Source organism: Stenotrophomonas sp. ATCM1_4, assembly GCF_004348115.1.
Lineage (GTDB): Bacteria > Pseudomonadota > Gammaproteobacteria > Xanthomonadales > Xanthomonadaceae > Stenotrophomonas > Stenotrophomonas capsici.
In genome coordinates, this window is record NZ_QPFB01000001.1 from 299,937 (window position 1) to 411,677 (window position 111,741).

The following is a 111,741-nucleotide window of genomic DNA, read 5'->3' on the forward strand; positions in this document are numbered from 1 at the left end:
GGGGGGGGGGGGGGGGGGGGGGGGGGGGGGGGGGGGGGGGGGGGGGGGGGGGCGGGGGAGGGGGGGGGGGGGGCGAGCCCGGCATCAGCATGTCGAGGGGTGCTGCGGGACCCTGGAGGAGTGGGTGAGCATCGCGCCGGTTGCTCCGCCTTGGGCGTGCGAATGGCGGAAGCTGCGCCTTTGTTCCTCTTGCTCTCTGACAGGGCAGCGGATCATCCGGACACGCCGGTGGTACTGTCCGATGATTGCTAGGGAGGAATTGGGATGGGCTTTTTCGAGACGCTGCGGCGTTCACTGCTGGTGGCCGGGCTGGCGCTGGCGGGCGTAGGTACGCTGCAGGCGGCCGTGCCATCGCCGAAGTCACACTTCGGTTTCGACATCGGCGACGACTACATGCTGGCCAACTACACGCAGACCGAGGCGTACTTCCGCAAGGTGGCGGCCAGCTCGGACCGGTTCCGCCTGGTGGAGCTGGGCAAGAGTTCCGAAGGGCGCCCGCAGTTGATGCTGATCGCCTCTTCGCCGGCCAATCTTGCACGGTTGGAGGAGTACCGCGGCATTTCCGAGCGGCTGGCGCGGGCGCGTGACGACGCGCAGGCCGCGCGTGCGCTGGCCGAGCAGGGCAAGGCAGTGGTCTGGATCGACGGCGGTCTGCATGCCAACGAGACGGTCGGGCCGCACCAGCTGATCGAGACGGTGTGGCAGCTGGCCAGTCGTGATGATGCCGAGACCCGCCGCATCCTCGATGACACCATCGTGCTGTTGGTACATGCCAACCCCGACGGCCAGGAGCTGTATTCGGACTGGTACATGCGCGAGCCGGTGCCGGCCAAGCGGGTGCTGGACAAGCCGCAGCGGCTCTACCAGAAATACGCCGGGCACGATAACAACCGCGACTTCTACATGGCGGCGCTGCAGGAAACGCGCAACATGAACCTGGCCATGTACACGCGGTGGTACCCGCAGATCGTCTACAACCACCACCAGGCCGCGCCGAAGGGAACGGTGATCGTGATACCGCCGTATCGCGACCCGTACAACTACAACATCGACCCGATGATCCCGGTGGGGCTGGAGGCGCTGGGTTCGGCGATGAACCTGCGCTACCTGCAGGAGAACAAGCCCGGTGCGGTGTCCAAGGGCGGCAGCGTGTACTCGACCTGGTGGAACGGCGGGCTGCGCACCATGCCGTACTTCCACAACATGCTGGGCGTGCTGACCGAGATTGTCGGCAATCCGACGCCGATGCAGATCCCCTATCTGCCGGAGCGGCAATTGCCGGACAGCAACCTGCCGGCGCCGGTGACGGCGCAGACCTGGCATTTCCGCCAATCCATCGATTACAGCCTGACCGCGAACTGGGCGTTGCTGGACTACGCCTCGCGTCACCGCGAGCAGCTGCTGTGGAACATCTACTGGATGGGGCGCAATGCCATCGCGCGCGGCAGCACCGACACCTGGACTGCCAGCCCGACGCGGTTGGCCGAAGCGGCTGGGCAGGCCAAGGCCGCTGCAACGGACGCGCCGCAGGACGGGCTGGGGCCGCGGCAGGTGGCGCAGTGGCTGCAGCGCCCGGACCAGCGTGATGCCCGTGGCTACATCATTCCGGCCGACCAGGCCGACCTGCCCACTGCGGTGGCCTTCGTCAACGCGCTGCAGCTGGCCGGCGTGGAGGTGCAGCGCGCATCGCGTGCATTCGTGGTGGCCGGCAAGTCGTATCCGGCCGGTTCGTTCGTGGTGCGTGCCGACCAGGCGTTCCGTGCCCATGTGCGTGACATGTTCGAGCCACAGGACCACCCGCACGACTTCGAGTATGAAGGCGGGCCGCCGATCGCTCCGTACGATTCGGCGGGCTGGACCCTGGCCTTCCAGATGGGCGTGGCCTTCGACCGGGTACTGGAGGCCTTCGATGGCCCGTTCGCGGCGCTGCCCGTCGGCCAGTTGCAGGCGCCGGCCGATGCGCCGGTGCCGGCGTCGTCCCGTGGTTGGTTGCTGGATGCGCGGGTCAACAATGCGTTCATTGCGGTCAATCGCCTGCTGAAGGCCGGGGCCCGGGTCAGCCGGGTGCCGTCGCGCGATGGCGCCTTCCTGGTTGCCGGGCTCGAGGCTGACGCACTGGCGGTGGCCCTGCAGGGGACGGGTGTGGCCGCCGCCGTCGCGCCTGCCGACGTGGTGGCTGAAGCGCCGCTGCGCGCGCCGCGGATCGCGCTTTGGGACCGCTACGGCGGTTCGATGGTGTCCGGCTGGACGCGGCTGGTGCTGGAGAACTTCGGCTTCGACTACGAAGTGGTCTACCCGCAGCAGATCCTGGCCGGGGACCTGCGCCAGCGCTTCGACGTCCTGCTGCTGCCCAGTGGCGCGTTGCCGCTGCCGGCCGAGCTGGCCATCGAGGGCAAGGCCGGGCGTACGCCGGCTTCGCCGGATCCGGCGACCATCCCGGCGGAGTACCGCTCCATGCTGGGCGAACTGCAGGGTGAGCCTGCGGTGGCGGCGCTGCGCCAGTTCATGGGGCAGGGCGGCCACGTGGTCGCGACCGGCTCTTCCAGTGGCCTGGCGCTGCAGCTGGGGTTGCCGGTGGCCAGCCATCTGCGCAAGCCCGATGCTGCCGGCCAACTCAGGCCATTGAGCCAGCGGGAGTACTACATCCCGGGTAGTGTGCTGGAGGTGGCGGTGGACAAGGCGCAGCCGCTGAATTGGGGGCTGCCGGCACGGCTGGATGTGTATTTCTCCGACGGTCGCTGGGATAATGCGCCGGTGCTGGATCTGCCCGCCGGCCGCGCCGATATCCGGCCGCTGCTGCGCTTCGACGGGCCCAGGCCGCTGCGTAGTGGTTGGGCCTGGGGCCAAGAGCACCTGCAGGGCGGCGTGCTGGCGGCCGAAGCCGGGATGGGGGCAGGGCGGTTGACGTTCTTCGGGACCGACATCACCTTCCGGGCCCAGACCCATGCCTCGTTCAAGCTGCTGTTTAATAGCTTGCTGCAGGCGGGCGCCACCGGGACCTCTGCGCACGAATAGGGGCGGGGCTCGCCTGGCTGGCCCGAACCTGAAGCGTTGGTGACGTCGCCGGGGCTTGACTTGCAAGTGCCGGAAAATACTGACAGAATGCACGACCACTCGCGAAGGTCATGGTTTTCATGGCCCTCGCAACCAGCGAAATGAGGCACAGGACGTACCTCGTATTCGCCAGACAAGGACAGGTCGCATGGGGCACTCCGGTAATACGGGGTGTTTTCTGTGCGTTTGAAGATGTCTGGGGCGGGCCGGGTAACCGGGCCGCCTTGCTGTTTTGAAGGGATTCTCGTTGGCGGGAGGTGCTTTGGCGCCGACCGTCGTTTTCATGGGGGCTGGTACACACAGAGGCCAGTCCCGTCGCTCTTTAGACCTATAGGAACACCGTCATGGCGGACCAAAAGATCCGGATTCGGTTGAAGGCGTTCGATCATCGCTTGATCGACCGTTCGGCCAGCGAGATCGTTGAAACGGCAAAGCGGACCGGCGCGCAAGTGCGTGGCCCGATCCCCCTGCCGACCAAGATCGAGCGTTACACCATTCTCGTCTCCCCGCACGTCGACAAGGACGCGCGTGACCAGTACGAGACCCGCACGCACAAGCGCGTGCTCGACATCGTCGACCCCAACGACAAGACCGTGGACGCGCTGATGAAGCTCGAACTGGCTGCCGGCGTCGACGTGCAGATCAAGCTGACCTGAGGACTACGACCATGACGAAGAAGTATTCGTTGGGCTTCGTGGGCCGCAAGGCCGGCATGAGCCGCGTTTTCACCGAAGATGGTCGCTCCATCCCGGTGACCCTGATTGAAGCCACCCCGAACCGCATCGCGCAGATCAAGACCGTCGAAACCGACGGCTACAGCGCCGTGCAGGTGACCGTCGGCGCCCGTCGCGCTGCGCTGGTCAACAAGCCGGAAGCCGGCCACTTCGCCAAGGCGAAGGTGGAAGCGGGCCGCGGCCTGTGGGAATTCCGCGTTGAAGACGCCCAGGTCGGTGATTTCACCGTCGGCGGCGAAATCAAGGCAGACATCTTTGAAGTCGGCCAGACGGTTGACGTCCAGGGCGTCACCAAGGGTAAGGGCTTCCAGGGCACCATCAAGCGCCACAACTTCCGTATGGGCGATGCAACCCACGGTAACTCGCTGTCGCATCGCGCGCCGGGTTCGCTGGGTCAGCGCCAGACCCCGGGTCGCGTTTTCCCGGGCAAGAAGATGTCCGGCCACATGGGTGCCGTGCAGCAGAGCACGCAGAACCTGGAAGTGGTCAAGGTCGACGTCGAGCGTGGTCTGATTGCCATCCGCGGCGCCGTGCCTGGCGCAGCCGGTGGTGACGTGATCGTGCGTCCGGCGAGCAAGGCATAAGGAGAGATGACGATGGAACTCGTTATCACGGGTAGCAACAACAAGGTCTCGGTCTCCGAAGCCGTGTTCGGCCGCGATTTCAGCGAAGATCTGGTTCACCAGGTCGTCGTTGCTTACCGCAACGCCGCTCGCGCCGGCACCAAGGCACAGAAGACGCGCTCTGAAGTGGCTGGTACCACCAAGAAGTCGAAGAAGCAGAAGGGTGGTGGCGCACGTCACGGTGCCCTGACCGCTCCGATCTTCGTCGGCGGTGGTGTCACCTTCGCGGCCAAGCCGCGCAGCTTCGAGCAGAAGGTCAACCGCAAGCAGTATCGCGCCGCCATGTGCGCCATCCTGTCCGAGCTGAACCGCCAAGGCCGCCTGACCATCGTCGAGTCCTTCGACGTGGAAGCGACCAGCACCAAGGGTCTGATCGGCAAGCTGGCAGGCCTGGAAGTGGGCAAGCGTCCGCTGATCGTCACCGAAGAGGCTTCCGAGCATCTGTACCTGTCGGCCCGCAATCTGCCCTACGTGCAGGTGCGTGACGTCCAGGGCCTGGATCCGGTCGCTCTGGTCGGTGCCGACACGGTCGTCATCACCGCTGACGCGGTCAAGAAGGTCGAGGAGTGGCTGGCATGAGCAGCAACGAAAAAATCTTCAGCGTGCTGCGCGCTCCGCGAGTCTCCGAAAAGACCGCGCGCCTGCAGGAACTCTCCAACCAGTACGTCTTCGAGATCTCGAACGAAGCCACCAAGGCCGATGTAAAGGCCGCGGTTGAGCAGCTGTTCGACGTCAAGGTCGAGGCCGTCAACGTGGTCAACGTCAAGGGCAAGAACAAGTCCTTCCGTAACCGCGCTGGCCGTCGCGGCGATTGGCGCAAGGCGTACGTGCGTCTGGCCGATGGCCAGTCCATCGATGTAACGGCCAAGGCCTGAGGTACATCCCATGCCATTGATGAAATTCAAGCCCACCTCCGCAGGCCGTCGTTCGGCCGTGCGCGTGGTCACGCCCGATCTGCACAAGGGCGCACCGCACGCAGCGTTGCTGGAGCCGCAGAGCAAGTCCGGTGGTCGTAACCACCACGGTCGCATCACCACCCGTCACGTGGGCGGTGGTCACAAGCAGCACTACCGTCTGATCGACTTCAAGCGCAACAAGGAAGGCATTCCGGCACGCGTGGAACGTATCGAATACGATCCGAACCGCACTGCCCACATCGCCCTGCTGTGCTACGTCGACGGCGAGCGTCGCTACATCATCGCCCCGAAGGGCCTCAAGGCGGGTGACCAGGTCATCTCGGGTGCTCACGCCCCGATCAAGACCGGCAACACCCTGCCGCTGCGCAACATCCCGGTCGGTACCACCGTCCACGGGATCGAGCTGAAGCCGGGCAAGGGCGCCCAGATCGCCCGTGCCGCTGGTGCAGGCGTGCAGCTGGTTGCTCGTGAAGGTATCTACGCCACCCTGCGCCTGCGCTCGGGTGAAATGCGCAAGGTGCCGGTCGAATGCCGCGCCACCATTGGTGAAGTCGGCAACGACGAGCACAACCTCGAGAAGCTGGGTAAGGCCGGTGCCAAGCGTTGGCGCGGCGTCAAGCCGACCGTCCGCGGTGCGGCCATGAACCCGGTTGACCACCCGCACGGTGGTGGTGAGGCCAAGGCCGGCCAGGGTAACCCGCATCCGGTCACCCCGTGGGGTGTCCCGACCAAGGGTTACAAGACGCGCCATAACAAGCGCACTCAGCAGTTCATCGTCCGCGATCGTAGGGGCTAATCGACCATGGCACGTTCACTCAAGAAGGGCCCGTTCGTCGATCACCACCTCGTCAAGAAGGTGGAGGCCGCTGCGGGCAGCAAGAAGCCGATCAAGACCTGGTCGCGCCGCTCCATGATCCTGCCGGAAATGGTTGGATTCACGATTGCCGTGCACAACGGCAAGAACCACGTCCCGGTTCTCGTCAACGAGAACATGGTCGGTCACAAGCTCGGCGAATTCGCTGTCACCCGGACCTTCAAGGGTCACGGCGCTGACAAGAAGTCGGGCAAGTAAGGAGAGATGACAATGGAAGCGAAAGCAATCCTGCGCACCGCGCGCATCTCCCCGCAGAAGGCACGTCTGGTCGCTGACCAGGTCCGTGGCCTTCCGGCCGAGCGTGCGGTCAACCTGCTGAAGTTTTCGGACAAGAAGGCTGCCCACCTGATCAAGAAGGTGGTGGAGTCGGCTATCGCAAATGCCGAGAACAATCAGGGCGCTGACGTCGACGAGCTGAAGGTCAAGACCATCATGGTTGATGAAGGTCCCACCCTGAAGCGTTTCATGGCGCGGGCGAAAGGCCGCGGTACCCGCATCCTCAAGCGCACCAGCCACATCACTGTGGTTGTGGGCGCCGGCAAGTAAGCGGAAAGGATAAAGACCATGGGTCATAAAGTTCATCCGGTTGGTATCCGCCTCGGTATTTCCAAGGACTGGAACTCCAAGTGGTACGCCAACAAGGCCGAGTTCGCTGGTTACCTGGCAGCCGACCTGAAAGTGCGCGAAATGCTGCGCAAGAAGCTGGCTCAGGCCGGCATCTCGAAGATCCTGATCGAGCGTCCGGCCAAGACCGCACGCGTGACGATCCACACCGCCCGCCCGGGCGTGGTGATCGGCAAGCGCGGTGAGGACATCGAAAAGCTGCGTAAGGAAGTGAGCGAGATGATGGGCGTCCCGGCGCACATCAACGTCACCGAAGTTCGCAAGCCTGAGTTGGATGCACAGCTGGTTGCCGAGTCGATCGCGCAGCAGCTGGAGCGTCGCATCATGTTCCGCCGCGCGATGAAGCGTTCGGTCGGCAACGCGATGCGCCTGGGTGCCCTGGGCATCAAGGTCAACGTGGCTGGCCGCTTGAACGGCGCCGAAATCGCCCGTTCGGAGTGGTACCGCGAAGGCCGCGTGCCGCTGCACACCCTGCGCGCTGACATCGACTACGGTTTCGCTGAAGCCAGCACCACTTACGGCATCATCGGCATCAAGGTCTGGATCTACAAGGGCGAAGTCTTTGATTTCTCCCAGGTTGGCCAGGAAAAGCAGGACGACAGCCCGCGCAACGATCGTAACGATCGCGGCGACCGTGGCGACCGTCCGTCGCGCCCGGCTCGTGAAGCGAGGTAACGGCAATGTTGCAACCCAAGCGAACCAAATACCGCAAGATGTTCAAGGGCCGTAACGACGGCCTGAGCTGGAGCGCGAATGCCGTCAGCTTTGGCGAGTATGGCCTGAAGGCAACCGCTCACGGTCAGCTGACCGCGCGTCAGATCGAAGCGGCTCGCCGCTCGATCAGCCGCTACGTCAAGCGCGGCGGCAAGATGTGGATCCGCGTGTTCCCCGACAAGCCCATCACCAAGAAGCCCATCGAAGTCCGAATGGGTGCCGGTAAGGGTGGCGTGGAATACTGGGTCGCTCAGATCCAGCCCGGCCGCATGATTTATGAAGTCGAGGGCGTTACCGAGGAAGTGGCACGCGAGGCGTTCCGCCTGGCCGCTGCCAAGCTCTCGGTGACCACCACTTTCGTGACCCGGACGGTGCGCTGATGGACATCAAACAACTCCGCGAGAAGTCGGCTGACGAACTCAAGGCCCACCTGACCGACCTGCGTAAGGAGCAGTTCTCGCTCCGCATGCAGCAGGTCACCGGCCAGCTGCCGAAGACCCATGAAACCCGCCGGGTGCGCCGCGAGATTGCTCGCGTCAAGCACCTGATCGGCAGCACGAAGTAAGGATGGCTGCGATGAGCGAAAATAACGCAAGCAAGACGCTGCGCACGGTCGAAGGCCGTGTCGTCAGCAACAAGATGGACAAGACGGTCACCGTGTTGGTGGAGCGCCAGGTCAAGCACGCCCTGTACGGCAAGTACATCAAGCGTTCGACCAAGCTGCACGCACACGACGCCGAGAACGCCTGCAACGAAGGCGATATCGTGCGCGTGACCGAGATTGCTCCGATGTCCAAGACCAAGAACTGGCGCGTGGTGGAAGTCATCACGCGTGCGGCTGAATAAGGAGATCTGAATCATGATCCAGATGCAGAGCTACCTCGACGCCGCGGACAACTCCGGTGCCAAGGAACTGATGTGCATCAAGGTGCTGGGTGGTTCCAAGCGCCGTTATGCCCACATCGGCGACATCATCAAGGTCACCGTGAAGGACGCAATTCCGCGCGGCAAGGTCAAGAAGGGTGAAGTGTATGACGCCGTCGTGGTGCGTACCCGCAAGGGTGTGCGTCGCGCCGACGGCTCGCTGATCCGCTTCGACGGCAACGCCGCGGTCCTGCTCAACAACAAGCAAGAGCCGATCGGCACCCGCATCTTTGGGCCGGTGACCCGTGAACTTCGTTCGGAGAAGTTCATGAAGATCGTCTCGCTCGCTCCCGAAGTTCTGTGAGCGCCAGGAGATAATCATGGCTAACCGTATCAAGAAGGGCGACCAGGTCGTCGTCAACACCGGCAAGGACAAGGGCAAGCAGGGCGAAGTCGTCCGCGTCGACGGCGACCGCGTGGTCGTCGCCAACGTGAACATCGTCAAGCGCCACACCAAGCCGAACCCGCAGGCAGGCGTTGCCGGCGGCGTGGTCGAGCGTGAAGCTTCGATCCATATCTCCAACGTCAATGTCCTGAACCCGGCAACGGGCAAGGGCGAGCGCGTTGGCTTCAAGGTGCTGGAGGATGGACGCAAACTGCGTGTGTTCCGCTCCAGCGGTGAGGCGCTCGACGCCTGAGGAATGAATTGATGAATTCCCGTCTCGAAAAGTTTTACAAGGAAGAAGTGGTGCCGGCGCTGACCAAGCAGTTCGGCTACACCAATCCGATGGAAGTGCCGCGCCTGGTCAAGATCACCCTGAACATGGGTGTGGGCGAAGCTGCGACCAACAAGAAGGTTCTTGAGAACGCCGTTGCCGATATGACCAAGATCACCGGCCAGAAGCCGGTGGTCACCAAGTCGCGTGTCTCGGTGGCTTCGTTCAAGATCCGTGATGGTTGGCCGATCGGCTGCAAGGTCACGCTGCGTCGTGACACCATGTTCGAGTTCCTGGACCGCCTGATCAACATCTCGCTGCCGCGCGTGCGTGACTTCCGCGGCGTGTCGGGTCGTTCGTTCGACGGTCGTGGCAACTACAACATGGGCGTGAAGGAACAGATCATCTTCCCGGAAATCGACTTCGACGCCGTCGACGCGATCCGCGGTATGGATATCGCCATCACGACCACCGCCAAGACCGACGCGGAAGCCAAGGCGCTGCTGGCAGCGTTCAAGTTCCCGTTCCGTAACTGATTCGTCGAGGATACCGAAATGGCAAAGACCTCCATGGTCAACCGCGACATCAAGCGGGAAAAGCTGGCCAAGAAGTACGCCGACAAGCGTGCAGCTCTGAAGAAGATCGTGTCCTCCGTTGACGCGACCTACGAAGAGAAGATCGAAGCCGCAACCAAGCTGTCCAAGCTGCCGCGCGATTCGTCGCCGAGCCGCCAGCGCAACCGTTGCGAGTTGTCGGGCCGTCCGCGTGGCGTGTACAGCAAGTTCGGCCTGGGCCGCAACAAGCTGCGCGAAGCCACCATGCGCGGCGACGTGCCGGGCCTGCGCAAGGCCAGCTGGTAAGCAACAACCCGGTCCGGGCCGCAAGGCCCGGCCAGGTCACCGGAAGGGCAACCTGACGGTAATTCAAAGAGTCCGACGCAAGTCGGACTTTTTGTCGTATAATCCCGCTTCTTGCCTGCCCGAAATGGGCTGGCCGGTGCGGTAAGGGCCCTGGCCCATCCCAGGAAAACACGAGATTTTCGCGAAAGCGGATATCGGTGCACTCAAAGGTATCTACATGAGCATGACTGATCCCATCGCCGACCTGCTGGTCCGCATCAAGAATGCGGCCGCGGTTGGCAAGCAGACGGTGAAAGCCCCGTCGTCCAAGATCAAGGTGGCAATTGCCCAGGTCCTGAAGGACGAGGGTTACATCGCCGACCTGCGCGTCAACAAGCTGGAAAACAACAAGGCCGAGCTCGAAATCGTCCTGAAGTACTTCGAGGGCAAGCCGGTCATCGCTACCCTGAAGCGCTTCTCGCGTTCGGGTCTGCGCCAGTACCGTGGCAAGTCCGAGCTGCCGAAGGTCCTCAACGGCCTGGGCATCGCCATCATTTCCACCTCCAAGGGCATCATGACTGATGCGCAGGCGCGCCAGCAGGGCGTCGGCGGCGAAGTCCTGTGCTTTGTGGCTTAAGGGAAGGAGTCCACTATGTCCCGCGTAGCCAAGAAGCCGATCAACCTGCCCAAGGGCGTTGAACTGAACATCCAGCCGGAATCCGTCAGCGTGAAGGGCCCGAAGGGCACCCTGTCGCTGAACAAGGCCGCCGGCGTTGAAATCTCCATCGACAACGGCGTTATCACCCTGAACCCGAAGGACATCTCCTTTGATGCCCTGACCGGCACCGTGCGCGCCATCCTGGCCAACATGGTCCAGGGCGTGTCCGAAGGTTTCGAGCGCAAGCTCGAGCTGGTCGGCGTGGGTTACCGCGCTGCCATGCAGGGCAAGGACCTGAACCTGTCGCTGGGTTTCTCGCATCCTGTCGTGTTCGTGGCGCCGGAAGGCATCACCCTGTCGACCCCGACGCAGACGGAAATCGTCGTGCAGGGCGCTGACAAGCAGGTCGTCGGTGAAGTCGCTGCCAAGATCCGCGGTTACCGTCCGCCGGAGCCCTACAAGGGCAAGGGTGTGAAGTACGCCGGTGAAGTCATCATTCGCAAGGAAGCCAAGAAGGCCTAATTCCTAGGTTTTCAGCTTTCGAGGATAAAGAACATGAACAAGAACATCGCCCGTCTGCGTCGCGCCAAGTCGACCCGCTCGCACATCCGTACCCTGGGCGTTGCTCGCCTGTCGGTGCTGCGTACCGGCCAGCACCTGTACGCGCAGATCTTCACTGCCGACGGCTCCAAGGTGCTGGCTTCGGCCAACACCGCCCAGGCCGACGTCAAGGAAGGCCTGAAGAACGGCAAGAACTGCGACGCTGCTGCCAAGGTCGGCAAGATCATCGCCGAGCGCGCCAAGGCTGCCGGTATCGAGAAGGTCGCTTTCGACCGCTCGGGCTACCGCTACCACGGCCGCATCAAGGCTCTGGCCGAAGCTGCCCGCGAAGGCGGCCTGCAGTTCTAAGGAATAGGGAAGGGGCCGTGTGCCCCTTTCCGCCTGCCTGCCGGTACAGGTCGTGCCGGGCGCCGGCAACTCTTCTGCAGTTGCCGGTGAAACACCGCTGTAAACCACAACCATAAGCGGCCCCGAGCCGTACATACCCAACCAATCAAGGAATCAACATGGCAGAAGAACGTCAGCAGCGGGGTCGCGATCGCGACCGTAACCGCGAAGAGAAAGTCGACGACGGCATGATCGAGAAGCTGGTCGCGGTCAACCGCGTCAGCAAGACCGTCAAGGGCGGTCGCCAGTTCACCTTCACCGCCCTGACCGTGGTCGGCGACGGCGAAGGCAAGGTCGGTTTTGGTTATGGCAAGGCCCGCGAAGTGCCGGTCGCCATCCAGAAGTCGATGGAGCAGGCGCGCAAGAACCTGGTCAACGTTGACCTGAACAACGGCACCCTGTGGCACACCATCAAGGATGGTCACGGCGCAGCCCGCGTGTTCATGCAGCCGGCCTCCGAAGGTACCGGCGTGATCGCCGGCGGCGCCATGCGCGCCGTGCTGGAAGCCGTTGGCGTGAAGAACGTGCTGGCCAAGGCCACCGGTTCGCGTAACCCGATCAACCTGGTGCGTGCCACCGTGAAGGGCCTGGCTGCTGCGCAGTCGCCGGCTCGCATCGCGGCCAAGCGCGGCAAGAAGGTGGAGGAACTCAACCATGGCTAATGAGTCCAACAAGACCGTGAAGGTGCGCCTGGTGCGCGGCCTGCGTGGAACCCAGTCGCGTCACCGCCTGTCGGTGCGTGCCCTGGGCCTGAACAAGCTCAACGATGTGCGTGAACTGAAGGACAGCCCGCAGGTTCGCGGCCTGATCAACAAGGTTCAGTACCTCGTCCAGGTTGAGGAGTAATCGACCATGACTCTGCGTCTCAATGAACTGAGCCCGGCACCGGGCGCCCGCACCGAGCGTACCCGCGTCGGTCGCGGTATCGGCTCGGGCCTGGGCAAGACTGCCGGCCGCGGCCACAAGGGTTCGTTCGCCCGCAAGGGGGGCGGCAAGATCAAGGCTGGCTTCGAAGGCGGCCAGACCCCGATGCAGCGCCGTCTGCCGAAGATCGGCTTCCGTTCCAAGATGGCCAAGGACACCGCTGAAGTGCTGTCCTACCACCTGGACCGTCTGGAAGCGGGTGAGATCGACTTCGCGGCACTGCGTGCCGCCAAGCTGGTCCCGTCCACTGCCAAGAAGGCCAAGGTCGTTCTGAAGGGCGAGCTGACCAAGGCGTTCACCCTGAAGGGTGTTGCGGCTACCGCCGGCGCCAAGGCTGCGATCGAAGCTGCCGGCGGCAGCGTACAGGAGTAACTGGAACATGGCGCAAGCTGGCATCGGTAACCTCGCGGGCGGGATGGGCAAGTTCACGGAACTTCGCCAGCGTCTTCTGTTCGTACTCGGGGCATTGCTCGTCTATCGCATCGGCTGCTACGTGCCGGTGCCGGGCGTCAATCCCGATGCCATGCTTGCGCTGATGCAGGCGCAGGGCGGCGGTATCGTGGACATGTTCAACATGTTCTCGGGCGGCGCCCTGCACCGTTTCAGCATTTTCGCGCTGAACGTCATGCCGTACATCTCGGCATCGATCGTGATGCAGCTGGCCGTCCACATCTTCCCCGCGCTCAAGGCGATGCAGAAGGAAGGTGAGTCCGGTCGTCGCAAGATCACCCAGTATTCGCGCATCGGCGCGGTGCTGCTGGCGGTGGTGCAGGGCGGCAGTATCGCGCTGGCGCTGCAGAACCAGCTGTCGCCGGGCGGTGCCCCGGTGGTGTACGCCCCGGGCCTGGCCTTCGTGTTCACCGCCATCGTGGCGCTGACCGCAGGCACCATGTTCCTGATGTGGGTGGGCGAGCAGGTCACCGAGCGTGGCATCGGCAACGGTGTGTCGCTGATCATCTTCGCCGGCATCGTGGCAGGCCTGCCGGCCGCCGTGATCCACACCGTGGAAGCGTTCCGCGACGGCAGCATGAGCTTCATCTCGCTGCTGATCATCGCCCTGGTGGTGCTGGCCTTCACTTATTTCGTGGTGTTCGTCGAGCGCGGCCAGCGCCGCATCACCGTCAATTACGCCCGCCGTCAGGGTGGCCGTAATGCGTACATGAACCAGACCTCGTTCCTGCCGCTGAAGCTGAACATGGCGGGCGTGATCCCGGCCATCTTCGCCTCCAGCATCCTGGCCTTCCCGGCCACCCTGGCGATGTGGTCCGGCCAGGCCAGCTCCGCGACCTGGCTGCAGAAGGTCGCCAACGCGCTGGGTCCGGGCGAGCCGCTGCACATGATCGTGTTCGCCGCGCTGATCACCGGTTTCGCGTTCTTCTACACCGCGCTGGTGTTCAACTCGCAGGAAACCGCCGACAACCTCAAGAAGTCGGGTGCTCTGATCCCGGGTATCCGTCCGGGCAAGGCCACCGCCGAGTACATCGACGCCGTGCTGACCCGCCTGACGGCCGCCGGCTCGCTGTACCTGGTCATTGTCTGCCTGCTGCCGGAAATCATGCGCACGCAGCTCAATGCCTCGTTCTACTTCGGCGGCACCTCGCTGCTGATCGTGGTGGTCGTGGTGATGGACTTCATTGCCCAGATCCAGGCCCACCTGATGTCGCACCAGTACGAGAGCCTGCTCAAGAAGGCCAACCTGAAGGGCGGCAACCGCGGCGGTTTTGCACGCGGCTGATTCACCCGGTATACTTTCCGCTTCATAGCGGTCAAGGCCGCCCCGGTACCCGGGGCAGGCCTTCCAGACAGAAGGGCGGTCCCCGCAGCGGTCTTGGGTGGGGGTGCGATGTGGTTGTTCCGCGCGGGAGTAGCGCGGGCGGCTTGAAGGGCAACCTTCCTGCCAGGCACATCCGGCGCCGGAGCATGGGCACACTCCCCATGCCGGGTCCATGGAACCTTGTGTTCCACGGGCTTCCAAGCAAACCAAGACCTTGTTAGTATCGCTAGTTCACTTTTTTGATCCATCCTGCCGGATTGGCGCGCCTGTCGGTGCGTATTCGGCCATCACTCAGCTGGAGAACCGCGTCATGGCGCGTATTGCAGGCGTCAACCTGCCAGCCCAGAAGCATGTCTGGGTCGGGTTGCAAAGCATTTACGGCATCGGCCGTACCCGCTCGAAGAAGGTCTGCGAAGCCGCAGGCGTTACTTCGACCACCAAGATCCGCGACCTGTCGGAGCCGGAAATCGACCGTCTGCGCCTTGAAGTGGGCAAGTACATCGTCGAAGGCGACCTGCGTCGTGAAGTCGGCATCGCAATCAAGCGTCTGATGGACCTGGGCTGCTACCGCGGTCTGCGTCACCGTCGCGGCCTGCCGCTGCGCGGCCAGCGCACCAAGACCAATGCTCGCACCCGCAAGGGTCCGCGCAAGGCTCTGAAGAAGTAAGGGACCCTAGAAAATGGCTAAGCCCGCTGCTGCTAAGACCAAGAAGAAGATCAAGCGCGTCGTCACCGACGGCGTTGCCCACGTCCACGCTTCGTTCAACAACACCATCGTGACCATCACCGACCGCCAGGGCAATGCACTGTCCTGGGCGACCTCCGGTGGCGCCGGTTTCCGTGGCTCGCGTAAGTCGACTCCGTTCGCTGCCCAGGTTGCCGCCGAAAAGGCTGGCAAGGCTGCGCTGGACTACGGCCTGAAGTCGCTGGAAGTCCGCATCAAGGGTCCGGGTCCGGGCCGTGAGTCGGCCGTGCGTTCGTTGAACAACGTCGGCTACAAGATCACCAACATCATCGACGTGACGCCTATCCCGCACAACGGGTGCCGTCCGCCGAAGAAGCGTCGCGTCTAAAGGAGCGATAAGAAATGGCTCGTTATATCGGTCCTACCTGTAAGCTCGCCCGCCGCGAAGGCGCCGACCTCTCCCTGAAGAGCCCGGCCCGCGCGTTGGACTCCAAGTGCAAGCTGGAGCAGAAGCCCGGCCAGCACGGCGCGACCGCCCGCAAGGGCAAGCTGTCCGACTACGCCACCCAGCTGCGTGAAAAGCAGAAGGTCAAGCGTATCTACGGTCTGCTGGAGCGTCAGTTCCGCAACTACTACAAGAAGGCCTCGACCAAGAAGGGCAACACCGGCGAGAACCTGCTGCAGTTGCTGGAAACCCGTCTGGACAACGTCGTCTACCGCATGGGCTTCGCTGTGACCCGTCCGGCTGCCCGTCAGCTGGTCTCGCACCGCGGCGTCACGGTCAACGGCAAGTCGGTGAACCTGGCTTCGTACCAGGTCAAGGCTGGCGACGCGATCGCCCTGTCCGAGAAGGCTGCCAAGCAGCTGCGCGTCCAGGAAGCCCTGGTTGTCGCTGAACAGCACGACCTCAGCCCGTCGTGGGTCGAAGTCGATTCGAAGAAGTTCAGCGGCGTGTTCAAGGCCGTTCCGGATCGCGCCGACCTGCCTGCGGATATCAACGAAGCGCTGATCGTCGAGTTGTATTCGAAGTAATTCACAATGGAGAACCTCCGGGTTGCACCGGAGGTTCGCAGGAGAACCCGCAACATGACGGTTACCGCAAACCAGGTTCTGCGTCCTCGCGGTCCGCAGATCGAACGCCTTACCGAGACCCGCGCCAAGGTCGTGATCGAACCGTTGGAGCGTGGTTACGGGCATACGCTGGGCAACGCCCTGCGTCGCGTGCTGCTGTCGTCCATCCCGGGCTTCGCCATTACCGAAGTCGAGATCGACGGCGTGCTTCACGAGTACACCACGCTGGAAGGCCTGCAGGAGGACGTGCTCGAAGTCCTGCTGAACCTGAAGGACGTGGCCATTCGCATGCATTCCGGCGACAGCGCCACGCTCTCCCTGTCCAAGCAGGGCCCGGGCATCGTGACCGCTGCCGACATCAAGGTTGACCATAACGTCGAAGTGATCAACGGCGACCACGTGATCTGCCACCTGACCAAGGACGCGGCGATCAACATGCGTCTGAAGATCGAGCGTGGCTTCGGCTACCAGCCGGCTGCCTCGCGCCGCCGTCCGGACGAAGAGTCGCGTGCGATCGGTCGTCTGGTGCTGGACGCTTCGTTCTCGCCGGTCCGTCGCGTCGCCTATTCGGTGGAAGCGGCCCGCGTCGAGCAGCGTACCGACCTGGACAAGCTGGTCATCGATATCGAAACCAACGGCACGATCGATGCCGAGGAAGCCGTCCGCACCGCGGCCGACATCCTCAGCGATCAGCTGTCGGTGTTCGGTGACTTCACCCACCGCGATCGCGGTGCGGCCAAGCCGGCCAACAACGGCGTGGATCCGGTGCTGCTGCGCCCGATCGACGACTTGGAGCTGACCGTGCGTTCGGCCAACTGCCTGAAGGCCGAGAGCATCTACTACATCGGTGATCTGATCCAGAAGACCGAAGTGGAACTGCTCAAGACCCCGAACCTGGGCAAGAAGTCGCTGACCGAAATCAAGGAAGTGCTGGCCCAGCGTGGCCTGTCGCTTGGCATGAAGCTGGAGAACTGGCCGCCGGCCGGTGTCGCCGCTCACGGCATGCTTGGTTGATAGCAGCATCTGTTCCCCCGCATGGGTGACCATGCGGGGGAATGTTGTAGGCAGTACCCGCGTAGACGGCTGACAAGGCCGCTGCGCCGGTCGTCCAGGGATAGGGCGGCCAGGACCATCCGCAGTCCATGCAGCAACGCCACGACGGCGACAACGAAGTCCAACGTCTCATCATTCAATCTAAGGAATCTGTCCCATGCGTCACCAGAAGTCTGGCCGTAAGTTCAGCCGCACCAGCGCCCACCGCGAAGCGATGTTCAAGAACATGGCCGCCTCGCTGTTCAAGCACGAGCTGATCAAGACCACCCTGCCGAAGGCCAAGGAACTGCGCCGCGTTGCCGAGCCGCTGATCACCCTGGCCAAGGTCGACTCCGTCGCCAACCGCCGCCTGGCCTTTGCCCGCCTGCGTGACAAGGAAGCCGTCGGCAACCTGTTCACCATCCTGGGCCCGCGCTACGCCACCCGTCCGGGCGGCTACCTGCGCCTGCTGAAGTGCGGCTTCCGCGCCGGCGACAACGCTCCGATGGCCTATGTCGAGCTGGTCGACCGTCCGGCCGCCGTTGCCGAAGAAGTCGCCGAGTAATCGCGACCTTCCATCCTGCAAGGGATGAAACAGAAGCCCGGCCTTGGCCGGGCTTTCTGCTTATGGGAAGTCGTCATGGCCGCAGTTGCTGTTGCACTGCGGCCGGGCTGGTACTCTTGCCGGATGGTTGAAACGGGTTGATGTGATGAATCCTTTGCGGTGGAGTTTTCGGGCCCAGTGCCTGACCGGTTTCCTGGTCTGCGCTGGGCTGTTGGCGTTCGCGATCTTCATGCAGATCAAGATGGGCCTGGAGCCGTGTCCGCTCTGCATCTATCAGCGGATCGCGTTTGCGGCGGTGGGTGTGCTGTTCCTGCTCGGCGCCCTGCACGGGCCGGCCAGTCGTGGCGGGCGCGCGTTCTATGGCGTGCTGGTGTTCCTCGCCGCAGCCGTCGGCATGGGCATTGCCGGGCGCCACGTCTACGTGCAGTTGCTGCCGAAGGACCTGGGCAGCAGCTGTGGTCCGCCGCTGAGCTTCCTGGCCGAAACGATGGGCCCGTTCGAGGTGTTCCGCACCGTGCTGACCGGCACCGGTGACTGCGGCAACATCGACTGGACGTTCCTGGGCCTGAGCATGCCGATGTGGAGCCTGGTGTGGTTCGTGCTGCTGGGCCTGGGTGCCCTGTATGCAGGCTTCCGCGCGCGCAAGACGCGCCTGTTCTGACTATTTCCCACGTACTGAAACGGTAATCCCCCATGAGTTTGTCCCCCTCCCAGCCCGTGGCCGCCATCGATTCGACCTGGGCGCCCGACAGCTGGCGTGGCCGGCCGGCGTTGCAGATGCCGACCTATCCTGATGCGGCGGCGCTGGAATCGGCGCTGGCCGAGTTGCGGCAACTGCCGCCGCTGGTGACCTCCTGGGAGATTTTCGCGCTCAAGCAGCAATTGGCCGAGGCGCAGGAGGGCAAGCGCTTCCTGTTGCAGGGGGGCGATTGCGCCGAGAACTTCGCCGACTGCGGGTCGGGCACCATCTCCAACCGGCTCAAGGTGCTGCTGCAGATGAGCCTGGTGCTGGTGCACGGCCTGCGCAAGCCGGTGATCCGGGTCGGACGCTTCGCCGGCCAGTACGCCAAGCCGCGTTCTGCCGATACCGAGACACGCGATGGCGTGACCCTGCCGAGCTATCGCGGTGACGTGATCAATGCACCGGAGTTCACCGAGGCCGCGCGCGTGCCGGACCCGCAGCGGATGATCACCGCGCACTCGCGCTCGGCGCTGACGATGAATTTCGTGCGGGCGTTGATCGATGGGGGCTTCGCCGACCTGCACCACCCCGAGTACTGGAACCTGGCGTGGATGCGCTGCTCGCCGCTGGCCGGAGAGTACCAGGAGATGGTGGCCTCGATCGGCGATGCGGTGCGCTTCATGGAGACGCTCTCCGGCGCGCAGGTGCACAACCTCAACCGGGTGGATTTCTACACCTCGCACGAGGCGCTGTTGTTGCCCTACGAGCAGGCGTTGACCCGGCAGGTGCCGCGCCAGACCGGCTGGTTCAACCTCAGCACGCATTACCCGTGGATCGGCATGCGTACCGCCGCGCTGGACGGTGCACACGTGGAGTACCTGCGCGGCGTTCGCAACCCGATCGCGATCAAGGTGGGGCCGTCGGTGCAGCCGGACCAGCTGCTGCGTCTGATCGACGTGCTCAACCCGGACGATGAGCCGGGCCGACTGAGCTTCATCCACCGCATGGGGGCGGCGCAGATCGCCGAGAAGCTGCCGCGCTTGCTGGACGCGGTGAAGCGCGACGGCCGGCGGGTGCTGTGGGTGTGCGATGCGATGCATGGCAATACCGAGAGCACCAGCAATGGCTTCAAGACGCGTCGCTTCGACAACATCCGCAACGAGGTCGAGCTGTCGTTCGACCTGCATGCCGCGGCCGGTACGCGCCTGGGCGGCGTGCATCTGGAGCTGACCGGGGAGGACGTCACCGAATGCACCGGCGGCGCGCGGGAGCTGACCGAGCGTGACCTGGAGCGTGCCTATCGTTCCAGTGTTGATCCGCGCTTGAACTACGAGCAGTCGCTGGAGATCGCGATGGCGATCGTGCGCAAGCAGGGCGTTCGCTAAGGCCTGGAACGGGCCATGCTCCGCTGACGCTTTGCGGGGAAGGCCCATGCTGAGCATGACTCGGCACGACCAAACGTGGCTCAGTGCTTGCGGCGCTTGCCGATATCGCGGGCCAGGACCCAGACCACGAGGACGTTGACCGCCAGCAGCAGCCAGGAGGCCCAGCCGGGGTGCTTGATGATGGCGTACACGTCCAGTGGCAGGTACAGGGCGGCGGAGATGCAGCCCAGCCAGGAAGCCCAGGCCTTGGCGCGCCACAGGCCCCAGGCCTCGAGCACGCGTAGCAGGCCATAGCCGACCAGGGCGGCGGCGCCCAGGTGCACGGTGTCGGGGGTGATCAGGTTCAGCAGCGAGGAGAACGAGCCCTGTTCGGGATCGCCGCCGATGCGCAGGATCAGCGCATTGATGATGGTGCGCAGCGGCGCCGGCCCGGAGATTTCCAGGCCAGCGGCGGCGAGAAAGGCCAGGACGGCCTTTCCCGCTTCCAGCAGCGCGATGGCTGCCAGACCCGGATGCGCATGCGGATCCGGGTTGTAGGGCGTGTTGCCGGCCAAGTGGATCAGCCCGCGCGCGAGGCCTTCTTGCGGTCGCTCTCGGTCAGGTGCTTCTTGCGCAGGCGGATTTCCTTCGGGGTGATTTCGACCAGTTCGTCGTCATCGATGAAGTCCAGGGCCTGTTCCAGCGAGAACTTGATGGCCGGGGTCAGCTGGATCGCGTCGTCCTTGCCCGAAGCGCGCATGTTGGTCAGCGGCTTGGTCTTGATCGCGTTGACGGTCAGATCGTTGTCCTTGGAGTGGATGCCGATCAGCTGGCCTTCGTACACGTTGTCGCCTTCAGCGGCGAACAGCTTGCCGCGTTCCTGCAGCGGGCCCAGCGAGTAGGCCGGGGTGGCACCCGGGGCATTGGCGATCATCACGCCGTTCAGGCGCTTGGCGATGGCGCCCTGTTCCTTCGGGCCGTAGTGGTCGAAAACGTGGAACAGCAGGCCCGAACCCTGGGTCAGGGTCTTGAACTCGTTCTGGAAGCCGATCAGGCCACGCGCCGGGATCTTGAAGTCCAGGCGCACGCGGCCCTTGCCGTCCGGTTCCATGTTCTCCAGCAGCGCCTTGCGGGTGCCGAGCTTCTCCATCACGCCGCCCTGGTGCTGCTCTTCGATGTCCACCACCAGCTGCTCGATCGGCTCCATCATCTGGCCGTCGATTTCCTTGATGATCACTTCCGGGCGCGAGACGGCCAGCTCGTAGCCTTCGCGACGCATGGTTTCGATCAGCACCGACAGGTGCAGTTCGCCACGGCCGGAGACCAGGAACTTGTCGGCGTCTTCGAGCTGCTCGACCCTCAGTGCCACGTTGTGCACGGTCTCGCGCTCCAGGCGCTCCTTGAGCTGGCGGCTGGTCAGGAACTTGCCGCCGGACAGGTCCTTGTTGCCGGCGAACGGCGAGTTGTTGACCTGGAAGGTCATCGAGATGGTCGGCTCGTCGACGGTCAGGGCCGGCAGCGCTTCGGGGTTGTCCAGGGCGCAGACGGTGTCGGAGATGGTCAGCTCCTGGATGCCGGAGATGGCGATGATGTCGCCGGCCTGGGCTTCCTCGACCTCGATGCGCTCCAGGCCCATGAAGCCCAGCACCTGCAGGACCTTGCCCTGGCGCTTCTTGCCTTCACGGTCGATCACGATGACCGGCTGGTTCTTCCTGACCTTGCCGCGCTGGATGCGGCCGATGCCGATCACGCCGACGAAGTTGTTGTAGTCCAGCTGGCTGATGCGCATCTGGAACGGGCCATCGGCCTCGACTTCCGGCACCGGCACGTACTTCATGATCGCTTCGTACAGCGGGGTCATGTCGCCGTCGCGGACGGTGTCTTCCAGGCCGGCGTAGCCGTTCAGGCCCGAGGCGTAGACGATCGGGAAGTCCAGCTGCTCGTTGGTGGCGCCGAGCTTGTCGAACAGGTCGAACACCTGGTCGATGACCCAGTCCGGGCGGGCGCCCGGGCGGTCGACCTTGTTGACCACGACGATCGGCTTGAAGCCCATCGCGAAGGCCTTCTGGGTGACGAAGCGGGTCTGCGGCATGGGGCCGTCCATCGCGTCGACCAGGATCAGCACCGAGTCGACCATCGACAGCACGCGCTCCACTTCACCGCCGAAGTCGGCGTGTCCGGGGGTGTCGACGATGTTGATGCGGTTGCCGTTCCACTTGATGGCCGTGTTCTTGGCCAGGATGGTGATGCCGCGTTCCTTTTCCTGGTCGTTGCTGTCCATCACGCGCTCGGCCAGCACGGTGCGCTCGGACAGGGTGCCGGACTGCTTGAGCAGCTGGTCGACGAGGGTGGTCTTGCCATGGTCGACGTGGGCGACGATGGCGATGTTGCGAAGATTTTCGATGGACATGCGAAAGGGGGCCAGTCGGCGCCGGATTTGGAGAAATGAGTTCAACATTATACGTCGACAATGACGTTTCGCGAAAAATCCGTGTGACCGGCGGAATGGCCCATTCAGCAAGCCTTGACGCCCCCGCCAGGCCAGCCTCCGGCGGCTGGGCAGGGGGGCGAGGGCGGAAAGTGAGGTGTAAACTAGGCGGCTCTGGAAACACACACTTCCCAAGGATCCACATGTCCCTGATCGCCCACTTCGATACGTCCCGCGGCCCGATCAAGGTCGAGCTGTTCGCCGACAAGGCGCCGCTGACCGTCGCCAACTTCGTCAACCTGGCCAAGCACGGCTTCTACGACGGCCTGGCGTTCCACCGCGTGATCGCCGACTTCATGATCCAGGGCGGCTGCCCGGAAGGCTCCGGCCGCGGCGGCCCGGGCTACCGTTTCGAGGACGAGACCAACAACGGCGTGCGCCATGAGCGCGGCGTGCTGTCCATGGCCAATGCCGGCCCGAACACCAATGGCAGCCAGTTCTTCATCACCCACATCAAGACCGATTGGCTGGACGGCAAGCACACCGTGTTCGGCAAGGTGCTCGAAGGCCTGGACGTGGTCGATGCGGTCAAGCAGGGTGATGCGATCAACAAGATCACCATCGAGGGCGATGTCGACGCCGTGCTGGCCGCCAAGGCCGACCGCGTCGCTGAGTGGAACAAGATCCTCTCGGCCTGATCCGGATTCGACGGTCGCCGTGCAGGCGGCCGTTTTTGCTTGAGGCCCGGTTTCCGCCGTGCGGCGGCGGCCGGGTTTGACCCCACAAAACGCTTCTTAGCAGAGGAAACCCCCATGAAAGCACCCGTTCGTGTTGCCGTAACCGGCGCTGCCGGCAATATCGGTTACGCCCTGCTGTTCCGCATCGCCTCCGGCGAAATGCTCGGCAAGGACCAGCCGGTCATCCTGCAGCTGCTCGAGATCGACAACGAAAAGGCCCAGGCCGCCCTGCAGGGCGTGGTCATGGAGCTGGAAGACTGCGCGTTCCCGCTGCTGGCCGGCGTGGTGACCACCGCCGACCCGCTGGTGGCCTTCAAGGACGTCGACGTGGCCCTGCTGGTCGGCGCGCGTCCGCGCGGCCCGGGCATGGAGCGCAAGGACCTGCTGCTGGAAAACGCCAAGATCTTCACCGTGCAGGGCAAGGCCCTGAACGCCGTTGCCAAGCGTGACGTGAAGGTGCTGGTGGTCGGCAACCCGGCCAACACCAATGCCTACATCGCCATGAAGTCGGCCCCGGACCTGGATCCGAAGAACTTCACCGCCATGCTGCGCCTGGACCACAACCGCGCCCTGAGCCAGTTGGCCGCCAAGACCGGCAAGACCGTGGACAGCTTCGAGAAGTTCACCGTGTGGGGCAACCACAGCCCGACCATGTACCCGGACTACCGCTTCGCCACCACCGGCGGCGCCTCGGTGGCCGAGCTGATCAACGATCAGGAATGGAACGCCAACACCTTCATCCCGACCGTCGGCAAGCGTGGCGCGGCCATCATCGCCGCCCGTGGCCTGTCCTCGGCCGCGTCGGCTGCCAACGCCGCCATCGACCACATCCATGACTGGGTGCTGGGCAGCAACGGCAAGTGGGTGACCATGGGCGTACCGTCCGACGGCTCCTACGGCATCCCCGAAGGCGTGGTGTTCGGTTTCCCGGTGACCACCGAGAACGGCCAGTACACCATCATCAAGGACCTGCCGATCGACGACTTCTCCAGGAAGTACATCGATATCACCCTGGGTGAGCTGGAAGAAGAGCGCGCCGGCGTGGCCGACCTGCTCTGATCGCAGCGCGCCAGCGTGATGGAATGAAAAGGGGAAGCTACGGCTTCCCCTTTTTTGTAGGGCACTGCGTGTTGCAATGCCAGGCGCTGTGTTGATCGGCATGAACGACGAAACCATCCTCCATTACCTTGACGACTCCCTGCTGGTTGCCGAAAAGCCGGCCGGGTTGCTGTCCGTGCCCGGCCGCCTGCCGGAGAACCAGGATTGCCTGGTGTCGCGCCTGCAGGTGCTGTATCCGGATGCGTTGACGGTGCACCGGTTGGACCAGGTGACCTCGGGGCTGATGTTGTATGCGCGCGGCAAGGTGATGCAGGCGGCGTTGTCGGCGCAGTTCGAAAAGCGCGTGGTCAGCAAGCGCTACGAGGCCGTGGTGCAGGGGGTGATCGAAGGGGATGCCGGTGAAGTCGCGTTACCGTTGATCTGCGACTGGCCGAACCGGCCCAGGCAGATGGTGGACTTCGAGCGCGGCAAGCCGGCGTTGACGCGCTGGCGGGTGCTGGACCGTGACCTGCAGCTGCAGCGCACCCGGGTGGAGCTGGAGCCGGTGACCGGGCGCAGCCACCAGCTGCGGTTGCACATGGCCAGCCTGGGCCACCCGATCGTGGGTGACGTGATGTACGGGGCGCAGCCGGCCGAGCGGGTGCAATTGCATGCATGCCGGTTGCAGTTCGTGCATCCGGTGAGTGGGGAGATGATGGCGTTTGTTTCGCGGAGCCCGTTCCAGGGATCCTGAGCCTGCTGGCCCTCACCCCAACCCCTCTCCCGTTCACGGGAGAGGGGCTCGAATTGCTGCGGCGCGTACGGCACTCGCCCCGCACGCGGGAGAGGGGTTGGGGTGAGGGCCGGCTTTGGTCGTACGACCATCGTCGCAGGGAGCGGCCCCTGTCCTCCGGACTATGCTCGGCTCAGGCCAGGCAGGTTCCGGAGGGTGTCATGCAGTACGAGCAGATCTACCGCCGTTCCATCGAAGCGCCGGAGGCGTTCTGGGCCGAGGAGGCCAAGGCGATCCATTGGCATCGTCCACCGCAGCAGATCCTGGACTACTCCAATCCGCCATTCCGGCGTTGGTTCGTCGGCGGTGAAACCAACCTCTGCTACAACGCGGTCGACCGGCACCTGGCCGAACGTGCCGACCAGCTGGCGCTGGTCGCCATTTCCACCGAGACCAACATCACCCGCGAGATCACCTACCGCGAGCTGTACCGCGAAGTGAACGCCTTCGCTGCGGTGCTCAAGCGGCTGGAGGTCGGCCGTGGTGACCGGGTGGTGATCTACATGCCGAACATGGCCGAGGCGGTGTTCGCGATGCTGGCCTGTGCGCGCATCGGCGCGGTGCATTCGGTGGTGTTCGGGGGCTTCGCGGCACACAACCTGGCGCTGCGCATCGACGATGCCCAGCCGAAGCTGCTGATCGCGGCCGATGCCGGCATGCGCGGTGGCAAGGTGATCCCCTACAAGCCGATGGTCGATGCCGCCTGTGCGGAAGCGCAGGCCCCGCCGCCGAAGGTGCTGATCGTCTCGCGCGGGCTGGATGCCGCAGAGCCGAAGGTGCCCGGCCGTGACGAGGACTACGCCACGCTGCGCGCGCAGGTGGGTGAGGCGGAAGTGCCGGTGGAGTGGCTGGAATCCAACGAGCCCAGCTATCTGCTGTATACCTCGGGCACCACCGGCAAGCCGAAGGGCGTGCAGCGTGACGTGGGGGGCTATGCGGTGGCGATGGCGCAGTCGATGCGTACGGTGTTCGATTGCGCACCGGGGCAGGTGATGTTCTCCACGTCCGATGTTGGCTGGGCGGTGGGGCATTCCTACAACGTGTACGGGCCGCTGATCGGTGGCTGCACGTCGCTGTTGTACGAAGGCCTGCCGATCCATCCGGATGCCGGCATCTGGTGGGCGCTGTGCGAGCAGTACGGCGTGCGCACGATGTTCTCCTCGCCCACGGCCATCCGCGTGCTGAAGAAGCACGACGTGGACTTCATCCATCGCCACGACCTGTCCGAGCTGAAGTACCTGTTCCTGGCCGGCGAGCCGCTGGACGAGCCGACCGCACAGTGGATCAGCGGTGCGCTGCACAAGCCGGTGATCGACAACTACTGGCAGACCGAAACCGGCTGGCCGGCGCTGACCCTGTTGCCTGGATTGGAGATGAAGCAGGTCAGGTTCGGCTCGCCGGGTTTCCCCAACCTGGGCTACCGGATGAAGGTGATCGACGAGCAGAGCGGGGCGGAAGTGGCACCGGGCCAGAAGGGTGTGCTGGTGATCCAGCCGCCGTTGCCGCCGGGATGCATGAGCACGGTCTGGAACGACGACGAGCGCTTCCTCAAGAGTTATTTCAGCCACTTCAAGGAGCTGCTGTACAGCTCGCTGGACTGGGCGATCCGCGACGAGGACGGCTACACCTTCATCCTTGGCCGCACCGATGACGTGATCAACGTGGCCGGGCACCGGCTGGGCACGCGCGAGATCGAGGAGGCCATCTCCGGGCATCCCCGGGTGGCCGAGGCGGCGGTGATCGGCGTGCACGATGAGCTCAAGGGCCAGGTGCCCTTGGTATTCGTCACCCTGAAGCAGGCCGCCACGGCCGAGGAGGTCGAGGGGCTGGCCGCGGAGATGGTGCAACGGGTGACCGGCTCGCTGGGAGCGGTGGCCCGTCCGGCCCACGTGCATATCGTCAACGCGCTTCCCAAGACGCGTTCGGGTAAGCTGCTGAGGCGTTCGTTGCAGGCATTGGCGGAACGGCGCGACCCGGGGGACCTGTCGACACTCGACGACCCGGGCGCTCTGGAGGAAATCCGCCGCGCGCTGGGGACCTAGCGCAGCCGGGCCGGTGGGCCGCAAGGGCGGCGATCGCAAGGGGGCGGTACGTGTACAGGTAAGCGGATCCGGGGCGGGGGCCCCGGGTCAATGGCGCGTGCCGTGTTTGCGATGCACAACCGAGGAGGGGGAATGGCATTGATCCATGCCAAGACGGCCGCTGGCCGCCAGGAAATCGAGGACCGTGGCCTGCGCCTGGCCGCAGGGTTGCGGTCGGTACTGCTGCTGGTGGACGGGCAGCGTGACGGCAACGAGCTGCGGCAGATGGCGCTGGGGCTGCGTGCGCCGGATGACGTGCTTGAACAACTCTCGGCGCTGGGGCTGATCGAAGTGGTCGGTGGCAGCGTCGATCGGGCACCGGCGGTGCCGGTGGTTCCGCTGACCAGCCATCTGGGCGACGATCCGCTGCGCTACCAGCAGCTGCGTGACTGGATGTCCGAAACGGTACGCAAGCACCTGGGCCTGAAGGGCTACATGATCCAGCTCAGGATCGACCGTTGCCGCGATGCACCGGGGCTGGAGCAGCTGTGGCCGGACGTGGCCGGTGCGCTGGGCAAGGCCAAGAGCCCGGCATTCGCCAGCCGCTGGCTGGAAGAGACGCGCGCCAAGGTACTGGCCTGACCGCCGCGCGGCCGGACGGCCGCGCGGCATGCCGGCGATCCACCGCACGGGCACTATCATGGTCGCTCGTACCCAGTGGAGCAGCAGGCATGGACCAGCAGGACAACGGCGGGATCAGCACCGCGGGATGGGATGCCATCAACGCCGCGTTGGCGGCGCTGTACCCGGGGCAGGAGCCGAAGCACTACGGCACCGTGGTGTCGCATACGCTCGGTGGCAATGATCCGCTGGATGGGATCAGCATCTACTGGAACGATGCGCCGCAGCCGCACTGGCATTACGTCACCTACGGGTTCTCCGAGCTGTACGACAAGCAGAGCGAGGACCTGGAGGAAAGCGGCTTCGGCTTCGAGCTGACCTTCCGGCTGGCCGCCGAACCTGGCGAACACCGTGAAGGCACCCCGCCGAGCTGGCCGATGAACCTGCTGCAGAACCTCGCGCGCTATGTGTTCAGCAGTGGCAACGTGTTCGAAGCCGGGCACCACCTCGATGCCAATGGCCCGATCGCGCTGGACAGCCCCACCCAGCTGCGCCACCTGGCATTCGTGAACGACCCGCAGCTGCCGCCGATCCCCAGCGCCAACGGCCGGCTCGCGTTCCTGCAGCTGGTCGGCCTGACCGACGAGGAGATGGCGGCGGTCAAGCGTTGGTCCACGCAGGGCGTGCTGGATGTGTTCCTGCCGGCGATGCCGCTGTGGATCACCGAGCTGGCGCGGCCCTCGCTGCTGGAGGATCCGGCGGTGGCGGCGCAACTGGAGGCAGGCAGCCAGCGGGAAGGCTCCAGCACCGGCATGTTGTTCGTGGAGATGCTGGACTGGTCGGTCGAAGGGCCACTGACCACGCTGGTGCTGGGCGCCGGCCAGGTCGCCAGCGTGCTGGAACTGCTGCCGTTGCGCCTGCATCACGACAAACCGCTGCTGATCCTGGCCAATGACCGCCAGTGGCGTTTCGAGCCGGGTGTCGCCGACGATGTGCAGAGTGACGCCGACAGCGTGCGCTGCGTGCTGTCCGATGCCAGCCTGGCGGCGATGCTGGCCAGTGTGCGGCCCGAGCGCGGCCTCTACCCGCTGCCGGGCGGACGCTTGCAGGTGGAGGTACGGCCGACGCTGCTGCGCGACGGGCAGGGTGAGGTGATCCGCGAGATTGGTTGAGGCATGGCCGCCGGCGATGGACGGCGGTCAGTTGCCGGACGGGCGCGGGTGCCTTCCGGCGACGGGCAGCGAGAACTCGAAGCGCGCGCCTTCGTCGCTGTCGGCGAGCGTGATCCGGCGGTGGTGCAACTGAAGGATGCGGTGCACGATCAACAGGCCCAGCCCGCCGCTGTCCGGGCGCTGGCTGCCCAGTGCCGGCGGCGTGCTGAACAACTGCGCGCGCCGCTCCGGGGCAATGCCCGGGCCGGTATCGGAAACGCTGACCTGTACCTCGCCGGCAACGGCCTGCAGGGTCACCTGCACGTGCCCGCCTTCCGGCGTGTGGCGGATGGCGTTGTCGAGCAGGTTGGTCAGCACGCGCTCGATCAGTCCCAGGTCGGCCTCCACGGCGGGCAGCCCGGCCGGGATCCCGGCGCGCAGCGATTGCCGGCGCGCCTGCGCGGCCAGTTCGAATTTCTGGAACACGTCCTGGACCAGGTCCGGCAGCGAGAAGGCCTGCAGGTCCAACACCACGCCGCCGTGCTCCAGCCGCGCCAGTTCGAACAGTGCCTGCGCCAGCCGGCCGACCTTGTTGCTCTGTGACAGGGCGATGGCGAGGTAGCGCTGGCGTTCCTCGGGGCTGAGCGTGGCGTCCTTGAGCGCCAGCGTTTCCAGATAGCCATGCAGCGAGGACAGCGGCGTGCGCAGGTCGTGCGAGATGTTGGCGACCAGTTCGCGTCGTTGCAGGTCCTGCTGGCGCAGCTGCTGCCATTGCTCGCCGATGCGCTGGGCCATGTGGGTGAAGCTGTGCTGCAGGATGGTGAGTTCATCGCGTTCGCCCGGCCGCGGGGCGCGCGGTGCGGGCAGCCTGGCCGGTGCGCCGGCTTCCATGTCGAAGGCCTGGATGTCATCGGTGAGCTGGCGCAGCGGCCGCGTCACCCAGCGGAAGGCGACCACGCCGGCGAGCAGGCCGACCCCCGCGACGATGGCCAGCGACCACAACGTGGTGCGCAGGCTGGTGCTGGCGGCGACGTTCGCGGCCAATGCCTCGTGTTGTTCGCCGACCAGCACCACGTAGATGTAGCCGACCTGGCGGCCCTGCACGACCAGCGGCGCGGCGTTGAACACCTTGCGCCCGCCGAGGCTGCGCGGGTCGTCGCCGAGGATCGGCAAGGCCGCGCCAGCCAGCAGCGCCTGCACCGGGGCCAGGTCGACGCGGTCGCGCTTGAGGTGCCCATCCGGCGCGTCGTGGCCGAGGATGCGGCCCTGGTCGTCGAGCAGGTAGACCTCGACGCTGGGGTTGACCGCCATCAGCTTGCCGAACAGCGCGCGGACCTCGCCTTCGCGCATGCCGCCGGCATCCATCAATTCGCCGCGGCGCGCGATGTGCTCGGCCAGGCCGCGTGACAGGCGCTGCACGGTTTCCTGCTCGTGCATGCGCGTGCTGCGCATCTGTATCCACGCCAACGCGCCGCAGCACACCAGCAACAATGCGCAGAACACCACCGACAGGCGCTGGGAGAGGGTGAGCCGGTTCATGCCGTGCTCCCGTCGTCGCTGGCCAGCTTGTAGCCGCGCCCCCACACGGTGAGGATGCGCCGCGGTTCGGCCGGGTCGCGTTCGATCTTGTTGCGCAGGCGGTTGATGTGGGTGTTGACGGTGTGTTCGTAGCCATCGTGGCGATGGCCCCAGACCTGGTTGAGCAGGTCCATGCGCGAGTACACCTGGTCCGGATGACGGGCGAAGAAGTACAGCAGGTCGAACTCGCGCGGGGTGAGGTCCAGCGGGGTGCCGTCCACCTGCGCGGTGCGTGCCACCGGGTCGATGCGGACGCCGGCGGTCTCGATCTCGCCGGCATCGATGCGGGCGTTCTGTGCCATGGCTTCGACACGGCGCAGCAGCGCCTTGACCCGTGCCACCAGTTCCAGCATCGAGAACGGCTTGGCCAGGTAATCGTCGGCGCCCAGTTCCAGGCCAAGGATGCGGTGCACCTCGCTGGCACGCGCGCTGGTGATGATGATCGGCGTGTAGCGCGTCATCGCACGCGCACGCCGGCAGATCTCCAGCCCGTCCACGCCGGGCAGCATCAGGTCCAGCACCAGCGCGCTCCATTGCTGGTCCTCGAGCAGGCGCAGGCCTTCGTCACCCGTGGCTGCGTGGGTGACGTCATAGCCTTCGTCGCGCAGGTGCATGCGCAGCAGGTTGGCGATGTGGGCATCGTCCTCGACGATCAGGACACGTTTTGCACTGCTCATCGGCAGGTCGGGGCCAGCGGGGAGATGGCGCCATTGTCGATGGATAACGGCGGCGATGTGTCACGGAAAATTTAACTCTGCGTGAGGATTCGTTGACCGTCGCGGGCACAGCATGGGCACATCATCCCTGCCAGGAGATTGGCCATGTCCCTCACCCGCCGCAGATTGCTGGGCATCGGTGGCAGCCTGGCCGCGGCCAGCCTGTTCGGCCTCAGTGGCTGCGGCCGGGCCGCGCCGGCGACCGCCGCCACCGGGCACCGCTTCGAGGTCATGCACAGCGACGCGCAATGGCGGCAGCTGCTGACGCCGGGGCAGTACGCGGTGTTGCGTGGGCAGGGCACCGAGCGGCCGTTCAGCAGCCCGCTCAACGACGAGCATCGGCGCGGTACGTTTGCCTGCGCCGGTTGCGCGCTGCCGCTGTTTTCCTCGGCCACCAAGTTCGACAGCGGCACCGGCTGGCCCAGTTTCTGGGCACCGCTGCACGGCGCGGTGGAACAGGCGCGCGACACCAGCTTCGGCATGGTGCGTGCGGCCGTGCACTGCCACCGGTGCGGCGGCCATCTCGGCCATGTCTTCAACGACGGCCCGCGCCCGACCGGCCTGCGCTACTGCATGAACGGCGTGGCCCTGCAGTTCATGGCGGCCTGAGCGCCATCTACGTTCCCCGACAAGGATCCCTCCATGCTCCTGTTCGTGCTGGCTTACCTGGGTGGCGTGCTCACCCTGCTCAGCCCCTGCATCCTGCCGGTGCTGCCGTTCGTGTTCGCCCGGGCCGACCGGCCGTTCCTGCGCAGCGGCCTGCCGTTGCTGCTGGGGATGGCGTTGATGTTCGCGGTGGTGGCGAGCCTGGCGGCGGTCGGCAGCCATTGGGTGGTCCAGGCCAACCAGGTCGGGCGCTGGATCGCGCTGGTGGTGATGGCGCTGTTCGCGCTGGCGTTGCTGTGGCCGGCCCTGGCCGACCGCCTGTTGTCGCCGCTGCAGCGGCTGGGCGCGCGGCTGGGCACGGTGGCTGACAGTGCCGCCGATGCCGGCCGGGGCGGGGTGATGACCTCGCTGCTGCTGGGCGTGGCCACCGGCCTGTTGTGGGCGCCTTGTGCCGGGCCGATCCTCGGCCTGATCCTGACCGGTGCGGCGTTGCAGGGCGCCAATGCCGGCACCTCCGGGCTGTTGCTGGCCTATGCGCTGGGCGCGGCCACTGCGCTGGGATTGGCGGTGTGGGTCGGCGGGCGCGTGTTCGCGGCGTTGAAGCGGCGGCTGGGGACCAGCGAGTGGATCCGGCGGGGCCTGGGCGCGGCGGCATTGCTGGCGGTGGTTGCGATCGCGATGGGCTGGGACACCGGGCTGCTGACCCGTGCCTCCACGCCCAGTACCACCCGGCTGGAGCAGGGCCTGCTGGACCGCTGGCACACGCCTGCCCGCGGGGCGGGGCCGGCGATGATGATGATGGCCGCTGACCCCGGCGCGGGTGCGGCCCTGCCGGTCGAGGGCGCATTGCCTTCGCTGGCCGGTGCAACGGCCTGGCTCAATGGCCCGCCGTTGGAGGCAGCAACGCTGCGCGGCAAGGTGGTGCTGGTCGATTTCTGGACCTATTCCTGCATCAACTGCCTGCGCACCTTGCCGTACGTGCGGCAGTGGGCCGAGCGCTACCGCGACCACGGGCTGGTGGTGATTGGCGTGCATGCACCGGAGTTCGCCTTCGAACGTGACCGCGACAACGTGGAGCGTGCGGTGAAGGAACTGGGCATCACCTATCCGGTGGCCATCGACAACGACTACGCGATCTGGCGCGGCTTCGACAACCACTACTGGCCGGCGCACTACTTCATCGATGCGCAGGGGCGCATCCGTGCCCACCACTTCGGTGAGGGCGACTACGCCAACTCCGAGCAGATCATCCGCCAGCTGCTGCGCGAGGCGGGCAACCCGCTGCCCGGCGAGGCGCCGACCATGATGGGCGGCGCACAGGAAGGCGTGGCATTGCAGGCGGACATGGACAACCTGCGGTCGCCGGAAACCTACATTGGCCATGCGCGCGCCGAGCACTTTGCCTCGCCGGGCGGGCAGAAACCCGGCCAGGTGGCTGACTACCAGGCGCCCACGTCGCTGCAGCTCAACCAGTGGGCGCTCGGCGGCCGCTGGAAAGTGGAGGGCGAAGACGCGCAGCTGCAGCAGCGCGGCGGTCGCATCGTGTTCCGCTTCCATGCCCGTGACCTGCATCTGGTGCTGGCGCCCCGCGACCCGGCCCATCCGGTGCGCTTCCGCGTGCGCATCGATGGCAAGGCCCCGGGTGCCGACGCCGGTGGCGACGTATCGGCCAGCGGTGAGGGCGTGGTCGACGAGAACCGCCTGTACCAGTTGATCCGCCAGCACGGCGATGTCCAGGAACGCAGCTTCGAGATCGAGTTCCTGGATCCGGACGTGCGTGCCTATGCCTTCACCTTTGGTTGAACCGGGAGCAGACGATGAAGATCGCAGCGGAAAAATGGGTGGCCGGCGGCATCGCGATGGCCGTTGCCGGCCTGCTGATGGCGATGGCGCTGGGCATGGGCCGGCCGGTGCAGGCGGCGCCGGCCAAGGTCCCGGTGCCGGCCGCCGCCGGCGCGGCGGACCTGCACCAGCCTGGCATGCGGCACGCCCGGGTGGTGTTTGCCGGTGGCTGCTTCTGGGGCGTGCAGGGCGTGTTCCAGCACGTGAAGGGCGTGCAGAGCGCGGTGTCCGGTTACATCGGTGGCAGCGCTGCCGACGCCCACTATGCGCGGGTCAGCAGCGGAACCACCGATCATGCCGAAGCGGTGCAGGTCACCTACGACCCGGCCCAGGTCAGTTACGCGCAGCTGATGCAGGTGTTCTTCTCGGTGGTGCACGACCCGACCCAGTTGAACCGGCAGGGGCCGGACCATGGCAGCCAGTACCGTTCGGCGATCTATGCCGACGATGCGGGCATGCGTGCGGCGAGCTTGGCCTACATCGCGCAGCTGCAGCGCAGTGGCGTGTTCCCGGCGCCGTTGGCCACCCGCGTGGACGGAGGCAAGGCGTTCTACGTGGCCGAGGGCTATCACCAGAACTACCTCGCGCTGCATCCGGATGCGCTGTACGTGCGCATCAACGACCTGCCGAAGGTGGAGGCGCTCAGGCAGCAGTACCCGGCCCTTTACCGGCAGACGCCGCAGCTGATGATGACGGTGTCGGTGCGCTGAGCCGGCGAGGGCGCCGAAAACGCAACGGGCCGCCGGCAACTGTACCGGCGGCCCGTGATGTACGCGGTGGCGCGGGGCTCAGCTCAGGCCTTCGGCCTGCATCGCGGCCTGCACCGCGGCGTCGGCGCGCAGGCGCTGCTCATAGCGGTCCAGCGCGTCCAGGCCGCTCAGGTCGACCTGGGTGCCACGGGCCCAGCGCAGGGTCACGAAGGCATAGGCATCGGCGATCGACGGGCGCGGCGTGCCGCCCAGCCAGTCGACCTGTGCCACGCGGTCGTTGATGCGCTGGAAGTAGCCGCGCAGCTTCTCGCGCGCGTTCTGCTGGGTCAGCGCGATGGCCGCCTCGTCGCCCAGGTACTTGGTCGAACCGAAGATCGGGTGGAAGGCCGGATGCACGTCGGCGTTGACGAAGGACAGCCAACGGTCCACTTCGGCACGGGTGCGCAGGTCGCTGCCACCATCGAGCGCGGCCTGAGGGGCCTTGCCGCTGATGTAGTGGAGGATGGCGGCATTCTGGGTCAGCACCCAGTCGTCGTCCTCGAGCACCGGCACCGCACCGGCCGGGTTCTTGGCCAGGAATTCCGGCGACTTCATGGTGGCGTAGTCGACAACCTCCGCCTCGAACGGCAGGCCGGACCAGATCAGGGTGATGTGGTCGGCCAGCGAGCAGGCGCCTGGCTTGGTGTAGAGCTTCATGCGGGTCCTGGAGGAAGGGAATGGACCCGCATTATCGCCACAACCGGGGAATGACCGGTGATGGCGCGGTGGCACGCACTGTCCGGGCGCTGGGACGCGGGCTCAGGACGAACGCGGCTTGAGCGACTGCACCTTATAGAAGGTGTGCCCGCCGATGGTGGCCACCTGGTAGGCGTTGCGCCAGCTCGGGCTGGCGATGGCGTGGGCGGCGAAGTGGCTGGCGCCCGGCACGATCTCCTTGCGCTCCCCGGCCGGCAGCGCCCAGTTGCGCTCGGCGGCGAAGGCCACGTCGACGGCTTCGGCCCAGGCGTCGTCATTGCGCAGTTGGGTACCCGGTGCCACCAGGGTGGGGGCGAACTGCTTGCGTGCCGTCACCACCTGGCACATCGAGTCTCCCCACAGGCCACTGTCGAGGCGGCGCAGGGCGACTTCGGCGACGGCCTGTTGGCCGCGCAGGGTCTGGTCGCGGGCTTCCAGGTAAACGGTGGTGCTCAGGCACAACGAGTCGGCTGCCGGCTGCGGCAACATCTGCGACAGCCAGAGAATCCAGGCCAGTTTCATAAATCTCCTTGCTCCGTGTGGGCCACGGCCGCCGGGTTCCGGATATCGGATGGAACCAGGGACAACCGCGACTTGGCGTTATGGGGAGGCGGCCGTGGCATCGGGGCCGCCCCGTGGGCGGCCCTCGATCAGATCGGGGAGGGCCGCGCCTTGCTCACCGGAACTGGTGGGTGAGCGAGAAGTGCGCGCAAGGTAGGGGGGCGATCCCAAACTTTTCCTGAATGCGGATTCTTGACATTCAGGTTTGTTGCAGGGGCCGGAACCGATCGGCGGGACCGTTTTCGACCCCGCCGCCCGGGCCGTGACTGTGCTTTGCATCACGGAAAAGGCGGCAGTGTGTGCCGCATGGGCCGGTGACGCGGCGCCGCCGGGCGGGTTGCCCGGCGTGCACGGACCCTCAGAGTGCCGCGGCCAACCGGCTGCCCTGGTCGATGGCCCGCTTGGCGTCCAGTTCGGCGGCGACGTCGGCACCGCCAATGATGTGGACGCTGCGGCCCTGCGCCTGCAGCTCGGCGGCCAGGCTGCGCTGCGGCTCCTGGCCGGCGCAGACCACCACGGTACCCACGTCCAGCAATTGCTCCTGGCCATCCACGCGGATGCGCAGGCCGTGGTCGTCCACGCCCAGGTACTCGACCCCGCCCAGCATCTGCACACCCTTGGCCTTGAGCGTGGCGCGGTGGATCCAGCCGGTGGTCTTGCCCAGGCGCGCGCCGGGCTTGCCCGGGCTGCGCTGCAGCAGCCAGACCTTGCGGGCCGGCGCTTCGGGCTGCGGGGGGGTGAGCGCGCCCCGGTTGCTGAAGCTCGGGTCCACGCCCCATTCGGCCATCCAGCGTGCCGGGTCCAGCGCCGGCGAAGGGCCTTCGTGGACCAGGAACTCGCCGACGTCGAAGCCGATGCCGCCGGCGCCGATGATCGCCACCTTGTCGGCGGCGTGGACCCGGCCCAGCAGCACGTCCAGGTAGCTCACCACCATCGGGTGGTCGGCACCGGGGAAGTCCACCCGGCGCGGCAGGATGCCGGTGGCGACCACGACCTCGTCGAAGCCGGCCAGCGTGGCGGCGTCGGCGCGGGTGTCCAGGCGCACGTCCACGCCGGTGTCGGCCAGGCGATGGCGGAAGTAGCGCAGGGTCTCGTGGAACTCTTCCTTGCCCGGGATGCGCTTAGCGACATTGAACTGCCCGCCGATCTCGCCGGCGGCATCGAACAGGGTGACCTGGTGGCCACGCTCGGCCGCGACCGTGGCGCAGGCCAGGCCGGCCGGGCCGGCGCCGACCACCGCTACCCGCTTGGGCGCTGTGGTCGGGCGGTAGACGAGCTCAGTCTCGTGCGCGGCGCGCGGGTTGACCAGGCAGGTAGCGCGTTTGTTGACGAAGATGTGGTCCAGGCAGGCCTGGTTGCAGGCGATGCAGGTATTGATGGTCTCCGGTTTTCCGGCGCGGGCCTTGGCCGGCCAGTGCGGGTCGGCCAGCAACGGGCGTGCCAGCGAGACCATGTCGGCGTGACCATCGGCCAGCACCCGTTCGGCCACGTCCGGCATGTTGATGCGGTTGACCGCCACCACCGGCACGTTGACGTGCGGCCGCAGCTTGGCGGTCACGCCGGTGAACGCCGCGCGCGGCACCGAAGTGGCGATGGTCGGAACCCGTGCCTCGTGCCAGCCGATGCCGGAGTTGATGATCGTGGCCCCGGCCGCTTCGATGGCCTTGGCCTGCAGCAGGATCTCTTCCCAGTTGCTGCCGTCCTCGACCAGGTCCAGCAGCGATAACCGGTAGATGATGATGAAGTCCGGGCCGCAGGCCTCGCGGATCCGGCGCACGATCTCCACGGCAAAGCGCATGCGCTTGCTGGCGTCGCCGCCCCAGGCATCGCTGCGCTTGTTGGTGCGCGGGGCGATGAACTCGTTGATCAGGTAGCCCTCCGAGCCCATCACCTCCACGCCGTCGTAGCCGGCCTCGCGGGCCAACCGGGCGGCGCGGGCGTAGCTGGCGATCTGGCGGTCCACGCCCCAACTGCTCAGCGCGCGCGGGGTGAACGGGTTGATCGGTGCCTTCAGCTTCGAGGGGGCCACCTGCAACGGGTGGTAGGCGTAGCGGCCGGCATGCAGCAGCTGCAGGCAGATCTTGGCGCCGTGCGCATGGACCGCCGCGGTGACCGGGCGGTGCCGGCCCACTTCCCAGGGCCAGGACAGCTTGCTGCCGAACGGCGCCAGCCAGCCGGCGATGTTCGGTGAAAAGCCGCCGGTGACCAGCAGCGCCGCACCGCCGGCCGCGCGCTCGCCGAAATAGGCGGCCAGCTTGGGGAAGTCGCGGCTGTGGTCCTCCAGGCCGGTATGCATCGAGCCCATCAGGATGCGGTTGCGGAGCTGGGTGAAGCCCAGGTCCAGCGGTGCGAACAGGTGCGGATAGGCGGTGTCGGTGGCTGGCGGCATCTTGGATACGCTTGCGTACGGAATACCCCCATTCTGAGGGGCAAGGCCGTCTTTTCTCAATCCTCGCCCTGGCGCCCCGCCGAAACCGCCGGCGGGGAAGGCGCCCTGCCTAGCAAATGATTGTTGTCATCGGATTACAATCCGTGCCGGCCGGCCGGGTTCCAGCGCTGGCAGGACAGGGGCGTCACTATTTTGAATACACAGATTTCTTCGCCCGCAGGGGCGAGGTTGTTCCCGCGCTTGTGGCTGCTGGTGGCAGGGATTGCCATGTTCGGTGCGGTGGCGCGGGTCTCGATGTGGCTGGCCTATGCCGGCGCGGGCCGGGGCAGCGAGCTGCTGTGGCCGGTGCTGTGGCAGGGCATGCGCTATGACCTGGTGGCCGGCGCGGTGTCCGCGCTGCTGGTGGCCCTGCTGGCCGCACCGCTGTGGCTGTCGGGCCGGCGCGAGCAGGCGGTGCGCTGCGCGCAATGGCTGCTGGTCGCGATCCTGCTGCTGTTCGCGCTGCTGTCCATCTGCGAGCACTTCTACTACGCCTTCTACAAGACGCGGTTCGACCCGATCGTCTTCGGCATGTTCGAGGACGATACCGGGGCGATCCTGCAGACCGTCTGGGACGACTACCCGGTTGTCCCCGGCGTGCTGGCCCTGCTGGTTGCCGGCCTCGCGCTGGGCTGGCTGGTACCGCGGCTGGGGCAATGGCTGGGCCTGCGCTGGCCGGCCGGGTCCGGTGGCTGGGGCAAGGCCGCCGTGCTGGTCGTGCAGTGCGTGCTGTTGCTGCTGCTGGCGCGCGGTTCGGTGGGAACCTTCCCGCTGGTGCGTCGCGACGTCACCGTCTCGGCCGACCCGTTCGTCAATGCGCTGGTGCTCAACGCGCCGCTGACGCTCTACCGCGCCGCACGCGTGCGCGCCAAGGAAACCGACGTCGGCACCGACCCGCTGGTCGGCGTGCACCGGCTCGGGTTCGCCAGCCTGCAGGAAGCGGCCCACGCCGCGGGCCTGCCTTCCGGTGAGCCGGGCCATGTGCGGGCTGCGCTGTTCCCGACCGCGCCCGGCACGCCGCGCCCGCTGTCCAGTTCGCCGCACGTGGTGGTCGGGTTGCTGGAGTCGTTCGGCCAGGACCTGTTGTACAGCGACGGCCCCGGCAACGACATGCTGGGCCGCCTGCGTGGCGAGCTCGCCCATGGCTACCGTTTCGACAACTTCATCGCCGGCCAGAACGGGACCCACCCGGAACTGGAGAACCTGCTGCTGGGGTCGCCGATCACGCCGCTGACCGTTGGTCGCAACGCACGCATCACCTTCGACAGTTCCGCCGCGTTGCCGTTCAAGCGCGCCGGTTACCGCACCGCCTTCGTCTACGGCGGTGGCAGCGACTGGCGCGAGATCGGCACCACGTTCACCCGCCAGGGCTTCGACCGCGTCTACGACGCGCGTGACATCCGCCAGCAGTTCCCCAAGGCCGATGGCACCGAGTGGGGCCTGTATGACGCCTGGCTGTTCCGTTTCGCCCAGGCGCTGCTGGCCAAGGCCGATGCCGATGGCGAGCGGCTGTTCCTCGTGTTGCTGACCACCAGCAACCACCCTCCGTTCCAGCTGGACACCGTGCACCGCACGCTGCCGCAGGATCCGGCGGCACTGGGTCCGCGCGCGCTGCCCGACACCGCCGAGCTGCGGCGCATGCTGACCACCTACCAGTACCAGGCCGACGAGTTCGGCGCGTTCCTGCAGACGTTGCGGGAAAGCCCGCTCGGCGAGCGCACCATCATCGCCGCGGCCGGCGACCACAACCTGCGGACCCACTACCGCTACGACCTGCCGGCCGAGCAGGTCGACGTGGACCGCGTGTTCGCCTGGCTGCGGGTACCGCAGGCCTTCGCTCCCGCGGGCAGCGTGCCCGATACCCGCGCCTTCGCCGGGCATGCCGACCTGATTCCCACCGTGGTGTCGCTGGCGTTGCCGGGGCAGTCGTACTTCGCCACCGGTCGCAACCTGTGGGGCGCCGCCGGGGACGGCGGCGATGCACTGGCCCAGTTCGATCGCCTTTACACCCCGCAGGGCGTGCTGTGGCCGCTCGCCACCCCCCAGTTGCACGCATGGAAGGACGCCCGCCACCTGGCCGTCGAAGGCGTCGCACCGGACGCGGCGAGCGCGGCCCGCGCACGCCGCGTCGCCGCCGGGGTGGCATTGCGCGATTGGTACATCCGCGACCAGGTGCTGCAGAAGCGGCGCTGAGGTCCGGTGTGTTGCCTTGGGCAATGCCGCGCGAACGGGCTCAGGCCCGGCGGCCGTCCACGGCAGGGGACAGCGCGCGCTGGCGATCGAACAGCGGCAGGGTCAGCCCGCACAAGGGGCCGATGAACACGGCGAAGGCCAGCGTGCCCCAGCCGACGTTGCCGCCCAGCCACCACCCCAGCAGCAGCGCGCTGGCTTCTATCAGGGTGCGCACTTTCCAGATCGGCCAGCCGGTACGTGCATGCAACCCGGTCATCAGGCCGTCGCGCGGGCCCGGACCGAATCGGGCGCCGATGTAGAGGCCGGTGGCCAGCGCCATCAGCAGCAGGCCGGCGGCGAACAGCAGGACCTGCCAGACCAGGCCACTGGCCGGCGGCAGCAGGTTCAGGCCGAGCTGCGCGCTGGGGCCGATCAACAGCACGTTGAGTACCGTGCCCAGCCCGGGGCGTTGGCGCAGCGGCAGCCACATCAGCAGCACCGCCACGCCGATCAGGTTGGTGACCCAGCCGAACGACAGCCCGCTGCGCAGGGAAACGCCCTGGCTGAGCACGTCCCACGGGGCGATGCCGATGCTGGCACGGATCATCAGCGCCGAGGCGATGCCGAACAGGAACAGCCCGAGCAGCAGTTGCAGCAGGCGCGGAAAGAACAGGCGGGGCATGGCGTCAACCAGTGGCGGGCCGCCGCGCGTGCGACGGCCCTGCAGGAGGGGAGGCGGCATCGTCCGGCGACACCGCCTGGCAGGCTGCAACGCGGCGGGGTCAATCCCAGCCTTCCAGCGCCAGTTTGCCGATGGTGCGGCCGGACTCGAGCTGCTGGTGCGCCTGGCGCAGGTTCCGGGCGTTGATGCTGCCGAGCCGCCCGGTCAGCGTGGTGCGCAGTTCGCCGGCATCGATCAGGCTGGCAGCGCGGGTCAGGATGCGGTGCTGCTCGATCATGTCGGCGGTGCGGAAGCGGGCACGGGCGAACATCATTTCCCAGTGGATGCCGATGCACTTGGCCTTGTAGGGGTCGCCGATGCGCAACGCGCCGGACGGCTCGACGATCAGGCCGACATGACCCTGCGGCGCCAGCAGCTCGCCGAGCTGCTGCCAGTACAGGTCGGTGTCGGCCAGGTTCAGTGCCGCATCCACCTGGGTGATGCCCAGTGCCTGCAGTTGCGGGGCCAGCGGCTGGCGATGGTCGATTACATGTTCGGCCCCCATCTGCCGGCACCACTGCACGCTGGCCTCGCGCGAGGCGGTCGCCACCACGGTGAAGCCGGCGTGCCGGCCCAGCTGGATCGCGATCGAGCCGACGCCGCCGGCGCCGGCGATCACCAGCAGGGTCCTGCCGGCATTGCGGCGGCCATCCAGCTGGAACGGCATACGCTGGAACAGCAGCTCCCAGGCGGTCAGGGTGGTCAGCGGCAGCGCGGCGGCTTCGGCGAAGTCCAGCGTGGTGGGCTTGCGCCCGACCAGGCGTTCGTCGACCAGCTGCAGCTGCGCGTTGCAGCCGGGGCGGGTCACGTCACCGGCGTAGTACACCTCGTCGCCGACCTCGAACGCGGTGACCTCCGGGCCGACCGCCACCACCGTGCCGGCGGCGTCGAAGCCCAGGATGCGGGCCGGGCTTTCCTCACCGGCCTTGGGGGCGCGCAGCTTGGTATCCACCGGATTGACCGATACCGCCTGTACCTGGACCAGGATGTCATGTCCCTGCGGGCTGGCAGGCGGGTCCACGGACAGGTCCTGCAGCGAATCGGGATCTTCGATGGGCAGGTAACGGGTCAGGCCGATCGCTTTCATGCGGGAAAGTTCCGTTGCAGGGGGGATCGCCGGATCATACTCAGCAAACGGTTCAGCTGGCGGTAACTGCGACGGCATCCCAGTATTTTCACGGGCTTAACGGACGAAATTGACCGCATTGCAGCAAAAAGCCGGGAAACCCTGCTGTGTCAGGCTCTTGCACGGGTTGATGAAGCTGTATACGGTGCGCTCAGCCGGACACGTAGAGGTCTGGTGGTCGCGCAATTTGTTATATGACCGTTAACATCGCCTTCACGGCCCAGCGCATAATGTGCACCGCGATGGCGTGCGGAAACGGCCGTCTCTGAACGCGACGAACGATATCGCTGTGCTGGACCATGCCTCTACCGGTTTCATACCCCCGAAACAAGGAGCTGTATTTCATGAACAAGAAGATCCTTACCGCCGCACTGCTCGGTGGTCTGGCTTTCGCCCAGGCCGCTTCGGCCCAGGAATTCGACGACCGCTGGTACCTGACCGGTTCGGCCGGCTTCAACTTCCAGGACGGCGATCGCGGCACCAACGACGCCCCGTTCGCCACGCTGGGCCTGGGTAAGTTCATCAGCCCGAACTGGTCGCTGGACGGTGAGCTGAACTACCAGAACCCGAACTTCGACGAAAACCAGAACAAGAACTGGTCGCAGTACGGCATTTCGCTGGACCTGCGTCGCCACTTCATCCAGGAAGGCCGTGGCTGGAACCCGTACCTGCTGGCAGGCCTGGGCTACCAGAAGTCTGAAGAAGAGTACCTGACCCAGGCCGGCAACCTGCTGGACCGCAAGGACGGCAACCTGGCCGCCAAGGTCGGCGTCGGTCTGCAGACCACCTTCGAAAAGCGTGTTGCCGTTCGTGCCGAACTGGCCTACCGCGCTGACTTCGACGACAAGAGCATCGCTCCGTCGCTGGCTGGCGACGACCAGGATTGGTTCGGCGACGTGCTGGCTTCGGTCGGCGTCGTGATCCCGCTGGGCCCGGCCCCGGTTGCCGCTGTTGCTCCGGCCCCGGCTCCGGTCGCCCCGAGCTGCGCTGACCTGGATGACGACGGTGACGGCGTCAACAACTGCGACGACAAGTGCCCGAACTCGCAGCCGGGTCAGACCATCGGTCCGGACGGTTGCCCGGTGCCGGTCTCCATCGACCTGAAGGGCGTGAACTTCGACTTCGACAAGGCCACCCTGCGTCCGGACGCTGTTGCGATCCTGAGCGAGGCCACCGAGATCCTGAAGCGTTACCCGGATCTGCGCGTTGAAGTTGCCGGTCACACCGACTCGAAGGGTACCGACGCTTACAACCAGAAGCTGTCCGAGCGCCGCGCCAAGGCCGTGTACGACTACCTGACCACCAACGGTGTGTCGGCTTCGCGTCTGCAGGGCCCGATCGGCTACGGCGAGAGCCGTCCGATTGCTCCGAACACCAATGCTGATGGTTCGGACAACCCGGAAGGTCGCGCCAAGAACCGCCGCACCGAGCTGAACGTCCAGAACTGATCGGACGCTTCACTTGATGCAATGCAAGGCCCGGCGAAAGCCGGGCCTTGTTTTTTTTGCGCCGGCACCGTGCATGGCATGACGTGGATCGCAGTCAGCCGCAGACAGCTGCACGTAGCGGTTGAAAGCGATGCGGGGGCTGCCTACACTCGCCGCGTTCTCTTCGCTAATGGAATTGCTGATGCTGCGTATCGCCCTGGCTGGTCTTGTCGTGCTGGCCGCTGTGCCGGCCGCCCACGCAGCAGTGGATTGCTCGGCGCCGTCGATGCAGCCTGCTCCGCTGCCGGCCACGGTGATCGCCCCGGTTGCCTCGGAGCTGTACGTGCGCCCGGGCCAGCTGGGCATGCCGTCCGGCGTGCTGAGTTCGGCCGGTGGCGAGGAGCAGTCGTTGGACCGCGTGCTGATGCGCCTGCGCGTGGAAAGCTGCAACAACGTCGCCAGCGCGATCCCGGCCCGCCCGGCGATCAATGCCAATGACCCGGCCGCCTACAAGCCGCAGACCGAGTTCGACAACACGCCGTGGCGCTTTGACATGAGCCAGAACGGCAAGCGCATGACCGCCGAGGAGTTCGATGCCTGGATGAAGGCACGTGGCGTGCGCGTGGTCAAGGCGCGCCCGGCCCCGGATGCGGCCACCACCGCCGAGGCGGCACCGGCAGCGCAGCCGGCCACCGAAACCAAGTAAGGACGAAGGCGCCGTGCGCCGCTGCTGATGCGTCCGCGCAAGCCCACGTCTTCCCCGAACGTCCGCCCGGCCAAGCCAGGCGGGCGTTTGCATTCGGCCAAGGGCGCCGCGGCGACGCAGGTGCGGCACGGACTGGCGCGGGTGCTGTCCAAAGCCGGGGTGTGCTCGCGCAGCGAAGCGGCCCGGCGCGTGCTGGAGGGGCGGGTGCGCGTGGATGGGCGCCTGGTGCGCGACCCGGAGTTCCCCGTGGTTGCCGGACGCCACGTGGTGCTGCTCGATGGCCAGCCGCTGGTGGCGGAAAGGCGCATCTACATCGCCCTGAACAAACCGCGCGGCCTGGTGACCACAGTGCAGGACGAGCAGGGCAGGCAGACGGTATACCAGTGCTTCGACGGGGCGGGCTTGCCGTGGTTGGCGCCGGTCGGGCGCTTGGACAAGGCCAGCGAAGGGCTGCTGTTCTTCAGCAATGACCCGGAGTGGGCCGCGCGCCTGACCGATCCGGCGACGGGGCCGTTGAAGACCTATCGCGTGCAGATCGACGGCGTGCCGGATGCGGCGCAGCTGGCACGCATGCACGAAGGGATCGACGATGCCGGTGAACACCTTGCCGCGCATTCGGTGCAGGTGCTGCAGCAGGGCGGACGCAACGCCTGGCTGGAAGTGGTGCTCGACGAAGGCCGCAACCGGCATATCCGCCGGCTGCTCAAGGTGCTGGGCTTCGACGTGCTGCGGTTGATGCGGGTGGCGATCGGCCCGGTGCAGCTGGGGACGCTGGGCAAGGGGCAGTGGCGGGAACTGGATGCCGCGGAGCTGAATGCGCTACGTGCGCCTGGCGACTGATTTATTCCATAAAATTCAGTGAAATAGCTGGATTTGTTGCAGTGATGGATTAGACTGGCCCTCGGTTTTCCAGAGGTGATGGTCATGCAAGCTCTTATCCGCGTATCCGGAGTGTCGGTGTTGATGGGTTCGTTGGCGGCGATGGTGGGTTGCGCGTCGTCGGGCAAGCCGGTGGCACAGGTCGAGGAAAAGCCGATCACGGTGACCGTGCAGGAACCGACCGCCGAGAAAGATGCCTTGGGCAATTACCGGTTCCTGATGCAGCAGGGCGAGAACAGGATGAGCGCCGACCAGTTCGACGCCTGGATGAAGGCCAACGGCATCCGCGTGGCCAAGGGCGCGCCAGCGGCGGACGCGGCGGCCAAGAACTGATGCAGGTGAGGGCCTGGTGTGACGGGCCAGGCCTGGCATGCGATGCCCGGGCAAATCGGCAAGGCTCCAGCGGAACCCGGCGCCGCACCAGCAGTAAAAAAGCAGGCGCCCTGGGGCGCCTGTTTTCGTTTGTCGCGGTGGGGCCGGATCAGCCCTTGATCACGCCCAGTTCCTTGCCGATGCGGGTGAAGGCATCGATCGCGCGATCCAGGTGGGCGCGGCTGTGCGCGGCGCTGATCTGGGTGCGGATGCGCGCCTGGCCCTTCGGCACCACCGGGAAGAAGAAGCCGATCGCGTAGATGCCTTCTTCCAGCAGGCGCTGCGCGAACTTCTGCGCCAGCGGCGCGTCGTACAGCATCACCGGGCTGATCGGATGCACGCCCGGCTTCACGTCGAAACCGGCGGCGGTCATCCTTTCGCGGAAATACGCGGTGTTCTCGCGCAGGGTGGCACGCAGGTCGTCGGCGGCGGCCAGCATCTGGAAAGCCTTGATGCCGGCGGCCACCACGTGCGGTGGCAGCGAGTTGGAGAACAGGTACGGGCGCGAGCGCTGGCGCAGCAGTTCGACCACTTCGGCGCTGGCGCAGGTGAAGCCACCCAGTGCACCGCCCATGGCCTTGCCGAGGGTGCCGGTGATGATGTCGATCTTGTCGAGCACGCCCTTCACCTCGGCCGAGCCACGGCCGGTGTCGCCGAGGAAGCCGGTGGCGTGGCATTCGTCGATGTGCACCAGCGCGTTGTACTTCCTGGCCAGCGCGGTGATTTCGTCCAGCGGCGCGATGAAGCCGTCCATCGAGAACACGCCGTCGGTGGTGATCAGCTTGGTCTTGCAACCCGCAGCGTCGGCGGCCTGCAGCTGGGCTTCCAGGTCGGCCATGTCGCAGTTGGCGTAGCGGAAGCGCTTGGCCTTGCACAGGCGCACGCCGTCGATGATCGAGGCGTGGTTGAGCGCGTCGGAGATGATCGCGTCGTTCTCGCCCAGCAGCGGTTCGAACAGGCCGCCGTTGGCGTCGAAGCAGGCGGCGTAGAGGATGGTGTCGTCCTTGCCGAAGAACTCGGCGATCTGCTTCTCCAGCTGCTTGTGCAGGTCCTGGGTGCCGCAGATGAAGCGCACCGAGGCCATGCCGAAGCCGTGCGTGTCCAGCGCATCCTTGGCCGCCTGGATCAGGTCCGGGTGGTCGGCCAGGCCCAGGTAGTTGTTGGCGCAGAAGTTCAGCACGCTGCGGCCGTCGTCCAGGGTGATTTCGGCCGACTGCGGGCTGGTGATGATGCGTTCGGACTTGAACAGCCCCTGCGCGCGGATGGTGTCCAGTTCCTCGGCGTAGTGCCGGGTGAGCGGGGAGGTGTTCGCGGTTGCGGTCATGGCAGGGTCTTGCGGCGGAAAGGAACGCCGATTTTACCGGCACCGGGGTGAGCGCGGCGGGCGTCATGCGCGATGGCTATAAGCGCCGCGCCGGAAGTCATTTCTCCCCGGACGTGTGCGCCCGCAGCATCAGCAGCCTGCCCAATGCCCGCCAGGAGCCGTCGATGACCGCCCCACGCCCCCTGTTCACCCTGCCGACCAGGAAGCTGTTGTCCCTCAGCCTGGCCCTGGCGGTGTGTGGCGCCTGGTCATCGGCACAGGCGCAGCAGTTGACGGTCGAGCAGCTGCAGCAGCGTCTGGAGCGTCTGGAGCGTCTGGCCGGGGTGTCCGACGACACGCCGGCCGAAGGTGCCGGTCTGGCCGATCTGGACCGGCGTCTGCGCATCATCGAGCGCCGTCTGGAGCTGCAGGAAGAGGAGCGCGTGGCCGCAGCCAAGGCGGCGCCCAAGATCACCGTTGATCAGAAGGGGGCGTCGTTCAAGTCCGGCGACGGCAACTACGAGCTGAAGCTGCGCGGCCTGTTGCAGGGTGATGCCCGCGTGTTCGTCGGCAACAGCAGTCAGAACGACACCTTCCTGCTGCGCACCGCACGACCGATCTTGGAAGGTTCGCTGGGCAAGCGGGTGGCTTATCGCTTCACCCCGGAGTTCGCCGGAGACAGCGCCACCATCGTGGATGCCTATGCGGATCTGCGGTTCGATCCGGCCTACACGTTGCGGGTGGGCAAGTTCACCTCACCGGTCGGGCTGGAACGCCTGCAGTCGTCGGCCGCGTTGGTGGACGTCGAGCGGGCGCTGGTCAGCGAGCTGGCGCCCAACCGTGACCTGGGCGTGCAGCTGCAGGGTGAGCTGGGCAAGGGCCGTTTCAGTTACGCGGTGGGCGTGTTCAACGGCACGGTCGATGGCCGTGATGCGGTGACCAGCAATCCGGACGATGATTTCGAGTATGCCGGCCGCGTGTTCTTCGAGCCGCTCAAGGGCACGGACAGCGCGTGGTCAAGACTGGGCTTCGGCCTGGGGGCCAGCGCCGGGCAGAAGCATGGCAGCGGCAACAACTTCCTGCCGCGCTACCGCTCGCCCGGCCAGGCGACGTTCTTCAACTACCGCAGCGCGGTGATCGCCGACGGCGACACGCTGCGCTGGTCGCCGCAGGGATGGTTCTACCGCAATGGCTTCGGCCTGCAGGCCGAGTACATCGTCTCGCGGCAGGAAGTGGCGCGGGATGCACGGCGCACGGCGATGGAACACCGCGCCTGGCAGGCCACGGCCAGCTACGTGCTGAGCGGCGAGGACGCCAGCTACCGCGGAGTGACACCGTCGCGCCCGTTTGGCGTCAACGGCGGACTGGGTGCGTTCGAGCTCACCGCGCGCTATGGCGAACTGGAGATCGACGAGGCGGCATTCCCGTTCTACGCCGATCCGGCTACCTCGGCCTCGCACATCCGCGCGTGGACGGTGGGGGCGAACTGGTACCTGACGCCGAACCTCAAGCTGGCCACCAACTACCTGCAGAGCCGCTTCGATGCCACTGCCGGCGCCGCACGGCTGCCGGATGAAAAAGCCGTTTTCTCGCGCCTGCAAGTTTCCTTCTGACGGAGAGCCTTCGTGAAGCATTCCTTCCTCCCCCGCATCGGCGTGGCCACGCTGGCCCTGCTGTTGACCCTCGGAGCCGGCACCGCCGTCGCGCGTGACGTGCAGTTGCTCAACGTTTCCTACGACCCCACCCGCGAGCTGTACCGTGATTTCAACGCCGCCTTCGCCCAGCACTGGAAGGAAACCAAGGGCGACACCGTCAGCATCGAAACCTCGCATGGCGGCTCGGGCAAGCAGGCGCGCGCGGTGATCGATGGCATCGAGGCCGATGTGGTGACGCTGGCTTTGGCCTATGACGTCGATGCGATCGCCGACAAGGCCAAGCTGCTGCCGGCGAACTGGGAAAGCCGCCTGCCGGACAACAGCGCGCCGTACACCTCCACGATCGTGTTCCTGGTGCGCAAGGGCAACCCGAAGGGCATCCGCGATTGGCCGGACCTGCTGCGCAGCGGCGTGTCGGTGGTGACGCCGAACCCGAAGACCTCCGGCGGCGCGCGCTGGAACTACCTGGCCGCGTGGGCCTATGCCGACCATATCTTCAAGGGCGACCGCGACAAGGTGCTGAACTACATGCGCGCGTTGTTCCGCAACGTGCCGGTGCTCGATACCGGCGCGCGCGGCGCGACCACCACGTTCGTGCAGCGCGGCATCGGCGACGTGCTGCTGGCCTGGGAGAACGAGGCCTTCCTGGCGCAGGAAGAACTGGGCCCGGACAAGTTCGAGATCGTGGTGCCGCGCCAGTCGATCCTGGCCGAACCGTCGGTGGCGCTGGTGGACCGCAACGTCGACCGCCATGGCACCCGCGAGGTGGCGCAGGCCTACCTGCAGTACCTGTACTCGCCGGAAGGGCAGCGCATCGCCGCCCGCCATTACTACCGGCCGCGCAACCCGCAGTACGCCGCGCCGGCCGACATCGCGCGCTTCCCGCAGGTGCAGCTGGTCACCATCCGCCAGGCGTTCGGCTCCTGGGAACTGGCACAGGCCGAGCACTTCGCCGACGGTGGCCTGTTCGACCAGATCCAGGCGAGCAAGTAAGCGGTGGCCGCAAGCGCTGAAGCACTGCCGCCGCGCGTGCGGCGCCCGCGCCGGGTCCTGCCTGGCTTTGGCCTTGGGATGGGCGTGACGCTGTTCTGGCTGGGCCTGATCGTGCTGATCCCGTTGGCCGGCGTGTTCCTCAAGGCCTCCGGACTGGGGTTGGCCGGGATCTGGCAGATCTGGACCGAGCCGCGCGTGCTGGCCGCGCTGCGCCTGAGCTTCGGCACGGCCTTTGCCGCCGCTGCGTTCAACACGGTGATGGGGACATGGGTGGCGTGGGTGTTCGTGCGCTATTCGTTCCCAGGCCGGCGCGTGTGCGACGCGATGATCGACCTGCCTTTCGCATTGCCGACCGCGGTGGCCGGCATCGCTCTGACCGCCTTGTACGGCGGCCAGGGCTGGGTGGGCCAATGGCTGGAACCGCTGGGCCTGAAGGTCGCCTACACGCCGCTGGGCATCGTCGTGGCGCTGGTGTTCGTCGGCCTGCCGTTCGTGGTGCGGATCGTGCAGCCGGTGCTGGCCGAGGCCGAGCGCGAGCTGGAAGAGGCGTCGGCGACCTTGGGTGCCTCGCGCCTGCAGACCATCACGCGGGTGGTGGTGCCGACATTGTGGCCGGCGATGCTGACTGGGTTCGCGCTGGCCTTCGCACGCGGCGTGGGCGAGTACGGCTCGGTGATCTTCATCGCCGGCAACCTGCCCAACCGTACCGAGATCGCGCCGCTGCTGATCACCATCCGCCTGGAAGAGTTTGATTACGCCGGCGCCACCGCGATTGCCGGGGCGATGCTGTTGCTGTCCTTCGCGGTGCTGTTGCTGGTCAACAGCCTGCAGGCCTGGCTGCAACGGCGGGGCACGCGATGAACGAACAGGTCCTGGAGTTGCCGGTGCAGGTGGAGCAGGGTGAAAAGGTGCGTGCGCGGCAGCAGGTGACCAGCGAGCCGCGCGGGGTGCAGGTGCTGTTGATCCTCGGTGCGCTGGGGTTCCTGCTGTCGTTCCTGCTGCTGCCGTTGCTGCTGGTGTTCGTCGAAGCGCTGCGTGGGGGCGTGCATGCGTTCTGGGTGGCGATCAGTGAGCCCGATGCGTTGTCGGCGGTGAAGCTGACCTTGCTCGTCACCGCGATCGTGGTGCCGTTGAACCTTGTGTTCGGCGTGGCGGCGGCGTGGGTGGTCAGCAAGCACAGCTTCCCGGGCAAGCGCTGGCTGGTGACGTTGATCGACCTGCCGTTCTCGGTGTCGCCGGTGGTGGCGGGGCTGGTGTTCATCCTGCTGTTCGGGCGCGATGGCTGGTTCTGGCCGTTGATCGAGGACGGCCTGCGCCTGCACCTGCCGGTGCTGGGCGACACGCTGTTGCAGCTGCCACGCATCGTGTTCGCCATCCCCGGCATCGTGCTGGCCACGGTGTTCGTGACCTTCCCGTTCATTGCCCGCGAACTGATGCCGCTGATGGAGCAGCAGGGTAGCGACGAGGAACTGGCCGCGTTGACGCTCGGCGCCAACGCCTGGCAGATGTTCTGGAAGGTGACCCTGCCCAACATCCGCTGGGGCCTGCTGTACGGCGTGCTGTTGTGCAGCGCGCGGGCGATGGGTGAGTTCGGCGCGGTGTCGGTGGTGTCCGGCCACATCCGCGGGCGCACCAACACGCTGCCACTGCACGTGGAGATCCTCTACAACGAGTACGCCTACAGCGCGGCATTTGCCTGCGCTTCGCTGCTGGCCGGCACCGCGTTGCTGACGTTGGTGCTGAAGTCTTACCTGGAATGGCGCCACGGCCAATCGCTGTCCGCCGCGCACCGCCACTGAGGAGTCACGATGAACATCCGCATCCAACACCTGGGCAAGCGTTTCGGTGCGTTTCCGGCACTGGATGGCGTGAGCCTGGACATCCGCAGCGGCGAGCTGCTGGCGCTGCTGGGCCCGTCCGGCTCGGGCAAGACCACGCTGCTGCGCGCGATCGCCGGACTGGAGCAACCCGAGCAGGGGCAACTGCTGTTCGATGGCGAGGACGCCACCAACCTGAGCGTGCAGGCACGCCGGGCCGGCTTCGTGTTCCAGCACTACGCGCTGTTCAAGCACCTGGACGTGCGCGGCAACATCGCCTTCGGGCTGGAGGTGCGGCGCGGTGCCGAGCGCTGGCCGAAGGCGCGCATCAACGCGCGGGTGGAGGAACTGCTGTCGCTGGTGCAGCTGGAAGGCTTGGGCGGGCGCTATCCGGCGCAGCTGTCCGGCGGCCAGCGCCAGCGCGTGGCCCTGGCCCGCGCATTGGCCATCGAGCCGCGGGTGCTGCTGCTCGATGAGCCGTTCGGTGCGCTGGATGCGCAGGTACGGCGTGACCTGCGCCGTTGGCTGCGCGAGATCCATGATCGCACCGGCCTGACCACCGTGTTCGTCACCCACGACCAGGAAGAAGCACTGGAGCTGGCCGACCGCGTGGCGATCCTCAACCGGGGCCGTATCGAACAGGTCGGTACGCCCGGCGAGGTCTACGACCGGCCGGCGTCGCCGTTCGTGTATGGCTTCGTCGGCGAGGCCAACCGCTTGCCGGCGCGGTTGCAGGGGCCGGTGCTGGAGGTGGCGGGCGCGCGGTGGCCGCGGACGGCGGCGCTGCCGGATGCCGAGGCGCTGGAGGTCTTCGTGCGGCCGGAGGATCTGGTGGTGGACGCCGAGGGCGACTGGCCCGCCACGGTCGGCTCGGTGCAGCGCAGCGGGCCGCGGCAACGGCTGCGGGCGCAGCTGCAGGGAAGCGCGGCGGACGTGGAGGTCGAACTGCCGCCCGGCAGCCCGGTCTATGCCTCCGGGCAGGCCATCCGGTTGGCGGCGCGCCGCTACGGTGTGTTCGCCGCCGAAGGCGGCTGAACAGGGCAGGGGCGTGTGCGTGGGGGCGGTGGATGTTGCATCGCAATATCATTGTGGTTAAAAATTCGTGAACCGGCGCTGCCGCCGGCCGACGCCCCCCACTGCCTGGAGATCCGCATGATGCACAGCAAGCGCCTTGTCGCCGTAGCCTGCGCCGCCCTGTTGTCCGTTCCGTTCGCCGTCTGCGCCCAGGAGAGCGAGGAGTCGAGCTCCCCGTTCAGCCTTACCTACGGCGTGACCACCGACTACGTGTTCCGTGGCGTGTCGCAGAGCGACAACAGCGCTGCCTTCCAGGCCGGTGCCACCTACACCGCTCCGTTCGGCCTGTATGCCGGTGTGTGGGGCTCCAACGTCGATTTCGGCGAGGGCGGCCCGAACTTCGAAGTCGACTACACCGTCGGCTGGAACAAGGACCTGTCCGACAGCTGGAACCTGGACCTGGGCGTGAACCGCTACACCTACGTCGGTTCGTCTTCCGGCTACGGCAACATCGACTACAACGAATACCTGGCCAAGGTGACCTGGAACGGCCCGGTGACCGTCAGCGGCCTGCTCGGCTATGCCGACGACTACAGCAACAGCGACGCCAAGCAGACCTACAGCGCCGTGGAAGCCAGCTATGACATCGGCGATACCGGCTTCTCGGTCGGCGCCTCGGTGGGCTACACCACCATCAAGGCCAAGGAAAACGAATGGCCGCGCCGCTCGGACTACTACGATGGTTCGGTGTCGGTCTCCAAGGGCTTTGGCCCGGCCACCGCCACCCTGGGCTATTACGACACCTTCGGTTCGGACGCGCCGGCGCTGCGCCGCGAGTCGGACACCTACAAGCCGGGCGTGGTGTTCACCATCGCCGTCGACGTGCCCTGATCCACCTCGGGCCGTGAATGAAAAGGGCGCCGCAAGGCGCCTTTTTCATGGGTGCGGCAGGAGCGGCCCTGGCCGCGAAGCACGCGTCACTGGCCTGATGGGCATGGCAGCGATCGGGAGGGGCATCGGCTTCGCGGCCAAGACCGTTCCTGCCAAAACGAAAGGCGCCTTGCGGCGCCTTTCGTGTGCATCGCGCTGGCGATCAGTTCCAGCTCAGCACGACCTTGCCGGCCTTGCCCTGTTCCATCAGGTCGAAACCTTCCTGGAAGCGGTCCACCGGCAGCTGGTGGGTCATCACCTTGCCGAGCGGGAAGCCGGACAGCACCAGCTGGGTCATCTTGTACCAGGTCTCGTACATCTTGCGGCCGTAGATGCCCTGCACGGTCAGGCCCTTGAAGATGATCTTGTCCCAGTCACAGCCGGCGCCCTTGGGCATGATGCCGAGCATGGCGATCTTGCCGCCGTGGTACATGCAGTCGAGCATGTCGTTGAACGCGCGCGGGTTGCCGCTCATTTCCAGGCCCACGTCGAAGCCCTCCATGTGCAGTTCCTTCATCACGTCCTTGAGCGACTGGTTGGCGACGTTGACCACGCGGGTGGCGCCCATGTCGGCGGCCAGCTTCAGGCGGAAATCATTGACGTCGGTGACCACCACGTTGCGCGCGCCGATATGCTTGCAGATGCCGGCGGCGATGATGCCGATCGGGCCGGCACCGGTGATCAGCACGTCCTCGCCGATCACGTCGAATTCCAGCGCGCAGTGCGCGGCGTTGCCGTACGGGTCGAAGAAGGCGGCCAGCTCGGACGGGATCTGGTCCGGGATCGGCCACAGGTTGCTGGCCGGCATCACCATGTACTCGGCGAAGGCGCCGTTGACGTTGACGCCGATGCCGACGGTGTTCGGGCACAGGTGCGGGCGGCCGCCACGGCAGTTGCGGCAGTGGCCGCAGACGATGTGGCCCTCGGCCGAGACGCGCTGGCCGATCTCGTAGCCGGTCACGCCCGGGCCGATTTCGGCAATGCGGCCGACGAACTCGTGGCCGATGGTCAGGCCCGGCTTGATCGTGCGCTGGCTCCACTCGTCCCACAGGTAGATGTGCAGGTCGGTGCCGCAGATGGCGGTCTTCTCCAGCTTGATCAGCACTTCGTTCGGGCCGGGCGTGGGCACCGGCACCTCTTCCATCCAGATGCCCTTGGTCGCTTCGCGCTTCACCAGCGCCTTCATCGTCTGTGCCATTGCAGGAAAACCGCAGTGTGAAAAAGAGCCGCGATTATATGCCCGACGCCGTAACCGCCCCGTACTGACCGATGGCAGGGGAAGCTGGCGGTTCCAATCGTTACAATCGGCCGTTCCAACCTTTCGGAACTGCCTCATGCGCGTGAATTTGCTTGCGTTTTCCATCGTCGCCGGGCTGGGCATGGCCCAGGCCGCTCAGGCCGCTGAAGGCATGTGGGTGCCGCAGCAGTTGCCGGAGATCGCCGGCCCGCTCAAGCAGGCCGGCCTGAAGCTGGACCCGGAACAGCTGGCCAACCTGACCGGCGACCCGATGGGCGCGGTGGTCGCGCTGGGTGGCTGCACCGCCAGCTTCGTCTCGCCGCAGGGCCTGGTGGTCACCAACCACCACTGCGCCTACGGCTCGATCCAGCTGAATTCGACCGCCGAGAAGAACCTGATCAAGGATGGCTTCAACGCGCCGACCCAGCAGGACGAGCTGAGCGCCGGCCCGAACGCCCGCATCTACGTGCTCGATGACATCACCGACGTCACCGCGCAGGCCAAGGCTGCCATCGCCGGCGCCGGCCGCGACCCGCTCAAGCGCACCGAGGCGCTGGAAGCGCTGGAAAAGCGCCTGATCGCCGAGTGCGAAAGCGACGACGCCTACAGCTGCACCCTGTACAGCTTCTCCGGCGGCAACACCTACCGCCTGTTCAAGAACATGGAAATCAAGGACGTGCGCCTGGCCTATGCGCCCCCGGGCAGCGTCGGCAAGTTCGGTGGCGACATCGACAACTGGATGTGGCCGCGCCACACCGGTGACTTCTCGTTCTACCGCGCCTACGTCGGCAAGGACGGCAAGCCGGCCGCGTTCGCCGCCGACAACGTGCCGTACCAGCCCAAGCATTGGCTGAAGCTGGCCAACCAGCCGCTGGGCGAGGGTGACTTCGTGATGGTGGCCGGCTACCCGGGCCGCACCGACCGCTACGCGCTGGTCAGCGAGTTCGAGAACACCGCCAACTGGACCTACCCGAGCATCGCCAAGGCCTACAAGGAACAGATCGCGATGGTCGAGGCGGCCAGCAAGGACAACCCGGACATCGCGGTGAAGTACGCCGCCAGCATGGCCGGCTGGAACAACACCAGCAAGAACTACGACGGCCAGCTGGACGGCTTCAAGCGCAACAACGTGCTGGCGCACAAGCAGCGCGAGGAAGCGGCGGTGCTGGAATGGCTGCGCGGGCGCGGCGCCGCCGGCCAGCCGGCGGCCGATGCCTACGCCCAGCTGCAGGCACTGGGCCTGCAGTCGCGCGCCAACCAGGCCCGTGACCTCAACCTGGCCATGCTCAACCGCACCGGTACGCTGGGCACCGCCGTGCGCCTGTACCGCCTGGCCATCGAGAAGGCCAAGCCGGACGCGCAGCGCGAAGAGGGCTACCAGGAGCGTGACCTGCCGGCTATCGAAGGTGGCCTGAAGCAGATGGACCGCCGCTACGTGGCGGCGATGGACCGGCAGTTCCAGCAGTACTGGCTGCAGCAGTACGCGCAGTTGCCGGCCAACCAGCACCTGGCCGCGTTCGATACGTGGATCGGTGGCACCGACGCCGCTGCGGTCAACGCGACCGTCGCGCGCCTGGACGGCTCCAAGCTGGGCAACCTGGACGAACGCCTGAAGTGGCTCAACGCCGACAAGGCCGCCTTCGAGGCCAGCACCGACCCGGCCATCCAGTACGCGGTGGCGGTGATGCCGGCACTGCTGGAGATCGAGCACCAGCGCAAGGTGCGTACCGGTGAGGAACTGGTGGCGCGTCCGCTGTTCCTGCAGGCGGTCGCCGACTACAAGAAGAGTCAGGGCGAGTTCGTCTACCCGGACGCCAACCTGTCGCTGCGCATCACCTTCGGCAACGTGAAGGGTTACACCGGCCTGGATGGCAAGGTGCAGCCGTCCTTCACCAATGTCGAAGGCGTGGTCGCCAAGGAAACCGGTGCCGATCCGTTCGATTCGCCGAAGGCATTGATCGATGCGGTCAAGGCCAAGCGTTACGGCGGCTTCGAGGATGCCCGCCTGGGCAGCGTGCCGGTGAACTTCCTGTCCGACCTGGACATCACCGGCGGCAACTCCGGCTCGCCGGTGCTCGACGCGCACGGTCGCCTGGTCGGCCTGGCCTTCGACGGCATCTGGGAATCGGTCGCCAGCAACTGGGTGTTCGACCCGGTGATGACCCGCATGATCTCGGTGGACGAGCGCTACATGCGCTGGATCATGCAGGAAGTGGCGCCGGCGCCGCAGCTGCTGAAGGAAATGGACGAAGCGTCGAAGTAAGCGCGCGTCGGTTCGCTTGAATGGAGGCCCGGGCGGGAGACCGCCCGGGCCTTCTGCGTGTGGGGCAGGGGGCTCCGGCCGCCGTCACCTGCCTCAGCGATACGGCCCGGGGCCACGCCACAGCAGTTCACCGTAGCGGTAGACGTACATCACGATGACGAAGTCGCGTGCGTCGCCGATGTCCTTCAGCTCGGGTGAGCCGGCCGGCACCATGCGGCACTTGCTGGAGCCGCGGCGCAGGGCGACTTCGGCCGGGCAGACCATCAGGTAGGTGGTGCCGGGCAGCGGGATGGAGAGTTCCGTCTTGCCTTGCTCCATCCAGGTGCGCAGCTTGGTGTCGCTGATCAGGTCGTAGATGATCTGGTAGCCGCCCACTTCCATGGAGGGCTCGCCGCCGCTGCGGTCGACGCGGTTGCCGGTGCGGTTGCCCATGCCGCTGGAAACCCCGTCTTCCGGGACGGTGGGCTTCTCCACCCAGCCGGGTGGGCGCCCGGTCCAGGTCTGCGGACGGCGTTGCACGCTGTCGGAGGGGGCTTCCGCCGTCGCCGGGGTGGCCTGAGCCTGCGCCTGCACCGGTGCCTGCGTATTGTCCGGTTCCGGAGCGCTGGGCGGCTCGATGTAACGGGCCTCGGGCACCGGCTTGCGGTCCTCGCTGCGGCGCTGGGCCAGCGGCTTGGGCTGCGCGCGCGGGGTGGTGCTGGGCTTGGGCTGCGGCGGCTTCTGGGCCGGTCGCGGCGATGGCGGTGCTTCACCGACGAAATCGACCTTGACCCGCCCGCCACCGCCGGAAGCGCCTTGCGGCGAGGAAACCACCGGCGGATTGGAGTGCAGCAGGAGCACCAGCATCAGCAGGTGCAGTTGCAGGCTGATCAGCGCCGCGAACCAGCGATCGCGGCGTTCGTTGCGGAATTCAGCGGGGACGGGAGTCGAAGGTGGGGAAGGGCTGCTCATGCCGCGTCGGGGGCGTGGAGGGTGCTGGCCCTCATGCGACACCGTGGCACCGATAGGGAGCCGTTATCGTACGCGAGGAACAGGCGCGCGACTGTGTCACGCATGTTGTGGTCTGTTGCGGTGATGCGCCGGATCCGGGCGCCGCGGGGGATCCGTATCGAAGGAAACCGTGGGCGGCGTCACCGTCTGCTCGGGCTATGATGCGCCTCCCGCTGCCAGCACCGGGCGGGCCCCACACCCAAGAATGGAACTTGCTGCATGCGCATCCTGCTTGCCCGTCACGGCGAAACGCCGTGGAACGCCGAAGGCCGCTACCAGGGCCAGATCGACATTCCCCTTTCGCCGGTGGGCCAGGCCCAGGCCAAGGCCTTGGGCGAGCGCCTGGCGGATGTGCAGATCACCCGCGCCGTCGCCTCGCCGCTGAGCCGCGCGCAGAGCACGGCCAAGGCCGCGCTGGGCAGCGCCCGCGCGGAGATGTTGCTGACCGAGCCGGACCTGCAGGAAATCGCCCATGGCGAGTGGGAAGGCCTGCTCGCCAGCGAGATCCACGACAAGGATCCGGCCCGCCTGCGCGCCTGGCGCGAGGAGCCGGATACCGTGCTGATGCCGGGCGGCGAATCGCTGCGCCAGGTGCTGGACCGCAGCTGGCGCGGCCTGGCCAAGGCCGCCGAAGGCCTGGGCGAGGACGACACGTTGCTGGTCGTTGCCCATGACGCGGTCAACCGGGTGATCCTGTGCAAGGTGTTGGGCCTGCCGATCGCCAAGCTGTGGACCTTCCGCCAGGCCCCGACCACGTTGAATCTGCTGGAAGGTCCGGACGTGGAGCATCTGGAAGTGGTGCGCCTGAATGATTGCGCGCATCACACCCCGTTCTTCGGCGAGGCCAAGCACCGCGCGCTGTAAAGCCACGTCACCCTGACCCAGCCCGGCACTGCTGCTCTGCCCCCTCCCTTTGCCGCGGGCAAGGGGAGGGCGGGGGAGGGGTGCCTGGGGTGTCATCGGCCATACCCGTGCCGAACGTGGTCCGCACGGCGGGATGGGGGGCATCGGAAAGGCCCGCTGTATCATGGACGCCTTTCCCGCGCGCAACGCGCTGCCGGCCGTCGCGCCGGCCCATGATCCGAGAACGTCCCGCATGTCTTCCGCACGTCCCGCCACGCTTGGCCAGTGGCTCACCCATATCGAACAGCAGCACCCGCAGTCCATCGCGATGGGGCTGGAGCGCGTGCGCGAGGTCGCCGCACGCATGCAGTTGGGGCAGCCAGGCAAGCGCAGCATCGTGGTCGGCGGGACCAACGGCAAGGGCTCGACCGTGGCCTTCATCGAATCCATCGCCCGAGCCGCCGGCTGGAAGGTGGGGGCTTACACCTCGCCGCACCTGCTGGCCTACAACGAGCGCGTGCGCATCGATGGCGCCGACGTTGACGATGCCACCCTGGTGGCGGGTTTCAACGCGGTCGAGGATGCCCGCGGCGACACCCCGCTGACCTATTTCGAATACGGCACCCTGTGCGCGCTGTGGGTGTTCGCGCAGGCGCAGCTGGATCTGGCCGTGCTGGAAGTCGGCCTGGGCGGGCGCCTGGACGCGGTGAACCTGATCGATGCCGATGTCTCGGTGATCACCACGGTGGACATCGACCACGCCGATTGGCTGGGCACCGACCGCGAGGCCATCGGCGAGGAAAAGGCCGGCATCCTCCGTGGCTGGAAGCCGGTGATCCTGGGAGAGATCGACCCGCCCTCCAGCGTGCTGCGGCGTGCCTACGTGCTGGGCGCCAACGCGATCCGCTTCGGCAGCGACTTCTTCGCCGAGCCGATCGATGCCGAACGCTGGCGCTGGCGTGATGTCTCCTTCCGCATCGAACTGCCGCAGCCGGCGCTGTGGGCACCGATCCAGCGCAACAACGCCGCCACCGCCATCGCCGCGCTGCGCGCGTTGGACAAGCCGGTGCCGCGCGCTGCCTGGGCACAGGGCGTGGCGGGGGCGGCCATCGATGGCCGCCTGCAGCGCTTCCAGCGCAAGGGCGTGGAAGTGCTGGTCGACGTCGGCCACAACCCGCAGGCCGCCGCCGCGCTGGCCGCGGCGTTGAAGTCGCAGCCGGTCGCTGGCCGTACCCTGGCGGTCTATGCCGCGCTGGCCGACAAGGACGCCGAGGGCGTGGTGCAGGCCCTGCACGCGCAGGTCGATGGCTGGTTCCTGGCCGGGCTGGACGGCGCGCGTGGACAGAGTGCGGCGCAGTTGCAGCAGCGCCTGCAGCAGACCCCGGCAGCGTCGGCGTCCTTGTCCAAGGACGTGGCGACGGCCCTGAATGCGGCATTGGCACAGGCGGCCGAGGGTGACCGGGTGCTGTTGTTCGGTTCGTTCCACACCGTCGCCGACGCCCTGCCATTGCTTCGTTCAGCTGGCTGAGGCCGTGCGCCGAACGCCACGCATATAATCGCCGGGGCATTCCGCCACGCCGCTCGTAAGCCATCTGTGGATACTCCTCTGAAACAGCGACTGATTGGTGCCATCGTTCTGGTGGCTTTGGCCGTGATCTTCCTGCCCATGCTGGTCAAGGGGCCGGCACCGGACAGCGGTGTGCAGGATGTCCCGCTGCAGGCGCCCGAGGCCCCGGCCGCGGGCCAGTTCGAAACCCGTGAGCTGCCGCTGGTCGCACCGAGCGTACCGGCCGGCGGGGCACTGGGCATGCCGGCCACCGCCCCGGAAACCGCTACCGCCCAGGCGCCGGCCACGCCGCCGGCCAATGGCCTGCCCGCGGCCGTGGCGGCAGGCAACTACGCGGTCAATTTCGGTGCCTACGCCACCCAGGCCGATGCCGATGCGGTGATCGCGCACCTGAAGAAATCCAACCTGCCGGGTTTCAGCCAGGCCGACACCATCAACGGTCGCCCGGCATGGCGCGTGCGCATCGGGCCGTACGCCGACCGCGCCCAGGCCGAACTGGTGCGACTGGAAGCAGGCAAGGTCCGCAACGACGTCAATGCGCAGGTGGTGGTGCTCAATGCCGCGGCCGAGACCCCGGCGGCACCGAGCACCGCGACCGCGGCGCCTGCGCCGGCCCCGGTGCGCAGCGAGCCGCTGCCGGCCGAGCCGGCACGCCCGGTGGCCGCCACGCCGCGTCCGGAGCCCAAGCCGGAAGCCCCCAAGCCGGCGGCCCCGAAACCCGAGGCCCCCAAGCCGGTGGCGACCACCCCGGCGCGTCCTGACGTGCGCACACCGGCCGCCCCGGCCGCCAGCAACGTCGGTTTCGCGGTGCAGCTGGGCGCGTTCTCGCAGCCGACCGAGGCCAATGCGCTGCGTGACCGCGTGCGCGCGGCCGGCTTCAGCGCCTTCGTCGAGCAGGTGCGTACCGACAACGGCACGCTCAACCGCGTCCGGGTCGGGCCGGTGTCCAGCCGCGCCGAGGCCGACCAGCTCAAGGCCCAGGTGGCCGCCAAGGTCGGCATCCCGGGTATGGTCCGTCCGCATCCCTGATGCGAGCGATGACTGCCGTCCCGGCCCATACCGCGCCGGGACCGGACCGGGCCTGTCGTGATTGACCTGATCCTGCTGGCCGTGATCGCCCTGTCGGCCCTGATCGGGCTGATGCGCGGCCTGCTGGCGACCGTGCTGGGCGTGGTGTCCTGGGTTGTCTCGGGCTGGGCGGCGTTCCATTTCGGTGAACAGGTGGCGCGGGTGCTGTCCGGTGGCAGTCAGCCCACCGCCGGTGAGTACGCCGGCGGCTACGTGCTGGCCTTCGTCGGTGCGCTGCTGGCGTTGATGCTGCTGGGCATGGCGCTGCGCGGCCTGGTCGATTCCACGATCCTGCTGAAGTGGCCGGACCGCCTGCTGGGCTTCGGCCTGGGCGTGGTCCGCGGCGTGCTGCTGGCGGTCCTGGTGGTGCTGGTGCTGGGCTTCACCTCGATGCCCGGCAAGCCGGAATGGCAGCAATCGGTGTTGTTGCCGCCGCTGCAGCCGATGGTGGGCTGGCTGCGTGGAAAACTGCCGCAGCCGCCGGACCTGACTGAATTGCCGCACGACGTGCTGATGGACTTGGGCAAGTCGGTGCTGGCAGGCGATAATGCGCGACCGAACGAGACAGACGCGGGCAGCGGACAGCCGCCAGCCGGGCAGCCCGGCGCAGGTGGGTCCGTGGACCCGGCGGGGGCGTTGCCCTCCAACATCGATCCGGCGCAGGTGCGCCCGGGTCACCCCGACTCCACGCGGGACGGGGCACAGGGCCAGGCACGGCCACCTTCACGTTAACCGGGCGCCTGCGCCCAGCGGAGATCGCGCAACATGTGTGGCATCGTCGGAATCGTCGGCAACCAGAACGTCGCCGGGCAGCTTTATGACGGCCTGACCGTCCTCCAGCATCGCGGCCAGGATGCCGCGGGTATCGCCACCGCAAACGGCACCCGCCTGCGCGTGGAAAAGGGCAACGGCCTGGTCCGTGACGTGTTCGACGAGCGTCGCATGGGGCTGCTGCAGGGCCGTATCGGCATCGCCCACGTGCGCTATCCCACCGCCGGCTCGGAAGGCACCGACGAGGCGCAGCCGTTCTACGTCAACTCGCCATACGGCATCGCGCTGGCGCACAACGGCAACCTGATCAACACCGAGGCACTGCGTCGCCAGGTGTTCGAGGCCGACCGCCGCAACATCAACACCGATTCGGACAGCGAAGTACTGCTGAACGTGTTCGCCTACGAGCTGGACGCGCAGCGCATGCTCACCCCGGAAGCAGCGATCCGCGCCGTGGCCGGCGTGCACCGTCGCTGCAAGGGCGGCTACGCGGTGGTCAGCGTGGTGTTGGGCCTGGGCCTGGTGGCCTTCCGCGACCCGCACGGCATCCGTCCGCTGGTGCTGGGAAAGCGCAGCCACGCCGAAGGCGACGAGTACGTGGTGGCCTCCGAGTCGGTGGCGCTGGACGTGCTCGGCTTCGAGCGCGTGCGCGACGTGGCCCCGGGCGAAGCGGTGGTCATCACCGAACGCGGCGAGCTGTTCACCGAGATCTGCGCGACCAACACGCAGCAGACCCCGTGCATCTTCGAGTACGTGTACTTCGCACGCCCGGATTCGATGATCGACAACGTCTCGGTGCACAAGGCGCGCATGCGCATGGGCCAGAAGCTGGGCGAGAAGATCCTGCGCCTGCGCCCGGACCACGACATCGACACCATCATCCCGATCCCCGACACCTCGCGCGATGCCGCGCTGGAAATCTCCAACGTGCTCGGCGTGAAGTACCGCGAGGGCTTCGTCAAGAACCGTTACGTCGGCCGTACCTTCATCATGCCGGGCCAGGGCGAGCGGGTGAAGTCGGTGCGCCGCAAGCTCAACCCGATCCACCTGGAGTTCCGCAACCGCGTGGTGCTGCTGGTCGACGACTCGATCGTGCGTGGCACCACCAGCCAGCAGATCGTGCAGATGGCGCGCGACGCCGGTGCACGCAAGGTCTACCTGGCCAGCGCCGCACCGCCGGTGCGCCACCCCAACATCTACGGCATCGACATGCCGGCGGTGGAGGAACTGGTCGCCAACCAGCGCAGCGTCGAGCAGATCGAGCAGCACCTGGGCTGCGACTGGCTGGTCTACCAGGACCTGGAAGACCTGGAAGCGGCCGTGCGCGAAGGCAACCCGGAGCTGAAGGAGTTCGACTCCTCCTGCTTCAACGGCCACTACGTCACCGGCATCGAGCCGGGCTACTTCGAGCGCATCCAGCAGTTGCGTTCGGACGAAGCCAAGACGCTGCGCCGCGCCTGATGCGCCTGGGCCCCTCTCCCTGCGGGAGAGGGGTTGGGGAGAGGGCAGAACAGAAGCGGCACCATGCGAGCACCCATGAACCCGCAACAAGCACAGCCTGCAGTTGCAGGCACAACATTCCTGCCACCGCCCGAAGCTGCCGGTTTTTCACTGCTCGACGCCGCCTGCATCTGCTTGGCCGCCGCCGACCCGCTAGAGAAAGTCGCGCTCACCCAGCACTACGCCGCGCGTTTTCGCAGCGGCACCCTGAAGCTGCCCGCGCACGCCCCCGATCCCGAGCCGATCCGCATGCCGGGCCGGCCGGCGCAGCTGGTGCTGGTGCATCCGCGTGACCTGCCGCGCCGTGGCCTGGGCTCGGTGGAAGGGCGTGCTGCCTTCATCCATGCCATCGCCCACATCGAACTCAACGCAATCGACCTGGCCTGGGATGCGGTGTATCGCTTCCGCGGGCTGCCCGGCAGCTTCCACGCCGACTGGGTGAGCTGCGCCGATGACGAATCGCGCCACTTCATGCTGCTGCGCGAGCGCCTGCTGGCGCATGGCCATGACTACGCCGATTTCCCCGCCCACAACGGGCTGTGGGAAATGTGCGAGAAGACCGCGCATGACGGCCTGGCGCGCATGGCCCTGGTGCCGCGCGTGCTCGAGGCGCGCGGCCTGGATGTCACCCCGGCGATGATCACCAAGCTGCGTTCGCTCGGCGACGAGGCCACCGCCGACGTGCTGGAAGTGATCCTGCGCGAGGAAGTGGCGCATGTCGCCGCCGGTTCGCGCTGGTACCGCTGGTACTGCGAACGCGCCGGCGTCGAGCCACGCGCGCGTTTCAAGCAGTTGCTGCGCGAGTACGCCGGTGGCTACCTGCATGGCCCGTTCAACATCGAGGCCCGCCTGCTGGCCGGCTTCGACGAGGACGAGCTGGCCAACCTGGTCGAGCAGGCCGGCTGAGACTGGCGCGCGGACAGGGGAGGGATCCCGTCACCCGCCGGGTGGGAGCATCGCCCGATGAAGCAGGATTTCAGCGCCCGTCCGATTGACGCCAGTCACGTGCCGTCACAGGCTGGGATGCGAAGGTAGCCACCTTCACCGCTGCCCAACCAAGGAGAAAATGGATGAAGCAGGCATACATGGGACTCGTGCTTCTGGCCACGTTGGCCGCTTGCAGCCAGCCGGCGCCGCCGGTGGCTGAAACCCCCGCGCCAGCCCCGGCCCCGGCGGCAGAGCCGGTCGTCGCGGCAAGCACTGACTTCCCGCAGGTGCTGCAGGCATCGGGCACCGAGCCGTTCTGGGGCGTGCGCGTGGAAGGTAGCAAGCTGGACTACACCACGCCGGAGACGCAGGACGCGCCGCGTCATTTCGAAGGTGCGCGCAGCCTGGTCGACGGGCTGCTGCAGGTGCAGGGCGGCGAGGGCGACAACGCATTCCGCCTGACCATCGAACGGGCGACCTGTTCGGACGGCATGTCCGACCTCAACCACCCGTTCACCGCTGAGTTCGTGCTGGGCAAGGACACCTTCAAGGGCTGCGCCCGCGATCCGGCCGTGCCGGTGAAAGCGCCCTGACGCCTGCTGTCACGCCACCTGAGTGATGCTTTGCCCCTCCCTTTGCCGCAGGCAAGGGCGCAGGGGTGGGGAGGGGGCTCTGGACGTGGGCGGCGACGCTCACGGCCAAGCAGAGCCCGCGCTATCGCATCAGGGGGATGCGAACAACGTTTCCAGCCGGTAGCCGTCGGCATCCACGCGCAGCACCGAACCCTGTTCGTACCAATCGCCGAGCACGATGCGCGTGCAGGCGTGATCGCCGGCCTGCAGGGTGTGGATCGCAGGGCGGTGGGTGTGGCCATGGATCATCGTGTCCACGCCATAGCGCTGGAACGTGGCGGCCACTTCGGCCGGGGCCACGTCGGTCACGGTCTCGAACTGTGCGCGGTCGCCTTCCTTCATCTCCGACTGACGTGCTTGGCTGGCCGCGCGCGCTTTTTGTGCGAAGGCGATGCGGGCTTCCAGCGGTTGCGACAGGAATTGCGCGATGAATGCCGGATCGCGCGTCTGCGCGCGGAAGGCCTGGTAGGCGACGTCGTCGGTGCAGAGCAGGTCGCCGTGCTGCAGCATCACCGGCTTGCCATACAGCTCGATCACCGCCGGATCCGGCAGGATGCGCATGCCGGCACGGGCCGCGTAGTCGTTGCCGACCAGGAAGTCGCGGTTGCCGCGGATGAAGTACACCGGCACGCCGGCATCACTGATCCCGCGCAGCGCGGTGGCCACCGCATCGGCTGCGGCCGAGGGCGTGTCATCGCCGATCCAGGCTTCGAACAGGTCGCCCAGGATGTACAGCGCCTCGGCCTGCCGGGCTTCATCGCGCAGGAAGGCCAGGAACAGTTCGGTGATGGCTGGACGGCTGGGGTCCAGGTGCAGATCGGAGATGAACAACGTGGTCATGCGCGCATTGTAGGGCGTGCGCGGCGGCCACGCGCGCCCGCCGGCCTCAGCCGGCGAGCAGCGGGGAAAGCTGCAGCGAGGCGGTCCCCAGCAGCAGGCCGATGCCGGTGGCGGCCAGGACGTCGCTGGGGTAATGCAGGCCCAGTACCACGCGCGACATCGCCACGCCCGCGGTGAACGGCACCAGCAGCGGTGCCAGCCACGGGTAGTAGGCCAGTGCCACCACGGTGAAGGACACCGCATGCAGGGTGTGGCCGGAGGGGAAGCTGTACTCGTCCAGCGGCGCGACCCAGGCGCGGATGCGCACGTCGGCGGCGAACGGGCGCAGGCGGCGCGTCCAGCGCTTGAGGCCCTTGTACAGGGTCAGTGCGACGGCCCCGGTGATGGCCATGTGGATCGAGGCCTGCAGGCCGTCCAGGCCATCGGCCAGCACCAGGGCGCCCATCAGCATGTACCAGAACACCCCATCGCCCAGCCGGCTCAGCGTGGAGAACACGATGCGGATGCCACGGCGGCGGCCGTAGCGGTTGGCGCGGCGGCACCAGCGTGCCTCGCGGGCGGCGATACCTTCAGGCGGCAGCAACGACATGGGCACGTCTCCGCAGGGCAAGTTCATCGAGCAGGGCTTCGAATTCGGCGACCACCTGTTCCGGGTGCAGCCGCTGCATCGCGCGGTTGGCGTTGGCGCCCAGGGTGGTGCGCATCTCCTCATCACCGGCCAGCTGCACGGCCGCGTTGATGAAGCCTTCCTCGTTCTCCACGGCAACTCCGCTATGGCCGCTGCGCAGGTGTTCGCGCGCGGCACCGTAATTGAAGGCCACCGTCGCCACGCCGCTGGCCATGGCTTCCAGGGTGACGTTGCCGAAGGTTTCGCTGCGGCTGGCGAACAGGAACAGGTCGCCGCTGGCGAAATGCCGTGCCAATGCCTCGCCGCGCTGGATGCCGCAGAAGATGAAGTCTGGGTTCTCGCTGGCCAGCTTCTCGCGCAGCGGGCCATCGCCGACCCAGACGAAGCGTGCGTCCGGCGTGACCTGCTGGATGCGGCGGAATGCCTTCACCGCCAGCCCAAGATTCTTTTCCGCGGCGATGCGACCGACATGGATCACCGCCAGTCCGTCGTCCGGCAGGCCCCACTGCGCGCGCAGGGCGGCATCGCGGCGTTGCGGGTCGAACTGGCTGCCGTCGACCGCGCGTGCCAGCAGGCGTGCCCGCGAGAAGCCCTGCGCGGCCAGGAACTGCTGCAGTTCGTTGGTTGGCACCAGCGTCGCATCGGCCTGGTTGTGGAAGCGCCGCATCCAGCCCAGCGCGACCGGTTGCAGCCATGCCGCGCCGTAGTCCTGCAGGTATTCGTCGAAGCGGGTATGCAGCCCGGAGGCGACGGGGATGCCGAGCCGGCGCGCGGCGCGCATCGCCGACCAGCCGAGCGGGCCTTCGGTGGCGATGTAGATCGCGTCGGGGCGCTGCTGCTGCCATTGCCGGGCCAAGCGCTGCGGGGCGGGCAGGCCGAAGCGCAGGCCGGGATAGCGCGGCAATGCCGCGCCGCGCACCAGCAGCTCGTACGCGGCCGGCGGGTCCTGGTTCTGCCGTGGCCGGACCAGTTCGACGTCATGGCCGCGGCGGCGCAGGCCCTGTTCCAGGCTCTGCACGGTCAAGGCCACGCCGTTGACCTCCGGCGGATAGGTCTCGGTGACGATCGCATAGCGCATGGCAGTGCCTCCGTTTTGCCGACAGCGTGGGCACCGGCAGTGACCAATGCGTGTCGTGTGGATGACTGGCCCATGACGTTCGTCGCCGCGGGCACCGGTTCGGGTCGTCCTGCGGGCGTTTCATCGGACGGGGCTTGACGGCACTGACTGATCTATCTGTACTATTTCAAATAGTACAGTTGATGGACAAGGACATGGCACGCACCCAGGCATTGATGATCCAGATCGCCACCGGCGATCCCCGCCCGATCGGGCGCCAGATCGTGGACGCGGTACGGATGAAGGTCGCCACCGGCGCGCTCGCGCCCGGTGCGCAGCTGCCCAGCGTGCGCGGTCTGGCCCAGCAACTCATGGTGAACCCCAACACCGTGGCCAAGGCCTACGCCGAGCTGACCACCGAGGGCTGGCTGGAATCCCGGCAGGGCATGGGCCTGTACGTGGCTGCGCCCCGCCAGCGCCTGTCCGATGCCGAGCGCGAGCGCCGGCTCGACGAGGCCATCGGCCGCTTCGTCAACGACGTGATCCCGCTGGGCTTCCCGGACGAAGCCGTGGAGGCCCGCCTGGCCCACGAACTGCAGCAGCTGACCTCCCGCAAGACCGCCTGAGCCGCCCCGGCGCGGCATTGGAACCGACATGCACACTGACACCGACTACGTGATCCAGACCCGGGCGCTGAGCAGGCGTTACGGCCGCAAGCTGGCGCTGGACCGGCTCGACCTGGCCATCCCGCGCGGGCGCATCCATGCCATCGTCGGTGCCAATGGCGCCGGCAAGTCCACCCTGTTCCGGGTCCTGCTCGGCTTCATGCCCCCCAGCAGCGGGCAGGCGTGCATCCTGGGCAAGGACAGCCAGCGGCTGACCCCGGCCGACCGCGCACGGATCGGCTTCGTCAACGAGGAACACACCCTGCCGGGCTGGATGCGGGTGTCGCAGGTGACCGCGATGCAGCGCCACCAGTACCGCCGCTGGAACCAGCAGGCCTTCGATGGCGTGATCGGCCATTACCACGTGCTGCCGGAGCAGAAGATCGGCCAGCTCTCGCGCGGCGAACGCGCCGGCTTCAACCTGGCGCTGGCCTTGGCGCAGCGGCCGGAACTGCTGGTGCTCGACGAGCCGACGCTGGGCTTGGACGTGGTCGCCAAGCGTGCGTTCCTGGAGTCGCTGCTCTACAGCAATGCGGCCGATGGCTGCACGGTGATCTATTGCTCGCACCAGATGGAGGAGATCGAGCGGGTCGCCGACAACCTGATCATCCTCGAGCGCGGCCAGTTGAAGCACATGTCCGCCCCGGAGGACTTCACCGCGCGGGTCAGCCACTGGGTCGCCGATGTCCCGTTCAAGGGGCCGGACCCGCGCACCGTGCCGGGCCTGCTGGAAGTGCAGCGCCTGGATGGCCTGCACCACTACCTGGTGCTCGACCAGGACGAAGGCTTCGAGCGCTTCCTGCGCGCGTGCGGCGCACGCAACGTGCAGTCGATGGCGGTCAGCCTGGACCGTGCCGTCAATGCCTTCCTGGCCAAGAACCATGCCGCCCCCGCGGCGGCCTGAGGAGCCCACGATCATGATCGATCTGTTCAAGAGCGAGTTGCAGCGCTTTCGCCTGTGGACCATCGCCGCGGCGGTGGTGCATGCGGGCATCCTCGGGTTCCTGACCCGGCTGGTCGACCTGGCGCAGCAGCCGCTGCAGGTCTACCAGGTCTTCAGCGTGGCCTATGCGGTATCGGGCACCCTGCTGGGCCTGTACCAGATGGGCAGCTACCGCCGGCCGAACCAGTGGCTCAGCCTGCTGCACCGGCCGATGCACCGCCTGCGCATCGTCGCGGCATTGGGGGGCGCCGGCGCCGTGCTGCTGTTCGTGGCGATGGCGCTGCCGATCGCGCTGGTGGCCCTGTACCAGGACACGATGACCGCGCGGGTGGTGGACCTGCGGCATTGGATGCTGCCGGTCGCGGCCTGGCTGATCGGCCTGATCGGTTACACCGCCGGTGCCTATGCGATGGTCGCCAACCGCCGTCATTCGTTCGCGGTGGTGGTGCTGCCGGTGCTGCTGATGTTCGCGCAGGCCTCCGGCGTGATGATGCTCGCGGTGCAGCTGTCGATCCTGGCGCTGCTGGTGGTGCTGGTGGCGATCGCCTTCCGCCCCGATCCGGTGGCACCACCGCGCAGCTTCGCCGCGGTGGTGCTGACCGCGCTGCCGGTGCAGGTCGGGGCCTACTTCCTGATCTGGATGCTGGGCTTCGCCGTGGAGATGACCTGGACGCTTTCCGGCACGCATCCGCTCAACATGCCGGTGCCGCCGAAGGGCGGCTACATCGAGGCCGAACGTGCCCAGGGCAAGGACATCCTGCTGTCCGGCATCGCCGACAGCCGCGACCCGGACGCGGCGCTGTGGCGTGAACAGATCGCCCTGTCCGACGTGGTCACCCGTTACCCGCTGCGCAGCCTGCCGCGGCGGGGCGAGCTGACCAACGTGGCGCCGATGGAGTTCGACGACGCCGAACACAGGGTGCGCTGGGTGTTCACGCACGACGGCATGCGCTTCGTGGGCTACGGCACGCTGGACGGCCGCGCGCGCGGTGTGCTGGGGGCGGGTCCGGCGCAGGCGGCGTTCCCGGCGCCGACGCTGCAATACGACGACGGCTACCTGTTCAACGCGAACGCGGCCTACCAGTACGACAGCGAGCAGCAGCGCATCTTCGAACGCGTGCGTCTGCCGCAGGGCGAGGTGATGGCCAGCCCGCCCGCACCGGCCGGGGACAACGTGCTGGCGCTCAGTGACCGTGCGGCCTACTTCTATCCCGGGCGCGAAGCGGCCAACGGCCTGGACCGGATGCAGCCGCTGCTGCGCGTGCCGATGCCGGCGGCGGTGGGCAACCTCAGCCGGATGGACATGATCGAGCTGCTGGATAGCTATCTGGTGTCGTTCACCTACACCTGGGGCGTGTGGTCCAGCGAGCTGCAGCAACCGTTCCAGCAGGTGCTGCGCGTCGACGGCGAGGGGCGCGTGCATCCGGTCGCCCGCCGCGCGCTGCAGGTCGACCTGCCACCGGCCTATCCGGCGCGCATCTGGTGGCTGTCGCCGGTGCTGCGCACGCTGTGCCTCGGTGCGCAGGACCTGTATGCGGCGCCGGATCCACTGCGTGCGCCCCCGCAGCCGGTTCCAACCGGAATGGTGTGGTTGGCGTTGGCCGGTTGCCTGGCGTCGTTGCTGGGTGCGATCTGGGTGAGCGCACGGCAATCGCATTCACCGAGCGAGCGCTGGGCATGGGTACTGCTGTGCGGCGTGGTCGGCCTGCCGGCGCTGGTCAGCCTGTGGCTGATGTATCCGCGTCGCGAACCGCTGCCGGTACCCGCTGCGTCGACGCACGCGGCCATCGCCTGAACGCAACGGTGCCGTTCCCGTGGTGCGGGAACGGGCAGGAAACCCATGGAGAATGATGATGAGCAAGTTCCGTGACGCCTGCGCGGCGCTGGCGCTGCTTGTGCTGATGGGCGTGGCCGCGGACGTGCCGGCGGCAGGCCCGGACCCCACGTTGCACAGCGCCGCCGCTGCGCAACGCGCGCTGGCGCCCGCTGCGCGTCTGCCACGCGCCGCGTTCCTGGAAGACCGTGCACTCACCGCCGTGCGGTTGTCGCCGGGCGGTGACCAGGTGGCCTGGCTGCGCGAACAGGGCCAGGCGCGCAGCCTGATGGTGCTGCCCACCGCCGGTGGTGCGGCCAGGGTCCTGGTCGGCCGTACCCAGGCGCGGCAACTGTCCTGGTCGCGTGATGGCCGCTGGTTGTTCCTGCATGCACCGCGTTCGCTGGCAATGGTGCCGGTGCATTCGGCCGGCGGCATGCGCACCCCCTTGGGCGGCGTGGAGCAGCGCCAGGTGATGAAGGTCGACCCTTCGCAGCCGGCGGCCGTGCTGCTGCGCGAGCGCGTGGTGGCCGGCGATGGCGAGCGCTGGCGGATCGTCCGCATGGACGCGCAGGGCAAGCGCAGCGTGCTGCGCGAAGACGCGCACTGGGTCCTCGACGTCGCGCTGGACGCGGCCGGGCGGATCGTGGCGTTGGCGCGCTTCGATGGCGATCACGACGCCCTGTACCGGGTGCAGCCCGATGGCCGGCTGCGGGCGGTATTGCGGCTGGAGCCGCTGGAACGGGTCAACCTGCTGGCGGCGATGGACGACGGCAGCCTGCTGCTGGACGGCAACCCCGGCGGCAACTTCCGCCGCGTGCTGCGCCTGGAGGCCGATGACACGCTGCGGACGCTGCACGAGGATCCGCGCCACGAGGCCGACCTGGACGAGGTCGTGCTCGATCCGGCCACCCAGCAGCCCGTGGCGGCGAGTTACCGCAGCACCGTGGCCACCACCCATGGCATCGGCGCGGCGGCACCGGTACTGGCGGCCATCGCCCGCCAGTTGCCGGGGCGCGACATCGGCGTACAGGCCGCCGGCGCATCCTCGACGTGGCTGGTGTCCGCGCGCGCGGCGACCCTGCGCGACCCGCAGTGGTACCTGTACGACGCACGGCGCGGCGGGCTGCGGCGCATCCTCGATGCGCCCGCGGTGGCCGGGCAGGCACCGCCGGAAAGCCAGCTCTCGCGCAAGGTTGCGGTGTCCTACCGCGCCTCCGATGGCATGCAGGTGCATGGCTTCGTGCTGTTGCCGCCGGGCGTGGATCCGGCGCGGGCGCCGCTGGTCGCACAGGTCCATGGCGGTCCGATCAGCCACTTCCGCCCCGGCTTCGATGGCGTGGCGCAGTTCCTGGCCAATCGCGGCTACGTGGTGTTCCAGTCCAACTTCCGCGGCTCCACCGGCCATGGCCGCGCGTACACGTTCGCGCCGCAGGGCGACTACGGCAATGGCCGCGTGCAGCAGGACGTGGTCGACGGCGTGCGCTGGCTGCTGGCGCAGGGCATCGGCGATCCCCAGCGCGTCGGCATCGTCGGCCATTCCTTCGGCGGCTACTCCACGCTGCTGGGGCTGACCTTCCAGCCGGAGCTGTTCAAGGTCGGCGTGGCCGGCGCGCCGCCCGCGGACCTGGGCTGGGCGATGCGCTGGCTGGTCATGTCCGGCGAGCAGGGGGACCTGCCCGATCGTTCGTTGCGGCAGACGCTGCGCGCACTGTCACTGGATGCCACCGAGCCGGCGACCCGGGCGCGGTTGCACGCGCAGTCACCATCGGCCAATGCGGCGCGGATGCGCCGGCCCTTGCTAGTGATGGCCGGGGCCGTGGATCGCACCGTGGCCATCCGCGAGGTCACCCATTACGTGGCCACGCTGAAGGCGCAGGCCACCCCGGTCACCCTGCTGGTCGACCCGGAAGGCGGGCATTCGCCGGTCGACCCGATCCCCCGCGAGGCGTACCTGTTCGCGATGGAAACGATGCTGCAGCGGCATCTGGGTGGGCCGGTGCCCGAACCCGCCGGCCAGCGCCTGCGCGCCTACCTGCGGCAGAACCTGCGGGTGGCCGGGCCGGAGTTCGCGGCCCTGGCGCAACCGGCGCCCTCGCCATGAGCCCGTTGGCTTCCGTCCGCCGCGTGCGGGAGGTCAGGCCACGAACGGCCGGAAGTTGATGCCCAGGCCGAGCATGCCTTCGGCTTCGCCGACCAGGTCCGCGCGCAGCAGCGGCCGTGCGTCGATGAAGTCCTTGGACAGGACCAGTGACAGCGTGTTGCCGTCCACCGACAGCTCCAGCGTCGGGATCGGGTCCGGCTCGTGCGCGCGGTGCAGCAGCACCGCCAGCCGCAGCAGGGCGGCGGTACGCTTGGCCGGCAGCAGCAGGCGCTCGGGCAGGGCATCGAACGCGGCCTTGGACACGCCGCGGCGATGGGTGCGGATCAGCGCCGCCAGCATCTGCTGTTCCTGACGCGAGAAGCCGGAGATGTCCGAGTTCTCGATCACGTAGCTGCCGTGGGTGTGGTAACCGCTGTGCGCGATCATCAGGCCGAGCTCGTGCAGGCGCGCGGCCCAGCCCAGCATGCGGGCATCGTCCGAATCCAGCTTCCAGCTTTCGGCCACCTGCTCGAACAGGCGCTGCGCGGTGGATTCCACGCGCAGGGCCTGGGTGGTGTCGATGGCGTAACGCTGGGTCAGCGCCGCCACCGATTCGTCGCGCGGGTCGTTGTCGCTGGCACGGCCCATGATGTCGTAGAGGATGCCTTCGCGCATCGCCGCCTTGCTGACCAGCAGCTTCTGCAGGCCCAGCGACTGGAACGCCGCCTCCAGCACCAGCACGCCGCCGGCGATGATCGGGCGGCGCTCGCTGGACAGGGTCGGCAGGTTGATGTCGTTGATGTGCTTGGCGCGCAGCAGTTCCTCGCGCAGCTGCGGCAGGGCCTCGGCGGTGATCGCGCCCTTGCTCAGCTTCATCGCCGCGCAGATCTCGCTGATCGCCTTGTGGGTGCCCGACGAGCCAAGCGCCTCCTGCCAGCCCAGCGCCTTGTACTTGTTGGCGAAGGGCTGGAACTCGGCGCCGATCTCGGTGAGTGCGTCCTTCCAGCGCTTCTTGCTCAGCTTGCCGCCGGGGAAGAAGCGTCGCGTGCTGGCGATGCAGCCGGCCTGCAGGCTTTCGCGCTCCAGGGTCTGCATGCCTTCGCCGATGATGAACTCGGTCGAGCCGCCCCCGATGTCGATCACCAGCCGGTGCTGGCCCGGCTTCGGGGGCTGCGCATGCGCCACGCCCAGGTAGATCAGGCGGGCTTCCTCGCGGCCATTGACCACTTCGATGGCGTGGCCCAACGCGGTCTCTGCCGGCATCAGGAAGGACAGCGGCGAGCGCAGCTGGCGCACGGTGTTGGTGGCCAGTGCACGCACCCGGTAGGGCGGGATGTTGCGGATGCGCTGGCCGAACCGGGCCAGGCATTCCAGCGCGCGCTGGCGGGCGTCGGCGGACAGGCCGCCCTTGCCGTCCAGGCCGTCGGCCATGCGCACGGTTTCGCGCAGGCGATCGACCACGCGCAGCTGCCCGAGCAGGTAGCGCGCGATGACCATGTGGAAGCTGTTCGAGCCAAGGTCGATGGCGGCCAGCAGGTCGCCGTCCTGCAGGGGCGGTGGGGTCGTTGAGGACTGGGGCATGGCGGAATGGTACTGGCAGGAGGGAGTGAAGAGGAGTGAGGAACGGGAAAAAACAGGCGGCGCACCGCTCGCTCGATCACCGCCGCCGCCCACGCGGGTGCGACGATGTCGCCGGAGGGCGCTGCAGCAGCGGCCCTCCACTCCTCGTTCCTGCTTCCCCGGTCCCTGCCTTACAGCGCTTCGAGCAGGGCCTGCTGGGCTGAATGCGGCGGCTGGCCGGGGGCCGGCTGGCACTGCAGGTAACGCCCGTCGGCCTGCAGGTCCCACGCGTTGAGGTTGTCGTCCAGGTAGTTCTGCAGCACTTCGCGGTAGATGCGCTTGGCCAGGTCGCTGTCCAGGATCGGGAAGCAGGTTTCCACGCGGCGCAGCAGGTTGCGCTCCAGCCAGTCGGCGCTGGCGCAGTACAGCTCCGGCGCGCCGTTGTTGCCGAACCAGTACACGCGGCTGTGCTCCAGGAAGCGGCCGACGATCGAGCGCACCCGGATGTTGTCCGAGACGCCTGCCACGCCCGGGCGCAGGGTGCAGGCGCCGCGCACGATCAGGTCGATCTGCACGCCGGCCTGTGAGGCGGCGTACAGCGCGCGGATCACCTGCGCCTCGTTGAGTGCGTTCATCTTGGCGATGATGCGTGCCGGCTTGCCTTCCTGGGCCAGCCGGGTCTCGCGCTCGATGCGCTTGATCAGACCGGCGTGCAGGGTGAACGGCGACTGCAGCAGGCACTTGAGCTTCATCTTCGGCGCCAGCCCGGACAACTGCTGGAACAGCAGGTGCACGTCGTTGCCGATGTCCGGATCGGCGCTGATCAGGCTCAGGTCGGTGTACGCGCGGGCGGTGCCGCTGTGGTAGTTGCCGGTGCCCAGGTGCACGTAGCGGCGCAGCTTGCGGCCCTCGCGGCGCACGATCAGCAGCATCTTGGCGTGGGTCTTGTAGCCGACCACGCCGTACACCACCTGCACGCCGGCATCCTGCAGGCGGTCGGCCAGGCCGAGGTTGGCCTCTTCGTCGAAGCGCGCACGCAGTTCCACCACCACGGTGACGTCCTTGCCGTTGCGCGCGGCCAGGATCAGCGCTTCCACGATCCCGGAGTCCTTGCCGGTGCGGTACAGGGTCTGCTTGATCGCCAGCACGTTCGGGTCCACCGCCGCCTCGCGGATCAGCTCCAGCACGGTGCTGAAGGAATCGAACGGGTGGTGCAGCAGGATGTCGTTGCGCGCGGCCAACTCGAAGATGCCTTCGGAGGTCTTGAGCACGCGCGGGCTCATCGGCGGGTACTTCAGGTCCGGCCGCTGCAGCAGGTCATAGACCTGGATGACGCGATTGAGGTTGACCGGGCCATTGATGCGGTAGGCCGCGTTCTCCGACAGGCCGAAGTTCTGAAGCAGCGTCTGCATGATCGGCTTCGGGCAATCGTGCGCGATCTCCAGGCGCACCGCCGGGCGATAGCCGCGGTCGACCAGTTCATCACGCAGCGCCAGCGCCAGGTTCTCCACTTCCTCCTCGTCCACCACCAGCTCGGAGTTGCGGGTGACGCGGAACTGGTAGGCGCCCTGTACTTCCATGCCCGGGAACAGTTCGTCGACGAAGGTCGACAGCACCGCCGACAGCAGCACGAAGTTCTGCGGGCCGCCCAGCGACTCGGGCAGCTGGATGATGCGCGGCAACGAGCGCGGCGCGCGTACCAGCGCCAGGTGGCCGGCGCGGCCGAAGGCATCGGTGCCCTTCAGCACGACCACGATGTTCAGCGACTTGTTGAGGATCTTCGGGAACGGGTGCGAGGGGTCCAGGCCCAGCGGCGACAGCACCGGCATGATCTCGTTGCGGAAGTAGGCGCGCAGCCAGCGGTGCTGGCGCGCGGTCCATGCCTTCTGCGCGAGGATGCCGACGCCGGCCTCGGCCAGTGCCGGGCGCAGTACTTCGTTCCAGCAGCGGTACTGCTGGTCCACCAGTTCGGCGGCACGGTCGTGGATGGCACTCAGGATGGCCTGCGGGCTCATCCCGTCCGGCGCCGGCGGCAGGCCGAACTCCTGCGCGTGGCGCACGGCGGCGGCGCGGATCTCGAAGAACTCGTCCAGGTTGGTGCAGGAGATGCACAGGAAGCGCAGGCGTTCGAGCAGCGGCACCTGCTCGTCCTTGGCCTGGGCCAGCACGCGGAAGTTGAAGTCCAGCTGCGACAACTCCCGGTTGATGTACAGCGCCGGATCTCGCAACAGTTCGGGGGCAGCGACGGGGGCGGGGGAGGGCGGGTTCATGCCGGGAAGTCTTCCGTGGACGAGATCGAGGGGGAGTTGCTGCGCGGACGTACGTGTTCGGCATCGAAATGGCAGGCGAAGGTGCTGCCTTGGCCCACTTCACTGCGGATTTCCAGCCGTGCCTGGTGGAGGCCGAGGATGTGCTTGACGATCGACAGCCCCAGCCCGGTGCCGCCGCTTTCGCGCGAGCGGCTGCTGGACACGCGGTAGAAGCGCTCGGTCAGCCGCGGCAGGTGGTTGGCCGGGATGCCGTAGCCGGTGTCCGTAACCGCCAGCACCGCGCCCTTGCCCTCGCGGGCGAAGGTCAGGCTGATCCTGCCACCGGCGGGCGTGTAACGCACCGCATTGGTCAGCAGGTTGGAGAAGGCGCTGTGCAGTTCCTTGTTGGAACCGGCCAGGTCCACCCCGGCCTGGTCCTCGACGGTGATGGTGTGGCGGCCCTGGCTGTGCGCTTCGGCTTCGCGCTTGAGTGAGGCCAGCATCGAGGTCATCGCCACCGTTTCCAACTCGGTGTGCTGCTGCGATTCCAGCCGTGACAGGGTCAGCAGGTCCTCGACCAGCTGCGCCATGCGCTGGGATTGCTTGCGCATCTCCGACAGCATCGGGCCGGTATCGGGGAAGTCCTCCGGGTCCATCATGTCCAGGTAGCCATGCACCACGGTCAGCGGCGTGCGCAGCTCATGCGAGACGTTGGCCACGAAGTCGCGGCGTACCTGTTCCAGGTGCAGCAGCTTGGTCACGTCGCGCGCCACCAGCAGCCAGTGGTGGTCCGAGTACGGGATCAGGCGCAGGTGCAGGCGGATGCCCGGGTCGACCGGCGAATTGGCATCCAGGATCGGCTCGGCGTTGCGGCCGCCGGCCAGCCAATGCGCCAGCGGCAGCGGCTGCAGGCGCTCGACCAGTGCCGCGCCCATGTCGGCCGGGTGCTGCAGGCCGAGCAGGCTGGTGGCCGCTTCGTTGAACCACTGCACGCGTTGGGTGTTGCGGTCCACCACCACCACCGCGTCGGGCAGCGCGGCGGCGGCTGCGCGATAGCTGCGCAGCATCTCGATCAGGCGCCGCTTGCGCACGCGCATCTCCTGCTGGTTGCGGTACAGCAGCCGGTCCAGCTCGTTCCAGACGCCCACGCCATTGCTGGTCTCCCAGCGCTGGCGTGCGGTCAGGCGCAGCAGCACCTGGCGCAGTCGCCAGTAGTGCCAGGTCAGGACCAGCAGCGCCGCCACCGCCACGCACAGGGCCGGATGACCGGTCCACGTCCCCAGCAATCCGGCCAGCAGCAACAGCACGGCCACGGTGGCCAGCGTCTTCAACCAGGCGGATCGGAATTGGCGGGGCATTGCGTTCTCGGGGTGGCGCGGAGGGTTCATGCGGGTGAACCCGGGTTATAGCATCAAGCGTATGGCACGGCCTGCCGGCCGCATCACCGCTCAGATCGAAGCGGAGAACCGATAGCCGGCGCCACGGACGGTCTGCACCATGTTTTCCGCGCCGAACGGTTCCAGCGTCTTGCGCAGGCGGCGGATGTGCACGTCGATGGTGCGCTCCTCCACGTAGACACTGCCGCCCCAGACATGGTCCAGCAGCTGCGAGCGCGTGTAGACGCGTTCGGGGTGGGTCATGAAGAAGTGCAGCAGGCGGTACTCGGTGGGGCCGATCGGCACCGGCACGTCGCCGGCGAACACGCGGTGGGCGGCACCGTCGATGCGGATGGTGCCCACCGACACGCTGCCGTCCTCATCGTCGTCGCGGGTGCGGCGCATCACCGCGCGGATCCGCGCCAGCAGTTCGCGTGCCGAGAACGGCTTGACCACGTAGTCGTCCACGCCGGCTTCCAGGCCACCGACGCGGTCGTTCTCTTCGCCACGGGCGGTGAGCATGATGATCGGCACATCGCGCGTCATCGCTTCCTTGCGCCAGCGCCGGGCCAGTTCCAGGCCGCTGGTGCCGGGCAGCATCCAGTCCAGCAGGATCATGTCCGGGACACGGTCGGCGATGGCGGTCTGGGCTTCGAGGGCGTCACCGGCATGCACCGGTTCGTACTCGCCCTTGCGCAGGGCAAAGGCGACCATGTCACGGATCGCGGGTTCGTCATCGACAATCAGGATGCGTTTCTGCACGTCGTGCCTACCGTTAGTGCCCATCAAGCGGGAATGCGCCCAGTAGACTACGGTTTGATGACGGGTTTGTGACAGCGCGGGCGGCGTACCGGTTGGCGCCCGTGCAGCATCGGTCAGTTGCGTGACATCTCCGGGTCACGCTGGCCCAGCCGGCGCATTTCCAGCACGGTCGGCATGATCGACTCGATCCGGGCATCGACCCGGGCCCGGGTGACGTAATCCAGGCTGGGCTGCTTGAGCAGGGCCTGGAACTGGATCAGGGCCTGTTCCGGACGGCCGTTCAGGTAGGCGGCCTCGGCGTAGCTTTCGCTGGCCCGGGTGGTGTCGCCGGCCAGTTCGCTGGCCCGGGCGAAGGTGGCCTGGAACACCGGGTCGTCGCCGGAACGGGCCAGCAACGGCCGCAGCATCGCCTGCGAGCGCTTGCCGGCGTCCTCGCCCCCCTGTTCGTTGAGCACCCGCGCATAGGTCAGCGCGACCGGCCGGTTCTGCGGCAGCCGCCTGATCAGTGCGTCGAAGCGGGCATTGGCCTGGGCGAACTGGCCGTTGCGGGACTCCGCCTCGCCCAGCGCCAGTTCGATCCAGAGGTTGTCGGGGTACTCGCCGTCGAGCTGCTGGAGTTCCTGCAGGGCCTGCCTGGCCGCGGTGCCACCGTCGCGCAGGCGGGCGATCGCCACGCCGTAGCGTTGGGCGTCGGTCAGGCCGTTCTTCTGGCTGCGCTTGAGCCCTTCGTACTCGCGGATCAGCTCCGAGGGCGTGGTGGCGCTGAGCACGCGCAGTCGCTCGCGGGCCCAGTCGAACTGGCCGGTGGCCCCACGCGGCAGGCTGCTGCTGGGCAGCGACAGCTGCAGGCCGGAGGGCAGCAGCGGGTTGCCGCTGCTGGACAGCGGGTCGCCGGTGGTATCGGGGATGGCCGGGTTGACCCGTTCCTGGTGGATCCCGGTCGGCGTCTGCGTGGTCAGCAGCAGGGTGTCCTTCTTCATCTGCTCGGCGCGCGACTTGGCCTCGCTGATGCGGGTGGTATTGACCGGGTGGGTGCGCAGGAAGTCCGGGGTCGAGTAGCCGCCCTCGTTGCCACGCATGGCCGCGGACATGCGCTCGAAGAAGCCGGCCATCGCATCCACGTCGTAGCCGCTGCGGGCCAGGGTGCGGATGCCCAGGCGGTCGGCCTCGGACTCGTTGGAGCGGGTGTAGTTGATCTGCCGCTGCTGCATCAGGCCCATGCCGGAGGTGATCGCCGCCATCGTGGCGTCGCCGGAGGAATTGCCGCCGGCCTGCTGGGCGGCGATCACCGCCGCCAGCATGCCCAGCAGGATCGGGATCTGGTCGCGCTGGGCGCGCTCCACCCCGCGCAGCACGTGCTGCTGGGTGACGTGGGCGATCTCGTGGGACAGCACCGCGGCCACCTCGTCCTCGCGCTCGGAGGTCAGCACCAGCCCGGCATTCATGCCGATGTAGCCGCCCAGCGTGGCGAAAGCGTTGATCTGGCGGTCCTTCATCATGAAGAACGTGTACTTCTGCTGCGGCTGGGCGCTGTTGGAGCCCAGCCGCCGGCCCATGGTGTTGAGCCAGTCGTCCACCAGCGGGTCGTCCAGCAGGTAACCGTAGTTGCGCAGCTCGCGCAGCATCATCCCGCCGTACTCGGCCTGCCGGGCCGGGGTCAGCAGCTCGCCGGCCGATGAGCCGATGTCCGGCAACTTGGTGTCATCGGCCCGGGACAGCGGTGTGGCCAAGGCCAGGGTGACAGCGGTGGCGAGCAGAAGCGTGCGCAAGCGGGAGCTCCGGAAGAGGCAGGGCGGAGGATGACGGGGAACGGGTGCCGCGGTGTGAAGCACAGGTTAATCCGCAGTGTTCTGTCGGTGGCGTGGAAAATCCAGTCGCCAGCTACCATATACAGACAACATTTCCTGTCGGGAGTTTCCTCGTGAGCAACCAAGCCAATGGCGCAGGCGCGCCGGAGATCACCATCTACTCCACGGCGGTCTGCCCGTACTGCGTGGCGGCCAAGAACTTCCTGCAGAGCAAGGGCCAGTCCTGGACCGAAGTCCGCATCGACCTGGACCCGGCCGAGCGCGAGAAGATGATGTCCCTGACCCGTCGCACCAGCGTGCCGCAGATCTTCATCGGCCAGGTCCACGTGGGCGGTTACGACGACATGATGGCCCTGCATCGCGCCGGCAAGCTGGAGCCGCTGCTGGCGGGGCAGGGCGCATGAGCCAGCCCACCGACAAGGACCGCGTGGCCGAGTTCACCGAGTTCCGCCAGCGCATGAACCAGCGCATCCTGGCCGAGCCGAACCAGGTGGTGCGGCGCTTCTTCGCGCTGGACACCCAGACCTACCAGGCCGGCGCGCTGGACGTGAAGACCAAGGAGCTGCTCGGCCTGGTCGCCTCGCTGGTGCTGCGCTGCGACGACTGCATCAGCTACCACGTGGCCCAGTGCAAGGAGGCCGGGGTGACCCGCGAGGAGTTCTTCGAGACCTTCTCGGTCGGGCTGGTGGTCGGCGGGTCGATCGTCATCCCGCACCTGCGCCGCGCGGTGGACTTCCTGGACCAGCTGGAGAGCGGTGCCGCCGAGGTCCCGGCCGGGCACGACCACGGCTGAACCCCAGACCATGGTCCAGTTGGGGGAGGGGGCCGGATCAGGCATAATTGACAGTTGAAACTGTTTCATACGCGCCGGTATCCGGGCAGCCGGATGGCGCTATCACTCCTCCCTGTTCGGAATACCTAACAAATGACGCAGACAATCACCGTCATCCGCGGCGATGGCATTGGCCCGGAAATCATGGACGCCACCCTGTTCGTACTGGACAAGCTCAACACCGGGCTGCAGTACGAAGATGCGGACGCCGGTCTGGTCGCGCTGGAAAAGCACGGTGAGCTGATCCCGGCTGCCACGCTGGAATCGATCACCCGCAACAAGGTCGCCCTGAAGAGCCCGCTGACCACCCCGGTGGGCGGCGGCTTCAGCTCGATCAACGTGGCCCTGCGCCGCCAGTTCGACCTGTACGCCAACGTGCGCCCGGCCATCTCGTTCCCGAACACCAAGTCGCGCTACGAGAACATCAACATGATCACGGTGCGCGAGAACACCGAAGGCGCCTACCTGGCCGAAGGCCAGGAAGTGTCCGCCGACGGCGAGACCGCGTTCTCCGGCACCCGCATCACCCGCAAGGGTTCCGAGCGCATCGTGCGCTACGCCTTCGAGCTGGCCAAGAGCACCGGCCGCAAGAAGGTCACCGCCGTGCACAAGGCGAACATCATCAAGTCGACCTCGGGCCTGTTCCTGAACGTCGCGCGTGAAGTCGCCGCGCAGTACCCGGAAATCGAATTCCAGGAAATGATCGTGGACAACGCCTGCATGCAGCTGGTGATGCGTCCGGAGCAGTTCGACATCCTGGTCACCACCAACCTGTTCGGCGACATCATCTCCGACCTGTGCGCCGGCCTGGTCGGCGGCCTGGGCTTGGCCCCGGGTGCGAACATCGGCAAGGACGCGGCGATCTTCGAAGCCGTGCACGGCACCGCGCCGGACATCGCCGGCCAGGGCAAGGCCAACCCGGTCGCGCTGATGCTGGCCGCTGCACAGATGCTGGACCACGTCGGCCAGCCGGAAAACGCCGAGCGCCTGCGCAAGGCCATCGTCGCCACGATGGAAGCCAAGGATTCGCTGACCGGCGACCTGGGCGGCACCGGCACCACCATGGGCTTCGCCCAGGCCATCGCCAGCCGCATCTGATCCACCGGCCAACGCTTGTGGTTCAACCAGAACGGAGCGCGCAAGCGCTCCGTTTCTTTTTGCCCGCTCGCCACCCACGCCGATGCCACTGCCCCCTCCCTTTCGCCGCAGGCGAAGGGGAGGGCTGGGGAGGGGTAAGGCGTGTCGCTGCAGGCAACCACTCGCAGGCGGATCCAAGGCCCTGGCCCTTCGCCCATCAGGACGGAAAACACAAACACGAAGGGCGCCTCGCGGCGCCCTTCGATTCCTGCATGACGGTCGGCTCAGTTGCGCGACTGCAACTTCGACAGCAGGCGCAGGAACTCGATGTACAGCCACACCAGCGTGACCATCAGGCCGAACGCGCCGTACCACTCCATGTACTTCGGAGCGCCGGCTTCCACGCCGCTTTCGATGAAGTCGAAGTCCAGCACCAGGTTCAGCGCTGCGATCACCACCACGAACAGGCTGAAGCCGATGCCGATCAGGCCGGACTGGTGGATGTAGGGGATCTGGATGTTGAAGAAGCCCAGCACGATCGTGGCCAGGTACACCAGTGCGATGCCACCGGTGGCCGCGACCACGCCCAGCTTGAAGTTCTCGGTGGCCTTGATCAGCCCGCTGCGGTAGGCGAACAGCAGCGCGAACAGGGTGCCGAAGGTCAGGATCACGGCCTGGAACACGATGCCGTTGAAGCGCACCTCGTAGATGGCCGAGATCGAGCCCAGGAACAGGCCTTCGGCCAGGGCGTACAGCGGCGCGCTGACCGGTGCCCAGGTCTTCTTGAAGATCGTCACCAGCGACAGGATGAAGCCGACGATCATGCCGCCCCACAGGTACAGCTTGGCGGCCGGCAGCAGTTCGCCGCTGTCGCTGATCGTGCCGTTCCAGGCGAAGGCGGCGGTCAGCACGGCCAGCAGCAGCAGGATGCCGGTCTTGTTGACGGTGCCGTTGATGGTCATCGCATCGGCGCCGCGCGAGACGACGGTACCGCTGCCAAGGTCGAGGAAGGTGGATTCGGAAAGGGCCGGATTGCCGCTGCGCATGCAATGCTCCATGGCTGGGTGAGGAGGGTTTATCCCACCCAGCATACCTGCATCGACGAAAGTGAAAATTGTCGTTGACAGATCCGGCTTCAGTTCCGACAATAGCCGACCTTTCCGGGGCACCGGAGAGATTCACCGCCGGGGTATAGCGCAGTCTGGTAGCGCGCCTGCTTTGGGAGCAGGATGTCGGGGGTTCGAATCCCTCTACCCCGACCATCCGATGCACTCAAGGCGCACCGGAGTGCGACGATCCGGTCTTGAGCGCCCGTAGCTCAACTGGATAGAGCACCGGCCTTCTAAGCCGGCGGTTACAGGTTCGATTCCTGTCGGGCGCGCCAATCGGCGCAAGCGGTAGGCAAGGTTGTTGTTTCAGTGGTGGCTGTAGCTCAGTTGGTTAGAGTACCGGATTGTGATTCCGGTGGTCGGGGGTTCGAATCCCCTCAGCCACCCCACTGAATGAAGAAGCACCGAGGTGAAATTCGGGGTTTCAAAAAAAAGAAGGATGCGTTAAGATTCGCCTCCTGATTTTCAGGGCTGTTAGCTCAGTTGGTAGAGCAGTTGACTCTTAATCAATAGGTCCAAGGTTCGAATCCTTGACAGCCCACCATTTTGAAAGGCCACCGGAGCGATCCGGTGGCTTTTTCTTTAAGTGTAGGCCCCGTGTTTTCGGGCTGGTGCGAAAAACACCGCTGGTGTACAATTCGCGCCGAAGTTTCAGGGCTGTTAGCTCAGTTGGTAGAGCAGTTGACTCTTAATCAATAGGTCCAAGGTTCGAATCCTTGACAGCCCACCAAATTGAAGCCATCGGAGCAATCCGGTGGCTTTTTTCTTGCCGGTTGCCGCGTTCGTCCCGGCTTCCGCTTTCGGGGTTGGCCTGCAACAATGGCGCCCCTGAACCGGCCTTGCGAAAGTGGCGGAATTGGTAGACGCCCTGGATTTAGGTTCCAGTGCCGCAAGGCGTGGGGGTTCGAGTCCCCCCTTTCGCACCATTGCCCGGTTCACCGCGCCCACCGCCGGGCGCGCTTCCTGCCGCCCTGAATGGCCCCCCACTGCTGGCGGTGCCGGCCGTTATCGGCCAAACTAGAGGGCTGCGGCGGAAATCCGCCGCCTGGGATCGTTTCAACCACCACATCGTGCCGGGGGCCGTCGCCACCGGTGGCAGGAGTCAACATGCAAGCTTCGATCGAATCCACCGGCAACCTGGAACGCCGCCTGAGCTTCTCGCTGCCGGCCGAACGTCTGCAGACCCACATCAACGGGCGTCTGGGCGAAATCGCGCGTACCGCGCGTATCAAGGGCTTCCGCCCGGGCAAGGTGCCGGCCAAGGTGATCGAGCAGCGTTTCGGGCCGCAGGTGCGCGCCGAGGCGATGGACGGCCTGCTGCGTGAAACCTTCGACGCCGCCCTGCGCGAGCACGAGCTGCGCATCGCCGGCAACCCGCGCATCGACAAGGCCGGCGAAGGCGAGTTCGACTTCGTGGCCACCGTCGAGCTGATTCCGGATTTCGGTGACGTCGACGTGACCAAGCTGACCGTGGTCCGCCACACCGCCGAGATCACCGACGCCGACATCGACCAGATGATCGAGAACCTGCGCCAGCAGCGCCGTACCTGGAAGCCGGTCACCCGTGGCGCCCAGGAAGGTGACCTGGTCGGCCTGGAAACCTGGTCGCAGGCCGGTGACGAGCGCCTGCCGGCCGAAGGCACCGAGAAGGGCACCATCATCATCGGCCAGGGCATGATGTTCGACCAGATCGAGAAGGGCCTGGTCGGCCTGGCCAAGGGCGAGGAAAAGGTCCTGGACGTCGAGTTCCCGGCTGACTGGCGCGTGCCGGCGCTGGCCGGCAAGTCGGTCAAGGTCACGGTCAAGGCCGTGGAAGTGTCCGAGCAGGACGTGCCGGAAGTGGACGCCACCTTCATCAAGAGCTTCGGCGTGAAGAACGGCGACCTGGAGCAGTTCCGCAAGGACATCCGCTCCAACCTGGAGCGCGAGCTCAAGGGCGCGCTGATGAACCGCCTGCGCCGCGAAGTCGGCGAGCAGCTGATCGCCGCCTATTCCTCGGTCGAGCTGCCGCCGCGCCTGGTCGAGGGTGAAGCCCGCTCGATGCTGGCCCAGCAGATCGATGCCATCCGCCGCCAGGGCGGCAACCCGGGCGATGTCCCGGCCGATGCCCATGAAGGCTTCAAGGATGCGGCTGGCAAGCGCGTGCTGGTCGGCCTGCTGGTCGGCGAGGTGGCCCGCAGGAACGAGCTGCGCCTGGACCCGAAGCGCCTGAACGAAACCATGCGCCTGATCGCCTCGACCTACGAAGAGCCGGAACAGGTCATTGAGATGTACCGTAATGATCCCCAGCTTATGGCTGGCCTGCAGAACCGCGTGATGGAAGAGCAGGTCATCGACTGGATCGCCGAGCGTGCCCAGCACACCGAGCAGGCGCTGTCGTTCCAGGAAGCCATCCGCCAGTAAACCGGCGGGCGTTCCGTCCCCGCGCTCCGGCGCGGGGGTTACTTCTCAAGAATAGGTGCCTCACGAAATGGACAACCGAGCCAAAGCCCTGAACATGGTTCCGATGGTGGTCGAGCAGACCAGCCGTGGCGAGCGCGCCTATGACATCTATTCGCGCCTGCTCAAGGAGCGCCTGATTTTCCTGGTCGGCCCGATCGACGACCACATGGCGAACCTGGTGGTGGCGCAGTTGCTGTTCCTGGAAGCGGAAAACCCGGAAAAGGACATCAGCATCTACATCAATTCGCCCGGTGGCGTGGTCACCGCCGGCATGGCGATCTACGACACCATGCAGTACATCAAGCCGGACGTGAGCACCATCTGCGTCGGCCAGGCCGCCTCGATGGGCGCGTTGCTGCTGGCGGCCGGTGCGGCCGGCAAGCGTTATGCGCTGCCGAACTCGCGGGTGATGATCCACCAGCCGCTGGGCGGCTTCCAGGGCCAGGCTACGGACATCGACATCCATGCCCGTGAAATCCTGACCCTGCGTTCGCGCCTGAACGAGGTGCTGGCCAAGCACACCGGCCAGTCGCTGGAGACCATCGCGCGCGACACCGAGCGCGACAACTTCAAGAGCGCGGCCGACTCGGTGGCCTATGGTCTGGTCGACCAGGTGCTGGAGCGTCGTCCGGACGAGTCGATCCAGGCCGGGTAACGGTGCAAGTGGCCGAAAATACGGCATTTTTTGCAGGGTCGGAACTGGACTGGCGTCCATCCGGCCCTGTGCTATTCTCGAAATCGAACCCCCTGTTCAGAGGGGGAAGCAACTGGGTAAGCGAAGCATGAGCGAAGACCGGCAAGGTCGTTCCGGGGACAGCAGCGGCAAGATTCTGTACTGCTCGTTCTGCGGCAAGAGTCAGCACGAGGTACGCAAGCTGATCGCGGGCCCGAGCGTGTTCATCTGCGATGAATGCGTGGAGCTGTGCAACGACATCATCCGCGAGGAGCTTGAGGAAAAGGCGCAGTCGGCACGCAGCTCGCTGCCCAAGCCGCGCGAGATCCTCGAAGTGCTCGACCAGTACGTCATTGGCCAGAACCGTGCCAAGCGCACGCTGGCGGTGGCCGTGTACAACCATTACAAGCGCATCGAGAGCCGTCAGAAGAGCGACGACGTCGAGCTGTCCAAGTCCAACATCCTGCTGGTCGGCCCGACCGGTTCCGGCAAGACGCTGCTGGCCGAAACGCTGGCGCGCCTGCTCAACGTGCCGTTCACCATGGCCGATGCCACCACGCTGACCGAAGCCGGCTACGTGGGCGAGGACGTGGAAAACATCATCCAGAAGCTGCTGCAGAAGTGCGACTACGACGTCGAGAAGGCGCAGCAGGGCATCGTCTACATCGATGAAATCGACAAGATCTCGCGCAAGAGCGAGAACCCGTCGATCACCCGCGACGTGTCCGGCGAAGGCGTGCAGCAGGCGCTGCTGAAGCTGATCGAAGGCACCGTGGCCAGCGTCCCGCCGCAGGGTGGCCGCAAGCACCCGCAGCAGGAATTCCTGCAGGTGGACACCAAGAACATCCTGTTCATCTGCGGCGGCGCGTTCGCCGGGCTGGACAAGGTGATCCAGCAGCGTTCCTCGGAAACCAGCAGCATCGGCTTCGGTGCCAAGGTCAAGAGCGCCGAGCGCAAGCAGGAAGTGGGCAAGGTGCTGGCCGAAGTCGAACCGGAAGACCTGATCAAGTTCGGCCTGATCCCGGAGTTCGTCGGCCGCCTGCCGGTCGTGGCAACCCTGGAGGAGCTGGACGAGCCGGCCCTGATCAAGATCCTGACCGAGCCCAAGAACGCCATCACCAAGCAGTTCAAGAAGCTGTTCGAGATGGAGAACGTGGAGCTGGAGTTCCGTCCGGACGCGTTGTCGGCCATCGCCAAGAAGGCGCTCAAGCGCAAGACCGGTGCCCGTGGCCTGCGTACCATCGTCGAGTCGGTCCTGCTGGACACCATGTACGACCTGCCGTCGCAGGAAAACGTCAGCAAGGTGGTGGTGGACGAGTCGGTCATCGAGAACAAGTCCGAGCCGTACATCATCTACCAGACCCCGCCGGCACCGGCCAAGGCCGCGTCCGGCGACTGAGCCAGTCTCAGAGGGGGCTGAACCGGGATTCTGTGGTTCAGCTGCGGGATTTTCCGCCTCTTGCAACCCCCAGCCGATGGCCCCATAACGGGGCCATCGGCTTTTTTATTCAGCCTTCCCCGAATTCAGTGGAGCCCGCCATGGCGCAGTCCCAACTCGAAGTCCTCGACCTGCCGGTCCTGCCGCTACGCGACGTGGTGGTGTTCCCGCACATGGTCATTCCGCTGTTCGTCGGACGCGACAAGTCCATGCAGGCGCTGGAACGCGCCATGGAGGCGGACAAGCGCATCCTGCTGCTGGCCCAGAAGTCGGCCGAAACCGACGACCCGGCGGCAGCGGACCTGTACACCGTCGGCACGCTGGCCCAGGTGCTGCAGTTGTTGAAGCTGCCCGACGGCACCATCAAGGTGCTGGTCGAGGGCCTGTCGCGCGTGAGCGTGGACAAGGTCTACGAGCAGGACGGCGCGCTGCAGGGCCACGGCGTGGAGCTGGAGTCGGACGAGTCGCGCGAGCCGCGCGAGATCGAGGCGATCGCCCGCTCGCTGATGTCGCTGTTCGAGCAGTACGTCAAGACCAACCGCAAGCTGCCGCCGGAGCTGCTGCAGACGCTGGCCGGCATCGAGGAGCCGGCGCGCCTGGCCGACACGATCGCCGCCCACATCGGCGTGCGCCTGGCCGACAAGCAGAAGCTGCTGGAAACGCTGCAGGTCGGTGACCGGCTGGAAATGCTGGTCGGCCTGGTCGATGGCGAGATCGACGTGCAGCAGCTGGAGAAGCGCATCCGAGGCCGCGTGAAGTCGCAGATGGAGAAGAGCCAGCGCGAGTACTACCTCAACGAGCAGATGAAGGCCATCCAGAAGGAACTGGGTGACCTGGACGACGCGCCGGGCGAGCTGGACGAGCTGGCCCGCAAGATCGCCGAGGCCGGCATGCCCAAGGCCGTCGAGGCCAAGGCGAAGAACGAGCTCAACAAGCTCAAGCAGATGTCGCCGATGTCGGCCGAAGCGGCCGTCGTGCGCAACTACCTGGAATGGCTGCTGGGCGTGCCGTGGAAGAAGCGCACCAAGGTGCGCAAGGACCTGAAGGTCGCCCAGGACACGCTCGACGCCGACCATTACGGGCTGGACAAGGTCAAGGACCGCATCCTTGAATACCTTGCCGTGCAGTCGCGCGTGAAGCAGATGAAGGGGCCGATCCTGTGCCTGGTCGGGCCGCCGGGCGTGGGCAAGACCTCGCTGGGCCAGTCCATCGCCAAGGCCACCAACCGCAAGTTCGTGCGCATGTCGCTGGGCGGCGTGCGCGACGAGGCCGAGATCCGCGGCCACCGTCGTACCTACGTCGGTTCGATGCCGGGCCGCATCGTGCAGAATCTCAACAAGGTCGGCAGCAAGAACCCGCTGTTCGTGCTCGACGAGATCGACAAGATGTCGATGGATTTCCGTGGCGACCCGTCCTCGGCGTTGCTGGAAGTGCTCGACCCCGAGCAGAACAACGCCTTCAACGACCACTACCTGGAAGTGGACCTGGACCTGAGCGAAGTGATGTTCGTGGCGACCTCGAACTCGCTCAACATCCCAGGCCCGCTGCTGGATCGCATGGAGGTCATCCGCATCCCCGGCTACACCGAGGATGAGAAGCTCAACATCGCCACCCGTTACCTGGTGCCCAAGCAGCTCAAGGCCAACGGCCTGAAGACCGAGGAACTGTCGGTCGAGGAAGACGCCATCCGCGACATCGTGCGCTACTACACGCGCGAATCCGGCGTGCGCAACCTCGAGCGTGAGATCGCCAAGATCTGCCGCAAGGTGGTCAAGGAGATCGCGCTGGCGGGCCCGCAGGTGGAGAAGAAGGCCAGGAAGGGTGCCAGGAAGCCGAAGGCGCTGGTCGTGGTCGACGGCAAGAACCTGGACAAGTACCTGGGCGTGCGTCGCTTCGACTTCGGCCGCGCCGAGGAAGCCAACGAGATCGGCCTGGTCACCGGCCTGGCCTGGACGGAGGTCGGCGGCGACCTGCTGCAGATCGAGTCCACCCTGATCCCGGGCAAGGGCGCGGTGACGCTGACCGGCCAGCTCGGCAACGTGATGAAGGAATCGGCGACCGCGGCGCTGTCGGTGGTGCGTGCGCGTGCCCAGGCGCTGGGCATCGACGTGGACTTCCTGCAGAAGCACGACGTGCACCTGCACGTGCCCGACGGTGCCACCCCGAAGGACGGCCCGAGCGCCGGCATCGCGATGGTCACCTCGCTGGTGTCGACCCTGACCAAGGTGCCGGTCAAGGCCGAGGTGGCGATGACCGGCGAGATCACCCTGCGCGGGCGCGTCACCGCCATCGGTGGCCTGAAGGAAAAGCTGCTGGCCGCGCTGCGCGGTGGCGTGCGCACGGTGATCATCCCCGATGAGAACCGCAAGGACCTGGCGGACATCCCGGCCAACGTCACCCGCGATCTGAAGATCGTCCCGGTGAAGTGGATCGACGAGGTGCTGGACATCGCATTGGAGTCGCCGCTGGCGCCGAAGAAGACGCGTAAAACTGCGCAGCGTGTCACTGTCCGTGGCAAGTCCAAGGCAGCTCCGAGTGCGCGCGTCAAGCATTGAAATGTGAACGCAAAACCCCCCGAAACCCGCGCCGTTATTGGCTTTTCAGCTTGCGTGGGTAGGGGGGCGCTGGTATAAAAGTGCCACTCGCGCACACGCTGTTCTGCGATGTGGTGTGAATGCAGGATCTCCGGTCGTTGCCTTGCCATAGCGGCAGCGACCCACCCAACTATTCCGCGGATTTGCCGCAAAGGGAGTTTTACAGAATGAACAAGACCGAATTGATTGATGGCGTTGCCGCTGCTGCTGACCTGTCCAAGGCCGAGGCTGGCCGTGCAGTTGACGCTGTCATCGCCGAGATCACCAAGGCCCTGAAGAAGGGCGATGCCGTGACTCTGGTGGGCTTCGGTACGTTCCAGGTTCGCGAGCGCGCCGAGCGCACCGGCCGCAATCCGAAGACCGGCGAAGAGATCAAGATCGCCGCTGCAAAAAATCCTGCCTTCAAGGCTGGTAAAGCCCTGAAGGACGCTGTAAACTAAGCGGCTCACCGGGGGTGCTTAGCTCAGTGGTAGAGCGTCTCCCTTACAAGGAGAGGGTCGGGGGTTCGAAACCCTCAGCACCCACCAATAAGCACCAACGAAAAGTTTGAAAGTGGAGCGGTAGTTCAGCTGGTTAGAATGCTGGCCTGTCACGCCGGAGGTCGCGGGTTCGAGTCCCGTCCGCTCCGCCACTTCATACCGGCCCCTGAGCGATCGGGGGCCTTGTTTTCTCGAAACCACTTTGGTTGAAGGAAAACTAAAAAAGTTAATGCGGAGCGGTAGTTCAGCTGGTTAGAATGCTGGCCTGTCACGCCGGAGGTCGCGGGTGCGATGGCCGCATAGCTCCACTTTTGGCAGCCGCTAAAAGCGGGGGGATTACCCGACGTCCTCGCAAAACCCTGATCCACTCGGATCAAGGCTCGCAGTACGGAAGCGATGCATGGCGGCGTTTCTGTAAAGACAACCGCCTTGAGCCAAGCATGAGCAGACGTGCCAACTGCTGGGACAACGCGGTCGCTGAGTCCTTCTTCAGCAGTTTGAGAAAGGAACGGATCAAGAAGTGCAACTGCGCGAATCGCGACATGGCGACCTCGGGCATATCCGACTACATAGATGGGTTTTACAATCCAACACGCCGCCACGGCCATCTAGGCGGGGTCAGTCGTGACGAGTTCGAGGCAGCGCATCGCCACCCTCGGTCAGGTGTCCACTAAATCCCGGGAAATCTCCTTCTTCATCTCGATCCAGTCGATGATGATGGCGTACCGTCAAGCATGGCATTTCAATTTCAAGACTCACTCCGCGTTCGCTCTATCCATGGCGATCCTGCAGAGTTGTGCAGTACTGGAATTTGTATGTGTCGGATCTTTAACTGATGAATCCATGCTCTAGCTGAGGACCGCACATTCAATGTGGCCAAGCGCATGTCTAGGCGCTTCAGCGATCAAGTCCCGGGGAGCTAGGAAGCGCATTCAAGGGACAGGACGGCATCCAGGACCAGTGATGCTGCAGTGCGGCGAAAAATGGTTGCAGCTGATTGAATCTCCACGCAGGTTCAAAGGGTTGGGCGGCTGGCATAAATGTCGATTGACAGCGTTGTCAGTGTGCGCGTACAAGGGCAGCGTTCGTGGAAGTGCCAAAACAAAGACAACTAATTGGAATAGAGGGGAGAGAGCCTATGACCAACTACTGCAAGCAGGGGGCACTTGCGAGTGCAATTCTTGCGTCCCTGATCGCCATGGCGGCAGCGCCATCCGCCGCAGCCCAGTCTGCCGCCGAAGATCAGGCCGCACCGAAGGCCGAAGAGGCACGGGGCGCATCCACGCTCGATACGGTTATTGTCACTGTCGAGCGCCGCGAGCAGGATCTGCAGAAGTACGCGGGTACTGCTCAAGCGATCTCCGCCGATGACACGCGGGCCTTGGGCATCAATAACGAGCTCCGGAACATCCAGGCGATGGTCCCGGGCATGAGCATGGCAAACCAGGAAGGCAACCTGGAGATATTCATCCGTGGTGTGGGTTCGTCGAACAACACCGAGCTTGGCGATCCCGGTGCAGCGCCGCATATCAATGGCGCCTACATCCCGCGTCCGAGAGGACTGGGCGGGATGTTCTATGACGTTGAGCGAGTGGAGATCAACAAGGGTCCTCAGGGTACTCTGCGGGGACGCAACGCGTTGGCCGGCACGCTCAACATCATCACCAAGCGCCCGGACCTGGACGCCTTTGGCGGTTACGTACAGGCCGAAGCGGGGAATCGTGACCATCGAGGAGGCGAATTCGCTCTGAACATGCCGCTGGGTGGTTGGGCGGCCATTCGTGTGGCGGGATACAAGGTTGAGAAGGACTCGCCCTTTGAAAACGCAGGCAGAGCGCAGAATCTCGACCCGGCCGGGATCCAGGATGAGCGCGGCGGACGCGTGTCGTTCCTGTACCAGCCGGACGACAAGCTGTCGGTGTTCGCCATGGCTGACATGGGCAAGGAAGGGGGTACCGGCTACCCGGGTGCCAACGTCTATACCGCCGCGAAGGCAGGCTACATGCCTGATGACGTCGACCTGCGCAAGGTTGTCTACCGTGGTGCACAGGGAAAGCTTGACAGCACGAACTGGGGTGCCCAAGCCAATGTGACATACGACTTCGGTGCGGTGGCCCTGGAGTACAACGCCAGCTATCGAGACGTGGACTATCAGCAGACCAACGCCCAGAGCGAAGGGATTCTATGGCCAGGTCGCAACATCGATCAGGCATCTTCCAGCAACCCGGGTGGCATCGACTACGACAACTACTCGACGCAGTACTGGATGACGCAATCCCAGTCGTACATCCACGAGCTGAGATTGTCATCCGGCCAGGACCAGCGCCTTCGTTGGACGACCGGTCTGTTCCACTTCAATGAAGACCAGCAGGTCGGATACCTCTCCCTGGTCGACAAGGGTAGGTGGTACTCGGGTACCGAGTTCACCATGCCAAAGGTCAACGGTCGCTCCTCGGCGGCATTCGCTGATGGCACCTTCGACGTAACCGATCGCCTACGCGTAAAGGGTGGCCTGCGCTACACCGAAGAAAAGAAGTCCCGTTACGGCATCGGTGGAAACTGGGCGCTGGGCTTGCCGGGTGTGGGCGGTGACTTTGCCACCCGTCTCGGTACGGAGGGTTTCGAGCCGGCTTTCATGAGTCGCCCCAATTTCGACGTCAGCAACATCACCTCCCAAGCCGACATGGCGCGCTTCCTGCTGCAGGGCATCCTGAAGCACGGCCGCAACGACACCATCTTGGAGCAGATCGGTGCTGTTCCCAATGGCGGGAGCTTTGGCTGCGTGGATCGTCCCGACATCGGCGGTGACACGGTCGATTGCCCCTACCAGAGCTGGGTGCAGGTCAGCGGCATCCCGGCGCAGCAGTTCGGCAAGAGCAAGTTCAGCTTCACCGATTGGCGTACCGGCTTCGAGTACGACCTGGCTGAGGACCACTTGCTATATGGCCTGATCTCCAGTGGGCACAAGGCGGGTGGCTTCAACGACACCTTCGACCCGGAGGAGATCCCCGAGACATTCAAGCCCGAGTCCATCGTGGCTTATGAGATCGGCAGCAAGAACTCGTTCCAGATGCTGGGCCGGACCTCCACCTTCAATGTCAGCGGCTTCTACTACGACTACAGCGACCAGGTGTTCCAGGATCTGGCGGTGATCGCGGTGAACGAAAGAGGGGAGGCTACCGGCTACTCGTTGGTCAATCGAAACGTCGGCAAGTCGGTCGTATATGGTCTGGAGTTCGAGAGCGTGCTGCGCTTCCCGCACAACGTCATGCTGAACCTCAACGCGCTTTGGATGGACAGTGAGGTCAAGCGCGGCACGGTCGCTGACGTCCGCAGCCAGAACTATGACGCTGGTGGAGCGACGTCGATGATCGACCTGTCCGGGAACGAACTCCCGCTTGCGTCGAAGCTGACCTTCAATGCGCGCCTGCAGCACACCATGGAATTGCCGTTCGGCACGCTGGACTGGCAGGTACTGGCGTCCTATCGCTCGGCGTTCTACCTGACCCAGTACAACAATCGGGATGTGCAGTTCATCAGGGAAGACCCGACGACACATGCAATCATCCTGGATCATACCGAGAGCGCCCGGCAGGCGGGCTTCCCGGACCGTCAGAAGGGTGCCACCACCGTCAATGCCGGCGTTGGATTTACCTCGCTGGATGGACATTGGCGCGTCGAGGCGTGGGGCAACAACCTGTTGGACAAGGATGTATCTCAAAAGGCCTTGGTCGGCTCCGGGATCGACGTGCGCTTCCTCAACGATCCGCGTAGCTACGGCCTGCGTCTGCGCTATCAGTTCTGACCCGTCCGTGTTGTTCATCCTGGGGCGGATCGAGATCGATCTGCCCCAGGCTTTACCCGTACATGGCGCAAAGCCAGTCGCGTGCATTTTGGGGATTCCATGAAGCAAAAGACCCGCTGGTCACAGTTCGGCGTACTGATTACTGTGTTCTTCTTCTGGGGCTTCGTAGCTGCCAGCAACGGGATACTGATCCCCGTCTTCAAGAAAGCGTTCGATCTCACGCAGGCGCAGAGCATGTACGTAGCGATAGCGTTCTACGTGGCCTATACGGTGGGTTCGTTGATATATGCGGCGGTCTCCAAGGCGATCGGGTCCGATCTCCTCAACCGGGTCGGTTACAAGAACGGAATCTGTATTGGTCTGCTGATCTCGGCAGTTGGGGCATTGTTGTTCTACCCCGCGGCCAACCTTGGGTCGTTCAACCTGATGCTGTCGGGACTTTTCATCGTTGGCCTGGGATTCTCGTTGCAGCAGATTGCGGCCAACACGCTGGCCATCATCATGGGAGACCCTGCGACGGGGTCGCAGCGGTTGACGATGGCAGGGGGAATCAACAATCTTGGTACGACCATCGGCCCACTGCTGGTGAGCATCGCGATCTTTGGCAGTGTCGCCGCTGGCAACACCGAGGCCAGCATCGAGAGTGTCAAGACACCGTATCTGGTACTGGGTTTGGCTTTCGTGCTTGTGGCTCTGTTCCTGAAGTTCTCTTCGGTGCCTAATCACATCGACCTTGAGCAGCTATCGGCCGATGAAGCACAGGACAGCAGCAAGCTGATTCACCGGAAGTCTGCGTTGGCATACCCACAGTTGGTACTGGGGATGATTGGCATCTTCCTGTACGTCGGGGTGGAGGTTTCGACCATTGACAACTTGCCCGCCTATCTGGAGTTGCCGGCGGAAAAGGGAGGCTTGGGAATCGAGACAGCGCTGATTGCGCCGTTTGTTTCGTTGTACTGGGCAAGCTTGATGATTGGTCGCTGGGGCGGGGCCGCAGGCGCGTTCGACGTCAGCTCGGGTATCAGGAAGGCCTTGATGCTGGTCCTTCCGTTCATCGCCTTCGGGGTGTACCTCCTGGTTAATGCCGTGTCAGGCCATGATGCTTCCCAGTTCTATCACTACGCACCGGTCATTGCGTTGATGATCCTGGCAACGCTGGCAAGCAAGGGCAATCCTTCGCGGATGTTGTTGTACTTCGCACTGTGTGGAATCGCAGCCCAGCTGGTTGGCATGTTCACCACCGGCATGACCAGCGTTATTGCCTTCATCAGTGTTGGACTGTTCTGCAGCACGATGTGGCCGTGCATTTTCACTCTGGCCATCAGTGGGCTGGGAAATGCGACGAACCAAGGGAGCAGCCTGCTGATCATGATGATCATGGGCGGTGGCCTGGTGAGCTGGGCTCAGGGCACGCTTGCCGACAAGGTCGGTGTGCACTACAGCTTCGTGGTAGGCGTCCTGTGCTTTGCCTACCTGGCGGTCTATGCCGTCGTCGCGGCGCGTATCCTGCGGCGTCAAGGCATCGATCTGGACAAGCTGGCCGCTGCCGGTGGCCATTGATATCCACGTGGATATCGAGCAATCAGGGCGTTCTCCTGCTGCGTCGTTGCCGCCTCGCAAGTGGGCCTCCCCACCAGGTTCAGGGTGGGGGAGGGCAATGACTGCGCTGTCATTGGGAGTGGCTTCCCGGCAGGCAGATTGAGTTGGTCGGGCATCGAGCGCTGGCAAGGACCAGCGCTCGATGCCTTCAACGGCGCGCGCTTCCGGTGGATCGGCGAACCTGCAGGGTGTAAGGCACGTCAACCACACCGCCGCTGCCCATGTCGCGAATCTCCTTGAGCAGTTCCTGCGCTGCCATCCGTCCCATCTCGCGCGTGGGCTGCCGTATGGTGGTCAGCGGTGGATAGATCTGACGAGCGATGGGGGTGTCATCGAATCCGCATACAGATATGTCGCCCGGGACCGATAGCCCATGCTCGCAGACGGCACAGATGACGCCGGCAGCCATGTCATCGTTGGCGGCAAAGATCGCCGTGGGTCTCTCGGGCAGCTTCAGTAGCGCATTGGCGCCGGCGTAACCCGATTCGTACGAGAACTCACCATCAACCACCAAGGATGTGTCATAACGTAGTCCGGCGCGGCGCAGTCCCTCGCGATAGCCTGACAGGCGCCACATGCTGGCCCCATGGGCGGCATGGCCCTTGATATGGGCGATACGCGTATGGCCGAGTTCGACCAGGTGAGCCATGAGCGCGCAAACGGCGCCAATCTCATCGACCACGACGCCTACGTGCCGGTTCTGCTCTTTGGCGGAGATGCTGGAATAGGGAATTCCCAGAGCTACCAGACGTTCAAGCAGCCCGCTGTCGTCAGTGAGAGGGGGCGTGAGCACAACGCCATCGAGCTGTGACTGCATGACCAATGACTCGACCTTGGTCACGATATCCGCCGCGTCGTATACCAAGGGCGCGAGCATCAAGTTGTAATGCTGCGCCTGACATGCGTCGAGCACGCCGAGCTCGATCTCCATGAGGTAGTTCGACGAGGGGTTGTCAAACAACATGGCAACCAGATAGGAACGTCTGCCGGCGAGCACCCGCGCCGATGGCAGGGGGCGATAGTGGAGTTTCTCGACCGCGGCCTCGACGAGCTTGCGCGTCTGTTCGGATACATTTGGCTCGCTATTGAGCACCCTGGACACGGTCTTCATGGAAACGCCGGCTATAGCGGCCACGTCCTCGATGCGCACGCGTCCAGGCTTGCCTTCCGGTGCCTGGTTAGGTTGTGGCGCAGCCCGCTTATTCCCATTCATATAGTTCTCACTACCCTCCAGGCAGGGCTCTCGCACTTAGATGCGGATGCAACTTTAGTGGAAATTCTACTTGCCGCTCTGCAGCAAGCCATCATTGCGTATTGACGCTATTCTCTACCGGCCTGACAACGCTGTCATGGCGACACGCACAATCCTGTGCCCCCTTACATTCGTCGCGCTACCAGGAAGACCCTCGCTCATGAAGCCCAGCCTTCCCCCCCTTCGTCCCCATGCGAGCCTCAAGCCGTTGAAGCCTCTGGTGCTTGGCGTCGCCGTGGCCATGGCCAGCCTCTGCGTGGGCTTCGTACATGCGTCCTCCCACGAGGCCCCCGGCAGGATCAATCCGCAGCATTGGCCGCAGCCGTCTTGGCCATTGGCTCCCGATCCGACAGTGGAGAAGCGCATCGATGCCCTGTTGGCGACGATGACGTTGGAAGAGAAGGTCGGCCAGGTGGTCCAGGGAGATATTGCGAGCATCACGCCTGACGATGTGCGCAAGTACCGGCTCGGTTCAATCCTGGCCGGTGGCGGCTCCGACCCTGGAGGACGGTACAACGCCAGTCCGGCGGAATGGCTGGCATTGGCCGATGCCTTCTGGGAGGCATCGATGGACACACGCGGTGGTGGAAAGGCGATACCGATCATCTGGGGCATCGACGCCATGCATGGTCAGAGCAACGTTGTTGGCGCGACGCTGTTCCCACACAACATCGGTCTGGGGGCCACAAGAAACCCCGAGCTGTTGCGCGAGATTGCCCGTATTACCGCGATCGAGACGCGTACCACCGGGATGGAATGGACCTTCGCGCCTACAGTCGCGGTCCCGCAGGATGACCGATGGGGGCGCGCATACGAGGGCTATTCGGAGGACCCGGCGCTGGTCGCCAGCTATGCGGGCGTGTTCGTGGAGGGGCTTCAGGGCAAGGTCGGAGAAGCCGGGTTCCTCGATGACCATCACGTGATGACCACGGTCAAGCACTTCCTGGGAGACGGAGGAACCGATGGCGGAAAGGATCAGGGCGATACCACCGTCAGCGAGGCGGAGCTGCGAGACGTACATGGTGCTGGGTACTTTCCTGCGATTGAGGCTGGAGCACAGTCCGTCATGGCTTCCTTCAACAGTTTCCACGGTGAGAAGATGCATGGCCATCGTGTACTGCTGACCGACGTCCTCAAAGATCGGATGAACTTCGGTGGGTTCGTCGTCGGCGATTGGAACGGCCACGGGCAGATCCGGGGATGTACCAATACCGATTGTGCGAAGACCTACACTGCAGGGTTGGACATGGCCATGGCTCCCGACAGCTGGAAGGGCATGTACGAGAGCACATTGGCGCATGCGAAGGATGAAACCTTGCCAATCGCCCGGCTGGATGACGCCGTGCGCCGCATTCTGCGAGTCAAGTTCAGGATGGGCCTGTTCGAGAAACCCAAGCCCTCGGCGCGTGCGCTTGGGGGGAAGTTCGAGATGCTGGGTGCGCCGGAGCACCGTGCGGTTGCCAGGCGCGCGGTACGTGAATCGCTGGTCCTGCTGAAGAACCAGGATCACCTGTTGCCGCTTGCGCCACGCCAACGTGTGCTGGTGGCAGGGGATGGTGCCGACAACATGGAGAAGCAGGCCGGCGGCTGGACGCTTACCTGGCAGGGTGACGGTACACAGCGCGCCGACTTTCCCAATGCCGATACCATCTGGGATGGCCTCAAGGCGCAAGTGGAGGCGGCCGGTGGAAGTGCGGAACTGGCTGTGGAAGGGGCGTACCGCACCAAGCCGGATGTCGCAGTAGTCGTGTTCGGCGAAGAGCCTTACGCCGAATTCCAGGGTGACGTGCCCGATCTCACGCTCAAGGGCGGGAAGTCGGGCGACCTGGAGTTGATCCGGAAACTCAAGGCCGATGGCATTCCGGTCGTCGCAGTGTTCCTGAGCGGCCGCCCCCTGTGGATGAACCGGGAGATAAATGCTGCCGATGCGTTCGTTGCTGCCTGGCTGCCTGGTTCGGAAGGGGCAGGCATCGCGGATGTGCTGCTGCGCACGCCCACCGGCGCGATCCAGCATGACTTCAAGGGAACGCTCAGCTTCTCGTGGCCGCGTCGCGCCGACCAGTACCTGAATAATGTCGGCCAGAAGGGCTATGACCCCCAGTTCGCCTATGGTTACGGATTGACGTATGCCAGCGACGGGAACCTGGGCGCACTCCCGGAGGATCCGGGCATCGATCTGGATGCACGACGCACGAACATGCTGTTCGACCGCGGCGTGGCACCGGCCGGCATCTTGCTGCGCTTGGTTGGTACCGACGGGAAGGCAGTGGACGTCACCCATCCGAGTGCGGCCACGCAGGACAGGGCAGTGGTGATGACTGCAGTCAATACCAATGTGCAGGAAGGGGCGCGCCAGTTCGTCTTCGGTGGAAGAGGCGTGGTGGAGCTGCACGCCGCGCCTTCGCTTGACCTGACGCGCGAGACCAATGGCGATGCGCTGATGATCGCCAGTGTCCGTGTCGATCGGCTTCCGGCCGATGCGGATGTTTCCCTGGCGGCCCGTTGCGGTGATGCTTGCCAGGGTGACTTGCCGGTCAGGCGCGCGCTTGCGGAGCTTCCGGCCGGGAAGTGGGCGCGCCTTGGTGTGCCGCTCAAGTGCCTGGCCGCGGCCGGTGCCGATATGGGCAGGCTGGAGGTGCCCTTCGCCCTGCGCGGCAGTCCGGGAGTCACTGTCTCGCTGGACCACATCAGTGTCGGCACCGATTACGACGTACGGGTAGAGTGCTCGCCGCACTGAGAACGAGGCGGGGCCATGGCCCCGCCCCCTCCGGCGCGGATGGGAGTCCGCCGCGCGTATCGCCGGCTGCGTGCCGGTCCCCGGCGTCCTGCTGCTGATCAAAGCAACAGCAGTGCACCGATCAGTGCTGGTGGCATCACCAGTGCGCCGACACGCAGGAAGTCCAGCGCGCTGACATGCTCACCTTCACGGCGGAGTGCGACCAGCCAGAGCATGGTGGCAAGCGAGCCGGTGACAGAGAGATTCGGGCCAAGATCCACGCCGATCAGCAGGGCCGCACGTGTCTGTGCAGGCAGTTCGGCCATCTGTCCGAGTGAGCCGGAGGCAAGGCCAACCGGTAGATTGTTGGCCAGGTTGCTCAATGCCGCCGCCGTGGTGCCGGCTATCCAGCCGGCCTGGTGCGGCGAACCGTGTGCGATGGCTTCCAGCGCGCTGGCAGCAGACTGGATGATGCCCGTTTGTGCTACTGCTTCCACCAGCACGAACAGGCCGGCCACCAGCGGCAGCACGCCCCAGGACACATTGCGCAGGACCGGGAGTGGGCTGCATCGTCGGCGGAGGCAAACCGCGGCCAAGCTCAGCGCGCCGGCACAGAACGTCATCAGGCCCAGCGGCCCCCCCAATGCGGAAGTGGCCAGCAGCACCGCACCGGTGAACAGCACCCCGAACGCACTGAACCGGCCACCATCGGAGAGCGGGCGGTGCGCCGGGGTAGTGATGAGGGGCTGTGCGATTTCCCGTCGATGCACCCAGCGCAGCACGAGGTAGGTCGCGCCGATGGCAGCCAACGAGGGTAGCGTAAACTGGGCCAGCCACTGCGGCAGAGGTGGCATGTGCTCGCCGAACACCACCAGGTTGGCCGGGTTGGAAATCGGCAGCACAAAGCTTGCGGCATTGGCGATGAATGCACAGGCGAACAGGTAGGGTAGCGGGTTGGTGCGTGCGGCCTTGCATGCCGCGTAGACCGCCGGGGTCAGGACCACTGCCGTGGCGTCGTTGGAGAGGAAGACCGTCACCATCGTGCCGACCAGGAAGACCAGGTCGAACAGGCGCCGTCCCGAGCCACGGGCGTGCCTGATCGCAAACAGCGCCAGCCAGTCGAACAGTCCTTCGCGCCGTGCCAGCTCTGCCAGCACCATCATGCCGACCAGGAACAGGTAAACATCCCCTCCTTCGGCAACCGCACGAACGGTCGCGGGGACCGAAACGGTGCCGGTGAGAGGCAGCAGCGCGGCGGCGATCAGTGCCCAGACGAATTCCGGAATCCGGAAGGGCCGTAACAACAGGCCCGCAGTGGCGATGGCCACTGCCGCCCAGATGATGACAGGTGCAAGGGATGGAAGCATGGCGTGGGGCCTTGCAGCCCCTGCCTTTTCTGCCCGAGCGACCGTCTACGGAACGCATCTGGTCGATATGGGGCTGCTGTGGTGATAACTGCAATTGCCGGGAACGGCGGCATCATACCGCGTGCACTGCCCTTGCTTCTGCCAGGTATGGGAATCCTGCAGTCGAGCTCGCAGGTATGCAGGTGGCGGGGACGCATGGCGGAGCATTCCCCGTGTCGTGCTCCAGGAAGTGCTGGAATCACGTGCGGGGACGGGCGCCGCTCGAGGGTAAGCAGCGGCAGGTCCGTGCTGCCCGGAGGGTGAAAGGCGGGTCAGAACAGGTCGGCATCCCGGATATGCGTCCCTGCGCATGCACGGCGGCGTGCCCGGGGCTTGCGGGGGGGCTGCAGGTGGGCATGGCATGTCGCCGGCCCGGCGCACCGGGCATCGCCGTGGCGCAGGCTGGAGCTACCTGGGCCCTGCATCGAGCAGCGTCTCGTCAAAGAACGAACGTGCCGATTCCGCGACCTCGACCTGTAGCCGCTCCCGGTCGATACCCGCTGGGTCACGGCAGAGCTCCGGCACAGAGCGAGCCATCGACGCGGGGCAGGGCGCCAGATAGACGTAGTGGTCCGCCCCGACGATGCCGCGCCATCCGCGCAGATTGCGCACGCCATGTCGTACGGCGAGTGCGTTCCAGCGGGGCTTGAGCACAGTATCGGCCATCGCGGCATGCACGAAGACCGGTCGGGTAACGGCACCCAGAGACTCCTTGTCAAAGAAGACCGCCAACGGTGACATCACGAAGGCAGAGCGTATGCGCGGATCGGTAGTCTGCAGGCTCTGGTCGAAATGGATGGCCTTGCTCGGGGAGAGGACACACAGCTCCTCGTCTTGCGGGAACTGCGTGCAGTACTTGGCGTGGTTCGCTCCATCGGGGGTGGCCCCCAACAGCAGCAGGCTGGTGTAGCCCCCCGCCGAGAATCCGGCGACACCGATCCGATCAGCATCGATTCGCTCCCCCAGTTCGGGGGCCTTCATCAATGCATCCAGAAGGGCGGATATCTGCCACGCCCGACCCAATAGAACCCTGTCAGTGCCGAAGCCGCTCTGGTCGCGATAGCTGTCCCCGGCATGCTCGATCGCGGCAACGATGTAGCCGGCGCGGGCCAGCGATACTGCCAGCGGATGGTGACCGACAGCGCTTCCGCCATGGCCGTGCGACAGCAGTACCAACGGATGCTTGCCGGGAGCTGTCGGCCGGGAAAACTCGCCTTCGATCTCGTAGGTGCCGACCTTTGTGGTCGCGGTGTCTTCGACGGTGGGATGGAAAATCATGGCGGGCATGACCGTGCCGGTCCGTGGCTCCTGCACTTCAATGGTGCGCAAGCCAACGCCGGTTCGTGCCTGGGCAAGTACGGACTGCACGCAGGCAAAGAGAACCACGAATAGAAAAAGGTGCGATCTGATACGCATTGCCGGTCATGCTCGGGATGGTGCACCGAGTAGAACTTCCTTCGCGTGGAAATGCGTGGGTCATTGGTCATTCGGCTGCGCGTGCCATCGAAGGCCGTGGGCGGGGATCACGCTCATCGTCAGCATTGGTGCCGGATGAGAGGCCAGTCGATCGGGGCGGGCAGTACGTCTGCTACCTTCGGATGCTGCACCCTGTCCGGTGTTTCGGTGTGTCCTGGCCTGTCGTGAGGTGTCCTGGGGACACGCATGGTCGATCGTGCCGCATGGCATACTTCTGGTGCTCTGCGCGATCGCGCTGATTGATGCTCCGATCGCCTGGGTACCCCGTTCGGCGCACCTGTTCCTGCTACCCCTTGCCGCCGGGGGGCGTCTACGTTCGAGGCGCGCGACCGGTATGGCTCGCTGCCATTTCCGCTTGCATGCCTGGGCATGTTCTCGGCATTTGCGATCGGGGCACTTGACCCGTTTGCCCCGAGGGTTTCACCTCCGCTGGAGGTGCGTGCCTGGGGGGCCAGGTTGAACGCGGCGTTCTCGATGGCCCTGCTGGTGGTGATCTTTGCGCTCTATCGCAACGAGATAGGCAAGCGTCTGCGTCTGGAGCGCGATCTTGCCCGCGCTGTCCGGAAGGGCCAGTTTGAAGTCCACTACCAGCCGCAGTTGCTCAGCACCGACGCCGTCATCGGCGCCGAAGCACTGGTGCGTTGGCGCCATCCATCCGGCACTCTGCTTTCGCCTGATGCCTCTATCCCGCTGGCCAAGGACAGTGCCCTGATCTGTGATCTTGGCCTAGCGGTCCTTCGCCAGGGCTGCGATACCCTGCGTGACTGGTCGCGTGATCCGGCGACCCGCGCGCCGACGTTGGCGGTGAATGTCAGTCCGGTGCAGCTCCTGGACGATGAATTCCTGGGCGCCGCGTCCGCGCTAATACATTCCTCCGGGATGACCCGGGGCTGATGGAGTCCGAGCTGACCGAGTCGGCACTGTCTATGGACGCCGCGCCGATCATCGGTCGGATGATGGCATTCGAAAGAATGGGCATCACCTGGGCGCTCGATGATTTCGGAACGGGCTATTCCTCGTTGTCCACCCTGCGCGCGCTGCCGGTCCGGAAACTGAAGATCGACAGGAGATTCGTTGATGAGGCGGTCAACTAGGAGGGAACACGGCGCCTACTGGACAAGATCATCGAGATACCGCACGTGATGGAAATGGATGCACTGGCCGAAGGAGTGAAGACCGTTGAAAAGCGAGACCTGCTGGTCAGCCTGGGTTGCACCCGGTTCCAAGGGTATTTGTTCGCCCATCCGATGACCGGTACCGCGTTCAAGCAATGGTTGATGGCTCGTCCCTGCCAGCACCCAACGGCATGTGGAGTGGGCTTGGCGAAGTAACGCGGGAGCCGGGGATCTCGCATGCCATGCAGATCGCGTCGCGCACAGAATGTTACTGCGCACCTGGAAGAAACTCAGTGGGCTTCCGGACGGCCCGCTGCGCCGGTGGCGTCTACCAGGCACAGCCTTGTCCCATGGACGCGGACGACAGGGGGAGCAGGTCTGACTACAACCAATGGCACGGGTGCATGCGCAGCCTTCCACCTAGAATCGCGCTGCTTCCAGTTCCAGAAAGGATTAGGTCATGGCTAGATCACGATGGACTTGCGTGGTCATGCTCTGCGCGTCGTTCGCCGCTGCAGCAGCGAAGGACGAGGCGAGAACGAAGGTCATCGTACTGGGGGTTGACCATGCGGGGCAGCTCGTGGCTCCGGCGGACAGCCCGGCGCACCTGGCTGCGTTCCTCGCCCGTGCCGATCCCGATGCAATCTGTATCGAGCGGTCTCCGGAGGAGTTCGCCCGCAATAGCTATTACGAGTTCACCTATGAGATCCAGGACGTAGCGGTGCCCTTCGCAAGGGAGAATGGAATCGTGCTGTGCCCCGTTGACTGGCAGCCTTCAGCCGAGGATGCCAGGCTGGGATTTGATCTTGATCTGTCCTCCGTTCCGGAAGTAAGGCCCGAATCGGGCTACCAACAATTCCTCTCCTTTGCCGAGCCCGCCCAGCTGCGACGCACGTTGTTTCATGCCGACAATCCGGACAACACGCAGCGGATCGTGCATTGGGCAACAACGCCGGCAGTGAAGGCTGAGCACGACTTGCCACGGCGCATGTACCTGTATCGGACGTTCCTACAGGCCAAGCGTCTTGCAAGTGCTGCCAAGGCACGCCCCGGATCGACGGTGGTCCTGATCGTTGGTGAGTTTCATAAGCGCGACATAGAGAGCATCTTGTCCACGGATGCAGGGATCGAGATCGTTCAGCCGTCGGCACTCGGGAATCCCACCCGGAGCGAGCTGGCGGCGGCGTGGCGGCGTGACCACTACGCCGCCATCGCCACATTCAACCTGCTCGGCGTGCAGGCTGACACCGGCAACATCGACCATGAGTACGTGGGCAACGCACTGATCTCACTGGAAAAGCATGGGCAGACCCCGGAGACCCGGCTGCTTCAGGCGCGCGCGGCCCTGTTGGCCGGACGGATGGGCGCGGCCGAAGCGATCGACGTGTATCAGCGGGTGGCCCAGCAGGCGGGAACTGCCGCCTTCACCTGGACGGGGGTTCAGGATCGGACGCGATTGGATTCCTACTTCGACCCATTTGGAAATCTGACTGTTCGGCAACGCGCGCTGCTGGAAGTAGCCCGTGAGCGGGCCAGGCTGGGGGATGCCGACCAGAGTGACCTCAGGCGGAAGATTAGTAGCGAGCTCAGTACGCGTCAGGCCATCCAGCTTGCTGCTTACTGGGATCGCTATATCTCAGGGTCCGGGCAGACAGGAGGCTAGGCGGCCGTGTCACGGGCGCCGTCCCACGCCAGGCATGCGAATGCCGTCGGGCGAAGTGGGTATGGCCACACCCGCAGGGGCTGCGCTGGCCGCAGCCGCCGGCACGTTCTTCCGCGCCGCCTGGATCACGGCGCCTGACCCGCGGGCGGGATCGCGGCTTCCCGCCGTACGGCCGCGGCTTGTCCGCCTAGGTTCTGCAGGGCGCAAAGGCATCCAGCGTCGGTTGGTAGACCGCGCTCTGGACGTCGAATAGCCCTAGCATCGAGTGGTAGACGTTGTCGTGGCTGTATGCATTGTGCATGGCGTTCCGACGCAGGCAGGCGTGGTCCAGTGCGGCGTTCTGCAGGAACTGCGGCGATAACCACATGATCATCGGGATGTGGGTCTGCTCGCGTGGCGCGATCGCATAGGGCGTGCCATGCAGGTACATGCCGCGCTCGCCCAATGATTCCCCGTGGTCGGAGACGTAGACCAGCGCAACGTCGCGTTCATCGGAGTAGTGCTGCAGTAGCGCTATGGTCCGGCCGAGCATCTCGTCCGTCTGCAGCAGCGTATTGTCATACGTGTTCGTCAGCTCCTCCCTGCTGCACCTGTGGATCTGGTTGCTGTCGCAGGTCGGGATGAAGACCCGATTGTGTCGCGGATAGCGCTCGAAGTACGTTGGCCCGTGGCTCCCGAGTTGGTGCAGCACCACCAGGGCATCTCCATGCATGGTGTCGATTCGTGCCTGGAGCCCATGCAGCAGCACGCTGTCATGGCAGGTTCCATCCTTGTTTGGGCAATCGCCAGCGATCTCCATGCGTGGCATGTCCTCGGTGAAGATGCGATCACAGACGCCCTTGCAGCCGCCGTTGTTGTTGTTCCGCCACAGAACCTCAACTCCGGCGCGTTGGAGGATGTCGAGCAGGTTCTCCTCAGATGCGGCACGTGCGCCGTCGTAGTCCGAACGGCCCATGCGCGAGAACATGCATGGAATGGAGATCGCCGTGGCCGTGCCGCAGGACGATACATTCCTGAAGCTGATGATGTCCGAATGCCGGGATAGGGAAGGATTAGTTGGGCGAGGATAGCCATTGATCTGGAAATTCTGCGCCCGGGCCGTCTCGCCGACCACCACAATCACTAGCTTTGGTCGGGCGGCAGGGGAGCGGGGAAGGCGAATGGCATCCTCGCCGACGCGCTGCAGGGGCTGCCGTTTTGCATCATGGTTGCTCGTCAGGTAGCCATGTGCATGGCGGACAACATTCAGGGGGAGGACGAGGTCGCGGATATGACGATTGTTGCGGAGTAGGGACGCATAGTCTTTGTAGAATCCCAGCGAAATAATGGAAACAGTCATCGCGGAGACGAGAATGCTGCCGGTCCACCACAGCGCAGTTCGCGACAGGCTGGCGTTCCTGGCCTTGGACAGGGCGAGCATCGTCGCGGGAAGCACGCCGAGCCCGATGATCGTCAGCAGCAGTGGAAGCGAAATGTAGGACGCCAGCTCTGCCTGGTTCGTCTCGAAGAAGTTCTGAACCATGCTGCGGTCGATCAGTACGTTATAGTGCAGCATGAAGTAGCTGCAGCCCGCGCTGATGATGATGAGCAGCGCCAGTAGCGGCTTGCGCAGATAGGGGACGAGCAGTATCGGCGTCAGCAGAATATTGAAGGCGAAGAAAAGAAAGATCGGAAGGCTCAGGAAGAAGAAGAAGCTATGCGGATCATGGATTTCAATGGCGGCCGTGAGCGCCTTCCAAAGGGCGGGATTGCCGATGCTGGTGAAGAATAGTGCGACTATCCAGCCAAGCTGGATCGGATGCAGGCGCAAGGATGTCAGGCGATGAAGCACGCACGGTTCCAATGAACAGAAAGTCCGCGCAGTCTCGAGAAGCCATTGTCAGGAAGTCGTCAGTCGATTGTTCGCCGATGATCCGGTTACTCATCATTGAGGACAACCCGGAGTTGGTGGCGAATCTGTATGCGTTCTTCGAACCTCTGGGATACCTCTTGGATGATGCGCGCGATGGTGCTTCCGGCCTGAGGATGGCTACACAGAACGACTACGACGCTATTCTCCTGGATCTGATGTTGCCGCGGCTGGATGGTATGGCCCTGTGCCGTAGGCTGCGGGAGGAGTTCCAGGATCCCGTCCCGGTTTTGATGTTGACAGCACGGGACCCCGTGGATGATCGGGTCCAAGGGTTTGAAGCGGGAGCCGACGACTATCTTGTAAAGCCCTTCTCATTGAAGGAGCTCGATGCGCGCATCAAGGCTCTGGTTCGTAGGGCGCAGGGAAAGCATGTGCAGGGGGAGCTGGTCTGGGGGGACCTACAGGTAGATAGCCGCGTTCCCCGAGCGGTGCGCGAAGGGCATGTCGTCACCTTGACGCCGAGCACTCACAAGCTCCTGCTTCGTTTGGTCCGCGCTGCTCCTGATGTTGTCAGGAAGCAGGAGATGGAGTACTTGCTCTGGGGTGAGGAACCGCCGGAAGGCGGCGCTTTGCGAATGCATATCCATGAGCTTCGTCAGTGCATCGACAGGGGCTTCTCCAGTGCCCTTGTCGAAACTGTTCATGGGGTGGGCTGGCGGCTTCACGCCTCTGTGAAGGCCGTGCGGGAATGAGTGGGGTAGAAGTCTCACCATGAAAGGCATCTTTCGCCAGGTGACGCTGAAGACGCGCATCACGATTTCGTTCGTGCTGCTGATGGTGGGCGTCATGGGGGTAGTAGTCGCAGCCGAGCAGCTTGACTACGATGATCTGAGAGCCTACGTGATATCGAAAGGGCTTCATGGTGAAGCGCTGCAGATTGAGGGCGACATAACCAAGGGTTTGCAGCCGAGCATGAAAGCAGGCAGTAGGCTCTATGATTCGCGGTCGGTACCAAGCACCTTGCTTCAATACCAGCCGGGCTACCATAACGTCGAGCAGCCTGATGTATGGCACTTGCTGGTCTTCGACTTGAATGGAGAGCGGTACTACCTTTTGCAGGATGCTGAGCGATATGCATATCTTGAGCATGTAATAGATGCCTACGCGGCTGTTGTCATACTCTTTTGCATATTCTGTGCGTTCTGGATTGGCAGATTGACCGCAGCACGGGTTATTTCCCCCATCACGCGCTTGGCCGAGGCCGTTCAAGGCAAGCAAATGCCGTTTCCATTTCAGGACGCGCGTGATGAGATTGGTGTGTTGGCACGTGCCTTCGCAAAGCATAGCGACGAGGCTGAGCAGTTCCTGCAGCGCGAGCGGTGCTTTGCTGGTGACGCGAGTCATGAGCTGAGAACACCATTGGCGATCATCGCCGGCGCAGCAGAAACAATCGTGCACCAACTGCCTGCAGGGAGCCATCTGATCGCGAGCAGCGAGCGGATCCTGCGTACTACGCATGAGATGCAGCGACAGCTTGCTTGCTTGCTGCTGCTATCACGTGATCCTCATGGATTGGTTAGGACTGAGATTCTTCTGAATCCGCTGATTGAGGAGTGCATGCTGCGTTGCGAACCCTGGTTGGAAAGAAAGCCCGTAGCCCTGGTGCTTGATGCCGTGGGAGAGTCAAGGCTGCATACCAATGCGGAACTGGCACGCAGTGTTGTCTGGAATCTCGTGAGGAATGCCTGCCAGTACACGGACGAGGGTGAGGTCCGTATAGTTCTCAGGGGTGGCCGGCTTACGATATCTGATACTGGCCCCGGTCTTCCGCCAAGTATTGACCCCCGCCATTTCGAGCGATTCCTCGCTGGTTCGCAGCAAAGTGGCGAGGGCCTTGGTCTTTCGATCGTACAGCGTATCGTCGAGCATCTTGGTTGGCGGATGACGGTGAAAAGCTCGGACACGGGCTGTTGCTTCACGCTCGATATGAGCGGAGCGACGTAAGCATCGATTCCAATGTCATGCGGCGTCGGGGCGGGCGAGGTCGAACTATCGTGCCGGAGGTGTCCAGTCGGGCACTCGTGCTGTGCATGAGGCCACCCGGTCAGGCGGGCCAACCGGATGGTAAAAAACTTTCGCTTGCGTCGTTCATTGGCTGATGTATATCGCGCAGGCATGGCGGCCTGGGCGCCGATAGTTTCCTGACGAGTATCGGGTCTGACAAGGTCCTGACATCGAGATTCGCACACTGTGCCTTTGGGAGCGGGCAGGAGAAGTCGGATGAAAGCATCGGAGTCTGCGAAAGAAGGCAAGTTCGAGCACGGGAGATCTGGCGTCAAACGGATCATCCATACGGCTCTGTATTCGCGGGATGGCTTTGTCGCAGCCTTTAGAAGCGAGGCGGCATTTCGTCAGCTTCTGGCTCTGCACGGTGCGTTGATACTCGGTGCATTTGTATTGGAGATCAATGCCTTCGAGCGTGCGATGCTGCTTGCAGTGTGCTTCATAAGCCTGCTGGTGGAGCTTCTCAACTCCGCCATAGAAGCAGTTGTTGACCGCATTTCGCTGGAGATCCATCCACTCTCCAAGCGTGCAAAGGACATGGGTAGCGCGGCGCAGGCCGTGGCGCTGACGATGGTTGCTACCGTGTGGGGGTTGGTTCTGTTGGCGTGAAGGACCGGGGCTACTCTGATGAATGCAAGTCCCGGTGAGGCGTTCTGCATGATGCTGACCGGCTTTTGGAATGGTCCGTAGGAGCGTTAGTAACATGCACCAACGTTGGGTGCTGACGTCTCCTGTTGGTGATTCTGGAAGCAAGCATCCGTGCTTTGAGACGATCCCGCAAAGGGGCGTGTCTGGATTTCTAGGTTAACGGTACTTTGAATCGCCTTGGTTTGAAGCCGGCCATCATTCGGGACCATGTCCGCTCCTGGCGGCTGGGTGTCATGCGACCCATAGCAGCCATTGGTGCGGCCGCCGAGCCTACCGCTGGGTCCGGTTGTACGCTGGGTTGTTAGCCGGACCCAGCGGCCCTAAGATCGAGCTGTATCAAGGGGAAAGCCCGCCATACGGTGCTTTGTGGATAAGTCGTATAACCGGACCCACGGGTCCGTCTATTAGGTAGTTATGCCCCATCCCTCAGACCGCCTCAAGCTGCTGATTCAATCAAACGCCGAGGAGGTCGCGCAGTTGCATGCGCGCGTGCACGAGACATTCGCGCAGCGGGATCGAAGTCCTGACAAACGCCAAGAGTGGGAGCGCGCCTGCGAGATCTTCCACTCTAGATACAACGAACTAGCATTTCCCGGCGGCTTTGAGGAGGCGCTGGACCGCATCGTGGCTGGTGACGCCGAGTCTATGGAGGCTGCTATCTGCTTCCTTGAGCTTCGTCCCTATTTCTTCCGGTCTGGCTACATGTTTGAGTCAATACTCCGCAGGGCCAAGCGTGCGCCACTCTCCCAAGAGCAGGTCGCTAGGCTGCAGCACGTCATTCAAGCCTTGGCTGCATGGCGCTCAAAAAGGGCCACCGCAAATGGGGCATAACAATTCATTCAAGCCGAAGCCGCTTCGCGGCTCGGCTTAATTCAGGCGATAGGTGCTGATATGGAAATGCGTGCCGCGGTCGGGATGCCTACACCTTTGCTCTTCACTCTATCTGGAGCCTGGCTTATCTCGCTGGCGAGCTTGATCGCCCTGGACTTCCGCACTCCCCTCAAAGGCCCGCTCCTCATTCTTATGGGCCTATCCTCCGTTGTCATGCTTGTTGTTGTTCCAGCCGCAGGCTATGCCCTGATCACCAACAAAGCGCTACGGACCGCAGCACAATGCATCAGCTTTTGGCTCTGCCTGCTATGCCTGACTCTTCTTTTAGCTTCTCTTGTCGCCGGCC

At 65.6% G+C, this 111,741-nt stretch carries 104 protein-coding genes, 8 tRNA genes and 2 pseudogenes (1 of these 114 cut by a window edge); 89 read left to right on the forward strand and 25 right to left on the reverse strand.

Translation table 11 applies throughout. The annotated features are described in order from the left end of the window. Positions 1–264: 264 nt before the first annotated feature. The 30 genes from ATCM_RS01405 to ATCM_RS01550 all read left to right on the forward strand — a co-directional run bounded on the left by ATCM_RS01405 (position 265) and on the right by ATCM_RS01550 (position 19,683). A complete protein-coding gene (locus ATCM_RS01405; RefSeq protein ID WP_132862498.1) occupies positions 265–3,015 on the forward strand; it encodes a M14 metallopeptidase family protein in 2,751 nt (916 codons plus the stop codon). Positions 3,016–3,398: 383 nt separating this feature from the next. Further along, positions 3,399–3,710, forward strand: a complete 312-nt coding sequence (gene rpsJ, locus ATCM_RS01410; protein ID WP_010341589.1) for a 30S ribosomal protein S10 — start codon at positions 3,399–3,401, stop codon at positions 3,708–3,710. Positions 3,711–3,721: 11 nt separating this feature from the next. Continuing rightward, positions 3,722–4,372 (forward strand): 50S ribosomal protein L3, encoded by a 651-nt coding sequence (rplC, locus tag ATCM_RS01415; RefSeq protein WP_132862499.1) that lies wholly within the window; start codon positions 3,722–3,724, stop codon positions 4,370–4,372. Positions 4,373–4,384: 12 nt separating this feature from the next. After that, positions 4,385–4,990, forward strand: a complete 606-nt coding sequence (gene rplD, locus ATCM_RS01420) for a 50S ribosomal protein L4 (protein ID WP_054668595.1) — start codon at positions 4,385–4,387, stop codon at positions 4,988–4,990. Continuing rightward, a complete protein-coding gene (rplW, locus tag ATCM_RS01425; protein WP_132862500.1) occupies positions 4,987–5,286 on the forward strand; it encodes a 50S ribosomal protein L23 in 300 nt (99 codons plus the stop codon). The genes rplD and rplW overlap by 4 nt, the downstream gene beginning before the upstream one ends. Before the next feature lie 10 nt (positions 5,287–5,296). Then, entirely contained in the window at positions 5,297–6,124 is an 828-nt protein-coding gene (gene rplB / locus ATCM_RS01430; protein ID WP_132862501.1) for a 50S ribosomal protein L2, read from the forward strand. Between the two features lie 6 nt (positions 6,125–6,130). Continuing rightward, positions 6,131–6,400, forward strand: coding sequence for a 30S ribosomal protein S19 (rpsS, locus tag ATCM_RS01435; protein WP_132862502.1), 270 nt, complete (start codon positions 6,131–6,133; stop codon positions 6,398–6,400). A 12-nt stretch (positions 6,401–6,412) separates the two neighbouring features. Then, a complete protein-coding gene (rplV, locus tag ATCM_RS01440) occupies positions 6,413–6,748 on the forward strand; it encodes a 50S ribosomal protein L22 (RefSeq protein ID WP_132866034.1) in 336 nt (111 codons plus the stop codon). 18 nt (positions 6,749–6,766) lie between these two features. After that, complete coding sequence (rpsC, locus tag ATCM_RS01445; protein ID WP_132862503.1) at positions 6,767–7,501, forward strand: 30S ribosomal protein S3; 735 nt, start codon at positions 6,767–6,769, stop codon at positions 7,499–7,501. Between the two features lie 5 nt (positions 7,502–7,506). Continuing rightward, positions 7,507–7,920: a 50S ribosomal protein L16 gene (gene rplP, locus ATCM_RS01450; protein WP_057629593.1), complete on the forward strand. Its 414-nt coding sequence runs from the start codon at positions 7,507–7,509 to the stop codon at positions 7,918–7,920. Further along, the gene (rpmC, locus tag ATCM_RS01455; RefSeq protein ID WP_054657204.1) at positions 7,920–8,105 is read left to right on the forward strand and encodes a 50S ribosomal protein L29; all 186 of its coding nucleotides are present in this window, start codon (positions 7,920–7,922) and stop codon (positions 8,103–8,105) included. Before rplP ends, rpmC begins: the two co-directional genes overlap by 1 nt. 11 nt (positions 8,106–8,116) lie before the next feature. Continuing rightward, the gene (rpsQ, locus tag ATCM_RS01460) at positions 8,117–8,386 is read left to right on the forward strand and encodes a 30S ribosomal protein S17 (protein WP_132862504.1); all 270 of its coding nucleotides are present in this window, start codon (positions 8,117–8,119) and stop codon (positions 8,384–8,386) included. Between the two features lie 13 nt (positions 8,387–8,399). After that, on the forward strand, positions 8,400–8,768 hold the full coding sequence (gene rplN, locus ATCM_RS01465; RefSeq protein WP_019186153.1) for a 50S ribosomal protein L14: 369 nt from the start codon (positions 8,400–8,402) through the stop codon (positions 8,766–8,768). A gap of 16 nt (positions 8,769–8,784) precedes the next feature. Continuing rightward, a complete protein-coding gene (gene rplX / locus ATCM_RS01470; protein ID WP_132862505.1) occupies positions 8,785–9,102 on the forward strand; it encodes a 50S ribosomal protein L24 in 318 nt (105 codons plus the stop codon). Between the two features lie 11 nt (positions 9,103–9,113). Further along, on the forward strand, positions 9,114–9,656 hold the full coding sequence (rplE, locus tag ATCM_RS01475) for a 50S ribosomal protein L5 (protein WP_132862506.1): 543 nt from the start codon (positions 9,114–9,116) through the stop codon (positions 9,654–9,656). Positions 9,657–9,674: 18 nt separating this feature from the next. Further along, on the forward strand, positions 9,675–9,980 hold the full coding sequence (rpsN, locus tag ATCM_RS01480) for a 30S ribosomal protein S14 (RefSeq protein ID WP_132862507.1): 306 nt from the start codon (positions 9,675–9,677) through the stop codon (positions 9,978–9,980). A gap of 217 nt (positions 9,981–10,197) precedes the next feature. Continuing rightward, entirely contained in the window at positions 10,198–10,596 is a 399-nt protein-coding gene (rpsH, locus tag ATCM_RS01485) for a 30S ribosomal protein S8 (RefSeq protein ID WP_132862508.1), read from the forward strand. 15 nt (positions 10,597–10,611) lie between these two features. Beyond that, positions 10,612–11,139 (forward strand): 50S ribosomal protein L6, encoded by a 528-nt coding sequence (gene rplF / locus ATCM_RS01490; protein ID WP_132862509.1) that lies wholly within the window; start codon positions 10,612–10,614, stop codon positions 11,137–11,139. A 33-nt stretch (positions 11,140–11,172) separates the two neighbouring features. Next, positions 11,173–11,526 (forward strand): 50S ribosomal protein L18, encoded by a 354-nt coding sequence (gene rplR / locus ATCM_RS01495; RefSeq protein WP_132862510.1) that lies wholly within the window; start codon positions 11,173–11,175, stop codon positions 11,524–11,526. 158 nt (positions 11,527–11,684) lie between these two features. Next, complete coding sequence (rpsE, locus tag ATCM_RS01500; protein ID WP_132862511.1) at positions 11,685–12,227, forward strand: 30S ribosomal protein S5; 543 nt, start codon at positions 11,685–11,687, stop codon at positions 12,225–12,227. Further along, positions 12,220–12,411, forward strand: a complete 192-nt coding sequence (gene rpmD, locus ATCM_RS01505) for a 50S ribosomal protein L30 (protein ID WP_005408214.1) — start codon at positions 12,220–12,222, stop codon at positions 12,409–12,411. Before rpsE ends, rpmD begins: the two co-directional genes overlap by 8 nt. Before the next feature lie 6 nt (positions 12,412–12,417). Next, complete coding sequence (gene rplO / locus ATCM_RS01510) at positions 12,418–12,861, forward strand: 50S ribosomal protein L15 (protein WP_132862512.1); 444 nt, start codon at positions 12,418–12,420, stop codon at positions 12,859–12,861. A gap of 7 nt (positions 12,862–12,868) precedes the next feature. Further along, positions 12,869–14,224 (forward strand): preprotein translocase subunit SecY, encoded by a 1,356-nt coding sequence (gene secY, locus ATCM_RS01515; protein ID WP_132862513.1) that lies wholly within the window; start codon positions 12,869–12,871, stop codon positions 14,222–14,224. 349 nt (positions 14,225–14,573) lie between these two features. Next, positions 14,574–14,930 (forward strand): 30S ribosomal protein S13, encoded by a 357-nt coding sequence (rpsM, locus tag ATCM_RS01520; protein ID WP_054663350.1) that lies wholly within the window; start codon positions 14,574–14,576, stop codon positions 14,928–14,930. A gap of 13 nt (positions 14,931–14,943) precedes the next feature. Beyond that, a complete protein-coding gene (rpsK, locus tag ATCM_RS01525; RefSeq protein ID WP_054657227.1) occupies positions 14,944–15,336 on the forward strand; it encodes a 30S ribosomal protein S11 in 393 nt (130 codons plus the stop codon). 14 nt (positions 15,337–15,350) lie between these two features. Next, positions 15,351–15,980, forward strand: a complete 630-nt coding sequence (gene rpsD, locus ATCM_RS01530) for a 30S ribosomal protein S4 (RefSeq protein ID WP_057633112.1) — start codon at positions 15,351–15,353, stop codon at positions 15,978–15,980. A 54-nt stretch (positions 15,981–16,034) separates the two neighbouring features. After that, positions 16,035–17,033: a DNA-directed RNA polymerase subunit alpha gene (gene rpoA / locus ATCM_RS01535; RefSeq protein ID WP_132862514.1), complete on the forward strand. Its 999-nt coding sequence runs from the start codon at positions 16,035–16,037 to the stop codon at positions 17,031–17,033. 196 nt (positions 17,034–17,229) lie between these two features. After that, positions 17,230–17,616 carry a 50S ribosomal protein L17 gene (rplQ, locus tag ATCM_RS01540; protein WP_132862515.1) on the forward strand — a complete coding sequence of 129 codons (387 nt, stop codon included), beginning with the start codon at positions 17,230–17,232 and terminating at the stop codon, positions 17,614–17,616. 145 nt (positions 17,617–17,761) lie between these two features. After that, complete coding sequence (locus tag ATCM_RS01545; RefSeq protein ID WP_132862516.1) at positions 17,762–18,277, forward strand: disulfide bond formation protein B; 516 nt, start codon at positions 17,762–17,764, stop codon at positions 18,275–18,277. A gap of 32 nt (positions 18,278–18,309) precedes the next feature. Further along, positions 18,310–19,683 (forward strand): 3-deoxy-7-phosphoheptulonate synthase class II, encoded by a 1,374-nt coding sequence (locus ATCM_RS01550; protein ID WP_132862517.1) that lies wholly within the window; start codon positions 18,310–18,312, stop codon positions 19,681–19,683. 80 nt (positions 19,684–19,763) lie between these two features. On the opposite strand, the gene ATCM_RS01555 is transcribed toward ATCM_RS01550, so the two are convergent. Further along, complete coding sequence (locus tag ATCM_RS01555; RefSeq protein WP_132862518.1) at positions 19,764–20,237, reverse strand: DUF2127 domain-containing protein; 474 nt, start codon at positions 20,235–20,237, stop codon at positions 19,764–19,766. A gap of 5 nt (positions 20,238–20,242) precedes the next feature. Then, positions 20,243–22,072, reverse strand: coding sequence for a translational GTPase TypA (typA, locus tag ATCM_RS01560; RefSeq protein WP_132862519.1), 1,830 nt, complete (start codon positions 22,070–22,072; stop codon positions 20,243–20,245). A gap of 221 nt (positions 22,073–22,293) precedes the next feature. On the opposite strand from typA, the gene ATCM_RS01565 reads away from it, so the two are divergent. The 6 genes from ATCM_RS01565 (at position 22,294) to ATCM_RS01590 (ending at position 28,472) form a co-directional block, all read left to right on the forward strand. Beyond that, complete coding sequence (locus ATCM_RS01565; RefSeq protein ID WP_132862520.1) at positions 22,294–22,788, forward strand: peptidylprolyl isomerase; 495 nt, start codon at positions 22,294–22,296, stop codon at positions 22,786–22,788. 114 nt (positions 22,789–22,902) lie between these two features. Then, positions 22,903–23,886: a malate dehydrogenase gene (locus ATCM_RS01570; RefSeq protein WP_132862521.1), complete on the forward strand. Its 984-nt coding sequence runs from the start codon at positions 22,903–22,905 to the stop codon at positions 23,884–23,886. A 100-nt stretch (positions 23,887–23,986) separates the two neighbouring features. Further along, positions 23,987–24,619, forward strand: a complete 633-nt coding sequence (locus tag ATCM_RS01575) for an RluA family pseudouridine synthase (protein ID WP_132862522.1) — start codon at positions 23,987–23,989, stop codon at positions 24,617–24,619. Positions 24,620–24,819: 200 nt separating this feature from the next. Continuing rightward, a complete protein-coding gene (gene prpE / locus ATCM_RS01580; protein ID WP_132862523.1) occupies positions 24,820–26,700 on the forward strand; it encodes a propionate--CoA ligase in 1,881 nt (626 codons plus the stop codon). A 132-nt stretch (positions 26,701–26,832) separates the two neighbouring features. Next, positions 26,833–27,321, forward strand: a complete 489-nt coding sequence (locus tag ATCM_RS01585) for a hypothetical protein (protein WP_132862524.1) — start codon at positions 26,833–26,835, stop codon at positions 27,319–27,321. Between the two features lie 89 nt (positions 27,322–27,410). Continuing rightward, positions 27,411–28,472 (forward strand): suppressor of fused domain protein, encoded by a 1,062-nt coding sequence (locus ATCM_RS01590; RefSeq protein ID WP_132862525.1) that lies wholly within the window; start codon positions 27,411–27,413, stop codon positions 28,470–28,472. A gap of 27 nt (positions 28,473–28,499) precedes the next feature. Here ATCM_RS01590 and ATCM_RS01595 read toward each other — a convergent pair whose 3' ends face one another. Both ATCM_RS01595 and ATCM_RS01600 read right to left on the reverse strand, forming a co-directional pair. Further along, the gene (locus tag ATCM_RS01595; protein WP_132862526.1) at positions 28,500–29,990 is read right to left on the reverse strand and encodes an ATP-binding protein; all 1,491 of its coding nucleotides are present in this window, start codon (positions 29,988–29,990) and stop codon (positions 28,500–28,502) included. After that, the gene (locus tag ATCM_RS01600; protein WP_132862527.1) at positions 29,987–30,706 is read right to left on the reverse strand and encodes a response regulator transcription factor; all 720 of its coding nucleotides are present in this window, start codon (positions 30,704–30,706) and stop codon (positions 29,987–29,989) included. Before ATCM_RS01600 ends, ATCM_RS01595 begins: the two co-directional genes overlap by 4 nt. A 144-nt stretch (positions 30,707–30,850) precedes the next feature. Between ATCM_RS01600 and msrB the strand changes: the two genes are divergently transcribed. The 3 genes from msrB to msrA are packed head-to-tail and all read left to right on the forward strand — an operon-like array spanning position 30,851 to position 33,903. Next, positions 30,851–31,354: a peptide-methionine (R)-S-oxide reductase MsrB gene (msrB, locus tag ATCM_RS01605; RefSeq protein WP_132862528.1), complete on the forward strand. Its 504-nt coding sequence runs from the start codon at positions 30,851–30,853 to the stop codon at positions 31,352–31,354. A gap of 33 nt (positions 31,355–31,387) precedes the next feature. Then, on the forward strand, positions 31,388–33,154 hold the full coding sequence (locus tag ATCM_RS01610; protein WP_132862529.1) for a cytochrome c biogenesis protein DipZ: 1,767 nt from the start codon (positions 31,388–31,390) through the stop codon (positions 33,152–33,154). Between the two features lie 14 nt (positions 33,155–33,168). Next, positions 33,169–33,903, forward strand: a complete 735-nt coding sequence (gene msrA / locus ATCM_RS01615; protein ID WP_132862530.1) for a peptide-methionine (S)-S-oxide reductase MsrA — start codon at positions 33,169–33,171, stop codon at positions 33,901–33,903. 78 nt (positions 33,904–33,981) lie between these two features. On the opposite strand, the gene ATCM_RS01620 is transcribed toward msrA, so the two are convergent. From ATCM_RS01620 to ATCM_RS01630, 3 genes are all read right to left on the reverse strand, one after another. Next, entirely contained in the window at positions 33,982–34,599 is a 618-nt protein-coding gene (locus ATCM_RS01620; protein WP_132862531.1) for a glutathione S-transferase N-terminal domain-containing protein, read from the reverse strand. Between the two features lie 102 nt (positions 34,600–34,701). After that, positions 34,702–35,160 (reverse strand): cell wall hydrolase, encoded by a 459-nt coding sequence (locus ATCM_RS01625; RefSeq protein ID WP_132862532.1) that lies wholly within the window; start codon positions 35,158–35,160, stop codon positions 34,702–34,704. A gap of 397 nt (positions 35,161–35,557) precedes the next feature. Then, on the reverse strand, positions 35,558–37,588 hold the full coding sequence (locus tag ATCM_RS01630) for an NADPH-dependent 2,4-dienoyl-CoA reductase (protein WP_132862533.1): 2,031 nt from the start codon (positions 37,586–37,588) through the stop codon (positions 35,558–35,560). A gap of 252 nt (positions 37,589–37,840) precedes the next feature. Between ATCM_RS01630 and ATCM_RS01635 the strand changes: the two genes are divergently transcribed. Further along, on the forward strand, positions 37,841–39,820 hold the full coding sequence (locus ATCM_RS01635; RefSeq protein ID WP_132862534.1) for an LTA synthase family protein: 1,980 nt from the start codon (positions 37,841–37,843) through the stop codon (positions 39,818–39,820). A gap of 40 nt (positions 39,821–39,860) precedes the next feature. Here ATCM_RS01635 and ATCM_RS01640 read toward each other — a convergent pair whose 3' ends face one another. Continuing rightward, positions 39,861–40,481, reverse strand: a complete 621-nt coding sequence (locus ATCM_RS01640; RefSeq protein WP_132866035.1) for a hypothetical protein — start codon at positions 40,479–40,481, stop codon at positions 39,861–39,863. Between the two features lie 100 nt (positions 40,482–40,581). Then, positions 40,582–41,607 carry a zinc-binding alcohol dehydrogenase family protein gene (locus ATCM_RS01645; RefSeq protein WP_132862535.1) on the reverse strand — a complete coding sequence of 342 codons (1,026 nt, stop codon included), beginning with the start codon at positions 41,605–41,607 and terminating at the stop codon, positions 40,582–40,584. Between the two features lie 383 nt (positions 41,608–41,990). Here ATCM_RS01645 and ATCM_RS01650 point away from each other — a divergent pair, with 383 nt between their 5' ends. The 4 genes from ATCM_RS01650 to ATCM_RS01665 all read left to right on the forward strand — a co-directional run bounded on the left by ATCM_RS01650 (position 41,991) and on the right by ATCM_RS01665 (position 44,991). Next, positions 41,991–43,094, forward strand: a complete 1,104-nt coding sequence (locus ATCM_RS01650) for an OmpA family protein (RefSeq protein WP_132862536.1) — start codon at positions 41,991–41,993, stop codon at positions 43,092–43,094. A gap of 181 nt (positions 43,095–43,275) precedes the next feature. Then, positions 43,276–43,779, forward strand: a complete 504-nt coding sequence (locus ATCM_RS01655) for a hypothetical protein (protein WP_132862537.1) — start codon at positions 43,276–43,278, stop codon at positions 43,777–43,779. A gap of 120 nt (positions 43,780–43,899) precedes the next feature. Beyond that, positions 43,900–44,619: a pseudouridine synthase gene (locus ATCM_RS01660; RefSeq protein WP_243694067.1), complete on the forward strand. Its 720-nt coding sequence runs from the start codon at positions 43,900–43,902 to the stop codon at positions 44,617–44,619. Positions 44,620–44,703: 84 nt separating this feature from the next. Further along, positions 44,704–44,991, forward strand: coding sequence for a hypothetical protein (locus ATCM_RS01665; RefSeq protein WP_132862539.1), 288 nt, complete (start codon positions 44,704–44,706; stop codon positions 44,989–44,991). Positions 44,992–45,139: 148 nt separating this feature from the next. Here the strand turns inward: ATCM_RS01665 and kbl are convergent, their stop codons facing one another. Next, the gene (kbl, locus tag ATCM_RS01670) at positions 45,140–46,354 is read right to left on the reverse strand and encodes a glycine C-acetyltransferase (RefSeq protein WP_132862540.1); all 1,215 of its coding nucleotides are present in this window, start codon (positions 46,352–46,354) and stop codon (positions 45,140–45,142) included. A 65-nt stretch (positions 46,355–46,419) separates the two neighbouring features. Here kbl and ATCM_RS01675 point away from each other — a divergent pair, with 65 nt between their 5' ends. The 6 genes from ATCM_RS01675 to ATCM_RS01700 all read left to right on the forward strand — a co-directional run bounded on the left by ATCM_RS01675 (position 46,420) and on the right by ATCM_RS01700 (position 52,703). Continuing rightward, positions 46,420–47,946 carry a porin gene (locus tag ATCM_RS01675; RefSeq protein ID WP_243693937.1) on the forward strand — a complete coding sequence of 509 codons (1,527 nt, stop codon included), beginning with the start codon at positions 46,420–46,422 and terminating at the stop codon, positions 47,944–47,946. A 12-nt stretch (positions 47,947–47,958) separates the two neighbouring features. Continuing rightward, positions 47,959–48,981, forward strand: coding sequence for a sulfate ABC transporter substrate-binding protein (locus ATCM_RS01680; protein WP_132862541.1), 1,023 nt, complete (start codon positions 47,959–47,961; stop codon positions 48,979–48,981). A 24-nt stretch (positions 48,982–49,005) separates the two neighbouring features. Continuing rightward, positions 49,006–49,842, forward strand: a complete 837-nt coding sequence (gene cysT / locus ATCM_RS01685) for a sulfate ABC transporter permease subunit CysT (RefSeq protein WP_279432519.1) — start codon at positions 49,006–49,008, stop codon at positions 49,840–49,842. Then, positions 49,839–50,780, forward strand: coding sequence for a sulfate ABC transporter permease subunit CysW (gene cysW / locus ATCM_RS01690; RefSeq protein ID WP_132862542.1), 942 nt, complete (start codon positions 49,839–49,841; stop codon positions 50,778–50,780). The genes cysT and cysW overlap by 4 nt, the downstream gene beginning before the upstream one ends. Before the next feature lie 9 nt (positions 50,781–50,789). Then, the gene (locus ATCM_RS01695) at positions 50,790–51,833 is read left to right on the forward strand and encodes a sulfate/molybdate ABC transporter ATP-binding protein (RefSeq protein ID WP_132862543.1); all 1,044 of its coding nucleotides are present in this window, start codon (positions 50,790–50,792) and stop codon (positions 51,831–51,833) included. Positions 51,834–51,950: 117 nt separating this feature from the next. Continuing rightward, complete coding sequence (locus tag ATCM_RS01700; RefSeq protein WP_132862544.1) at positions 51,951–52,703, forward strand: TorF family putative porin; 753 nt, start codon at positions 51,951–51,953, stop codon at positions 52,701–52,703. A gap of 202 nt (positions 52,704–52,905) precedes the next feature. On the opposite strand, the gene tdh is transcribed toward ATCM_RS01700, so the two are convergent. Further along, a complete protein-coding gene (gene tdh, locus ATCM_RS01705) occupies positions 52,906–53,940 on the reverse strand; it encodes an L-threonine 3-dehydrogenase (RefSeq protein WP_165931098.1) in 1,035 nt (344 codons plus the stop codon). A gap of 136 nt (positions 53,941–54,076) precedes the next feature. Here tdh and ATCM_RS01710 point away from each other — a divergent pair, with 136 nt between their 5' ends. Next, positions 54,077–56,242, forward strand: coding sequence for a S46 family peptidase (locus ATCM_RS01710; protein WP_132862545.1), 2,166 nt, complete (start codon positions 54,077–54,079; stop codon positions 56,240–56,242). 93 nt (positions 56,243–56,335) lie between these two features. Here the strand turns inward: ATCM_RS01710 and ATCM_RS01715 are convergent, their stop codons facing one another. Continuing rightward, positions 56,336–57,193, reverse strand: coding sequence for a hypothetical protein (locus ATCM_RS01715; protein ID WP_132862546.1), 858 nt, complete (start codon positions 57,191–57,193; stop codon positions 56,336–56,338). 258 nt (positions 57,194–57,451) lie between these two features. Here ATCM_RS01715 and ATCM_RS01720 point away from each other — a divergent pair, with 258 nt between their 5' ends. The 7 genes from ATCM_RS01720 to ATCM_RS01750 all read left to right on the forward strand — a co-directional run bounded on the left by ATCM_RS01720 (position 57,452) and on the right by ATCM_RS01750 (position 64,501). Further along, positions 57,452–58,096: a histidine phosphatase family protein gene (locus ATCM_RS01720; protein WP_132862547.1), complete on the forward strand. Its 645-nt coding sequence runs from the start codon at positions 57,452–57,454 to the stop codon at positions 58,094–58,096. Positions 58,097–58,328: 232 nt separating this feature from the next. Further along, entirely contained in the window at positions 58,329–59,603 is a 1,275-nt protein-coding gene (gene folC / locus ATCM_RS01725; RefSeq protein WP_132862548.1) for a bifunctional tetrahydrofolate synthase/dihydrofolate synthase, read from the forward strand. 66 nt (positions 59,604–59,669) lie between these two features. Beyond that, entirely contained in the window at positions 59,670–60,671 is a 1,002-nt protein-coding gene (locus tag ATCM_RS01730; RefSeq protein WP_132862549.1) for an SPOR domain-containing protein, read from the forward strand. A 57-nt stretch (positions 60,672–60,728) separates the two neighbouring features. After that, a complete protein-coding gene (locus ATCM_RS01735; protein ID WP_132862550.1) occupies positions 60,729–61,442 on the forward strand; it encodes a CvpA family protein in 714 nt (237 codons plus the stop codon). 33 nt (positions 61,443–61,475) lie between these two features. Continuing rightward, the gene (purF, locus tag ATCM_RS01740) at positions 61,476–62,942 is read left to right on the forward strand and encodes an amidophosphoribosyltransferase (protein ID WP_132862551.1); all 1,467 of its coding nucleotides are present in this window, start codon (positions 61,476–61,478) and stop codon (positions 62,940–62,942) included. 120 nt (positions 62,943–63,062) lie between these two features. Then, positions 63,063–63,887 carry a ferritin-like domain-containing protein gene (locus ATCM_RS01745; protein WP_243694069.1) on the forward strand — a complete coding sequence of 275 codons (825 nt, stop codon included), beginning with the start codon at positions 63,063–63,065 and terminating at the stop codon, positions 63,885–63,887. Between the two features lie 179 nt (positions 63,888–64,066). Next, positions 64,067–64,501, forward strand: a complete 435-nt coding sequence (locus ATCM_RS01750; RefSeq protein WP_132862553.1) for a hypothetical protein — start codon at positions 64,067–64,069, stop codon at positions 64,499–64,501. A 129-nt stretch (positions 64,502–64,630) separates the two neighbouring features. On the opposite strand, the gene lpxH is transcribed toward ATCM_RS01750, so the two are convergent. From lpxH to ATCM_RS01765, 3 genes are read right to left on the reverse strand one after another with little or no spacing between them, the layout of a single operon-like run. Beyond that, a complete protein-coding gene (lpxH, locus tag ATCM_RS01755; RefSeq protein WP_132862554.1) occupies positions 64,631–65,380 on the reverse strand; it encodes a UDP-2,3-diacylglucosamine diphosphatase in 750 nt (249 codons plus the stop codon). Between the two features lie 46 nt (positions 65,381–65,426). Continuing rightward, positions 65,427–65,969: a phosphatase PAP2 family protein gene (locus ATCM_RS01760; protein ID WP_132862555.1), complete on the reverse strand. Its 543-nt coding sequence runs from the start codon at positions 65,967–65,969 to the stop codon at positions 65,427–65,429. After that, complete coding sequence (locus tag ATCM_RS01765; RefSeq protein ID WP_132862556.1) at positions 65,950–67,086, reverse strand: glycosyltransferase family 1 protein; 1,137 nt, start codon at positions 67,084–67,086, stop codon at positions 65,950–65,952. The genes ATCM_RS01760 and ATCM_RS01765 overlap by 20 nt, the downstream gene beginning before the upstream one ends. Before the next feature lie 194 nt (positions 67,087–67,280). Between ATCM_RS01765 and ATCM_RS01770 the strand changes: the two genes are divergently transcribed. From ATCM_RS01770 to ATCM_RS01785, 4 genes are read left to right on the forward strand one after another with little or no spacing between them, the layout of a single operon-like run. Continuing rightward, the gene (locus ATCM_RS01770; protein ID WP_132862557.1) at positions 67,281–67,691 is read left to right on the forward strand and encodes a GntR family transcriptional regulator; all 411 of its coding nucleotides are present in this window, start codon (positions 67,281–67,283) and stop codon (positions 67,689–67,691) included. A 28-nt stretch (positions 67,692–67,719) separates the two neighbouring features. Beyond that, a complete protein-coding gene (locus ATCM_RS01775) occupies positions 67,720–68,634 on the forward strand; it encodes an ATP-binding cassette domain-containing protein (RefSeq protein WP_132862558.1) in 915 nt (304 codons plus the stop codon). A gap of 13 nt (positions 68,635–68,647) precedes the next feature. Then, positions 68,648–70,468: a hypothetical protein gene (locus ATCM_RS01780; protein WP_132862559.1), complete on the forward strand. Its 1,821-nt coding sequence runs from the start codon at positions 68,648–68,650 to the stop codon at positions 70,466–70,468. Between the two features lie 58 nt (positions 70,469–70,526). After that, complete coding sequence (locus ATCM_RS01785; protein ID WP_132862560.1) at positions 70,527–72,590, forward strand: prolyl oligopeptidase family serine peptidase; 2,064 nt, start codon at positions 70,527–70,529, stop codon at positions 72,588–72,590. A gap of 33 nt (positions 72,591–72,623) precedes the next feature. Here the strand turns inward: ATCM_RS01785 and ppx are convergent, their stop codons facing one another. From ppx to ATCM_RS01810, 5 genes are all read right to left on the reverse strand, one after another. Continuing rightward, positions 72,624–74,150, reverse strand: coding sequence for an exopolyphosphatase (gene ppx / locus ATCM_RS01790; RefSeq protein ID WP_132862561.1), 1,527 nt, complete (start codon positions 74,148–74,150; stop codon positions 72,624–72,626). A 170-nt stretch (positions 74,151–74,320) separates the two neighbouring features. Next, positions 74,321–76,399: a polyphosphate kinase 1 gene (gene ppk1, locus ATCM_RS01795; protein WP_132862562.1), complete on the reverse strand. Its 2,079-nt coding sequence runs from the start codon at positions 76,397–76,399 to the stop codon at positions 74,321–74,323. Beyond that, complete coding sequence (gene phoR, locus ATCM_RS01800; protein ID WP_132862563.1) at positions 76,396–77,736, reverse strand: phosphate regulon sensor histidine kinase PhoR; 1,341 nt, start codon at positions 77,734–77,736, stop codon at positions 76,396–76,398. Before phoR ends, ppk1 begins: the two co-directional genes overlap by 4 nt. A 90-nt stretch (positions 77,737–77,826) precedes the next feature. Then, the gene (phoB, locus tag ATCM_RS01805) at positions 77,827–78,516 is read right to left on the reverse strand and encodes a phosphate regulon transcriptional regulator PhoB (RefSeq protein WP_132862564.1); all 690 of its coding nucleotides are present in this window, start codon (positions 78,514–78,516) and stop codon (positions 77,827–77,829) included. 113 nt (positions 78,517–78,629) lie between these two features. Then, complete coding sequence (locus tag ATCM_RS01810; protein ID WP_132862565.1) at positions 78,630–80,285, reverse strand: M48 family metalloprotease; 1,656 nt, start codon at positions 80,283–80,285, stop codon at positions 78,630–78,632. Positions 80,286–80,437: 152 nt separating this feature from the next. Between ATCM_RS01810 and grxC the strand changes: the two genes are divergently transcribed. The 3 genes from grxC (at position 80,438) to ATCM_RS01825 (ending at position 82,254) form a co-directional block, all read left to right on the forward strand. Further along, entirely contained in the window at positions 80,438–80,728 is a 291-nt protein-coding gene (gene grxC / locus ATCM_RS01815) for a glutaredoxin 3 (RefSeq protein WP_132862566.1), read from the forward strand. Continuing rightward, positions 80,725–81,117 (forward strand): carboxymuconolactone decarboxylase family protein, encoded by a 393-nt coding sequence (locus ATCM_RS01820; RefSeq protein ID WP_132862567.1) that lies wholly within the window; start codon positions 80,725–80,727, stop codon positions 81,115–81,117. Before grxC ends, ATCM_RS01820 begins: the two co-directional genes overlap by 4 nt. Before the next feature lie 132 nt (positions 81,118–81,249). Further along, on the forward strand, positions 81,250–82,254 hold the full coding sequence (locus ATCM_RS01825) for an isocitrate dehydrogenase (protein WP_132862568.1): 1,005 nt from the start codon (positions 81,250–81,252) through the stop codon (positions 82,252–82,254). A 263-nt stretch (positions 82,255–82,517) separates the two neighbouring features. On the opposite strand, the gene ATCM_RS01830 is transcribed toward ATCM_RS01825, so the two are convergent. Continuing rightward, positions 82,518–83,279 carry a Bax inhibitor-1/YccA family protein gene (locus ATCM_RS01830; protein ID WP_132862569.1) on the reverse strand — a complete coding sequence of 254 codons (762 nt, stop codon included), beginning with the start codon at positions 83,277–83,279 and terminating at the stop codon, positions 82,518–82,520. Between the two features lie 139 nt (positions 83,280–83,418). Between ATCM_RS01830 and ATCM_RS01835 the strand changes: the two genes are divergently transcribed. The 16 genes and pseudogenes from ATCM_RS01835 (at position 83,419) to ATCM_RS01910 (ending at position 96,333) form a co-directional block, all read left to right on the forward strand. Then, positions 83,419–83,495: transfer RNA gene (locus tag ATCM_RS01835), tRNA-Pro, on the forward strand. Positions 83,496–83,540: 45 nt separating this feature from the next. Next, a tRNA-Arg gene (locus tag ATCM_RS01840) sits at positions 83,541–83,617 on the forward strand. Positions 83,618–83,654: 37 nt separating this feature from the next. Beyond that, positions 83,655–83,731 (forward strand) — tRNA-His (locus ATCM_RS01845). A 79-nt stretch (positions 83,732–83,810) separates the two neighbouring features. Beyond that, positions 83,811–83,886, forward strand: a tRNA-Lys gene (locus ATCM_RS01850). A 110-nt stretch (positions 83,887–83,996) separates the two neighbouring features. Further along, a tRNA-Lys gene (locus tag ATCM_RS01855) sits at positions 83,997–84,072 on the forward strand. Positions 84,073–84,183: 111 nt separating this feature from the next. Further along, positions 84,184–84,268, forward strand: a tRNA-Leu gene (locus ATCM_RS01860). A 181-nt stretch (positions 84,269–84,449) separates the two neighbouring features. Further along, a complete protein-coding gene (tig, locus tag ATCM_RS01865; RefSeq protein ID WP_132862570.1) occupies positions 84,450–85,745 on the forward strand; it encodes a trigger factor in 1,296 nt (431 codons plus the stop codon). Positions 85,746–85,812: 67 nt separating this feature from the next. Then, positions 85,813–86,439 carry an ATP-dependent Clp endopeptidase proteolytic subunit ClpP gene (clpP, locus tag ATCM_RS01870; protein WP_132862571.1) on the forward strand — a complete coding sequence of 209 codons (627 nt, stop codon included), beginning with the start codon at positions 85,813–85,815 and terminating at the stop codon, positions 86,437–86,439. Positions 86,440–86,566: 127 nt separating this feature from the next. After that, positions 86,567–87,856, forward strand: a complete 1,290-nt coding sequence (clpX, locus tag ATCM_RS01875; RefSeq protein WP_132862572.1) for an ATP-dependent Clp protease ATP-binding subunit ClpX — start codon at positions 86,567–86,569, stop codon at positions 87,854–87,856. Between the two features lie 140 nt (positions 87,857–87,996). After that, positions 87,997–90,450, forward strand: coding sequence for an endopeptidase La (gene lon / locus ATCM_RS01880; RefSeq protein WP_132862573.1), 2,454 nt, complete (start codon positions 87,997–87,999; stop codon positions 90,448–90,450). Positions 90,451–90,656: 206 nt separating this feature from the next. Beyond that, positions 90,657–90,929: an HU family DNA-binding protein gene (locus tag ATCM_RS01885; protein WP_132862574.1), complete on the forward strand. Its 273-nt coding sequence runs from the start codon at positions 90,657–90,659 to the stop codon at positions 90,927–90,929. Between the two features lie 12 nt (positions 90,930–90,941). Further along, a tRNA-Val gene (locus ATCM_RS01890) sits at positions 90,942–91,016 on the forward strand. A 27-nt stretch (positions 91,017–91,043) separates the two neighbouring features. After that, positions 91,044–91,120, forward strand: a tRNA-Asp gene (locus ATCM_RS01895). 189 nt (positions 91,121–91,309) lie between these two features. Then, positions 91,310–91,642 (forward strand): annotated as a pseudogene (locus tag ATCM_RS01900) (IS3 family transposase); the annotation flags it as partial. Positions 91,643–92,106: 464 nt separating this feature from the next. Further along, on the forward strand, positions 92,107–94,773 hold the full coding sequence (locus ATCM_RS01905; protein WP_132862575.1) for a TonB-dependent receptor: 2,667 nt from the start codon (positions 92,107–92,109) through the stop codon (positions 94,771–94,773). Between the two features lie 99 nt (positions 94,774–94,872). Then, positions 94,873–96,333 (forward strand): MFS transporter, encoded by a 1,461-nt coding sequence (locus ATCM_RS01910; RefSeq protein ID WP_132862576.1) that lies wholly within the window; start codon positions 94,873–94,875, stop codon positions 96,331–96,333. Positions 96,334–96,520: 187 nt separating this feature from the next. Here the strand turns inward: ATCM_RS01910 and ATCM_RS01915 are convergent, their stop codons facing one another. Beyond that, positions 96,521–97,585, reverse strand: coding sequence for a LacI family DNA-binding transcriptional regulator (locus ATCM_RS01915; RefSeq protein ID WP_132862577.1), 1,065 nt, complete (start codon positions 97,583–97,585; stop codon positions 96,521–96,523). 280 nt (positions 97,586–97,865) lie between these two features. On the opposite strand from ATCM_RS01915, the gene ATCM_RS01920 reads away from it, so the two are divergent. Next, the gene (locus ATCM_RS01920) at positions 97,866–100,361 is read left to right on the forward strand and encodes a glycoside hydrolase family 3 protein (RefSeq protein WP_243694070.1); all 2,496 of its coding nucleotides are present in this window, start codon (positions 97,866–97,868) and stop codon (positions 100,359–100,361) included. Between the two features lie 98 nt (positions 100,362–100,459). Here ATCM_RS01920 and ATCM_RS01925 read toward each other — a convergent pair whose 3' ends face one another. Next, positions 100,460–101,707, reverse strand: a complete 1,248-nt coding sequence (locus tag ATCM_RS01925) for an arsenic transporter (protein ID WP_132862579.1) — start codon at positions 101,705–101,707, stop codon at positions 100,460–100,462. A gap of 447 nt (positions 101,708–102,154) precedes the next feature. Beyond that, positions 102,155–103,162: a prolyl oligopeptidase family serine peptidase gene (locus ATCM_RS01930; protein ID WP_132862580.1), complete on the reverse strand. Its 1,008-nt coding sequence runs from the start codon at positions 103,160–103,162 to the stop codon at positions 102,155–102,157. A gap of 534 nt (positions 103,163–103,696) precedes the next feature. Between ATCM_RS01930 and ATCM_RS01935 the strand changes: the two genes are divergently transcribed. The 3 genes and pseudogenes from ATCM_RS01935 (at position 103,697) to ATCM_RS01950 (ending at position 106,000) form a co-directional block, all read left to right on the forward strand. Beyond that, positions 103,697–104,116 (forward strand): EAL domain-containing protein, encoded by a 420-nt coding sequence (locus ATCM_RS01935; protein WP_165931099.1) that lies wholly within the window; start codon positions 103,697–103,699, stop codon positions 104,114–104,116. After that, positions 104,116–104,553 (forward strand): annotated as a pseudogene (locus ATCM_RS19470) (EAL domain-containing protein). Before ATCM_RS01935 ends, ATCM_RS19470 begins: the two are co-directional and overlap by 1 nt. Positions 104,554–104,797: 244 nt before the next feature. Next, entirely contained in the window at positions 104,798–106,000 is a 1,203-nt protein-coding gene (locus ATCM_RS01950) for a hypothetical protein (protein WP_132862584.1), read from the forward strand. Between the two features lie 187 nt (positions 106,001–106,187). On the opposite strand, the gene ATCM_RS01955 is transcribed toward ATCM_RS01950, so the two are convergent. Further along, a complete protein-coding gene (locus ATCM_RS01955) occupies positions 106,188–107,831 on the reverse strand; it encodes a phosphoethanolamine--lipid A transferase (protein ID WP_132862585.1) in 1,644 nt (547 codons plus the stop codon). Positions 107,832–107,908: 77 nt separating this feature from the next. Here ATCM_RS01955 and ATCM_RS01960 point away from each other — a divergent pair, with 77 nt between their 5' ends. The 4 genes from ATCM_RS01960 to ATCM_RS01975 all read left to right on the forward strand — a co-directional run. Then, positions 107,909–108,604, forward strand: a complete 696-nt coding sequence (locus ATCM_RS01960; RefSeq protein ID WP_132866039.1) for a response regulator transcription factor — start codon at positions 107,909–107,911, stop codon at positions 108,602–108,604. Between the two features lie 19 nt (positions 108,605–108,623). Continuing rightward, positions 108,624–109,856 (forward strand): HAMP domain-containing sensor histidine kinase, encoded by a 1,233-nt coding sequence (locus tag ATCM_RS01965; RefSeq protein ID WP_132862586.1) that lies wholly within the window; start codon positions 108,624–108,626, stop codon positions 109,854–109,856. A 276-nt stretch (positions 109,857–110,132) separates the two neighbouring features. Then, a complete protein-coding gene (locus ATCM_RS01970) occupies positions 110,133–110,525 on the forward strand; it encodes a diacylglycerol kinase (protein ID WP_132862587.1) in 393 nt (130 codons plus the stop codon). A 930-nt stretch (positions 110,526–111,455) separates the two neighbouring features. Then, positions 111,456–111,741 carry the 5' portion of a hypothetical protein gene (locus ATCM_RS01975; protein WP_132862588.1) on the forward strand. It continues 20 nt past the right edge of the window, so 286 of the gene's 306 nt are visible here — the first part of the coding sequence; it begins with the start codon at positions 111,456–111,458; the stop codon falls past the right edge of the window.

Excerpts from the sequence above, each read along its gene's own strand:
- ATCM_RS01405 (WP_132862498.1), top strand. The coding sequence starts at position 265 with ATGGGCTTTTTCGAGACGCTGCGGCGTTCACTGCTGGTGGCCGGGCTG.
- rpsJ (WP_010341589.1), top strand. The coding sequence starts at position 3,399 with ATGGCGGACCAAAAGATCCGGATTCGGTTGAAGGCGTTCGATCATCGC.
- rplC (WP_132862499.1), top strand. The coding sequence starts at position 3,722 with ATGACGAAGAAGTATTCGTTGGGCTTCGTGGGCCGCAAGGCCGGCATG.
- rplD (WP_054668595.1), top strand. The coding sequence starts at position 4,385 with ATGGAACTCGTTATCACGGGTAGCAACAACAAGGTCTCGGTCTCCGAA.
- rplW (WP_132862500.1), top strand. The coding sequence starts at position 4,987 with ATGAGCAGCAACGAAAAAATCTTCAGCGTGCTGCGCGCTCCGCGAGTC.
- rplB (WP_132862501.1), top strand. The coding sequence starts at position 5,297 with ATGCCATTGATGAAATTCAAGCCCACCTCCGCAGGCCGTCGTTCGGCC.
- rpsS (WP_132862502.1), top strand. The coding sequence starts at position 6,131 with ATGGCACGTTCACTCAAGAAGGGCCCGTTCGTCGATCACCACCTCGTC.
- rplV (WP_132866034.1), top strand. The coding sequence starts at position 6,413 with ATGGAAGCGAAAGCAATCCTGCGCACCGCGCGCATCTCCCCGCAGAAG.
- rpsC (WP_132862503.1), top strand. The coding sequence starts at position 6,767 with ATGGGTCATAAAGTTCATCCGGTTGGTATCCGCCTCGGTATTTCCAAG.
- rplP (WP_057629593.1), top strand. The coding sequence starts at position 7,507 with ATGTTGCAACCCAAGCGAACCAAATACCGCAAGATGTTCAAGGGCCGT.
- rpmC (WP_054657204.1), top strand. The coding sequence starts at position 7,920 with ATGGACATCAAACAACTCCGCGAGAAGTCGGCTGACGAACTCAAGGCC.
- rpsQ (WP_132862504.1), top strand. The coding sequence starts at position 8,117 with ATGAGCGAAAATAACGCAAGCAAGACGCTGCGCACGGTCGAAGGCCGT.
- rplN (WP_019186153.1), top strand. The coding sequence starts at position 8,400 with ATGATCCAGATGCAGAGCTACCTCGACGCCGCGGACAACTCCGGTGCC.
- rplX (WP_132862505.1), top strand. The coding sequence starts at position 8,785 with ATGGCTAACCGTATCAAGAAGGGCGACCAGGTCGTCGTCAACACCGGC.
- rplE (WP_132862506.1), top strand. The coding sequence starts at position 9,114 with ATGAATTCCCGTCTCGAAAAGTTTTACAAGGAAGAAGTGGTGCCGGCG.
- rpsN (WP_132862507.1), top strand. The coding sequence starts at position 9,675 with ATGGCAAAGACCTCCATGGTCAACCGCGACATCAAGCGGGAAAAGCTG.
- rpsH (WP_132862508.1), top strand. The coding sequence starts at position 10,198 with ATGAGCATGACTGATCCCATCGCCGACCTGCTGGTCCGCATCAAGAAT.
- rplF (WP_132862509.1), top strand. The coding sequence starts at position 10,612 with ATGTCCCGCGTAGCCAAGAAGCCGATCAACCTGCCCAAGGGCGTTGAA.
- rplR (WP_132862510.1), top strand. The coding sequence starts at position 11,173 with ATGAACAAGAACATCGCCCGTCTGCGTCGCGCCAAGTCGACCCGCTCG.
- rpsE (WP_132862511.1), top strand. The coding sequence starts at position 11,685 with ATGGCAGAAGAACGTCAGCAGCGGGGTCGCGATCGCGACCGTAACCGC.
- rpmD (WP_005408214.1), top strand. The coding sequence starts at position 12,220 with ATGGCTAATGAGTCCAACAAGACCGTGAAGGTGCGCCTGGTGCGCGGC.
- rplO (WP_132862512.1), top strand. The coding sequence starts at position 12,418 with ATGACTCTGCGTCTCAATGAACTGAGCCCGGCACCGGGCGCCCGCACC.
- secY (WP_132862513.1), top strand. The coding sequence starts at position 12,869 with ATGGCGCAAGCTGGCATCGGTAACCTCGCGGGCGGGATGGGCAAGTTC.
- rpsM (WP_054663350.1), top strand. The coding sequence starts at position 14,574 with ATGGCGCGTATTGCAGGCGTCAACCTGCCAGCCCAGAAGCATGTCTGG.
- rpsK (WP_054657227.1), top strand. The coding sequence starts at position 14,944 with ATGGCTAAGCCCGCTGCTGCTAAGACCAAGAAGAAGATCAAGCGCGTC.
- rpsD (WP_057633112.1), top strand. The coding sequence starts at position 15,351 with ATGGCTCGTTATATCGGTCCTACCTGTAAGCTCGCCCGCCGCGAAGGC.
- rpoA (WP_132862514.1), top strand. The coding sequence starts at position 16,035 with ATGACGGTTACCGCAAACCAGGTTCTGCGTCCTCGCGGTCCGCAGATC.
- rplQ (WP_132862515.1), top strand. The coding sequence starts at position 17,230 with ATGCGTCACCAGAAGTCTGGCCGTAAGTTCAGCCGCACCAGCGCCCAC.
- ATCM_RS01545 (WP_132862516.1), top strand. The coding sequence starts at position 17,762 with ATGAATCCTTTGCGGTGGAGTTTTCGGGCCCAGTGCCTGACCGGTTTC.
- ATCM_RS01550 (WP_132862517.1), top strand. The coding sequence starts at position 18,310 with ATGAGTTTGTCCCCCTCCCAGCCCGTGGCCGCCATCGATTCGACCTGG.
- typA (WP_132862519.1), bottom strand. The coding sequence starts at position 22,072 with ATGTCCATCGAAAATCTTCGCAACATCGCCATCGTCGCCCACGTCGAC.
- ATCM_RS01565 (WP_132862520.1), top strand. The coding sequence starts at position 22,294 with ATGTCCCTGATCGCCCACTTCGATACGTCCCGCGGCCCGATCAAGGTC.
- ATCM_RS01570 (WP_132862521.1), top strand. The coding sequence starts at position 22,903 with ATGAAAGCACCCGTTCGTGTTGCCGTAACCGGCGCTGCCGGCAATATC.
- ATCM_RS01575 (WP_132862522.1), top strand. The coding sequence starts at position 23,987 with ATGAACGACGAAACCATCCTCCATTACCTTGACGACTCCCTGCTGGTT.
- prpE (WP_132862523.1), top strand. The coding sequence starts at position 24,820 with ATGCAGTACGAGCAGATCTACCGCCGTTCCATCGAAGCGCCGGAGGCG.
- ATCM_RS01585 (WP_132862524.1), top strand. The coding sequence starts at position 26,833 with ATGGCATTGATCCATGCCAAGACGGCCGCTGGCCGCCAGGAAATCGAG.
- ATCM_RS01590 (WP_132862525.1), top strand. The coding sequence starts at position 27,411 with ATGGACCAGCAGGACAACGGCGGGATCAGCACCGCGGGATGGGATGCC.
- ATCM_RS01595 (WP_132862526.1), bottom strand. The coding sequence starts at position 29,990 with ATGAACCGGCTCACCCTCTCCCAGCGCCTGTCGGTGGTGTTCTGCGCA.
- ATCM_RS01600 (WP_132862527.1), bottom strand. The coding sequence starts at position 30,706 with ATGAGCAGTGCAAAACGTGTCCTGATCGTCGAGGACGATGCCCACATC.
- msrB (WP_132862528.1), top strand. The coding sequence starts at position 30,851 with ATGTCCCTCACCCGCCGCAGATTGCTGGGCATCGGTGGCAGCCTGGCC.
- ATCM_RS01610 (WP_132862529.1), top strand. The coding sequence starts at position 31,388 with ATGCTCCTGTTCGTGCTGGCTTACCTGGGTGGCGTGCTCACCCTGCTC.
- msrA (WP_132862530.1), top strand. The coding sequence starts at position 33,169 with ATGAAGATCGCAGCGGAAAAATGGGTGGCCGGCGGCATCGCGATGGCC.
- ATCM_RS01620 (WP_132862531.1), bottom strand. The coding sequence starts at position 34,599 with ATGAAGCTCTACACCAAGCCAGGCGCCTGCTCGCTGGCCGACCACATC.
- ATCM_RS01625 (WP_132862532.1), bottom strand. The coding sequence starts at position 35,160 with ATGAAACTGGCCTGGATTCTCTGGCTGTCGCAGATGTTGCCGCAGCCG.
- ATCM_RS01630 (WP_132862533.1), bottom strand. The coding sequence starts at position 37,588 with ATGCCGCCAGCCACCGACACCGCCTATCCGCACCTGTTCGCACCGCTG.
- ATCM_RS01640 (WP_132866035.1), bottom strand. The coding sequence starts at position 40,481 with ATGCCCCGCCTGTTCTTTCCGCGCCTGCTGCAACTGCTGCTCGGGCTG.
- ATCM_RS01645 (WP_132862535.1), bottom strand. The coding sequence starts at position 41,607 with ATGAAAGCGATCGGCCTGACCCGTTACCTGCCCATCGAAGATCCCGAT.
- ATCM_RS01650 (WP_132862536.1), top strand. The coding sequence starts at position 41,991 with ATGAACAAGAAGATCCTTACCGCCGCACTGCTCGGTGGTCTGGCTTTC.
- ATCM_RS01655 (WP_132862537.1), top strand. The coding sequence starts at position 43,276 with ATGCTGCGTATCGCCCTGGCTGGTCTTGTCGTGCTGGCCGCTGTGCCG.
- ATCM_RS01665 (WP_132862539.1), top strand. The coding sequence starts at position 44,704 with ATGCAAGCTCTTATCCGCGTATCCGGAGTGTCGGTGTTGATGGGTTCG.
- kbl (WP_132862540.1), bottom strand. The coding sequence starts at position 46,354 with ATGACCGCAACCGCGAACACCTCCCCGCTCACCCGGCACTACGCCGAG.
- ATCM_RS01675 (WP_243693937.1), top strand. The coding sequence starts at position 46,420 with ATGCGCGATGGCTATAAGCGCCGCGCCGGAAGTCATTTCTCCCCGGAC.
- cysW (WP_132862542.1), top strand. The coding sequence starts at position 49,839 with ATGAACGAACAGGTCCTGGAGTTGCCGGTGCAGGTGGAGCAGGGTGAA.
- ATCM_RS01695 (WP_132862543.1), top strand. The coding sequence starts at position 50,790 with ATGAACATCCGCATCCAACACCTGGGCAAGCGTTTCGGTGCGTTTCCG.
- ATCM_RS01700 (WP_132862544.1), top strand. The coding sequence starts at position 51,951 with ATGATGCACAGCAAGCGCCTTGTCGCCGTAGCCTGCGCCGCCCTGTTG.
- tdh (WP_165931098.1), bottom strand. The coding sequence starts at position 53,940 with ATGGCACAGACGATGAAGGCGCTGGTGAAGCGCGAAGCGACCAAGGGC.
- ATCM_RS01710 (WP_132862545.1), top strand. The coding sequence starts at position 54,077 with ATGCGCGTGAATTTGCTTGCGTTTTCCATCGTCGCCGGGCTGGGCATG.
- ATCM_RS01715 (WP_132862546.1), bottom strand. The coding sequence starts at position 57,193 with ATGAGCAGCCCTTCCCCACCTTCGACTCCCGTCCCCGCTGAATTCCGC.
- ATCM_RS01720 (WP_132862547.1), top strand. The coding sequence starts at position 57,452 with ATGCGCATCCTGCTTGCCCGTCACGGCGAAACGCCGTGGAACGCCGAA.
- folC (WP_132862548.1), top strand. The coding sequence starts at position 58,329 with ATGTCTTCCGCACGTCCCGCCACGCTTGGCCAGTGGCTCACCCATATC.
- purF (WP_132862551.1), top strand. The coding sequence starts at position 61,476 with ATGTGTGGCATCGTCGGAATCGTCGGCAACCAGAACGTCGCCGGGCAG.
- ATCM_RS01750 (WP_132862553.1), top strand. The coding sequence starts at position 64,067 with ATGGGACTCGTGCTTCTGGCCACGTTGGCCGCTTGCAGCCAGCCGGCG.
- lpxH (WP_132862554.1), bottom strand. The coding sequence starts at position 65,380 with ATGACCACGTTGTTCATCTCCGATCTGCACCTGGACCCCAGCCGTCCA.
- ATCM_RS01760 (WP_132862555.1), bottom strand. The coding sequence starts at position 65,969 with ATGTCGTTGCTGCCGCCTGAAGGTATCGCCGCCCGCGAGGCACGCTGG.
- ATCM_RS01765 (WP_132862556.1), bottom strand. The coding sequence starts at position 67,086 with ATGCGCTATGCGATCGTCACCGAGACCTATCCGCCGGAGGTCAACGGC.
- ATCM_RS01770 (WP_132862557.1), top strand. The coding sequence starts at position 67,281 with ATGGCACGCACCCAGGCATTGATGATCCAGATCGCCACCGGCGATCCC.
- ATCM_RS01775 (WP_132862558.1), top strand. The coding sequence starts at position 67,720 with ATGCACACTGACACCGACTACGTGATCCAGACCCGGGCGCTGAGCAGG.
- ATCM_RS01780 (WP_132862559.1), top strand. The coding sequence starts at position 68,648 with ATGATCGATCTGTTCAAGAGCGAGTTGCAGCGCTTTCGCCTGTGGACC.
- ATCM_RS01785 (WP_132862560.1), top strand. The coding sequence starts at position 70,527 with ATGAGCAAGTTCCGTGACGCCTGCGCGGCGCTGGCGCTGCTTGTGCTG.
- ppx (WP_132862561.1), bottom strand. The coding sequence starts at position 74,150 with ATGCCCCAGTCCTCAACGACCCCACCGCCCCTGCAGGACGGCGACCTG.
- ppk1 (WP_132862562.1), bottom strand. The coding sequence starts at position 76,399 with ATGAACCCGCCCTCCCCCGCCCCCGTCGCTGCCCCCGAACTGTTGCGA.
- phoR (WP_132862563.1), bottom strand. The coding sequence starts at position 77,736 with ATGCCCCGCCAATTCCGATCCGCCTGGTTGAAGACGCTGGCCACCGTG.
- ATCM_RS01820 (WP_132862567.1), top strand. The coding sequence starts at position 80,725 with ATGAGCCAGCCCACCGACAAGGACCGCGTGGCCGAGTTCACCGAGTTC.
- ATCM_RS01825 (WP_132862568.1), top strand. The coding sequence starts at position 81,250 with ATGACGCAGACAATCACCGTCATCCGCGGCGATGGCATTGGCCCGGAA.
- ATCM_RS01830 (WP_132862569.1), bottom strand. The coding sequence starts at position 83,279 with ATGCGCAGCGGCAATCCGGCCCTTTCCGAATCCACCTTCCTCGACCTT.
- tig (WP_132862570.1), top strand. The coding sequence starts at position 84,450 with ATGCAAGCTTCGATCGAATCCACCGGCAACCTGGAACGCCGCCTGAGC.
- clpP (WP_132862571.1), top strand. The coding sequence starts at position 85,813 with ATGGACAACCGAGCCAAAGCCCTGAACATGGTTCCGATGGTGGTCGAG.
- clpX (WP_132862572.1), top strand. The coding sequence starts at position 86,567 with ATGAGCGAAGACCGGCAAGGTCGTTCCGGGGACAGCAGCGGCAAGATT.
- lon (WP_132862573.1), top strand. The coding sequence starts at position 87,997 with ATGGCGCAGTCCCAACTCGAAGTCCTCGACCTGCCGGTCCTGCCGCTA.
- ATCM_RS01885 (WP_132862574.1), top strand. The coding sequence starts at position 90,657 with ATGAACAAGACCGAATTGATTGATGGCGTTGCCGCTGCTGCTGACCTG.
- ATCM_RS01905 (WP_132862575.1), top strand. The coding sequence starts at position 92,107 with ATGACCAACTACTGCAAGCAGGGGGCACTTGCGAGTGCAATTCTTGCG.
- ATCM_RS01910 (WP_132862576.1), top strand. The coding sequence starts at position 94,873 with ATGAAGCAAAAGACCCGCTGGTCACAGTTCGGCGTACTGATTACTGTG.
- ATCM_RS01915 (WP_132862577.1), bottom strand. The coding sequence starts at position 97,585 with ATGAATGGGAATAAGCGGGCTGCGCCACAACCTAACCAGGCACCGGAA.
- ATCM_RS01920 (WP_243694070.1), top strand. The coding sequence starts at position 97,866 with ATGGCCAGCCTCTGCGTGGGCTTCGTACATGCGTCCTCCCACGAGGCC.
- ATCM_RS01925 (WP_132862579.1), bottom strand. The coding sequence starts at position 101,707 with ATGCTTCCATCCCTTGCACCTGTCATCATCTGGGCGGCAGTGGCCATC.
- ATCM_RS01930 (WP_132862580.1), bottom strand. The coding sequence starts at position 103,162 with ATGCGTATCAGATCGCACCTTTTTCTATTCGTGGTTCTCTTTGCCTGC.
- ATCM_RS01935 (WP_165931099.1), top strand. The coding sequence starts at position 103,697 with ATGGCCCTGCTGGTGGTGATCTTTGCGCTCTATCGCAACGAGATAGGC.
- ATCM_RS01950 (WP_132862584.1), top strand. The coding sequence starts at position 104,798 with ATGGCTAGATCACGATGGACTTGCGTGGTCATGCTCTGCGCGTCGTTC.
- ATCM_RS01960 (WP_132866039.1), top strand. The coding sequence starts at position 107,909 with ATGATCCGGTTACTCATCATTGAGGACAACCCGGAGTTGGTGGCGAAT.
- ATCM_RS01965 (WP_132862586.1), top strand. The coding sequence starts at position 108,624 with ATGAAAGGCATCTTTCGCCAGGTGACGCTGAAGACGCGCATCACGATT.
- ATCM_RS01970 (WP_132862587.1), top strand. The coding sequence starts at position 110,133 with ATGAAAGCATCGGAGTCTGCGAAAGAAGGCAAGTTCGAGCACGGGAGA.